The sequence below is a fragment of the Oceanobacillus sp. J11TS1 genome, from assembly GCF_018333215.1.
Classification (GTDB): domain Bacteria; phylum Bacillota; class Bacilli; order Bacillales; family Amphibacillaceae; genus Oceanobacillus.
The window spans coordinates 1-115343 of record NZ_BORO01000009.1 but is presented as its reverse complement, the minus strand read 5'-3'; the positions used below and the strand labels follow the sequence as shown (position 1 = coordinate 115343).

Here is a 115343-nt window from a genome sequence, read left to right as displayed (position 1 = left end):
AATCTATTTTTGATATTAGCCTGATTAAAAATAACACACTTATGATACAAGGAGAATGGATAATGATTACGTTAAATAAAGTACCTGAAGTGAAAGCGGAAATGTTGATTAGAAAACCTGTCCAAGAGGTTTTTGAAGCACTGGTTAATCCAGAAATCACTACAAAATTCTGGTTTACAAAAAGCAGCGGCAGATTGGAACAGGGAAAGCATATTAAGTGGGAATGGGAGATGTTTGGTGTTTCGGATACGCTCTATGTAAAAGAATTACAAGAAAATGAAGCGATTCTGATTGAATGGCCAGATGGTACAGAAGACAAATGGATTTTTACTGCTAAGGAAGGCGTCGGAACCGTTGTTACAGTTATTAACTCCGGATTCACTGGAGAAGGCGATGCGATTGTCAGCCAAGCTATTGGTTCAATGGGAGGGTACACAATGGTGCTCTGTGCAATGAAGGCGCTGCTTGAACATCGTATTCGTTTGAATGTGGTATTGGACAGCAACCCGGCAGAATAATGATTAGCTCGTGTCAAAGATTTTGAGAAAGTAGCTATACTAATGCCAGAACGGAATTCAATATGAAGTCATTGAAAAAGGGGGATGATCATGTTTCCGACACAGCCAACATTTAGTTTGAAAGGGATTGGCATGCTGCTAAGACTTGTAGCAGTATTTTTTTCTAGTGTAGCAACCATCTTATCAACCGTACAGCCGCTTTTATTACATTATTCTTTATCAGCATTTTCGGTGATGGGAGTGGTACTGACATTACTATTAGGTGCAGTGCTGATACATGGAATGCTGACGCATGTTTTTAATGATATTGCGGATTATCAGTCGGGCACAGATCTGCATAGCCCAGGCATTCTTTCTGGCGGTAGCGGGGTATTGAAGACAGGAACGATGTCTCTGCGAATGTTAATCCAATTAGGTATCAGTGCAAGCGTTCTTTTATTGCTGATTGCAATTCTATTTGCTGTTCTTGGGTATATGGAATTCGCGATTTTAACGCTTGTCGGTATTTGGGGAGCGGTATCCTATTCATTAAAGCCATTCCAGTTAGCTTACTATCCTTTTGTAGGAGAATGGTTTAGTTTATTTCCCACCATGCTGATGCTCGGAATTGCAGCACCCTGGATTTTACTTGATCAAATTCCTATCTGGGCTTGGCAAAATGCACTGATTAATGCAGTATGGTGTATGGCTTGGGTAATGGTACATCATATTCCAGACAGATATGCTGACAGGAAAGCACAACCGATAAAACGTACCTCCGTTGTTTGGGCGGAAGATACTTTTGGGAAAACAGGTGTTAAAATACCGGCTATACTGTATTTTATTCTGATTGGTATATTACTTCTTTGGACAGCCTTTACACGTCCAGCTGGTGCAATTGGTGCTGGTGTTCTTTTAGTTTATGCAATCTATCTCGTTATTAAAATGAATATGGACGATGTAGAGAATGTAACAAATGATGAGAAGAAGCTGCTAATCTTTGCTTTTGTGACAGCTATATGGCTTGGGATATTTAGTTAAGAAAAGAGAGAGCATTATTGCTTTCTTTTTTTTATGGAGGGCTGGGTTGGAGCGTTTGGCTTGATAATGGAGCGGATTTAGGATGAGGTGGAGCGGATAACGAGAAAACGGAGCGAATAGGGAATAGACTGGAGCGCTTAACATGATAATGGAGCGAATTTAGGATAAGATGGAGCGGATAACGAGAAAACAGAGCGAATAGGGAATAGACTGGAGCGCTTAACATGATAATGGAGCAGATTTAGGTTGAGACGGATCGGTAACAGGTATTTGAGTAGATTTTCCTTCATGTTTCTTTGTAAGCATTTTATTCAAAGTATACTAAATATTTATTTTTTCTAGTATACTTAAGAATATAGGGAGTGTCATGATATGGAAATGAAGAAGTATCATAAAACAGATTTCTATTTTTGGAAAATCACGCTATGCTTAGCATTCGCTTCTTTTTTTGTGTTTGCAAGTCTTTATGTCGTTCAGCCGTTATTACCGGTATTTGTAAGAGAGTTTGATATATCTGTATCAGAGGCTACATTAACGTTATCCGGAAATATTATTGGTTTAATTATTGGTTTAATTGTGCTTGGATTTTTTTCAGATCGAATCGGCAGAGTGCCTTTTATCAAATATTCATTAATCGGTACCGTGATTCCGTTTCTCTTAATTCCGATGCTGGACTCCTTTTACGCCATTGTCTTGTTGCGATGTATACAGGGATTTGCATTGGCTGGTTTGCCCGCAGCATCACTCGCCTATTTAAATGAGGAAGTTGATCGCTCAAGCGTGGGAATTGCAACTGCTTTATACATAGCAAGTAATGCTTTTGGCGGTATGGTTGGAAGAGTTTTAGCCGGTTATTTAGCAGAAGATTATGCATGGCAGACGATATTTTATATTTTTGCAGGAATCGGTGTGTTGATTATCGTAGCTGTGCTGGTATTTTTACCGAAATCCCGCTTTTTTGAAGCGAGTCATCTCCCATTTCGGAAAGATATTGAGGGGATGGCCTTTCACCTGAAAGACCCATCGATGCTTTTGATTTTTGGTGTGGGAATTATATTGCAGCTTTCCTTTACATCCATTTGGACCTATTTGCCGTTTCATCTGGAAGGAGAACCTTTTTTTCTTTCAGCTAAAGCGATTTCCTATACATTTTTCGCTTATGGATTTGGAGTAATTGGAGCTCCACTTGCCGGATGGCTGGCGGGTTCTCTAGGGCTAAACACTGTCCGTATAGCTGGAATTATTATTTTATCTGCTGGAGTTATGATGACAATATTCCTTTCTTTACCATGGATTGTTATTGGTTTATGCGTTATTTGTCTAGGCTTTTTTACAGCACATTCTTTAACAGCGACTTTTGTAACTGAGCAGGCAACACATCATAAGGGAAGCGCGTCTAGTCTGTATTTAGTATCCTATTATATTGGCGTTACGTTTGGAAGTACGGCAGTTGGACCAATTTGGAATATGGCAGGATGGAATGCGATTGTATGGACAGCTGGGATACTGCCGGTGGGGTATCTGCTATTTGTGAGACTGGTACAAAAAGGGATAGTAAAATCGTCTGCAGGTTCTAATGAATAGAGAGTATTTAAAGAGCTAAAATTCGTTTTAGAAGTCTTGATTAGAATAATTCACATTTGCTTATCTTTTTGCCGTTCTTCTTTCTTTTTTACCGCTCGAAAATTCATTATACAAAAAAGAAAGCTCCAAACGAGTAATTGTTCGGTGCTTTCTTTTGTTAGAATTATAATAAGATGGAGCTAATATATTGATAAAAGTTCATTCCTTTTATTCATTTAAAGCTCTCTGGATACGTTCCTAAGTCAATGCCTAGGAATAAAGGGACCAATAAATAAACAGTTAAAGTAACTAGAACAATACCAATAAGATTTAAAACAAATCCGGCCTTAGCCATATCCGGAATTCGCAGATAACCAGATCCAAAAACAACAGCGTTAGGCGGAGTTGCTACCGGAAGCATAAATGCACACGATGCAGCCAGCCCTCCAGCAATCATTAATACAAATGGATGCACATTTATCGCAAGTGCGAGTGCTGCTAGAATTGGATACATCATTGTAGCTGTTGCGGTATTAGATGTAATCTCGGTTAAGAAAATAACCAGTGCAGCGACAGCCAGGATAATAATCAATAGGTGAACTCCTTGCAGCGCGGTTAACTGTGTGCCGATCCATTCAGATAATCCTGAAGAGGTAAACCCAGCTGCGATGGCAAGTCCCCCTCCAAACAGAAGCAGAATTCCCCAAGGAAGTTTGACAGTACTATTCCAATCAATTAAATAATCTCCTTTTCTATTTTTGGCAGGGATTAAAAATAGAATCAGAGCCGCTGCTATAGCGATAATGGCATCGTCAATGTTTGGGTTTAGTTTATTCAGAACGAATGTACGTGAAATCCATGCGAATGCAGTTAAAATAAAAATGATAAATACTGCTTTTTCTTCATAAGATGCCCTTCCAAGTTTTCTTTTCTCTTGATCTAAAATCTTTCTGCCGCCGGGGAGTGTTTTCATTTTTAATGGAAATGCGACTTTTGTTAAGTAGATCCAGGTTGCCAGAATAAATATCCATGCAAATGGAACACCGAACATCATCCAGGATGCAAAAGATATCTCGACGCCATATAACTCCTTAACAGTACCAGCTAAAATGGCGTTAGGCGGCGTGCCAATCAATGTAGCCATTCCTCCAAGAGAAGCAGCGTAAGCAATACCTAGCATTAACGATTTCACAAATGCAAAATTCTCTTTTGGCTGCTCCATACCAGATTCTTCTTTTAGTGTATCAGATACTTGGTAAATAATAGCCAATCCAATCGGAACCATCATCATTGCTGTGGCGGAATTTGATATCCACATAGAAAGGAAGCCCGTCGCAACCATAAACCCAAGGACAATACGGTCCATATTTGTTCCCATTACGGAGATAATGTTAATGGCAATTCTCCTGTGTAAATTCCATTTTTCCATCGCCAAAGCAAGGATAAAACCTCCCATAAATAGGAAGATGGTGTCACTCCCATATGCGGAAGTGGTTGCTCCAATGTCTAAGCCATTTGTTAAGGGAAATAGAATAATAGGCAGCAGTGCTGTGGCAGGAATTGGTATAGCTTCTGTCATCCACCAAACTGCAATCCAAATGGTACTTGCTAAAACTGCTTGCCCCTCGCTCGACAAACCTTCAGGAGATATGAACAGTAAAGTAATTAAAAATAATAGCGGACCAGCTATAAGACCAATAAGCTGGACAGGGGTATAAGAACGTTTTTCTTTCTCCTTATTTTCATTTCCATTGCCGCGCCCTCCAGCTCCGTCATCGGGCTTGTTCAACTTTTTCTGTGCAATCGCCTCTCCTGGCTTAATAAAAAACCGGAACATCTCTTTCACCTGATCGTGTTTCTCCCAAAGCAAATCCCAAGTAGCAGTTATCATTGTTTCCCTCCTTTGTAATACTGCAAGAAGCTAACAATGATGCAGTTGTTAGCTTCCGATTAGATTTATTTATTATTATTCTCTTATAGACGGGTTTATTCAGATAATAGGATTTTGTGAGGGAGTAAAAAGTTTCCTATGCCCAAACCTCAATTACTAATTTTATAGATAGATAAAATTGTTATTTTATTGCTTTAGCCTTAAATGAATTGCTATTTGACGATGGTAATAAGGAATTCTTGGGCTCAGCAATTTACTTATATTTATTATCTATGGAATATAAGTAATCATTGAGAAGAAAGAAGCCCTCTCGCCAAAGTTAAGTTTTTGGGAGGGGCTTTACATAGGGCAAACCATTTAATTTAACCTGTTTATATCGAATATTTAGAGCAACTCTCTATGATTAGAAAGCTGCCTTCTCTAGCCAAAATTACTTTCATCAGATAAACTTATTTTACCTCAGCTCTCCTAAACAGAAAGTAAGTGCCCAGATATAGAACAAAGATAAATATGAAACTGATAATCAAACTTTTTGCTATAAATTCACCGCTCATTTCCAGCGTTAAGTGTGATAAATCGATGCCATAAGGCGTATAAGCCATTACAGAGTGAATAGATTCGTTCAAGCTTGCGATGGGGCCAAGGATTAAGCTAGTCATATACGTAGCAGCAATGACAAAAACTGCTTTCTTGAATAAAAACATATAGAAAATGCTGATCATTAGCTGACTGATAAAAATAATTAATGACAGGCCGCTGGTTAATAAAATTTTACCAATTAATTCAGCGGTAACTTCTTGCTGTGCTGCTTCTGCTAATATATTTAGCGTAGGAGTAGGGATAAAGCTGCTGAATGTCGTATCTTGGAAAGCAAAAATGATAGTGATAATTACATAAGGAAAATATAATGAAGCAGTTAAAATGATAAAGATAATGATTTTATTTATCACAATAGAATTACGGCTATGTCCGCCAGATATAGCATTTTCAATGATTTTATTTTCGAAATCTTTCGTGAGGAAAATACCAACAGTAATACTTCCTAATAATGCGATCATTTGTGTTTCGGAAAACAGGGATAAGGAGCTGGCTGCAGTCTCGAAATTTAAATTGCCTGTAGCAACAAAATGAGAGCTGGACGCAAATATAACAGCACTTAGAGAAGCTAAAATAAACACAATCCATGGTGTAATAGATCTACTTAACTTGATGAGATCGGCTTTTAATAGTTGCATCATTGAACACCTCCAATCAGTTGAAGGTAATAGCTTTCCAATGTTTGCTCCTGTGTTGCGAGCGTTGTAATGACAATATCATGCTTCATTAAGGCTTTTGATAATTCCTCTTTTTTATCGATGAAATCATATAATTTAACGCTTTTATCGGGCTGTATTATAAAGTTATCCGTATGAAGTGATTCCCTTAAAACTTTTTCCAGCTTTTCTGGCTCGCTGCAGTTGAGAATAAGATGCTTATCGATTTGATCCTCTAATTCAGCGTGCGGAAGATTTTTAAGGATTTTTCCATCATTTAAAATTATAAATTCATCAGCTGTCTGATGAAGCTCTGTTAAGTGGTGGCTGGATAATAGAATCGTCATTTGATATTTACTTGCTAATTCCTTGATTAATTTTCTGATTTCAGCAATTCCACTGGGATCTAAGCCGTTAATGGGTTCATCTAACATCAATATTTCGGGATTACCTAATAATGTGATGGCTATACCTAGACGTTGCCGCATTCCTAAAGAAAAATCTTTTGCTTTTTTCTTCCCAGTATGACTTAATCCAACCATGTCGAGTACTTTTTCTTCTGCATTATCCTCTTTAATCCCCTTCATCGTTTTATGCACAAGAAGGTTGTTGCGAGCGCTCATATTGCCGAGAATACTCGGATTTTCAATCATACTGCCCATCCGCTTACGGCCACCCAGTAAACCTTTTTGACTCGAATTATTGAATAAATATAACTCTCCATCTGTTGGAAAGGTTAATCCAGCAATAATACGCATAAATGTTGTCTTGCCGGCACCATTCTGACCAATCAAACCATAAACTTTACCTCGATTTAAAGATATCGATACGTTTTCTAATGCCTGAGCCCCGTTATAGGATTTAGAGATATTTTTTGTTTCCAGAATATGTTCAGTCATTTTCTGAAATCCTTTGTGGTGTTTAAAATTCCATTCGTCATCGCTGTAAAAAATTCTACAGGAACTAAGGCAATGCCGATGCTTTCTGGATTTTCATCGCCTAAGACAAGAAACTGACCGCCTTCCTGCATATTGACCATGTTCAGCGCCTCTTTCGGTAATTTCACATAACCATCTTTTTCTAAAGACACCGTGTTAAACATATGCTTCCCTTTTGGGGGAATCGGAAATCCGCTTTCTTTTTGATCATAATGAATTAAATTGTCCAAAGAGACATCAAATAATGTGGCAAGTGCATCGCAGTTGACGAGGTCTGGTAAAGATTCTCCGTTTTCCCACTTAGCAATAGATTGTCTGGTGACACCAATTTTTTCGGCTAATTCTTCTTGCGAGTAGTTATTTTCCCTTCTTAAAAAAGAAAGATTCCTTGGTAATGTAATTTTATTCATCTGTTCCATTCCTTTCGAGTGGTATACCTTTATTTTATAGGAGAATGAAAAGGAAACAACCAATTCAGAATAACCATTTATGTTAACTCTAGTTACGTATCAAAATTGAAACCTTCCTATTGCGCCTAACGTTACGTGAGGTGATATGATAAAGTTACAAAAGAGAGGAGAATTGAAGCGGAGATGAAAAAGGAAACATTCTCTATCAGTGAATTTGCCAAATCTACAGGTGTATCTGTACGAACGTTACATTATTATGATGAGAAAAAAATTTTAAAGCCAAAACGGGATAAAATTACAGGACATCGTGTCTATGAAAAAGAAGATATGATTCAATTGCATAAAATAATGACCTTGAAATTTTTAGGAATGAGCTTAGATGATATTAAGGAATACATGCAGCCGAATACCTTCGATTTAAACTTTGTTGATACGTTAAGGTTACAAGAGTCAAAGTTAATCAAGGATAAGGAACAAATCGAAATTGCCTTGGAAGCTATTCAGCGAACGGTTCATCTTTTAGAAAACGAAAAGGAGGTAGATCATGCTGTGCTGGTCAGCTTACTTGCGAGCATGCAAAATGAGAAAAAACAGCAGGAGCTATCGAAAGGGATTATTAAAGATGAAGCCATGAAAAAAATGTTTCCGCAAACAGCAAAGGATAAGATGGTCTTTGAGAAGGGACTGCTGACTTTTTATAAAAATGTCAGAGAGCTATGCGGGAAACCGGCAGATCATCCAGAGGTAAAGCAAATGCTAGATGATTTTTACCGTCTTATCCTGGAGACACTGGATATGGACTCCCTGGAAGAAATAGCAGATATTTTTTCATTTAATATGGAAGATAAAGAGAATGAAGAACGTGTAGAGGCGTATATTCAAGAGATAGAGCGTTTGATTCCAACCCCTTTAACAGAACAGGAAGAAGCATGGCTTGAAAAGGTAACAACAAATTATATGGGCCCACTTTGGGACGATGAAGAAAGGAAGAATTAGATGGAACCATCGAAACAGTCATCTAACAGTTTTTTGAAGCTTTTACTATCAACAAAGGTACCGAAACTTGTATTAGTGTTGGGATTACTGGGCAGTATTTTGACAACCCTGGTAGGGCTAACCATTCCTTTATTAACAAGGGAGCTGGTAGACGGATTTTCTATCGCATCACTTAATTGGGGCTTTATTGCCGTGATTATTGGCGTCTTTATCGTCCATGCCTTGGTAGATGGCTTATCAGCTTATGCGCTTGCTTATGTAGGGCAGAAGGTGGTAGCCAGATTAAGGGAGTTTTTATGGAAAAAGCTGATCCGCTTGCCAGTTTCCTTCTTTCAAAAGCAGCCGAGCGGTGAATCGGTCAGCCGTGTAATTAATGATACGGGGATTGTAAAGGATTTGGTTTCCCAGCATTTTCCGCAATTTATTTCCGGATTGATTTCTATTATTGGTGCCATAATCATCTTGCTCTTTATGGACTGGAAGATGACATTAATTATGTTTATTGCTGTTCCAATTGCGCTTATTGTGATGCTGCCGCTCGGGAATCGAATGGCAAAAGTGTCGCGCAGTTTGCAGGACCAGACCGCGAATTTTCAAGGGGAGATTCAACAGACGGTCAGTGAGATTAAGTTAATGAAATCTTCTACAGCAGAAGCGAAGGAAGAACAGCGGGGTTTGCGCGGAATTTTTACATTGCTGCAAACAGGACTGAAAGAAGCAAAGATCTTTTCTGTGATTGCACCATTTATGTATATGATTGTCATGCTTGTTATTGTCATGATTATTGGTTATGGCGGTATTCGGGTGGAGCAGGGGACAATGACAACAGGTTCACTGGTTGCTTTTCTTTTGTATTTGTTCCAGATTGTTTTCCCAATCACAACGTTCGCGATGTTCTTTACCGAGCTGCAAAAAGCGAAAGGGGCTACGGAGCGCATTGTAGAGATTTTGAACGAAGAAGAGGAAGAAATCCATCCAGGATTGGAGAAATCAATCGGGGAGCAGACATTGGAATTTAAGCAGGTCAGCTTTTCTTATGAAGATGGAGAGCAGGTGTTGAACAATGTATCATTCACTGCATCGCCCGGAGAAATGGTGGCATTCGCAGGGCCTAGCGGTGGAGGGAAAACAACCGTATTTGGTCTCATCGAACGCTATTATGATCCAAATGAAGGAGAAATTTTATTAGACGGAGAGTCTATTCATGAGATCTCCCTTGCATCATGGCGATCCCAGCTTGGCTATGTATCGCAGGAAAGTTCGATGATGTCTGGTACCATTCGTGAAAACTTAACCTATGGATTAAAGGACGCAGAAAATATTGCAGATGACAAGCTGTGGACAGTTGCGGAGATGGCATATGCCGCTCAGTTTATCAAGGAGCTGCCTGACGGACTGGATACAGAGGTCGGCGAACGCGGAACAAAATTATCAGGTGGACAAAGACAGCGTATTAATATTGCCAGAGCATTCTTGCGGAACCCCAAAATTCTATTATTGGATGAAGCAACAGCCAGCCTAGATAGCCAATCGGAACAAGTTGTCCAAAAGGCATTACAGCGATTAATGGAAGGAAGAACAACGTTTGTGATTGCCCATCGCTTAGCAACCATTATTGATGCGGATCAAATTATTTTTATTGAGAATGGGGAAATCACTGGAAAAGGAACACACCAAGCATTACTTGAATCCCACGAATTATATCGTTCATTTGCAGAGCAGCAGTTGAAATAATATAGAAAAAGGAGTGAGGCATGTCTTTAATGGAGATGCTTTACTCCTATATTTGCTCCATCAAGCAGGAGATGCGCCCTAACCACAGCTCAACCCGCTCCGAAAAACAGATATGCGCTCCACCCCCAGCCCAAACCGCTCCATCAAGCAGGAGATGCGCTCCACCCCCAGCTCAACCCGCTCTGAAAAACAGATATGCGCTCCAACCACAGTTCAACTCGCTCCATCAAGCAGGAGATGCGCTCCACCCCCAGCTCAACCCGCTCCGAAAAACAGATATGCGCTCCACCCCAGCTCAACCCGCTCCGAAAAACAGATATGCGCTCCAGCACTAGCCCAATCCGCTCCGAAAAACAGATATGCGCTCCAAACCCAGCCCAAACCGCTCCGAAAAACAGATATGCGCTCCACCCCCAGCTCAACCCGCTCCGAAAAACAGATATGCGCTCCACCCCCAGCTCCACCCGCTCTGAAAAACAGATATGCGCTCCAGCACTAGCCCAATCCGCTCCGAAAAACAGATATGCGCTCCACCCCCAGCTCCACCCGCTCTGAAAAACAGATATGCGCTCCAACCACAGTTCAACTCGCTCCATCAAGCAGGATATGCGCTCCAACCCCAGCCCAAGCCGCTCCCTATAAGCATAAGTAACTAAAAAATCGACGTCCATGATAGAACGCCGACTTCAAATGCTATTTCCTTATATGAGATTACATTTTCACTGTTACATCTTTAATCAGTCGATAATTAATTGTAAAAAGCAAACCTATAATCAAAAGGCTTAAGAGAATGGATACGAGTACTGGCAAGTCTGAGATGTGCGAGAAGAAGGAAATATGCGTGCCTTCCCATAGAAATCCTGTTATACCAGCAATTACGATAGCGGCTGCAATGGATAAAAGTCCATATAACCAGCTTGAACGATAAAATGTAAGACTAATCATCCAGCCCATTAAATAATAAATCATATACACCATGACTGAACTGATAAAAAACTGTAAAAGCGTCAGAATGCTGTCTAGTAAATTGGAACTTCGGATATTCGCCATATCTAGTATGCTAGGCGTGCCGGCGATGAAATGAATGACAAAGCTTAAGAAAGTGATTATAACTGTTATCGCAATAGTGAGCAGCATAGAAGAGGCGATAACACCGAGAAAAAAGTTTTTTCTGGTTGCCCCTAAATTGATATAATAGCGAAAGAAAGTAGACATTGCCAGGATACCAATAACAAATAAATAGATTGATATAGAACCGTTTGAAAAGTGTACTACATCAATAAAGCTTGCAATTGAATCACCTGAGAAGATTAAAAATCCAATATAAATAACAAACATAAAGGAAAGAAACCAAATGGACCATTTCAGCTGTTCCGTAAATAATAAGCGGGCAATTTTTTTAGGTGTTAAGATAATCGCACTCATTCCTCTTCCTCCTTTGTCAAATGTACAAACAAATCATGAAGAGAAAGGGCGCCAATCTCTAGCCCGGCTTGATTTGCTGCATGCCGCTGTTGTTCAGTGAGTTCTCCATATACCATGACAGATTTTGTTCCGCCAAGCACTTGGCTATTTAAAACGTCTAAGTTTTTCGTGAAATCATCCACTTGTTCTGATGAACCTGTGATGGAGAATCCTTTAGAAATAACCTGCTCATTCGTGTCCTGCAATAAAACCTCTCCGTTATGAATCATTAGAACTTCGTCAAATAGGTAAGCCGTCTCTGAAACGAGATGGGTAGAGAAAATAATCGTTCTCGGATTCTTTTCCTGATCATTTAAAATTTCCTTATAAAAAATGTCTCTTGTAGGTGCGTCCATCCCTAAATAAGCTTCGTCAAAAATGGTTAGAGGAGCTCTTGCTGCCAATCCAATAATGGCCTGGAATGCTGATTTTTTTCCTTTGGACAGCTGATTTAGTTTTTTATTTAAGGGAAGCTTGAATTTCTTCGCTAAATGAAGCGCATATGCTTCGTCAAAGTTTGGGCGCAAAGCAGCCGTTTCTTTTAATGTCTTATCGATTTTTTCATAAAGGTATTCCAAATCTTGATGCTGATCGTAAATAAATATTGTATCCTGCATGATTCTTGGGTTTTCGAAAGGATCTTCTCCGTCAATTTTAATACTTCCTGCATCTGCTTTTCGAAAAGCTGCCAAGACAGATAATAATGTTGTTTTTCCAGCCCCATTTCTTCCTAATAAGCCATGAATTTTTCCAGGCTTCAGCTGAAAGGTTGTGCTATCGATAGCTGTAAAGTCTTTGTAACGCACACGAAGGTCTTTTACTTCAATCCCATAACTCATGCTTTATCCCCCTTTTTTGCTTTTTGAATCAAATCAATGATTTCTTCCTCTGTGATATGAAGCTTCTCCGCTTCCTGTACCAATCCAACGACATAATTATCCATAAAGGCCTGCTTCCGTTTTTGAACAAGCTTTTGTTTTGCCCCTTCTGCTACAAACATGCCGACACCTCGCTTTTTAAATAGAATGCCTTCATCTACAAGCTGTGTGACTCCTTTGGAGATGGTGGCATGATTAATTTTGTAGAATTGGACCAGCTGGTTTGTGGAAGGAGCCTGGTCACCTTCCTTTAATTGATCATTTACGATTTGGTCTTCAATACGTTCGCGCACCTGTACGAAAATAGGTTTATCATTACGGAATTGCGTAGACATTTTGGGTGTGGCCTCCTTTCTTATGGGTAAACTTTCATTTTACAAACGAATTGTTACATTTTTCGTTAAACGATAATTGCACCAAATTAAAATAGCTATCATGCCAAAGAAAATAAGGTAAGAAGCCGTTGCGAAAAATTGCAGGCTAGATGAAAATAATTCAACAGAAGGAATACTCCAAATTTCTCCTTTTAAAACTTCCATGATGGCGACCAATAGAATCCCAACAAAAATAAATAACAATCCAATCTTCCAGCGGAATCGGTAAAACCCGAGCCCAATAAACCATCCGATTAACAAATAGAAATAGTGGAAGATGGAATAATCAGCCAAGCTTTGAAGAATAGATAAGAAACCGCCATCGGTTATCAGATTTGGCCATGGGGCAGCATTTTCGGACATAGGCAAGAAGAATTCAAATCCAATGAACATCATAGTCATCGCGATTCCCAATACGATGGACAGCAAAACAGAAGAAAATAATGCTGCTTGAAAGAATCTTTTTCGTGTAACTCCATTTTTGAAAAAGTAGTCTAGAAATCCATAGGAATAGAGCAGCCCTATAATCAACATATACACGTTTGAGGCATTGTTATTGGTTAGGACATCATGCATTTCAACAGATGTGAAGGTTATATTTACTATAATAAGTGTTGTAAATATAATAGCTAAAATAACGAAAAACCACGCAGTCCACTTTAACTGTTCTAAAAAGAATATCCAACTTAATTTGGGTTGTTTCATACTTCATCTTCCTCCTTTGTCAAATGAATAAATAGATTATTTAAAGATAATGTTCCAATTTCTAACCCCAATTTTGCCGCTTCCTGCTGTTCCTGTTCCGTTAAGGCTCCAAAAACCATGACGGATTTTGTTCCGCCTAATGATTCTTCGTGGATGATTTTCAGTTCCCTTGCAAATGCATCTACATCTTCTTTCGGTCCAGTAATTGAGAAGCCTTCTTCGAGAAGCTGATCGCTTGTATCCTGGAGCAATACCCTTCCCTTGTCGATGATAAGCACTTCATCAAATAGATACTCCATTTCTGAGACAAGATGTGTAGAGAATAAAATCGTACGTGGATGTCTTTCTTGTTCCCGCAAGATTTCTTTATAAAATAATTCTCTTGTTGGTGCGTCCATACCAAGATATGCTTCATCAAAGATTGTAAGCGGTGATCTGCTTGCCAAACCAATAGTGACTTGTAAAGCGGAATATTGCCCCTTTGATAATTGATCAGCTTTTTTATCCATCGGAATTTTAAATTTTTTTGCTAATGCTCTTGCATAATCCTCATCAAAATTTGGACGGAAATAAATTAATTCTTTTAAGACATCATCGATTTTTTCATAATCGTAGGAATTATCTTTGTCATAAATAAATGTGGTTCCACGCATAATTCGCTCGTTCTCAAAAGGGTCTTCTCCGTCAATCAAAATACTGCCTTGCTTTACCTTTTGAAAGGAAGCAAGGTGCGTTAATAAGGTCGTTTTTCCAGCGCCATTTCGTCCTAATATACCGTGAACTCTACCGGGTGACAGTGTTAAGTTTACACGATCTAATGCTTTGAACTTCTTATAATAAACTGTTAAATTGCTTGCTTCAATCGAATATGCCATAGACATTCTCCTTTAAGAAATAATAATGTATTATGGTTATATACTTATGTGTATAACCGTATCAGTGTGACGGTTAATTGTCAATAATAATATAAATATCTGTCTTGATAAGAAAGGAATGAGCAGCGTTGAAAAAGGAAAATGTATACTTATTCTGAGTTAATGGATTTTGGAGAGGGGAATTTTATTATTAATATTTTGAATTTATGATATATTGGTGATGAAGTAAAAAGAATAGAAAATAAAGTCAAACGTATGCTTGATTCTATAGAGTTAGACAGGAGTGGTCAGTTGTGAGCGGGGTTGTCTATCATTTGGGTGTAGAGTGTACATTCTATGAGTGATAAAAGAAAGGTTATTGGAATTGCGCTGATAACGGCAGTAGCCATTTTGGGAGATGCCATGCTTTTTATAGTTTTACCACTATATTGGCAAGATTTTGGATTAACCGCTATTTGGCAGGTTGGCGTGCTATTATCGATTAATCGTTTTGTACGTTTACCGATTACGCCGCTTGTAGGATTGTTTTATAGTAAATTTGACATTCGGACAGGAGTTCTGATTTCTGTAATTTGTGCAAGCTTAAGTACTCTATCCTATGGACTGCTTCCTAGTTTTTGGCTGTTACTGCTTGCAAGAGTGCTATGGGGGATTTCCTGGTCACTTATCAAATTGGGAGGAATGCTCACGGTTGTAGCACTGTCTACAGAAGTGAATAGAGGACACTATATGGGACTGTATAATGGATTGTGGGGATTAGGCGGATTAGTTGGAATGCTGGCAGGTGGCTTTTTAGTGGATCAGTTATCCATACCGTTAGTGACAACACTGTTTTCATTCGCAGCTGTTGTAGTTTTTCCTTTTATTTTTAAACTGGTACCTAAAAATAGTAAAAAAGCGGAAGATGAATCAACTGCAAGAAGTCACTTCCCTGAGAAGGATAAACGTTCCTTACTTCATCCATATATCATCCTTGTTATTATTACTGGCGGAACAATGGGGTTTATCACCATGGGCATTTTTGCTTCCACTCTCAGTCCGCTGATTGAACAATCTTATGATGCTCATTGGTCATTGTTTGGTATCGTTATTGGCGCAGCGACATTAGCTGGAATGATTCAAGCAATTCGGTGGGCATGGGATCCTTTATTTGCCCCGATGATTGGCAGCTTTGTCGACAAAAGCAGAAATAAAAACAGTTGGATTCTTGTCCCGTTATTACTTGGCGGTGTTACTTTTCTAATTATCGGCCGTGCGGAATCTTTTCTTTTGCTATTAATAACGATTATGTTTTTTCAATTGGTCTCTACCAGCTTGGTAACCATAACAGATACCTTAGCTGGAGATGCCGCTGCTAGAAGTAACCCTATCAAGATGATGACGCTGTACACAGTAGCTGTTGATTTGGGAGCTGCTATTGGTCCTTTAGTTTCGTTTATTATTATAGATTTATATGGGCTGTCCGCCGTTTTTTATCTATCGAGTATGGTTATGATACTAGTTTCGATAACGTGGATTGTTTTTAATTTCTATACAAACCAAAGAGTTAGGCATAAAAACATTATAAATAATAAAAATGATATACTTTAGCAAAGAAGTGAGGAGAAATTGGTTATGACAAAAACATTGACAGTGAAAAATCTAACGTTGGGAAATGGAAAGCCGCGTGTTTGTATTCCATTGACTTCTTCAACAAAAGAATCGATTGTTGAAGAGGCACATCGTTACCGTAAGGAACGGGCAGATGTTGTTGAATGGCGAGCGGATTTATTTGAAGAAGTGGAAAATCATGCTGCTGTCGAAGAAGTCCTGACAGATTTAGTGGCGACTTTAAAAGATACTCCCCTTATTTTCACATTCCGAAGTCATCTGGAAGGTGGAGAAAAGGAGCTGTCCAAAGATGAATATATCGCATTAAATGAATTTGTCATTCAGACAGGTTTGGTGGATTTTGTGGACGTAGAGCTGTATCAGGGAGAGGAAACAGTTAAAAATCTGATTTCTTTGGCGCATCAACAGCATACTTACGTTATTATTTCTAATCATGATTTCCAAAAAACACCACCTAAGTCCGAAATTATCCGTCGATTACAATTGGCAGATGAACTTGGGGGAGATGTATTAAAAATAGCTGTAATGCCAAATAGGGTAGAGGATGTCTTGGAGCTGCTCACAGCCACGAATGAAATAAAAAAGGATACTGACAAGCCAATCATCACAATGGCGATGGGCCCTCTCGGAGTTATCACTCGATTATCCGGCCACGTTTTTGGCTCTGTTTTAACCTTTGGAGCGGGAGAAAAAGCCTCTGCGCCAGGACAGATTCCAATTCAAGAGCTGCGTCAAGTACTGGAGATTATGGGAAAGTCGATGAACGACAAATGAATAGAAAAGAGCCGAATTCGCTCGAAAAGCGCAAAACTCGCTTCAAAGGAAGGTGAACTCGCTCGAAAAGAGTCGAACCCGCTCCAAAGGAAGGTGGATCCGCTCGAAAAGAGTCAAACCCGCTCCAAAGGAAGGTGGATTCGCTCGAAAAGAGTCAAACCCGCTCCAAAGAGGCTGAATCCGCTCAAAATAGAGCCGAACTCGTTCGATAGTATAAAACTATAGACTCTCGATTTACTTATTTGAGATTCTTTTTTCTATTTTTTTAAGCGCCTGCTATTTGAATTGATTAGTAATTTAGCTATGAAGGATGCAATAGGTAATACCAGCATAAAATAAGATAGACAAGCTGGAACAATCTGCAGTAAAGGAGGAATAAATAAAATGTTAGCGACTTTAGAAAAAACAGAAAATGGATATACAGCAACCTTTAATCGACGATGGGGAAACACTCTAGAAAAAGTATGGAATACCCTGACGAAAAATGATAAATTGCAACAGTGGATGCCAAATTTAGAAGTGGCAGACCTGCGTAAAAATGGAAGAATGAAATTTAACATGAATGATGGTACAGGAAAAGCTTTTGATATTTCTATTTTAGATTATAAGGAAACGTCCTATTTGCAATTTGAATGGGGAGAAGGCTCTGTCCGATTTGAATTGGAGCCTGCAGAAGATGAGTGTATTCTTGTATTAAAGGAATATATCCCGGCTCTCAATAATCATATCCCAAAAGATTTAGCAGGGTGGCATATTTGCTTAGATATGTTTCATGAGGTTTTAGAGGGACGGAAAATGGATTTTCCAAAGGAATCATGGGAAGAGCAATACGAGGAATATAAAAAAATCGTCAACCCTTTCTTGAATAGCGATAAGTAAAACAAAAAGGGTCCCAGAAATATAATTTCCGAGACCCTATTTGAGACCCAATGCTTTTATTAATAAGGATCTGCATCATGCCCTTTATCTACAGCCTTCTTTGGAGCTTGTTCCGCATTTGTTGCACCTAATGGATTTTTACTGGTGCCCTGTTTATCAGCCTGTTCTAAGCCTTCTCTTAAGCGACGTCCATATTCTTCGTCTGCTTCTTCTGCCAGAGCAATCATTTTATCCTGAATTCGTTTATCACAAACGGACAAGTCGCCAATTAGGTTATTTATTAATTCATCCTTCTCCCAGTCTTCAAACTGACGGTAGGTTTCACCAGCCTGTTTTGTATTATCATTGCGGTCGATTGATTCGCGGACAAGATTCCCCTTTACATGCGGTGTATATTCCTTGCCGGTCTGTTTCGCTTCTTCTAGCCCGCCCAGTATAGATGGTTCGTAATTAACATGTGGGTTCTGGCCAGGTGCTTTATCATTTTTGTGACGTAATTGCCCGCCTTCATGATTGGTAGCGACTCGTTTTTTAGCCTCATTGATTGGAACCTGTAAGTAATTTCCTCCTACACGGTAGCGCTGCGTATCTGAGTAAGAAAAAGTACGTCCTTGCAGCATTTTATCATCGGAGAAGTCAAGTCCATCAACTAACACGCCTGTTCCGAATGCAGCTTGTTCTACCTCCGTAAAATAATTCTCTGGATTTTTGTTTAGCACCATTTTTCCTACCGGCAACCAAGGGAATTTATCTTCCGGCCATAGTTTCGTATCATCTAATGGGTCAAAGTCAAGTTCCGGATGATCGTCATCTGACATAATTTGCACAAACAGCTCCCATTCTGGATAGTCGCCTCGTTCAATCGCATCGTATAGATCCTGTGTTGCGTGATTGAAATTCTCTGCTTGGATCTCAGCAGCTTCTTTCATGGTTAAATTTTTAATTCCTTGTTTTGGCTCCCAATGGTATTTAACCAGAACAGCTTCACCATCTTGATTTACCCATTTATAGGTGTTTACACCAGAACCCTGCATCATTCGATAGTTTGCCGGAATTCCCCATGGTGAATAAATAAATGTCACCATATGAAAGGATTCTGGAGAATTAGCACAAAAATCAAAGAAACGCTCAGAATCTTGAATATTTGTTACCGGGTCTGGGCGAAAGGCGTGAATCATATCAGGGAACTTCATTGCATCACGAATAAAGAAAATTTTTAAATTGTTCCCAACAAGATCCCAGTTTCCATCCTCGGTGTAAAATTTAACTGCGAAACCGCGCGGGTCACGTACCGTTTCCGGAGAGTGATTCCCATGAACAACGGTTGAAAAGCGAACAAATACGGGTGTTTGTTTCCCTTTATCCTGAAAAACTTTTGCCCTTGTATACTTGGAGACTGGTTCATCGCCAACTGTTCCATATGTTTCAAAATAACCATGTGCACCAGCACCACGTGCATGCACAATGCGCTCAGGGATTTTTTCTCGGTCAAAGTGACTTATTTTTTCAATGAAATCATAATTCTCTAGTGTTGCCGGACCACGATCGCCGACGGTACGGATATTTTGGTTATTTGTTACTGGATGGCCTTGGCGGGTGGTTAAGGTTTTATCATTTTCGATATTGGTTTGATTGGTGGATTTTTCATTTTTAGACATTTGCTTCAACCTCATTTCCTTTATCTTTATGGATTTCTTCTTATTAGCTTTGCCAATCTAAATGAAATTAATCGTTATTTTGAAGGATTATTATCGGGGGAGAGAACGAAACCTATAAAGCAAGCTGTTCTGTTGTCAAAGCCTAGTCAATGTACATATTAATCATCCAGGAGTAAACAACTACGTCTAATTTATTGAAAATAGAGAAAGAAGGGTTGAACTTTTTTAGCGAGCGTTTACAATAAGGATAGACTAACAATTTGGAAAGAATGTACTTTAAATAGTATTTCAATGAAATAAAGTAAACTTAAAACGAAGGGGGAGGCCAATCGATGCCAATTAAAATTCCAAGAGAGTTGCCTGCTAAAGAAATACTAGAACAGGAAAATATCTTTGTAATGGATGAACAACGAGCGGACGCGCAGGAAATACGTCCGTTGAGTATTCTGATTCTTAATTTAATGCCGGAAAAACAAAAAACAGAAACACAGCTATTAAGATATCTAGGAAACACCCCATTACAAGTGCGAATTTCTTTTTTACGCATGGCTTCACATGAGTCGAAGACAACAAATCAAAACCATTTAGACACATTTTACAAGACTTTTGAAGAGGTCCGGGATAAGACATTTGATGGCATGATTATTACGGGATCTCCAGTAGAGCATCTATCTTTTACGGATGTCGATTACTGGGAGGAATTACAAGAGATCATGGATTGGACGAATGATCATGTTACATCAACGCTACATATTTGTTGGGGAGCACAGGCGGCATTATATCATCATTATGGAATTGATAAACATGCGCTTCCAAAGAAATGTTTTGGTATTTTTGAACATGAGGTTCTCAAGCCAAAAGAACGCTTAGTCAGAGGATTTGATGAAATATTTTTGGCTCCGCACTCCCGGTATACAGAGGTTTCTTTAGAAGAAATTAAAAATCACCCTGACTTGCAATTAATTGCTACATCAGAGGATGCAGGCGTATTTTTACTTGCATCAAAGGATGGAAAGCATATTATGGCGACAGGGCATTTAGAGTATATGGCAAATACATTAAAAGAAGAATATGAAAGAGATCATGCACGTGGAATAGATACAGCATTACCGGAAAATTATTATCCAAATAATGATCCAACTAAACAACCAAAACATCGCTGGAAAAGTCATTCCAGCTTGTTATTCTCCAATTGGCTGAACTACTATGTTTATCAAGAAACACCATATGTATGGGGGGATTAAAAAAATCAGACTGGGATATTTCTCGGTCTGATTTTTTATTAGAAAGTGCGAAAAATAGATTCAAATCAGCCGATTTTAATTTTCCATAGGCTTTACCCATATTATTTGTGAAAGGACAGGAGCGTCCTCATAAGCATTTATTAATCCTTGCTTTTTAATCGTCGCTTTCTTAATGTGTTTGTATTTCAAAGTTACTGGAAAGTCTGTTGAAAATGGAAAAGGGTTCATTGTAATTGTCTGCATATCTCCCCAGCTAATCGAATAGGAAGATGGGAAGTGGGACCCCTTCGTGTTTACTACGGATAAGCCTTCTTTAAAAAAAGGATGAAGATCCTTCTTAGCAGCACCAGGCTGATTCATACATATAAACAGAGATAGACTATCGGAAAACTGTAAAAGCGTATAATCTGCTTTGAACTTATCTTTGTCAAAGTGTTCCATTGTGCTGATGACCCGTTCCTGCCGCTTTGCTTCTTGCTGAACGAATGCTTTTGCCTCAGGTAGGGAGGATTTTACGAGAAAGCGTTTGTAATGTTCGCTGCAGAGTAATGCTGCATAGCGGTCTTTTTCCTGAACTTGCCTAATTCCATGTGTATATAAAACGGTTTTTGGAAGAGTTGGGAAATCAATAAAGGAATAAGGCTGATTCGCTTGGTCATTCCAAAAAGGCTGCCGGTCAAATGCCTCCCAGCCAGAGTCATGCTGATAAGCAGCATAAATAACAGAATTTTTGTCAAGAGAATGTTCAAGATAAATAGGATCCAGTTGTTTTAGAAATTCTCCAGAAATATAGGCATGATCTCGCTGTGATATAAAGATAAAATGCTCCTTCTGCTCTCGGATAATCATGATAATCATTCCTTTTTTGTAATGATAACAGTTGCATTGTTGGCCCGTTTTAGATAGTTCATCTATTACGTTTGTAGGCTAATACCTTCCTTGTACTTATGTAGCTAAGAAAGCCGGTGTCCTATTTTAATTATAAAAAAGACGATAGATTGTCCTACCGTCTTTTCTCTATTTATATGAGCTTATCAAAACGCAGACGCTTCTGCAAAGCATATATAATTGGTATACCGATTAATAATATAATCAATTCACTTATTCCAGTTGTAAGCCAAGTGAACAGGAATGGCAATTCTAATGCGATGTTCAGCATAAAGGAAATGATAAACATATTAAAGCTAAAAATGAGTGTATTCAGGAATAATAGCGTCAGTTTATTTTTAATATATTTCTTTAAGAAAATAATAATTCCTAGTGAAATAGCAGTGTGTGCTGTCCCAAATAGAAGATCCAGGCCGCCTGCCATGGAAAATAAATTTGTTGCAAATACCCCAATGGTAATTCCGAAAAAGTAACGCTTATCAAAGATGACTAAATGATTAAACACCTCTGATATCCGAAATTGAATCGCTCCAAAGGAGACTGGCGCGACGAGCAAGGATACGGCAACATATAACGCCGCAATAATCCCGTTAATTACAAGTGTCTTTAGATTCATATTCTGTTTTCCTCCTAGTTTTTTATCGTGGGATGGTTCCGAACCACGCGACACAACGACTATCATATCAGTATTTACATAGGAAAACAATAGATTTTGTGTATGATTTGTGTGTTGTTATGTATATTTGTAGGATAGCTTTAACCATTGATTTTCGTGTCGACTCCAAAGCAAATATAATATCTTCCTTTTAATGGGAATGCTTAGAACGAGTATCCTTTCTGTTTTTCCTTTTATTTTAAGAAAGTTGCATAAAATATTGGACGAACTTGTCTGATAACAGTAGAATAAAAACAATCTAATCTAAAAAGATGGTGATTACTTTATGGAATATGTTTTGTTAATTATTGGGTTTATTTTATTGGTAAAAGGAGCGGACTGGTTTGTTGATGGTTCTGCAAATATAGCTCAACTGTTGCGGGTTCCGCCGATTTTAATAGGTTTAACGATTGTCGCATTAGGAACAAGCGCACCAGAAGCTACGGTTAGTATAATCGCTGCGATTCAAGGTACAGCAGACGTAGCGGTAGGGAATGTTGTAGGAAGTAATATTTTTAACATTACCATGGTGGTTGGTATCGCGGCAATTATTTTTCCGCTTCAGGTTAAAAATGAAATGATTGTGAAGCAGATTCCATTTGCTCTATTGGCAGCGCTGGCATTGTTAGCACTCACTGCCGATATGGCTTTTCAAGGTTCTGCAGCGAATATCCTTAGCAGAAGTGACGGGTTTATTCTTTTCCTCTTTTTGTCGATTTTTATGTATTACATCATTGAGGTTGGCTTAAAAAGCAGAAAAGAAACAAAAGCTATTACAGACCCAAATGTGAAATGGGGAAAAAGCACATTTATTACCTTGCTCGGTTTAGCTGCAATTATTGTAGGAGGACAATTTGTCGTATCCAGTGCAACAGATATTGCATTAGCACTTGGGATGAGTGAGGCATTAATAGGTTTAACAGTCGTGGCAATAGGTACATCACTGCCGGAATTGGTGACATCCATATCTGCAGCACGTAAAAAAGAAAGTGAAATAGCGATAGGGAATGTTGTCGGCAGCTGTATTTTTAATGTTCTATTTGTTTTGGGTGCCACTTCATTAATTTCTCCGCTATCTATTAATCCAGTCATTTTTACAGATATATGGATTATGATTGTGTTAACCATTCTATTGCTTATTTTTTCTCGGACAAGCTTCCGAATTGGACGTAAAGAAGGAGCAGTCCTTTTTGTTATGTATATCATCTACACCGTTTATATTATTATAAGGAATTAAAAAGGATGGAGAACCCAGCAAAAGGGTATCTCCATCCTTTAGTTAGGATAAAGAAAAGTTTTTTAGATTCTCTTCGACGGGACGAGTAATCCTACTCCCAGTCCAGTTCCATAAACTAAATTAATTCGTTTTCAATAGCTAAGTCTAAGCTCCAGTCGCTAGATTCGCGTCAGGATCTAGGCTTTTGACGCTGCATACCACACGGAAGCTGCTTTAATCTCACGCATTGAAAGCTGATGCCCATTGCTTTCCCAATGGATATCAACATGGGCTCCGGCATTTTTCAGTAACTGTGTTAATTCTTCGGCTTCTTCTGGAGAACATATCGGATCATTCTCTCCAGCTGCAATAAACACATCTGTACCAGTTAAATTTGGAAGCTTTATTCCTCTTCTAGGAATCATTGGATGGTGAAGGATTGCTTTTTGTAAAGAATTCTCATAATGGAATAAAAGACTGCCGGCAATATTAGCGCCGTTAGAATAGCCGATAGCAGTAATTTGTTTTCGGTCAAAACCGTTTCGCTGACTCGCTTCATTTAAAAATTCATGTAATTCTTGTGTACGTTTTATCAAATCTTCTTCATCAAAAACGCCTTCTTCCAGGCGACGGAAAAAACGCGGCATGCCATTTTCTAAGACATTTCCACGGACGCTTAAGACATTGGCATTTGGATCAATGATATTTGCTAAAGGCAATAAATCATTTTCAGTACCGCCTGTTCCATGTAAAAGAAGCAGCGTAGGCCCATTGGGATTCCCTTTTTCTTCATAAATATACTGCATCAAAAATCATCCTCTTCTGCTTACGTATTCAAATTACATTTCCCTTTTGAATCTCATTTAAAAGGAAACCGTAGTGTTCAATCTTGTTCACTAGCCCGATGGCCAACTTTTTTGAGTACCTCTATAACAGTTTTCTTATCGTTTTCAGGAATGTCGTTAAATAGCTCTTCAATAACCTGCTGATGCTTTGGAAAAATATCATCCATGATTTGTTTTCCGCTATCTGTAATTTCTAAATAGACAACTCTTCTGTCTTCAGAACAATGTGTTCGGATTAAGAGCTCTTTCTTTTCTAGTTTGTCAATCACGTAGGTTATCGAGCCGGTACTAATCAATACAGATTCAGAAATTTCCCGAATGGTTTGTCTCCCTTTATGATAGAGTGCTTCTAAAATGGCGAAGTCCGATGCACGCATGCCGTGTTTCTTTATATCTTTTTTTGTTACTTCTTCTAAAGCCTTGGAAGCCTTCATTGTAATGACAAATGCCTTTAATGAGGAATTATCAGCCATTATTTTTCTCCTCTCTCGTGAAATGAAAAATATTTGTAATTCAAGTATATTTAATTAAATAATAGTTAATTTTTTTTAATTTGTCAATGAGGTACGAAAATAGAACCTGTTTCGTCGTGTGTGCAATAAAGAATCGCCTGCTGTAGCTAAAAGCAGGCGATTTTATTCTAAAGATGCATTCTAACGTTATTCCTCTTATTCACCCGTCTTTATTTTAAGCATTTGCATCCGTTCATTGAAAAGTGTCGGATAAGATAAAAATCCAAGCATAATACTGGTTACGGCAGCTGTTGTAAGTAAGAGAAATAGAATTAACAGCTGAAATTGTACCGCCTGAATCGGATCTGCTCCAGCAATAATTTGTCCGCTCATCATTCCTGGCAATTGGACAAGACCGATTGTTTTTTGACTTTCAATGGTCGGAATCAAGCTTGCTTTGATAGATTGTATAAGCGGAAGGTGAATAGCTTGTTTTGGTGTTCCGCCTAAAGAAAGCAGGAGCTCCGTTTCTTTTTGCCGACTCTGGATCTCCGATGTGAATCGGTTGAGAAAAAGAATGGAAAGTACCATAGAGTTACCGACAACCATTCCGCTGATTGGGATAATATACTGTGCGGTCGGTGGCGTAATTTGAAAGCCTAATAAAATGGCCTGCGTCAGCACTTCGATAAATAAAAATGTAAGAACCAACTTCCATATAATCCCTCTGATGGATACGCCTTTTTTCTGGGCATTATGTGTTGCTGCCCCAATCATCAGAGCTACCATCAGTATGATAAAAAGGTAACTGCCTGATTCAAATACAAACGTTAAAATATAGCCAACAGCTAGCAGCTGAATGATGGAACGGATGGTTGCAACAAATGTATCTTTTTCTAATCCAAGGTTCAATGTTTTAGAAAGAGCGAGAGGAATAAGCACAAAGATAAGCGATAAGCTTAGTGAAAGAAAACTCATTGCCATTCCCCCTTCACGAATTCCTGTATTCGCGGATTCACTGGGTTTTTTAATACATCCGTACTTCCGGATTCGATAAGTTCCCCGTTCATCATCACCCATGTATAATCGCCAATGAGCAATGCTTGATCTAAATTATGGGTTATCCAGGCGATGGTTACTGCAAATTCTTTATTAATATGCTGAATTAAATGTTCAATATCCGATGTAGATACTCGGTCGAGAGAAGAAGTAATCTCATCAAGCAGCAATACTTTTGGGTGATTGACGAGGGTTCGTGCAATCGATACTTTTTGTCGCTGGCCGCCTGATAAATCCGTTACGTCCCGATGAAGAAAAGAAGCATCCAGTCCTACCTGTGTTAATAGGTGTTCCGCTTCTTCCTTTTTTAATTCCTGGTTTTGCAAGGTTTTGGGCATAGCAAGATTTTTATAAACAGAGCCGCGCAGCATGGTAGCGTCCTGAAGCGCAATACCTACCGTGCGCCGCAACGTCGTCGGTTCGATTGTTTGAATATTTTCTCCAAAAAGCTGTATATCGCCCTTTGTTGGCGAGATAAGTCCGTTCAATAAGCGGAAAATAGTCGTTTTTCCAGCCCCTGAAGGCCCGACGAAAGTGGTGATTTTTCCTTCTGGGAGAGAACCGGATACGTCTTTAATAATGTCTAAACCTTCATCTGAATAGCTGACATGGTTTAGTTCGATAGCTGCCTTTCCGGTTAATACATTCGCTTGCTGCATGTTTAGTTTCCTTTCTGCAATGGTGATAAATGGCAGCAGGGAAGAGTGCCCCCTGCTGAATAAAGTTTATTTTATCATTTCTTTTTCTTACTTTGAAGCGCCTGTTTCTGCTGGAGCAGCTTTTGAAATTCTTGGTCCAGTTCATCGGAAGGTTCAAGGCTAAGCTTGCTTAATACCTCCGTAATCTTTGTCTCAATAATCATCAATTGCTGTTCAATGGCGTTTTCTTCTGCCTTTTTTTCGGTTGGTTCTTCGTGCAGCTGTTTCAGGTTTCCTTCAAAACAAACAAGCTCCTGATTGTTTATTTCGATAATCTTAGTTGCGATATTTCGGGTAAACTGACGGTCATGTGATACAAATAAGACCGTACCTTCATAGGCTAGAAGCAAACTTTCCAATGCTTCTACCGCTTCGATATCCAGATAGTTGGTTGGCTCGTCAAGGATAAGCATATTGATATCACTGACAAAAAGCTTTGCGAAGGCAACTTTTACCCTTTCTCCGCCACTAAGCACAAGAACAGGCTTAAATACATCATCACGATAAAAGTGTAATCTTGCTAAAACCGTTCGAATTAAGGTTTCATCTTGTTTTGAAGTTTCTTTAACATTTTCTAAAATAGATTTCGCCGTATTTAACGTGGATAAATCTTGTCGGAAATACCCGATTTTGACCGATGGATTTAAGGTGATACCATCTTCTCCCTGCATTATTTTTTTAAGGAAAGTTGTTTTTCCTGCCCCGTTCGGACCGATAATGCCGACTTTATCGCCGCCTTTGATATTTAAACTGGCTCTTTTCCATAATCGTTTTCCTGGAACAGTACCTTCCACATCCTCTATTCGCAATATAATCTTCTTTTGTAACCTTTCTTGATGAGGGAGTGTCATTTTTATTGGAACTGCCTCTGTAACCTTTTCCACTTTTTCAAGATTTTCTAATCTTGTTTCCAAAGCTTTGGATGTTTTTTGCAGCTTTTTTTGCTTTTTCGCAAAGTAAGGTTTTGTTCCTTTTAACGATTGTTCCGTAGAACCTATTTTACTTTTAGGCGTTTTGGTGGCCCGCTGTGCTTTTTGCTCTTTTTTCTCTATTGCTCGTTCAAGCTGTTGTTTCTTTTGCTGGTAGTGCTCATAGGCCAGGCGCTGTTTTTCTATTTCCTTTTCCTTCTGCTGGCGGTAAGCTGAATAGTTGCCGGAATAAATTGTAATTGTTCCCTTATCAATTTCCCAAATTTCTTTACACAATTTATCTAAAAAGTTGCGGTCATGGGAGACAATAATAAACGCTCCTTGCCAATGCGATAGCTGTTTTTCTAGCCATTCAATATGAGCTGTGTCCAGGTTTGTTGTCGGTTCATCAGCAAGAAGAAGGCCAGTTTGCTTTTTTAGGGCTTCGACGATATAGGCCTGTGTCACCTCACCGCCACTTTTTTGATCACTTTTCTCTTTTAATTGTGGCAATAACTCCACCAAAGTATACATTTGAACTGTACCTTGCTCGGGTCGAATATTACCGGCAAGAAGGTTCAGCAAGGTTGTTTTTCCTGAGCCGTTTTTTCCAACTAAACCAATTCGGTCTTTGGAATGTACAGCTAAGTGCTCTATAGAGAATAATTCCCGATCTTTGATACTGTGTTTGATATGATGCGCTTCTAAAATCTTCATAAGATCATCTCCGTATCTAGTAAGAGTCAGCATACAAATAGGGGAGGTTATCTTCATAACAAAAGACCCCTATTCTGCATTCAGAACAGGGGTCGCCAAAAACGGAAAAGAGCACATATCGCCCATTTCATCCGGGTATTGCAAAGCATAAAGGCTAATCCTGTTCTAAAATCGTTCAATGAAAGCATGAAAAATAACACAGCTATGCCGCTGTTATCATGCTCATATTGAATTCATTCTTTAGAAAAAACAGGATTAGTACTTCATGTTCTCTTTGTTCACCCTTTCGATTATCGCTGGTTATAGTATAGCCGAAAAAGAAGTATTTGTCACTAAAAGAAATACCCGGACAAACTCCAATTCTGATAAAGTGAAACTTCCTTCAGTGGGGGTTTTTTTTCATCCTCCACTGAAGGTTAGTTGAACGAATCGGGCCGTTACTGGCTGTTAGATTTTCCACTTAGAAATATAATTTTTTACTCATTTCTTGAAGTGGGAGTCTTATAAAAGCCCTTCAATGGGACGAGTAATCGCAAAAGCATTTCGATGGGACGAGTAATCACAGTCCCAGTCCTAGCCAGTTACACTGCGATAAAAGAATATGAAATCATTATCGGGGTATATATTATAAAGCTTTTGGTGTTGTCTGTAGTATAGAATTTTCCTGCACAGCATCTTTGATTAAACAATTTCCGCGTCCATGCGGGATGCACATCGGCGTACCAAAGATTGGGTCACATGCGATATTACAACGCATGCGGAACACGGCTGATACAAGTTCAGCTGAAATAGTATCTTCTGGCTTTCCTTGTGCATATACTTTTTTATCTTTAATCGCAATAATATGATGTGCATAGCGGCTTGCCAAGTTTAAATCGTGTAGCACCATGACAATCGTGCGTCCATCTTTTTCGTTTAATTCAAATAGAAGGTCAAGGACATCAATTTGGTGCGTTAAATCAAGATACGTGGTCGGCTCATCTAATAAGATAATATCAGTATCTTGTGCCAATGTTAAAGCAATCCATGCACGTTGACGCTGTCCACCTGACAAGGAATCAACAGATTGATCCATCAAATCTGTCATATTGGTATCCTTTAGTGCCTTTTGCACGGCTTCTTCATCTTCCTTGGACCATTGCTTCATGACTTTACGATACGGATGTCTGCCTTGCTTCACAAGTTCATATACTGTTAATCCTTCTGGACTGGTTGGTGCTTGCGGCAAAATAGCGAGATTTTGTGCAACTTCTCTTGTGCGCATTTTAGCAATATTTTGCCCGTTTAGTATAACGGATCCTTGCTTTGGCTTTAATAAACGTGCCAAAGAACGTAATAAAGTTGATTTTCCACAGCCGTTTGGGCCGATAAAAACAGTGATTTCTCCCTTAGGGATAGAAATATCTAATTCATCTATAATAATTCGGTCTCCGAACCCAAGTGTCAAGTTATTTGCGGTTAGTGAGTTCATTGAAATGCCTCCCTGACCTAAAAAGGGTTTTAGGTACTACTTTCATTTTATTGCTTCCAAGTCTACTAGTCAATGATAGTAGTTTTCAATTAGGTGACAATTTTGTTTCCAAGAGGAGAAAGCATAAAAAACTCGGATGAACTTTTTTATTCATCCGAGCCCGTAATTTGGGATTATTATTTAAACAGATCAACAAACATATCAATGGTTTGTTCGGAAGCGACGAGGCCACTGTTTGTCCAATTGCTTTCGTCTTCCAAGTAGTATACCTGATCGTTTTGAACAACTTTGGTGTTATTCCAAACACTGCTGTTTTTTAATGCTTCGATACCTTCATCATCTTCATCGCCTAAAATAATGAGATGATCAGCATCTATTTCTGAAAGTTTTTCTAAAGAAATTGGATTCCAAGCAGCTTCGCCTTCTCCAAGCCCCTTGACCAGTTCAGGAACTTCTACATCTAATTCATTGTAAATCATGTCTGCAGTGTGGCGATTTTCTTCAAATAAGAAATACTTTCCTCCAACAACCCACATCATTGCAACTGTTTCATCGCCTAAGGACGCATCAAGTTCTTCTTTTGCTTGAGCTACTTTCTTATCGTAGTCTGCCAAAGCCTTCTCAGCTTCCTCTTGTTTTCCGAGCAGTTCACCAAATTTTTGTAACCGAACTTTCCAATCATTTGCTTCTTCCTCAGATAATACGTATGTTGGTGCAATAGCTGCGTAGTCTTCATAAGAGCCTTCGTAATTATCCAAGACATGGTCCAAAATAATAAGATCTGGCTCGATGTTAAGAACTTGCTCTAACGGTAATGTCCATTCAATCGTTTCTACATCTGCCAAGTCTTCTTCTAAATAGTCTTGAATACTGTCACCGATTGCCCATTTCGCAACAGGTTTTTCGCCTAGCGCAAGTAATGTGTCTTCATTATAGGGAGCAAGAATTTTTTCTGGGTTTGCAGGAATAGTGACCTCTCCCATGCCTGAATCAACCGTAATGTCTGATGCTTCATCATTTGTATCGTTGGATGTGGAAGGATCCGTCTCGTTATTATTGCTGCAGGAAGCAAGAAGTAATAGGGTAGTAAGTAAGAGCATCAATAAATATTTCTTTTGGAATAGTTTGTTCATTTCTTTTTCTCCTTTTATGTTATAATGAACGTCTAACGATAATGATAATCACTTTCAATTAGAAAGTCAATGTGCTATTTAAGGGCAGTTTTAGGTTTAATAATGTTTAGAAACAGCTATGATTAGTATGTTTTTTCAATCAAATTCGATACATGGTTTAAAATAAGAAGACAACTGCTTTTTTACATCAAAAGTGATATTATAGCAGGGCGATATTTTATGAAGTTAATATAGGAGCATATAAATATAATGAAGTTATTTTCACGTTCTTCTCAATTAATGAAAGCATTGATTATTTTGATAGGTATTTGTCTTGTTATTTTTTCGCTTGGCGTATCTATCTCTTATGGTGCAACAACGATTGATTTACATACGGTTTGGCAGGCTATTTTCAGTTTCAGTGAAGGAGAGCAGGCGCATCAGGTTATTTGGGAGCTGCGTATTCCTCGAGCTTTAGCTGCTGTATTGGTGGGTGCGTTTTTAGCTGTGTCTGGAGCAGTGATGCAAGGAATGACGCGTAACCCGCTTGCATCGCCCTCGATAATGGGTGTAACAGATGGAGCTGCATTTATGCTTGTGATTATCCTTGCATTTTATCCAGCTGTTTCTAACATTGGTTTTATGGTAGCTTCCTTTATTGGAGCGGGTATAGCAGTAACCCTGGTGTTTTTAGTAGGATCTTTTTCTGGCAATGGCTTAACACCGGTGAAACTGGCGCTGGCAGGTGTTGCGATTGGAACATTATTACGTTCGGTTTCCTCTATTTTATCGCTGCATTTTCAGTTAGAGAAAGATATCGGCTTTTGGCTTGCTGGCGGATTAGACGGTGTAGGCTGGAACGCGGTAACCGTTCTTTTCTTTGCAGGAGCAATAGGCATGATTCTGGCGCTGTCTATTTCGAAGTCTATTACAGTTCTTAGCTTAGGAGATGATTTATCTACTGGGCTGGGACAGAATAATACCTTGATTAAGATTTTAGGAATTATTGTTGTACTCCTATTAACGGGTGTTGCGGTTTCCGTTGCAGGTTCCGTCGGATTTGTCGGTTTAATTATCCCACATATTACCCGATTTATTATTGGAACGGATTACCGCTGGATTATTCCAACCTCGGCAGTGTTTGGTGCGCTATTACTTGTCAATGCGGACGTGGTCGCACGTATAATAAATGCCCCGTTCGAAACACCGGTAGGAGCCATTACATCTATCATTGGTGTTCCATTCTTCCTCTATTTGGCCAGAGGCAGTGGGGGTGACAAAAAATGATTCCATTAGAAAAACAAAAACGGCGCCGATTTTGGATGATAATTAGTGCATTAATTGTTGGGATAATTATTTTTTCTTTTATCAGTTTACATTTAGGTGCGATTTCGATTTCGCCAATAGAAGTGATTCAAACCTTTATGGGGCAGGGGACAGATAGGCAGGAGCTTGTATTATTTCATTTTCGGATGCCAGGGATTATTTTGGCCTTGTTAATCGGAGCAGGTTTAGCGGTTTCGGGAACAATGATGCAAGGAATTACGCAAAATGGACTTGCTGATCCTGGGATTTTAGGAATTAATTCTGGGGCAGGCTTTGCGATTGTGTTATTTCTCTATTTCTTTCAAGGTGCCATTCCGTCCACAAGTGCCTTAAGTACTTATATGCTTCCTTTTGTTGCTTTGGTTGGAGCGTTTACTGCGGCACTTCTGATTTATGCTATCGCTTGGAAAAAAGGCGTTTCACCAATTCGGCTTGTTCTAGTGGGGATTGGCGTAAATGCTGCATTTGGAGCACTTTTGACGATTTTGCAGCTGCGTATGGATCCGCAAAATTATCGTCAAGTAACCATTTGGCTAACTGGTGAAATTTGGAGTGCAAACTGGAATTTTGTCTTTGCTTTATTGCCTTGGATGCTGATTCTCATTCCTGTGGCCATAAAAAAAGCGAGCAATTTAAATGTTTTCCATTTAGGAGATGATGTTGCTTCCGGACTTGGGACGCATGTGGAAAGGGAGCGGGGCGTTTTACTATTCATCGCTGTAGCTTTAGCAGGTGCATCTGTTGCAGCTGGCGGAGCCATTGCCTTTTTAGGACTTGTTATTCCGCATATTGTCCGTAAGTTAGTTGGACCGCTTCATCATTATGTCATCCCGATTTCCGCATTATTAGGAGCTTTTGTCCTAATGATTGCGGATATGATTGGGAGTAATATTTTAGCACCTACCACGATACCTGTAGGAATTGTTGTATCGATTGTCAGCACACCTTATTTTGTTTATCTGCTGATGAAGACGAAATAACATGAAGAAGGGACTTAGGTAATAATGAACGAAGAAATCTATGACGTTACGATAATTGGCGGCGGTCCGGCTGGTTTATTTGCTGCCTTTTATAGTGGTATGCGCGAAATGAAAACAAAGATTATTGAATATCTTCCCTATCTTGGCGGGAAAGTGCCTTACTTCTATCCGGAGAAAGTTATCCGTGATATTGGCGGTATCGCGCACGCTACCGGGGAGGAAGTAACCGAACAATTGGTGAAGCAGGCGATGACATTTGACCCCGCAGTTGTTTTAGGAGAACAGGTCGTTGATATGCAAAGAATGGAGGATGGAAATTTTCAGCTTGTCAGCAGCAATGGAAATACGCATTATTCGAAAACAATCATGCTGGCAACTGGTTTTGGAACGTTGCATTCTGTGAAGCTGGATCATCCAGAAGCGGTATATTATGAAGAGAAAAGTTTGCATTACACCGTAAGAAAATTGGCGGATTACTATGATAAGCATGTTCTGATTTCTGGCGGTGGCAATAGTGCTGTTGACTGGGCATTGGAACTTGAAAACATTGCAAAAAGTGTGACGCTCATCCATCGAAGAGATCAGTTTAAAGGGTTGGAAAGCAGTGTGACAAAGCTGAAAAACGCTCGTGTAAACGTCATGACGCCATATGAAATTAAAGAATTGCATGGAACAGACGGACAAATTAAGAAAGTTACGCTTAAACATCTAGATAATGCAGCTGGTGATAAAGAGCTTTATATTGACCGAGTCGTTGTGAATCATGGTTTTCAAATTAATTTAGAACCAATTACCTCATGGGGTCTGGAAATGATAGACGGAATGATTGCGGTTGATTCCAGCATGCAGACGTCCGTAGAAGGTGTTTTTGCGATTGGCGATATTGCGCATTATCCGAATAAGCTTGGATTAATTGCAGGGGCGTTTAATGAAGGACCAATCGCTGTCAACCATGCGAAAAAAATCGTAGCCCCGGAAGATCCTGTAAACCATTTATTCTCAACGAATTTTGCTGCCTTCACAGAAGAAGAATAGCTAAACCGAAAAAGCACTCTAACGTTTTCTACCTGATAAATGGGCATGAAGAAAACAAACAGAGTGCTTTTTTAAACGATTTCTTGCAAATAATTTCGGAAAAGCTGGAGAAATTTTTGCCGGTCTTCTTCTGTTAACGCTTTTGGCCCTTTGGTATGCTTTCCGCTCCGTCGTTCCATAGCGCTTAAGTAGCGGGATTGTAACAGTTGGTCAATATTATCATTGGTATAGGCAAATCCTTTATGATGTAGCACGTAACAGCCTTTTGCAAGCGCAAGAGAAGCCAGTCCATAATCTTGAGTAATGACCATGTCTTCTTTTTTTGCGAGCTGCATAATCCGATAATCAGCCGCATCTGCACCTGTGTCCACATAAACGGTTTCTACCCAATCTGGATACTCCTTTAAAGAAAAATGTGAGATACTGGTTACCAGAACTACAGGAATATCCTTCTTACCTGCTTCATCTATAATAATGTTTTTGACAGGGCAGGCATCTGCATCTACAAAGATTTTCATTTTTTTCCTCCTAAGTATTCTTGGCTTTCTATATATTGTAGCTTAACAGAGATAAATAATTAAGGAAGTTGTTTGATTTACTAGTATTTCGTATGAAAAGCATGTAAGATATTATCATTATTTAACGAAAAATATTGGGCAAAGGGAAGAAAGCTGGCGGGATGTTATTCTTGTAGAAATGTAGCAGCCTGCGTGCAGGATAAGGAGGTAAAGGCTATGAAAATAAGGATTAATGGGCACGTATTTGAAGGGAAAAAGGTTGAAATTCTTGAAGCAGATGATAAGAAACAAGTTGCCTTTTCATTTGATGTCACCAGTGAAACGTATCATGATGTAACCGCACTGCTCTATAAAAATGATTTTCAGGTGGATATTCCAGATGCGTCTTTGTCTTTTCAAGCAACCATCTTAGCGTATTCCACTTCGACAACCAATCTATATGAAAAAGGGAATACAAGCGAGTTTTATGTAAAACTGGGTGAAAAATAAGCTTGCCAGCGAGGGAAGGGAGTGCTTTGCAATGGAACCGATATTATTAATATTTCCAAATCAATTTGAAACAGAGCGATTACTTATTCGTGCGCCGAAGCCAGAAGATTGGAAGCCCATTTATGAGGCGATACAGGCATCTATCAAGGAGTTAAGGCCGTGGCTGCCATTTGCTCGACAAGAACAGACAGAACTTGGCGCACAAAAGACAACGAAAAAGGCGTATCTAAACTTTTTAGCACGGGAAGATTTGCGGTTCCATGCCTTTGATAAGGAGACAGGGGAATTTATTATTTCAAGTGGATTGCACCGTATTAATTGGAATGTGCGGAAGTTTGAAATTGGCTACTGGATTGATACAAAATTTAGCGGGAAAGGCTATGTCACTGAATTGGTGGAGGGACTGACGACTTTTGCATTTCAAGAACTAAAAGCCAATCGTGTAGAAATTAGGTGTGATACAAAAAATATAAAAAGTAAAGCTGTTGCCGAAAGAGCTGGATTTAAGCTGGAAGGAATCTTAAGAAATGATGATGTAGAAGAAAATGGAGAATTAAGGGATACCTGCGTTTTTGCGGTGATTGAAGATCCAAATAAAAGATTAGAAAAATAAGGGTGAAAAAATGAAAAAAGTAACAGTAAAGCAAGACTATATAAAAAAATTAAAACAGCAGCAGAATCCGTTGATTTTAGAAGAAGCTATTGTGCAGCCAAATAAGCTGGCTGAAGGGGAAATCATCGCACTTCATACACCGCAAGGAGATTTCTTGGCAACAGCTTATACAGGACGCCAAAATAAAGGAATGGGCTGGGTATTAACTTTTAAGGAAGGAGTATCCATTGACCAGGCTTTCTTTAAGCAAAAGCTGCTCACTGCAATCAGTAAGCGCAGCTCTTATTATCAAGCTGAAGAAACGACAGCCTTCCGTGTATTCAATGGGGAAGGGGACGGAATTGGCGGTTTAATTATTGACTATTTTGATGGCTATTATGTTATTCAATGGTACAGTGAAGGAATTTATGCTTTTAAAGACTGGATTATTCAAGTTTTTGACGAGTTGGCCGACTACCAGGGGATTTATGAAAAAAAGCGATTTGATACGAAAGGGCAATATGTAGAAGACGACGATTTTGTCAAAGGAACAAGGGGAGAGTTCCCGCTTATTGTAAAAGAAAATGGCATGAATTATGCTGTTTATCTAAACGATGGAGCTATGGTCGGAATATTCCTGGATCAGCGTGATGTCCGTAAAGCATTGCGTGACAAATACGCCAAGGGCAAGCATGTGTTAAATACCTTTTCCTACACTGGTGCTTTTTCTGTTGCTGCTGCATTAGGTGGCGCAGCCAAAACCACCAGCGTGGATTTAGCGAAACGCAGTAAGAGTAAAACCATTGAGCAATTTAGCGTAAATGGGATTGATTTTGAGCAGCAAGATATTATTGTGATGGATGTGTTCGATTATTTCAAATATGCCAAACGGAAAAATCTGCAGTTTGATGTCGTTGTTCTCGATCCGCCAAGCTTTGCGCGCTCTAAGAAGAGAACCTTCCGAACAGCGAAGGATTACCCGGAGCTGATTGAGAATTCCATTGATCTGCTTGAGAAGAACGGCGTTATTATTGCTTCTACCAATACTGCTTCATTTGGAATGAAGAAATTCAAAGACATGATTCATCGCGGATTTCAGGCGAAAAAGAAGAAATACACCATCCTGGAAGAGTTCTCGTTGCCGGGCGACTTTACAGTCAACAAGCATTTTAAGCAAGGGAATTATTTAAAGGTTTTGGTTATCCAAGTAAAGGATTAATTACTTTATAAGAGCATCTTTACAGCAGCGCACAGCTAGTTGTAAAGATGCTTTTTTACGTTATGGAAGAGCTTATCACACAACCAATTTCTAACTACAACTTCTATAAGAGATATAAAAATTGAAAAAACTATTGAATAAATATTCTTTTTATTGCATAATAATTCATAACAACATTTGAAGAGGTGTTCGTGGATGACGACAACAAATCACATTCAATTTCAGCAGCAGGAATTAAAAGGACGAGACTTTTTAACACTTGCTGATTATACAAAAGACGAGATTGACTACCTAATTGAATTGGCCGATTATCAGAAGAAGCAAAGCAAAGATGGAATTATTTTTGAACCAATGAAAGGGAAAACATTAGGCATGATTTTTGAAAAAGCTTCAACAAGAACTCGTGTCTCTTTCGAAACGGGAATCTATCAATTAGGAGGACTGGGAATCTTCTTAAGTTCAAAGGACATTCAAATTGGCCGAGGAGAAACCATTGCAGATACGGCAAAAGTATTATCAGGATATCTAGATGGAATCATGATTCGGACATATAATCAGGCGGATGTCGAGGAGTTGGCTAAATGTGCAAGTATCCCTGTCATTAATGGGTTAACAGATCTTTATCATCCTTGTCAGGTACTAGCAGACTTGCAAACAATCAAAGAGGTAAAAGGTGTATTACAGGGGCAAAAAATAGTTTATATTGGGGACGGCAATAATATGGCGCATTCTTTAATGATTGGTGCTGCAAAAATGGGAATGCATATTGTAACGGTGACACCAGATAATTATAAGCCGAATGCACAGGTTACGGAAAAAGCAAAACAAATGGCTGTAGAACATGGTGCAACGATTGAATGGAGTAATAACCCGGCTGAGGCTGTCAAAGATGCTGATGTTATTTACACAGATGTGTGGGCAAGTATGGGCCATGAAGCAGAGCAAGCGCAGCGTGAACAGGATTTTAAGCAGTTTCAAGTAAATGAAGCACTTCTTGCTAAAGCTAAATCAGATGTAACATTTATGCACTGCCTTCCAGCTCATCACGGAGAGGAAGTGTCTGCAGGAGTAATAGATGGGAAACACTCTGTTGTCTTCCAGCAGTCTGAAAATCGGCTGCATGCTCAGAAAGCTTTGATGACAGCGTTAATGGGATGAAATAAAAGAAGCAGGGGCGGCTAAAATAATGCGTTCCTGCTTCTTTTATTTACTTCAAGCGTTTAATAAATTAGTTGAAAATAAAATTGTAGTAGAGTACAATCTCAGTTGCTGGCCATTCATAATGTCTGAAACTATCGGAAGCCAAGGTTTCATTTTGAATAGAAAAAGGAAGGATAAATACAAGGGAGGAGATAGAATGAAAAAATCACTATCTATTATAGGGATAGTATTTCTATTATTTATTATCAGTGCTTGTCAAGCAAATACAGATCAAGAAGTACAAGATAGCGGTCAAAATACAGCTGAAGAAAGGGAATCAGATGTATCCGGTGAGACTTCCGAGCCGTCATCAGAAGAATCTAATGGAGGAGAAAAGCACAATAATGACAATTCCGCAAACCAAGCCACAGACACCTCCTATGAATATGAAGAACAGGAAGTCATAGAAACACAAATCGATGACGGGGAATATGAAGTAGTTGTCGAAACAGATAATCCAGGGACCCGTGTATTGTTTTATGAAATTGGCGGAGAGAAATACTATAAAACCATCTTTGTTAAAAATGAAAATCGTTTAAAGATCATCGATATTCAAAATAATAATAGCCAAATTTATAATGAAACGATTTAAAAAAGTGCAAGAGCTTGCCTAGACTCTTGCACTTTTTGGCATCTATTTATCTTGTAATAAAAACCCCTTGTGTATCGATTTCTAAGAGCTTTACCTGATAACCTGCAAGGTGATGCAACATCTCTTCTTTGATTTTCTCTCCGCTGCCTTGAGGTACAAATGAAAGCATGGTTGGCCCGGCTCCGCTTAAAGCAGTACCAAATGCGCCGAGTTCTTTTGCCTTATCCCGGATGAAATTAAAATTCGGTATTAACTCCTTGCGAAAAGGCTCGTGAAATAAATCATTCTCAAGCATTTTTCCAAACAATGCATAGTCCTTTTTGTAGAGTGCAGCTACAACTAGATTACTCATCGCGCTCGCCCTTGCCGCATAGTTTCGCTCATATGTATCTGGCAGACAATTTCTAGCAACCTCTGTTTTTAGCTCTACTTTCGGTATATAAGCAATTAAGTCTAATTCGATGTCATTTAATTGGATGGAAGGGATGTCATCCTCTAGCATGGTTGAAATCGTTAAACCACCAAATAGAGAAGGGGCAATATTATCTGGATGCCCTTCAACCTCGGTTCCGAAAGCAAGTTTTTGCGCATCCGTTAATTGTAAATTTCCAAGTTGATTGGCTAATTCAATTCCCGCAACGATGGCTGAAGCGCTGCTGCCCAACCCTCTGGCCAATGGGATTTCACTCGTTTCTTGCACGGTACAAGGCGGTAAAGCTACTCCATATCGTTTCGCTACCCGCTGGGCAATACTCCAAATAAAATGGTTTTCCTCTGCTTCAGCAGATCCATGTGCAAAAAAAGAATAGCAATCCGCGTCCTCCACGTCTAAATGGATATACAAGCCTAAAGCAAGGCCCATGGAGTCGAAACCAGGACCAAGATTAGCACTGCTTGCAGGAACAGAGATGCGAAAACGAAAAGGCATCATGATGTAATCATCTTCTCTAAGTATTCAAGGATTGCATCTTCATCATTTGGAAGTGTTACAGGCTCAATTGTTAATTGGTCAATGGCAGTTTGTGGATCTTTTAATCCATTGCCAGTAAGTACGGCAACAACCTTGCTGCCTTCTGGGATTTGACCTTCTTTGACCTGCTGAATTACACCGGCGATAGAAGCAGCTGAACCTGGCTCTGCAAAAACACCTTCCTTGCGAGGGAGAAGCTTAAATGCAGAAATAATTTCCTCATCCGTAACAGATCCAATCATTCCGCCTGATTCTTCTCTAGCTTGAACTGCTAAATCCCAGCTTGCGGGATTTCCGATTCGAATGGCGGTTGCCACGGTTTCCGGTTCTTCCACCACTTTTTCTCTGACAATGGCAGCTGCCCCCTCTGCTTCAAAGCCGAACATTTTTGGAAGCGCTGTTCCTTTGGATTCACTGTACTCTTTAAAGCCTTTCCAGTATGCACTGATATTGCCTGCATTACCAACAGGGATTGCCAGAATATCTGGAGCTTCGCCTAACTGATCACACACTTCAAATGCTGCCGTTTTTTGGCCTTCCAAACGGTATGGGTTAACTGAGTTTACTAGAGTGATAGGTGATTTCTCACTAATTTTACGAACAAGCTGTAATGCTTGGTCAAAATTTCCTTCAATCTCGACAATTTCAGCTCCATACATGACGGCCTGAGCCAGTTTTCCAAGTGCTACTTTCCCTTTTGGAATAACGATACTCGCACGAATTCCTGCCCGTGCTGCATATGCTGCCGCTGCTGCAGACGTATTTCCGGTAGATGCACAAATGACCGAACTTGAGCCTTCTTCAATCGCTTTTGCAACAGCCATAACCATGCCACGATCTTTAAATGACCCAGTCGGGTTTAACCCTTCAAATTTTCCGTATAATTCAATTCCCAATTCTTTTGATAGATTTGGAAAATGAAAAAGTGGTGTATTTCCTTCTAATAATGATAAAGCGGGTGTTTTATCGGTGACAGGAAGAAAGTCACGATATTCTTCAATTAACCCTTTCCAAGCCATCTTATGCATCTCCTTCTACTTTATAATAGCTTTTTATCTCAGTCACGGCATCGAATGCTTCTAATTGATTTAGCACTTGTTCAAATTGATGGTATGGTGTGTCATGTGTTACTAACACGATTTCTGCAGACTCTTTTTCATCCACAGGTGTCTGCAAAATTCGTTGGAAGCTGATATCCTGTGAATGGAAAATAGAAGAGATTTCTGAAAATACTCCAGTCTTATCTTCTACACATAAACGAACATAATATTGGCTATGCTGTTTATCTTTCGGACGCAATGTTTTTGGAAATTGCATATCATTAGACTGCTTCCCAGATACCCCCAAACGCATTGCTTTAATTGCTGCAATAACATCTGATAAAATCGCTGTCGCAGTAGGAAGACTGCCAGCTCCTGGACCGTAGAACATGGTTTCCCCGACTGCTTCTCCGTAAACATACACAGCATTATATTCATTTTTCACACTTGCTAACGGATGATTTTTCGCTAAAAGTGTCGGCTGTACATTTACTTCTAATTCATGATCGAAAAAGTTGGCAAACCCAATCAGCTTCATCGTATATCCAAGCTGAGAAGCATAGCGGAGATCCTTTAAGTCAATACCATGAATTCCTTTTACCTCAACATCTTGCAAGTCAACAGGTGTGGAAAATGCTAAACGACCAAGAATAGCCATTTTTCGAGCTGCATCTAATCCTTCTACATCCGATGTAGGGTCTGCTTCTGCAAAGCCAAGACGCTGTGCCTCTCCAAGGGCATCTTCATAGCTGACGCCTTCCTCATCCATTTTTGTCAAAATATAGTTGGTTGTCCCGTTGACAATTCCCATGATCTTTTGGATGTGGTCCGAGGATAAACCTTCGTTAATTCCCCGTAGGATAGGGATTCCGCCAGCAACACTTGCTTCATAATAAAAATCACAATTATTTTTAACCGCAGCTTCCTGTAATTCAGGACCATAAACAGCTACTAAGTCCTTGTTGGCAGAGACAACATGTTTTCTATTAGAAAATGCTTTTAAAATATATTCCCTTGTGTGATCAATTCCGCCCATGACTTCAATGACAAGATCAATCTCAGCGTTTTCTAGTATATCACTTGGATTGGTTGTCAGAATGTCTTGATTAATATCGATATCTCTTGCTTTCTCTATATCACGGACAAGTGCCTTGACAACTTCGACTTTGCAACCTAATTGATGTGCTAATTTCTCCTGGTGATCTTCAATTAGGTGAATCACGCCTGAGCCAACGACACCAAGACCTAATAATCCTACTGAAACCTTCTCTTCCATCTAACCACCTCTATACTTCCTATTATATATTGAATTTATTTAAACATGAAAAGGGAAGTAAGGCAATAGCGAATTTTTAGAATACACATGAGTTTTGAAGTGTTAGCGCTCTCAAATGTGCGTCAATAAAGTAATTTTGGAAAATTGTTGAATTACATGTTATCTATATGGAAAAGGGATATAAATCATTTTAGCAGTTCTACGTACCTTTAAATACTTTCTTCATATAATAGGAAAAAAGGGGGTAGCAGATATGCGAATTTATCATCTTGGTGCGATGTTTCTGGTCTGTTTAGGTTTAGGCATCGTGGTTGGCTACAGTCTAGGTAGAATAGAAGTCTTTGGTATGGCTGGTTTTATTTTGGGGATAATTCCGATTGTAATTTACAGGAGAGCGATTATCAAGAAAGAGAAAAATTCGAGTGATGAGGAAAATAAAACGTCGTATACATGAGCGGTTGACTTACTTTTTCAAAAGTCGAAGAATAATCCATCCAATGCGTTTTAATAGAAATATTCTTTTCACCAGCAGGGGAGAAGTCAAGCCTCCTTATCCCCAACACGTTAAGCAGGAGTACCCACCTTTTACGTACGATCGTACTGCTGGTCAGGGATAAGTCTAAAAGGCTAGTGCAAGCCAGATCTACTTAGCAGATGAAGACAAGCTTGTAACTTTAATCATGAGTCGTCGACGCAGTTTGTTTATCATTATATTCAGAAGTTACTTGCGGTCTAGAATAGCCCCGAAGTGCCACCAAGGCTGTAATTAAACCTAAGAATACAATGGCGCCACCGACATAAGCGTTCTTTTCAACGCTTGCTTGTTCGATAACAATACTTCCTACAAAGGATCCAACGGCAATACCTAAATGCAAAGAAGAGTTATTTAAACTGACCAAGATACTCGAATTCTGTGGCGATGTCTCAATTAAATAGCTTTGAATTGGTGGTGATACTGCCCAGCTAAGCATACCCCATAACACAAGAACCACAAGGAATAATACAACATGGATCGCTGAAATTGGAATGATTAAAATAGTTGCCACAAATAAAATGATTGCGCTAAGCACAGTTCGTTTTGGCCCGAATAAGTCGGATAATGTTCCACCTGTTCCACCGCCGCTGACAGCAGAAATACCAAAGATGAGATAAACCGCACTAAGCCAAATACCGTCTAATTCCATAAAGTCTTTAACAAATGGGTTAAGATAGCCATATAACGTTGTATGCCCGGCTAACACGAAAAAGGTCGTCAGCAAAATAAAAAGAACCTTTGGATTTCGAATCATTTTTAGCTGTGTCGAGATTGGCAGTGGCTTTTCTGCAGAAGGGATGCGCTGCATAAAGAAATGGACACATATAATAGAAACAACGGTTAAAATAGAAATAAGAACGAAAGGAGCGCGCCAGCCAAAAGATTCTCCTAGTACTAAACCAAATGGAATTCCGAAAACAAGTGAACCACTTACCCCCATACTGACAATTCCGATAGCACGTCCACGATAAGCAGGCTGAACAATGGAAGATGCCATCATAATACAAAGTACAATCAATAAAGAAGCACTTGCTGCGGAAATAATTCTACTAATAAAAATCATTGCGTAGTTCAAACTAAAAACAGCAAGAATATTTCCGATTAAAAAGACAAGCAAGGAAATGATGGTAAGCTTTTTTCGTTCAACGGAAGCAGTTAAGTAAAGTAAAACAGGAGAAGCAATGGCAAAAACAAGAGAGAAAATCGTAATTAATAATCCTGCTTTTCCTAATGATACATCAAGGTCTGTTGCAACCAAATCAAGAATACCACCAATAATTAATTCGACCATTCCAACGATAAATGAAATTGTCATAAGCAAATATACACTTTTATTCATACACAACACGCCTTATTCATATTTTTCTCGCTGCAATTGTCTATTATCGCTTTCCACACAGAGGAAAAAAGATAATGATGTTTGAGCGTTCTAATGATAAGTTTCCATCTACTATCCTAGCTTTAAAAAATGGATAGCACAAGAAGTTTATGTGAAAATTAAAGGGAATTCAACACTTTTAAAGGAAAAAAAGAGCCTTGTTTGTTATACTTACATTAACGCATGAAATTATAAGGAGGAGTTTTGGGTGAGTAGACATGCAATATTAGAAAAAGATGCAATGAAGGTTTTAAAACAGACGAGCAGAACATTTTATATCCCCATTAAACTGTTGAACAAAACTTTGCGGAAAACGGTTGGTTCAGCTTACCTCTGCATGCGCGCTGTTGACGAGATAGAAGACCATGAAGAAATGGATGCAGAAGTAAAAAAACATTTATTAATAGAGACAAGCCGTTTACTGAAGGAAGATGTATTTCCTCGTGAAGCTTACCAGCAGTTAGTAGCCCCGCACGAGAACGAACTTCCAGAAGTAACATTACGCTTGGCAGACTGGATTGATTTTTGCCCGGAAGCTATTCAGCAAAAAGTAAAAGAATCAACAAGTGAAATGGCAGAAGGAATGGCAAAATGGGTTGAGAAAGAGTGGAACGTGGAAACGAAGGAAGACTTAGATGAGTATACATATTATGTGGCAGGCCTTGTCGGTGTTATGCTATCTGATATTTGGGATTGGTATGACGGAACAAAAACGGACCGTGACCTAGCAATCGGCTATGGCCGCGGGCTACAGGCTGTGAATATATTACGAAATATGGATGAAGATGCGGAAAGAGGCGTTGGTTTCTTCCCGAATGATTGGTCCACAAAGGAAATGTTTGCTTATGCAGAAGCGAATTTACAAAAAGCAGATGAGTATATGACACAAATCTCTACCAAAAATATTCTCCTTTTCTGTCGTATCCCGTTAGCGCTTGCGCATAAAACATTAAATGCTTTGAAGGATGGAAAAGAAAAAATGTCTAGAGATGAAGTAGAAGAAACAGTGGATAAGATTATTAATTCTTAAGGTTTGAAAAGACAAATTGTAATGAGCATGTTCAGGGGACTGGCAGAAAAAACATTGAAATTATGTTACCTTGATAGTGATATTGTCACGTTGTGTATGGAAAGGAACAAGTAAAACCGCAGACGATTAGTTTATGGTCAGCGAAACAATCAAGACCCAAAAGTGCTTTTCTGCTGGACAGGGCTTACCCTGTCCAGTAGAAATCCCTCGTCTAACTAGGGGAGAACAGCAAAAAGAAACAGTTTCCAAAGGGTCTTAACGTTTAGTTTTTTTGAATATACCAGACTATTCTCGCTAATTGGATTTTTTATTTTTTGTGGCCCGCTAATCATATAACTGTAAGTAGGATGTAATGATGAAGATACATTTTATTAAACAGATGAAGATTCAGGGAGGTGTCATATTGAAGAAAATTCAAGGGGGATCTATTGTAAATAAAAAAAGTGTTTCCGCTCTGGGGGTATTTCTTGCTGTATTTTGTTTTTTTGACGCAGAATATTCTAATTTTCTACCTGTTCCTATACGTTGGACACTTTTCCTTATTGCGATTCTATTAGTGTTTTTTAGTAATTTTATAACAAAAAAAGAAAAGCCAGATCATTAGCAAAAAGTACCCTATAGCGTAGACACTTTAAAAAAGACTATACTATAGGGTGCTTTTATGCATAATAAAAACATACACAAAGTAGAATGGGGAAGCTAGAATGAGTAACGAATTATTTATAGAGAAAGTGATTTAGCCCCATCTATAAGACTGTTTCTTAGTTTGCGTGGAAATCAAGTTGCCGCCGTTAACTATTTCTGTTCAAACATATCCCACATTTTATAACTCCCTATTATTTCCTTTAAATCAACTTTACTCTGTCCATCCTAGAATTTGATGAAGAGCCGAACTTTTCGATTAGAGTATGATGCAAATGGTGACGATCTTAAATTCCATTGATGTGAAGTTACGCCCTAAAATATGAGTAATTATCTAGATACCGTGGAAGAATAACAAATGAAAATGGAGTTTTTATTATATAAAAGGATGAAGCGAAGGAGCCCGAAAAAATTGCGATTTGTAGGGCTATCGAAAGTTCTCCCTAGGGCTGCATCACCAAATAGATAAGATAAAGTGAAATCTTCTCTTATTCGTCATAATTTTAATGAAATACAAATGAGAGACACCGGTAGAAGATTTTAGCTACATCGGCAAACAAAAGATCTTTCAAATGTTTTCTTAACTTATCGGGCAAATTTTGCGAGATTTTTTTATTTTCGAGGATAAGAAGGGTTTAAGAATATTTAATAAGGGAAATACTTCAATATCCAAAGTAATCCGCTGAATACGTCGTTAAAATGAAAGTTGTATTGTAAGAAACATAAAACTATAATAGAAAGATATGTTCAAACAAAACAAGTGAGAGGATGAAAGCTTGTTGAGAATATTAGTTTAAATTGTGCTTTCATTCATGAGGTCTATAAATAACACATAAATGCTTATAGACGCTTACATAAAAACAGGAGGTAAAATGTGAAGTCAAGAAAAGGAAAAGGTTTAGATTGGCCAGTTTTTTATATCAGTGGAGGATTTTTAGTTGTATTTATCATTCTATCGCTAATTAATAATGAAATGGTGGATAGTGCAGTAAATACTCTGTTTCATTATTCTGCTGATTGGTTTGGCCCGTATTGGCAAATACTTTTATTCCTTAATTTCGCCATCGGTCTGGGATTAGCGATATCAAAATACGGAAAAGTAAAATTAGGTAATCAGGATAAGCCAAAGTATAGTTATTTTGGCTGGGTATGTATGATATTAGTTACTTTGTTGGCTGCGGGAGGAGTCTTTTGGGCTGCTGCAGAGCCAATGTATCATTATATGGATACACCGCCTCTATTCGGAGGAGGCCAGTTTAATTTTATTGAAGGCGGATTTGCTCAATCATTTATGCATTGGGGTTTCCTTGGATGGGCAATTCTTGGAACATTATCTGCTATCGTCATGATGTATGTTCATTATCAAAAAGGATATCCATTAAAGCCACGTGGATTGTTGTACCCTATTTTTGGGGAAAAGGTTTTTGAAAAAAGTGTTATCGGTACGGCTGCAGATGTTGTTTCTATTATTGCAACAGCAGCGGGTACATTGGGGCCTCTTGGATTTTTAGGATTACAGATTGCTTACGGATTAAATCATTTATTTGATGTGCCGAACACATTGACAGTCAGCATTATAGTAGTGATTGCTCTGGTTGCGGTAGCAGCAATTTCAGCAGCGACCGGAGTAGATAGAGGAATTTACCATTTAAGTAACTGGAATGTCCGATTTACCATTCTTCTTGGCGTTATTGTTCTAATCATTGGACCTACCGCGTTTATTATTGATGGTTTTGTCGGCGGGACCGGTGTTCATATTCAAAATATGTTTGGGATGATGTTCTACCGCGGAGACAGGGAATGGTTATCGGGCTGGACGCTCTTCTTCTGGGCTTGGTTTATCGGTTATGCACCGATGCTTATTGTTTTTATCAGCCGTATTTCCAGAGGAAGAACGATTCGGGAACTTATTATTGCAGTATCTGTGGTAGCACCGCTTGTAACCAATTTCTGGTTCTCCATTGTTGGCGGAGCTGGTATCTCCTTTGAAATACAGGATGAAGGTTCTATTTCTACAGCGTTATCAGAAGGAGGGATGCCGGCAGCGGTAATGGCAATTACCGATCAGCTGCCGCTTGGTACAGTGATGGGCGTTGCGTTCCTGCTTGTATCGATTGTATTTGTTGCAACAACAGCAGATACCATGTCTTATACCGTTGCGGCTACATTATCAGGTCATGATAACCCGAAACGCTGGTTACGTGTATGCTGGGCCGTTCTTTTTGGAGCATTTACAGCGGCAATTCTTTCCATTGGGGAAGACAGTATTGCATCGATTCAGAACTCCATTGTTATATCGGCAGTGCCTGTATCGTTATTGATCTTACCGCCGCTATGGAATGCACCGAAAATTGCGAAGAAAATGGCTCTAGAACAAGGACTTATTTGGCAACGAGAAATGCGTAAAAAAGAGGATAAAAAATATAATTAATATTAATTACAAAAAAACGAGCAGCGAAAAAGGTTTTCCTTTTCACTGCTCGTTTTTTGTCTCTACATACATTGAAAGGATTCAATGCTATTTAAATCCATTCCAAAGTAAACCCAGCGGAAACCATTCCAGCGGAAGCCGGCAATGGAGTTTCTTCCTACAAAGGTCGGGAAAGCCCAAAATCCTCTGCCGTGATTTGGCCAAATATAAGTGAAACGGAATCTGCAATATCGAATACCGCCCGGGTCCACAGCGAATGTTTGGACGTTCTGTTTCTGTGGCACAAAGTTAGGCGGAGGACCCATTGGAGGCTGGTTATTCATACCGCCCATTTGTGATCCTGGCTGTTGTCCGGGAGCCCCTCCACCGCCCCCGCTTCCTGGGAAATTTGGAAAAGAGGGTGCAGGCGGCCAATTAGGAAATGGCGCACCATTTCCGCTAGGCGGTCCAGGGAAAAATCCGCCAATACGTTCAGGTGATGAATCGTAATGCTGTTCGAATTGAGGTGGTACAGGATTAACTGGATGTTGATGCTGTTCCTGTTCCTGGTAATAACCACTTGGTCCGCCAGTTTCCCCATCTGGTCCCCCAGCAAAAAATTCATTCGAATAATCATATTGGGGAGCTGGCTGAAAATAGTTATTTAACATCTCACCGGGCAGGTTGCTCTGTACATCTTCCTCCCCGTTCGGGTTAGGGTGTTGAAAATAATTCATAATTCTCCTCCTCTATTAGGCTGATGCTCCCTAATAGCATATGAGGCACCTATACCATTTGCGCTTCATTTTAACAGAATGGGCTGATTAATTAGTTTGATGAAATAGTGAAACATCGAAGCAGGAATCAATACTCCAAAGCCAAAGCCACACTACAATTTTTCAACAGCTTCCTTAATGTTTGCAGCTTCAGTAATCGCCGTAATAAAGGAGACACCGTCAGCGCCAGCGTGGATAACAGAATGGGCATTTTCCGTCTGAATACCGCCAATTGCTACTATAGGGATATCAGGAAATTGGGTGCGAATCGTATGTATCCATTCCAGTCCAACCGCTTGTTTTGCATCCTCTTTGGTGGAAGTTGCAAAGATTGGTCCAACACCAATATAATCCACCAATTCAAGGGGGCTTTGGTCGAGTTCTCTCTGGGTGGAAATAGACAAACCGATCATTTTATCTGGGAACTGGGAACGAACGTCCTCCACAGGCATATCATCCTGACCTACGTGAATACCATCTGCATCTAGTTCCGCAGCGAGCTCGATATTATCATTAATAAAAAAAGGAATATGATGTGCCCGGCAGCGCTCCCTGAGTTCTTTACCCAGTTGAACCTTTGCTTCCCCCCTTAGTGATCCGGCTCCTTTTTCCCGGAATTGAAATGCTGTAATGCCGGCAGTGATTGCTTCTTCTAAAATAGCATTCGGGTCTCTGTGGCAGTTTTGACTTCCCATGATAAAATATTTTCTTAATAATGCACGATTAAATTTCATCTTCTGTTCCTCCATTTAATTGCTTCGGTGAAAAGGATAAAGCATCAATAAAGCTTGGTAAAAAGGTTCCTGGTCCGTGTACATACGGTTGTTCTGCTGCGCGTTCTGCGGCTAGTCCATAAAAGCACAATGCCGAGCTCAGTTGTTCTTCAATTGGATGAGAAGTAGTGAGACAAGCTGCAACAATCGATCCCAACAAACAGCCCGATCCAGTAATGCTGGAGAGAAGCGGATGCCCGGTTTGATTATCAATCAATTTATGATTAGCATAAATAACATCCGTTTTTCCGGTGATCACAATTGCGGTATCAAACTTTTTTCCAGCCTTTTCTGCAATAGCATCTACATTTCCTTCACCGACAGAATCAACTCCGCGCGCTTCGATGTCTGCGTCAACCAAGGAAGCAATCTCCCCTGCGTTTCCTTTGATAACGGTTGGGTGTACTTCATTAAGAATCTCTTCGACGACCCTTTTTCGAAAAGGAGTTGCTGCAACGCCCACTGGATCAAGGACAACAGGAATACCCTTTTTATTTGCAGTTTTTCCAGCTTGAACCATAGCTTGTACTTCTTCTTTTAAAATGGTTCCAATATTTAAAACCACAGCATCGGCGACTTCTGCCATATCATGCGCCTCCAATTTTTCCTTCGCCATTACAGGACTGCCGCCAAAAGCTAGTAACCCATTGGCACTAAAGTTCATCACAACCTGATTGGTTAAATGATGGACGAGAGGCGTGGTATTCCTCACCTGTTGGATAATATCAGGATTCATGCGTAATCTTCCTTTCTGCGTTTTCTCTGATTGCCCAGTGATTAGTCGGACCATTGCCCGTGCCAATCGCAAATGATTTTGAAATGGCAGCCGTCACGAAAGATTTTGCTTGTTTCACTGCCTCTGGAAGTGGATAATTTTTACCTAAATAGGCAGCGATTGCGGCTGAATAGGTACAGCCAGTTCCATGCGTGTTTTTTGTATCAATACGTTCTGCAGCATAGCTATGCATTTGTTTGCCATCATAAAGAAAATCAATGGCTTCTCCCTTAAGATGCCCTCCTTTTACTAAAGCAGCATCCACACCATATTCATGAACCAGATATTCTGCAGCATTTTTCATATCGTCTGCAGAAGTAATCGATCGTCCGGTCAAGAATTCTGCTTCAGGAATATTTGGCGTAACAACCGTTGTTAATGGGAGAAGATACTCGCGTAAAAAGTTGCGTGCCTCTTCATTAATTAAGGAATCACCGCTGGTGGCAACCATCACTGGATCCATGACATAGGGCGCATCTAACGTTTTAAGTTTTTTAGCGATTAATTCCATCATTGGCTTACTTGCAATCATACCCGTTTTTACTGCATGGATTGGCATGTCCTCAATAACCGTATCTAACTGGTCCTCAATCATGGATAGAGGCATATGCTCCACAGAGCGTACTCCTGTTGTATTTTGAGCAACAACGGAAGTAATAACAGACATACCATACGTTTTTAACTCTTGAAATGTTTTTAAATCAGCTTGAATACCAGCACCGCCGCTAGGGTCAGTACCGGCAATGGATAATGCACAGCGAACTTGACTCATGATTTAAATCCTCCTTGGATGTATAAATTATTTTGTTAATGAAAACTGTCGTGTTGGAATACGGCTGACCAGGAGCCAGCCAATGATGGCGCCTGTGACACTGCTTACAATAAATGGCGGGATAAAAGCTAGTGCACCCACAGAGCTCCCCATCAGAAAGTTTGCAATGGGAACAGCAAAAAAGGAACCAATGATCCCTGTACCGATTACTTCTCCAAAAGCTGCCATCGAATATTTTTGTGTTTTCTTATACAATACCCCGGCAACCAAAGCTCCAATCATTGCTCCTGGAAATGCAACCAGCGTTCCCAGTCCTAATAGGTTTCGGAGCAAGCTAATCATAAATGCGACAATCACTGCCGGTCCTGGTCCAAGCATAATTGCAGCAATGACATTGATGGCATGCTGGACAGGATAAGCTCTTGCCACGCCTGCCGGAAACCAGAGCAAATGAGATCCAGTTGTACCGATAGCCACAAGAACAGCCATCAAAGTTATAAGTCGTGTGCGATTCTTCAATCTAGTCATCTCCTTTCGTTCTGGAAATGAAAAGTGAACTACGTTGAACATATAAAAAAATCAGGCTCTATAGAGAGGCCTGATTTGGTATACTGAAAGTAATCATAATTGATTGACTACTTCCCTACGCTGGTATTAACCAGATCAGGTTCTTAAGAGTCGGAAAGTAAGCATGCTTCCCTCTCAGCCCGCTATTTTGGGCTCCCCTAGTAGTTGCTTTTCATTATTATCTTTGAATCTACTGTAACAAAGATTTACCTATTTGTCATGAAATAATAATTAGGTCAGGCCTATGTGATGTACACCTAGAGTGTAATGAAAGGCCTTTAAGGATAGAGAGGTATGAAGAATGTTAAAAATAAATGAAATTGAATATCGTCAGGGAGATCAAACACTATTTCCAAAGATAGATATCGAGGTAAAATCCGGAGAAATAAAAGCGATTCAGTCAACGGTCAATGTTCGAGCCATTTTACTCCAAATGATGGTTGGGGACGAGAATACACGGAACGGTTCTATTCAAATTCACAATAAAACTTTACGGGAGGATAAACAGCGATACTTTTCTTCTTTAGGTATTTGCTGGTATGAAGATGGCATCTATGAACGCTTGCAAGTACTAGAATATCTTAAATTTATCGGATCCCTATATCAAAGTAAGGCCTCTGTAAAAGAAGTTCTTCAGCAAATTCAACTGGAGGAGAAGGCAAAATGGAAGATACATCAGCTTAATCGCTCTGAGAAGCGCCGTGTCCAATTTGGCAGAATATTAATGCAAGAGTCAGAGATTGTAATATTTGAAGAGCCGGAAGTAAATGTAGATTTAGAAACAAAACGGGTGCTTCATCAGTTTGTAGAATTTCTGCAAGCGCAGCAAAAGGCTGTCCTTATTTTAACGACAAGTACGGAATTTGCCATTACCATTGCCGATACAGTCTTTCGCTTAGATGAACAAGGCATTCAGCAAATTGCAGTGGAAAAAGAGGGGAAAGAAAGCTCGAAGTCCTTCGAAACGGAGGAGGAAGTGACTCAGGTACAGACATCATTTCAGCTGAATAAAATCTCCGCTAAAGTGGAGGATAAAATCATTTTATTTGATCCGCAGGAGATTGATTATATTGAAAGTCAGGGAGGACAATCTTATTTATATACCCGCGGAGAAGGATTCCCAACAGGTCTTACCTTAAAAGAATTGGAACAGCGTTTATCTCACCAAGGTTTCTTTCGCTGTCACCGCTCCTATATTGTGAATCTTCAAAAAATAAGAGAGGTTATTACGTGGACGAGAAACAGCTATAGCTTGTCTCTTGTTGATAAAAAAAGCTCAGAGGTTCCCTTATCGAAATTAAAATTAAGCGAGCTGAAAGAATTATTAGGAGTAGAATAAGCGCTGCTGAATCTGAGATATACTCCATTCATCGGAAATATACTGCGTCACTACAGAAAAGAAGCTATTCTGTAGTCACAAGCAAATCAAGTACTGCAGGAGGTTTGGGGAGTGAAGAATATGATAGAAGTAAAATCTTTAGAGAAGATTTTTGGCAAAAAGCAAGCGCTACATGAAGTTTCTTTCCAAGTAAAAAAAGGAGAGACCTTTGGTTTTTTAGGCCCGAGTGGCTCAGGGAAAACAACGACAATAAAAATTTTAACCGGACAAATGAGACAAACAGCAGGTACAGCGAATGTGTTTGGCATACCTGCCACACAGTTGAATACACCAGAATACCGAAAACGCTTTGGAGTGGTTACAGATAATAGTGGTTTATATGTACGATTAACGATTTATGATAACTTAAAGTTGTATGCAGATTTATATGGTACTTCTTTAAAACGAATTGACGAGGCGCTGGAAGCAGTTAATTTAGGGACAGAAAAGAAAACGCAGGTCGCAAAGCTTTCCAAAGGAATGACGCAGCGTGTATTACTTGCAAGAACGCTTTTACATCAGCCTAAATTATTATTTTTGGATGAACCGACATCGGCATTGGACCCTGCAAATTCAAAGCATATCCATAATGGCTTAAAAGAATTGAATCGACAGGGAACGACGATTTTTCTGACCACACATGATATGGAAGAAGCCGATCATTTATGTGATAAGGTTGCCTTTCTAAACAAAGGGGTTGTACAGCTTTTAGACGAACCAAAGCAGTTGAAAAAACAGTATCGGGAAGAGATTATATGTATGGAATTAAAAGATGGTCGGGAACTGGAGATTCCACTAAAAGCATCAAGTGCTGAGGAAATTCAACAATATATTTCCCGGGAAATGGTGGAGCGTATTTATACAAAAGAACCGACATTAGGAGATATCTTTGTTGAAGTGACGGGGAGGGAATTAGTATGACATTTTCTGTAAAACGTTTTATGGCTATTTTTCAAAAGGATGTAAAGGATTTATATCGAAATTTGTATATTTCATCGACTGCACTGATGCCACTTATATTGGCTGTGATTTATAGTCGGTTGGGTGATATCCCTTTATCGATGTACATGTTAGTGATTACTTTATCACTTGCTTTGGTTGGTACCTTCCTCCAATGTGCGATGATTGCAGAAGAAAAAGAGAAAAATACATTGCGCGGTTTGATGCTTTCCCCAGCCACATTAACAGAAATACTAGCAGGTAAAAGTGCCGTGACGATTGTTATTACAGTTATTGTAACGGCCGTTAGTATGTTTATTATGGATTTTTCATTTACGGGAAGAGGTTGGTTAATTGCGGGAATCATTCTGACCCTCATTTTCTTTATCGTCTTAGGAACATGGATGGGATTAATCACAAGAAGTGTTATGGAAGCGTCTATCTATGTTCTTCCTGTTATGTTGATATTTGGAATGGGCAATATGTTTATGGAACTTGTCGACCAGTTTCGTTTGTTGCAAGTGTTAGAGTACACGCCGGGAATCCAGTTAGAACAAATTGCAGAGATAGCAGATACAGGGGGATCTCTAAGTCAGTTAGGGAAAGCTTTTGCGATTATCGGCGCATGGGTTGCAGCAACGCTAGTATTAACGATTGTTACCTTTAAGAAGCGGATGATGGATTAGTATACTTAAAAAGTAAAGTCATTTGAAGGATGAGAGAAGTCCTTTAGATGGCTTTTTTATTGTAAAAGTTAACTTTAGCATACTTGAGTCATTAATCTGAAAATTGTTTGATTTTATTTATGAACTAATGTAATATATAGTTAACATATGCAAATTATATATTACATAGAGTGGGTTGGATAATGAAAAATAATGTGAAGAAAATACGTATGAAAACGTCAATGACCCAGCAGCAGCTGGCAAAAAAGGTAGGTGTAACGAGACAGACTATTGGGTTGATAGAGAAAGGGGAATACAACCCTACGCTCCAGCTCTGTGTTGCGATAGCAAAAGAACTTGATAAAACATTAGATGATTTATTTTGGGAGGTTGAAGAATAATGAAATCATGGATATCTTTTTTGATGCCAGAGGATGAATATAAGGAAAAGAAGATGCTATATTTTTTCTCTGAAGGAGCAATCCTTCTTGTCCTTTTTCTAGTAGTCATGTTCCTCGTTAATAAATTCATTGACTTAAGCACAGGTGTTATTTTATTTGCAGGTATAGCGGTTTTTCTTTTTTATATTTTTGGAAGATATATCTTATCTGGAATGGAATATACCGATATTGCAACCGAACAGGAATATAAAAGGGCAGTAAGAGGTCTTAAATCCAGAACAACCTCATTTGTTGTTCTGTTTGCAATATTTTATTTGATTTATGGGATAACATCCAATTCTCTAGTAAACTGGTATGAATTTACAGGGATGGTAATCAGTGTTGGTGTAGTGTCATTCTTATTTGACTTTATCTCATTAAAAAAGTCGTATAAGAAGAATAAGGAATTACTATAGTTACAATAAAAATAAAAGTAGGTGTTATTGTGAATATTCAGGTAAGAAATGGAACCCCCGATGATTTTCAAGAGGTCATGCAAATTATCCATAAAGCCAGAAATAGCTTGATTGAATCCGGTTCACCACAATGGTCTGATGAAGATTCACCTAAAGAGGATGAAATAAAAAGAGAAATAGAAAAAGGTAATAATTATCTCTTGATTATAGATGAATTAATTATCGGGACAGCAATTATTACCGACGAAGAGGAACAACCCTATTCTACAATTAACTACGGCGAATGGGATGCATCTGAAGGTAAATATGCTACTATCCATAAATTTGCTATTGATCCAGCTATAGGTGGGAAAGGGTACGGAAAACTTTTTCTGAATCTGCTGCTCTTTGGATGCAAAGAAAAAGGAATATCTGAAATACGAATTGATACATATCCCAAAAATCGGGCAATGCAACGTGTTATTTTATCAGCTGGATTTGTGTTTAAAGGTATTATCCATCTTCCTTTTCCAAATGGGGAGAGGTATGCTTATCAATTATTCTTAGAGTAATTGAATTTAATGTTTGTCCTATACAGAAAGAAAATAAGTGAGAGATTTAATCAAAGACATTTCGATAGAGGAGAAAAGAGATGACCTTACAACAATTAAAATATGTGATTGAAGTAGCAAGAAGCCGTTCGATTTCTAAAGCGGCTCAAAGCTTGTTTATTAGTCAGCCAAGCTTGTCCAATGCCTTAAAAGAATTAGAAAAAGAAATTGGCATTAAAATATTCTCACGTACAAATAAAGGAATTCATGTGACCAAGGAAGGTTCAGAGTTTTTAGGCTATGCCAGACAGGTTCTGGAACAGGCTGAGTTACTAGAAAATCGCTATTCCAATAATGCAGCACCGCAGCATCACTTTGCCGTATCAGCACAGCATTATGCATTTGCCGTCAGTGCCTTTGTCCGCCTGTTAAAAGATTATGATCGGGATGAATATGATTTTACCTTTCGTGAAACCAGGACATACGAAATTATTGAGGATGTAAAAAATTTAAACAGTGAGATTGGAATTATGTATATCAATGATTTCAATGAGAAAGTTATTCGTAAATTTTTAAGAGAAGGGAATTTAACCTTTCACCGTTTATTTGAGGCAACACCGCATGTGTTTATTAGCGGGGATAATCCACTAGCACAAAAAGAGTATGTCACTTTGGAAGATTTAGAGCCTTATCCTTATCTGTTATATGAACAAGGGGATTATAATTCATTTTATTTTTCGGAAGAGATTCTGAGTACGCTGACCCGCCCGAAGAATATTCATGTCCGTGACCGGGCAACGATGTTTAATCTGCTGATTGGACTAAATGGCTATACGATATCCACAGGAGTTATCAGTCAAAAGCTAAATGGCGATAATATTATTGCGGTTCCGTTAAAAGTGGATGAAATCATTCATGTTGGCTATATTGTGCATAAGGATATGGAGCTCAGTCCTATGGCGCAAACGTATCTTACCTATTTACAGACTAGTATTGAAGAAGAGAGACAAAACTTATTGTGATTTTCGGTATAGTTAAAAATTATACGGAATGATAGATTTTAGGTGGTATCTGATAGTGAGTTCCTGTGCTAGACTAATGAATTTAGAAGTAAATATAATAGAAATACCGTCCGTGCTGTCACACCAACGGTAAGTCAAAAGCAAGGCTCCTTATGAGGGGGTCAGCGCGGAAATAATCCACTTTGGTCGCTAAACTCAAGGGTGGATTATTTTTTGTTTTTAAATGACAGTACTGCAATTATTAAAGAAGCAAAAGCTATTGTTAACATGAAACACCATCCCTTACCGATAGGGAATGAGCTTGTTCTTTGTTGATACCTAGCCATAGGTAAAAGCTATAACAAACGATAGATTTTAGGTGTTATCTGATAGTAGAATTTCTGTGATAGACTAATCTCAACCAATAAAACGAGGGAGAGATTCGTGATGACAGTAGCTAATAAAGAGGGAGTACGTACAGAAACGCCATTTCGATTTGACAATGTGGGGAGTTTCTTACGTCCACAGAAATTAAAGGAAGCCCGTGGAGCTTTTGCAAAAGGAAATATCTCTGAACAAGATTTAAAAGCAGTAGAAGATGAAACAATCAAGGATTTAATCCAGAAGCAAAAAGAAGTCGGGCTAAAGGCTATTACAGATGGTGAGTTCCGTCGTTCTTGGTGGCATCTTGATTTTATGTGGGGGTTACAGGGCGTCGAAAAGAAAGGAATTTCCAAGGGTTACCAGTTTAAAGGGGAAGAAACGCGTCCAGAAACCGCAGCTTTAACAGGTAAAATCAGTGGGGAGAACCATCCATTCGTTGAGCATTTCAAATTTGTGCAGCAATTTGCAGATGATGAGGTAATAGCAAGACAAACGATTCCTGCTCCGGCACAATTTTTAGCGGAATTACAACGTCCTGAAAACGTGGAAACTACGAATAAGCTGTATTCGAACCAAGATGAATTAGTGGAAGATATTGCACTGGCATACCGCTCTGTTATCCAAGATTTATATGAGGCTGGGTGTAGAAATCTGCAAGTGGATGATTGCACATGGGGAATGCTTGTCGATGAAAACTACTGGGCAAGTCGTCATGATGGTTCAAACGTGGAAGAAATCGGGACACTCTATGTAAATTTAAATAATAAAGCAATTGAAAATCATCCGGAGGATCTTATTATTACAACACATGTGTGCCGTGGAAACTATCATTCTAAATGGGCTTCATCCGGAGCTTATGATGCGATTGCCAAAATTTTATTCGCGCAAGAGAAAGTTAGAGCATACTATCTTGAGTTTGATACCGAACGTGCAGGCGGCTTTGAATCTCTCGTTAACGTGAATGATGATAAACTTGTTGTATTAGGATTATTCTCCTCAAAACTTCCAGAACTAGAGGATAAAGATAATATCAAGCAGCGCATTGAAGAAGCATCAAAATATGTACCGATTGAACGTTTATGTGTCAGTCCGCAATGCGGTTTTGCTTCAACGGAAGAGGGAAACATTCTTACGGAAGAGCAGCAATGGGATAAATTGCGTTTAGTAAGAGAAGTTGCTGAGGAAGTTTGGGGGAAATAAGGGAGTTTTTAGTCTGATTGTTAAATTCAAGAATAACTTGATTCTTCAGCATTGTGTATTAAAGTTATTATATATCGACTACGAACAACAAGATTTCTTAGAATCAGCCGATAAAAAGATAAAGAGAAACATTAAAAAAGGAAGCGCTCCTCCCAGCGCTTCCTTTTCTACATTTTGTTAATAGGCTCGTCTAATACATGATGATCGGTCTCATTTGAAGATCGCTTAGATTTACTATCTTTCTTCATCTTTTTGCCTGTTTCCATTGCAGTGTTTTTTGCTTCATTCATATCAGACTTAACATCCTTCATTCCTTCTTTTGCATCTTTCGCGTGGTCACCAAGCTCTTTTGTATCTTCAACAATATTTTTAGCCGTTTCTTTTATTTCCTGGCCTTCATTATCCCAAACGTCTTGTACTCTCTCCAGTGCTTGCTGTGCACTTGATAATGTTTGTTTCGCATTTTCTACAATATATTGTTTCGTACCATTTGGATCATCTTTAATTTTTTGCGTGTACGACACAACAGAATCTTTCGCATTCTTGGAGGTATCTTTTACTTTACCTTTTGCTTTCGGGTTCAGAAGGATGAAGGAGATACCTGCTAATGCCCCGGCACCTACTAGTAATCCAACTTTTTTATTCTTCGTTTTTTCCATTGTCATCTCTCCTCCCTTTTATGGTTTTAATACATTTGTACCCTTATAGTAGAGAAGTAAACTTTTAGAATCGCTTTTCTTCTATAACATTGCGGTCTTTGTCCATAATTTCTACTTTACTTGGTGTATTCTCTGCCGCCATTTGCTCTGCAGCAGAAATAGCATCCTCTTTTGAGTCATAAACCTCTTCTGGTGCGACATCTTCTAGTTTTACAAACCAGCCTGTCACATCTACATTCGGTACCACACTATATGTTTTCATTCTGCCCAACTCCTTTATCATGTTGTTATGAAAGCTTTTCCCGTTGTTTGAGCAGGTAAAACATTATATTATAGAAACAAAGTTGGCAGATGCCTGTCCGTATCTTATGATTGTCTCATCTTCTTCATTCATCTTAAAATATGGCAGCAAACAAGAAGTTAAAAGAAGAATTCCTCTGTGTTTGTCAGCTTTAACACAGCGGGGAAAAGGCTAAGAACAACAATGCTTCCTAAAATCAGCCAGCTGAAAATAAACCAGGCTGGTATATTAAAAGCATTTAGAAGAAGAGCAGCCAACGGAATAATTATTAAAAGTGAAAATTGTATTCTCGATTTTTTAGTAGCGTATTGCTTTTCCTCGCAATAAGGGCAAATATATGCGGTGTCAATAGTAAAAGTTCTTTTCATCGTTTGTTCCCAGGTCCATTTCTGGTGACAATGTTGACATGTTGGCAAGGAATCCCTCCTCTGAATGAATAATTATAAGAATATTATAACATATCAAAAGGTCTCTCACTTCTTAATCTGGATAAGAGATAAGATTTTTCAAAAAAAAGGCTAGCATCTTTTTCGCTTTTCCTTTAATCTATAATAAGCTGTTTTACTATTTCGAAAACCAAAATAAAAATTTAGTGGCAAGGAGACAATAAACATATGAATCAAATACATAGGCCGACCGTTGTGGCCCTGCTGCTGGCGGGGGCTTTTATTTCTATTTTAAACCAGACGTTAATGATTACGGCCATTCCTCCTATTATTATAGAGATGGGCGTGACACCGAACAGTGCGCAATGGCTGACGACTGTATTTATGCTGGTGAATGGGATTATGATTCCAGTCAGCGCATTTTTAATTGAACGATTTACTACAAGACAGCTTTTCTTATCAGCGATGAGTGTGTTTGCCGTTGGAACCTTCATAGGAGGTATTGCGCCTGACTTTGAATTTCTTCTGGTAGCCAGAGTTATTCAATCAATTGGAGCAGGGGTGATGATGCCGCTAATGACAACCGTATTTTTGTTAATTTTCCCAATTAATAGAAGAGGATCTGTCATGGGGCTGATTGGGCTAGTCATTTCCTTTGCGCCGGCAATTGGACCGGTTATCTCCGGCTGGATTACAGAGCATTATACATGGCGTGTATTGTTCTATGTTATTTTACCAATCGCTATTATTGATATTATTGTTGCTTTCTTTGCTTTACGCAATGTAACAGAAGTGAAGAAAACCAAGTTTGATATTTTTTCTGTTATCCTATCTTCCTTTGGCTTTGGTGGCGTTCTTTATGGCGTAACAAATGCAGGGAACTTTGGCTGGGGAGCACCAATCACGCTGGTAACACTAGCTATTGGTATTCTTTCTCTCATTCTATTTATTTTACGTCAGCTTAAAATGAATCATCCAATGCTTGAATTTAGAGTGTTTAAGTATGCTATTTTCCCATTTAGTGTATTTATTGGTTCCATTACGTTTATGGGCCTGATTGGGACAGAGACATTGATCCCGCTTTTTATGCAAAATATGCGCGAATTCACAGCATTTGAAGCTGGGCTGTCCATGCTTCCAGGTGCTTTAATTACAGGATTAATGGGGCCAATCATTGGCAGGATTTTTGATCGGGTTGGAGGAAAATGGATTGTACTGCCAGGGCTGATTATTATTACCTTGGCAACCGTGCCATTTATGTTTCTTGATGTCAATACGACCTTTACGTTTGTGATTATTATGTATGCTGTGCGTATGCTTGGCTTAGCATTAATTATGATGCCTATCCAGACAGCGGCACTGAACCAATTACCAAGGGATTTAATTCCGCATGGAGCGGCATTAGATGGGACGATGCGGATGGTTGCTGCTTCTGTTGGGACAGCAATACTTGTGACCATTATGACATCTGTGGCCACGATGACAGAAGGAAGCGAATCCGTTGCACGCCCTGATATCTTTGGCGTAAATGTATCCTTTGGTATTATCGCCGTCTTGTCTTTATTAACATTAATTGCTTATTTCTTTGTCAAATTTGATCCATCTCCGGCCGAACAGGCAAAACAGAAGAAGGAGAATAGTGCGTGATAAACAATAAAAATCCTCGTTTGTAAAGTTAAACGAGGATTTTTACATAGCTGAAGGAGAGATTTTATGATTTATATCCCTGAAAAATTAGAGCAATGGATTCTTTCCCACTTCTTAAATGAAGCAAGTATTCACTCCATTCGCCCGTTAAAAGGAAGTACTACTGCGCTCATGTATGAAATAGGTTTGGTATTGACAAGCGGGGAAAACATGAAGCTGGTATTACGTCAATATGAGCGAAGTACATTTACTGAAAAGGATATTGAGCAAGAAACAGATAGCCTGAGAATGGCAACACAGCTGACAGTCCCGACACCGCAATGGATTGGTGCTGACCCAGATGGAGAGGTTATCGGAAAACCACTGTTATTGATGAGCAAAGTCGAAGGTGCAGTAAATATTTTGCCAACAAATCAGACTGCATGGTTGGATGAGCTTGCTAAAACATTAGCTCATTTACATGATAATAGAATAACAGATTTTCCGTGGAAGTACGGACGTTATCAGAAAGCCGGCGAAATGGACATTCCGTTCTGGTCAGATAAACCAGAAGTATGGCGGGCTTTAAAGGAAATTATATCGCGTCCCGAACCAAGTTATACACCAATATTTATTCATCGAGATTTTCATCCAACCAATGTACTTTGGGAAGGTACGAAGGTAAGCGGTGTGGTAGATTGGACAAATGGCTGTTTAGGTCCTGCGGGTATTGATGTGGGACATTGCCGCTGGAATCTAGCTATGCTTTATGGTGTGGAGGCTGCAGAGACTTTTTTAATAGCTTATCAAGGAAAAACAAAAACGCAATTTTCCTATGATGTTTATTGGGACATCGTTTCGTTAATGGATGTTTTAGAAGGGCAGCCGGAGGTTTATTCCGGATGGGAAGTATTTGGGAAAACGGATATTACTGTAGAGGTGATGATGAAGAGGATGGATAGTTACGCAAGATCGCTGTTAGAAAAATGAGGGAATAGGGGAAGAGATTGAAGATGAAAAGAATAAATGTTGTCTATGTGTTAATTTTAGATGAGTCAGAAGAGAAGATTTTAATGGTTCAGAATAAAAACCATGATAATTGGTCGATGTCTGGAGGGGCAGCGAAGCAACCTTAATATAGCATCTAAAAAGCCGTAACTACTGCAATTACGGCCTCTCAATAACCAATATCCATGCTGTTTAGATATAGATCAAAACAAAATATAAGACAAATAAATCACAACAGTTACAGTAATGATACTGAAAAGTGTTGAAAATAAAACGATTTGTGCATGCAACTCCGGCTTAATTTGATACTCCATAGCAATCGTTGATGTATTCCTGGAAGTCGGAAAAGAACTTGCGATAAATAAAGATTGTGCAACAACGCCGTCAATATTCAGCAGGTAGATAACAGCAAGTGCCAATAATGGTCCCATTACCAATCTTCCAATTAAAGACCATGAAATGACCCGATGGAAAAAATGCAGCTTAATATTGGATAATTGTGCTCCCAGCAATAAAAGGGCGATTGCAACAAATCCATCGGCAAGCTGATTAAGCGGTATCATAATTGAATTAGGAATTGGAATGGAAAAGGCTTGAAATAGCAGCCCTAATAGCAGTGAATGGAATACAGGCAATCTCAAAAAGGATTGAATAATACCCCCGATTGATTGGGTTGCTGATAATAGATTATAAATTCCGTAAGAATAAGTTAAAAGATTTTGGAAAATCAAAATGAAAATCTGAATTGAAACTCCTAAGGGATTGTTGCTGAAAACTAGTTGACTTACCGGCAGGCCGTAGTTACCAGAGTTCATTAAAGAAATGCTGTTTTTTAGAGCTGCGCTTTCTTCTCTATCTAATTTTAATACTTTGGCAATGACATGACTTACAATGATTAAAATCAAGCTATATAGGATGACATAATAGATTATTTGGAAAAATATATCCATTTCTATATTGATATGATATATGTTCACAAATACAGCCGCTGGCATGAAGCAATATGTAATCAAGGTAGATAATTGTTTCAAGTTAAATTGAAATTTTCTTTGTAACAGAGCGCCAAACAGGGTTAATGCCAATATAGGGAATATCACATCTAATAAAATAAAAATAAACATTTCAAACCTCATTCTTAATTTTTAATCTTTGGAGCGCATTATTTACTAAATAGGCTTTTATCTTATCATAGAAAGAGAGATAACGAAAATATCAAAAAGTTATCTTTTGGAATAATAAAAAATTATACAAACAAAGATTAATAAGATTTATGGAAAGATTTCGCCGATATATGGAATAAAAATTAATCTTTGTAAGTTAAAATGGGAGAAAATTTTAGAAATGCATCTTTATCTCTACAATGGAGATATGTTAAAGCGTAATTTAGGAAGGTAATCCAGAGGAAGTGAGGCAAGTATTTTTTATGATGAAATTACAGGTGACGACGTTTGTTTTAGTCGGAGGAATTATTGGTTTTTTTACGGATGGCGTCATGATAGGTGTTGGAGCAGGAGCTCTTGTTTTTCTAGCCTATAGGCTAGAAAAATTTTTAGGTAATAGTACAAATAATAGCTGAAATGGTGTAAACAATGGAGTGCGGCTGTTTCTTTAAAAGCTGCACATAAAAATAGTTGTTCAAGATTATAGTAGTTTTTTTATCGAAAGTTTAAATGAAAGGGAGGAATCACATGAAACAAAAACGGATATTGCTAATAACAATTGGCATGGTTTTTGTGTTGTTAACAGGAAAGTTACTCTATGCTATTTTGAAAATAAATTGGATAAACGATTAATATTTAATGAGGATGTAGAAAACTACGATAAACGGAGACCAACATATTGTAATGAATTATTTAATGATATTTTCAATTATTCTCAAGTAGATTATGGCAAAAATGTTCTTGAGTGATACGATTGATTTATATTTAGCAAGAAAATAAATTTCTCTTATTAAACAAAACAGAAGCGAGATTTACTAATATCGTCATTAACCAATAGATCGACTTCGTATGAAAGTTTTGTGATTGTTATGTTAATATGGAAGGATGTTATTGAGCTAGCGGGCGAGATTAATTTCATAGCCCTATAAAATGGAAAGGGTCCCAATATGCATTTCTATTAAAAGAATTGCACATCAGAATCAATTTAAATAAATAAAGAAGGTGTACTGTCTTTGGAACATATCACAACACAATTACTAATGATTGCATTATTTATCCTAATCATTCATTCAATCGAAACATTAGCATATTCCGTACGTTTATCAGGTGCAAGGGTGAAACTATTAGCATCGGCTCTTTCCCTATTTAACGTAATGGTTATGGTATCAAGACTAGCAAATATGATGTAGCAGCCTTTTACAGGAAGTTTGATAGATAATGCACCAAAAGAAAATGCTTTAGAGTTCGTTGCTGGTCAATATCGAATTTTAATTGGTTCTGCGACACTAGGAACAATTATTGGTCTACTTTTATTGCCATCGTTTATTATTTCCAAGCGAGAAGACTCCATCCCCCGCGAAGCAGGGTGGAGATGAATCGCCATCCCTGTTCTCCGACCTCCGAAATAAAAATTGCAATCATTTGTTCGTAAAACTATGGAAAAGAAACAAACGTTCCTGTATAATAGGATATAACATATAGAAGAAATGGGGCCTACATAATGGCAATGAGAGCGTTCTTTTCCAACCGAATCTATAAAAATACGCTGCTATCCTCAATGGTACTTGCTATAGGGGATACATTGCGTCAATTTAATCGCGCCAAGCAATTCGCCTTTGATAAAATGGTTAAAGAAAAGCGTTCGGGCGAGCAGCGAAGAAATAAGTCGCTTCATTTGCTCGTCAAACAACAATTCCAACTGGATGACTATTATACCAATAGTGCCATCCAGGCTGCAAAAGCCCAAATAAAAAGTCTTGAAGAACTCAAAACGCTTTACATAACAGATACAAAAGCACAGATCAGTACAATCAAGAAAAAAATAAAAAAGGAACGCAGCAAATTAACCTCCCTAAAAAAGATTAAAAAATCCTTCATCCAAGACAAACCCAAGTTTCCAAAGAACGCTAGAGAACAAAAGAAAGGCCATTACTATACGGTAAGCTACAAAAATTATACAGAAATCTATCCGCATGCATATGCATTTGAACATTTGTATCTAGACCCAAAAATAAAGGGAATCCAACATAAATTAGGCCTTCTGACATCCAGACTCAACCTCAAAGAAGAAGCATTAAGACAGTTAAAGTCCCGCATTCCGAGTGCTGTATTTGGTACAAGAAAATATTTCAAAGCCCAACGCACCAAGGCATGTTATACCGATGATCACGATGCATGGCTAGAAGGGTGGCGCAAGTCCCGCTATAGTAAAATGACACTTTCCGGGAGAAAAGATGCTGCTTACGGCAATTTCGTTTTCCAATATAATCCGGACAACCATCTCTTGCATATGAAGACACCAATTGGACAAGTACGCCTGGAAAATGTCGTGTTTGCTTATGGGCAGGAAATCATAGACGAGGCTATCCAAACGCAGCGTGCTTGCAAGGACAAAAAGAAACATGGCAAACCAATCGCCTGGTCATTGGAAGACCATGGCATGTACTATATCGTCAAGTGTCTGGTCGATGTGGCACCAAATCCACATACCAACTATGCCAAATCGTCCGGTATCATTGGAGTGGACTTAAATGTTGATCATTTTGCCGTTTCCAACATGAACGAAAAAGGACAACTGGTGGCATCTTGTACGATTCCCTTTGACCTAGAGAAAAAAACAACGGGACAGGCTGTTAAAATCATAGAAGCAGCAGCTATTCAAGTGGTAGATATTGCGCATGCAGAAAAGAAACCAATCGCAATGGAAAAATTGGCTATCAGCCCATCCAAAGTGATCAATCCATATGGCAACAAAAAGGCAAACCGCAAAATATCCATGTTTGCCTACCGTAAAATGGTGCAAGCAATAAAAGCCAGAGCAGAAAAGATTGGGGTGGCCGTATTTGAAGTCAACCCTGCCTTTACCAGTCAAATTGGCAAAATGAAATACATGAAACGCTTCGGCATATCCATTCATGAGGCAGCAAGTTTTGTCATTGCCAGAAGAGCGATGGGATTCAAAGAAAAACTTCCACCAGTGTTGCGTGCACTATTACCGGAGAAGATGATAGGTGCGCACCACTGGGCGCAGTGGAAGTATGTTTCTCAACACCTGAAAGAGATTCGCATCCATGCGTTCTATCTTTCAGAACTTTTCGATGTAGACAGGTTTGACCAAACAGGTGAATGCTTTGTTGCAGGCGCTTTGACAGGCATGGAACAAAACAGTTTGTCGAAATTGAAAAGTAGAAAACCCATATCCTAGTTGAACGGGATATGGTCATACGATGTGTATGGTCCGATTTTTTAATCGGAATCCCCCACTTCAAATAAATCAGCAATGATTATTAAGTGGAGGGAGCGTTCAATGCAATTTTTTCGAGAGCAATTATTCATTTAGCAGAGGAGCGAGGATCTATCCCAGCATTATTGAAGAAGGGGTTTACTAAAACGTGCAAAAAAACATATTCATTTACCTAGGTATAGGTATTTAAAAGATATGAATTGGCGAGATATACCGCTTAAATTATTTTTTACGAATATGTTGATTACAGCAATTTATACAATTGGAGTGTTATCAGCACTATATGCGGCGCTGCTTGCACCTGAACGGGCAACAACAGCTGTAATGGCATCGGGCTTAATTAATGGTATAGCCACAATCCTACTCATTGTCTTTATTGACCCCAAAATTTCAATCCTTGCAGATGATGTGATTAACCAAAAGGGGAGTTATATTAATTTAAAAAGTGCATCTATTATGATGGTAACGTCAAGGTTATTAGGAACACTGTTAGCACAAGTATTATTTATCCCAGGCGCAAAGTACATTGCTTGGTTTACTCAATTTATTGTGTAATAGAGAAAAAACAGAAATCCTGCGAGGGAGAAATCATTAGAGAAATATATAATTAGGCTTTATCTTGAAGGGAGGAATCACATGAAACAAAAACGGATATTGCTGATAACAATTGGCATGGTTTTTGTGTTGTTAACAGGAACGTTACTCTATGCTATCTTGAGAGATGATGATTCATATCGCTATTTTACTGGACTTGGAGAAAAAATTAGTGTAGCTCCAGATGATTCAGAAATCGCCTTCTCTTACTTCTTAGACGGTAAAGAATCCGTTTATACAGCAAATATAAATGGCAAGGACGTCAAACAAATCACGAAGTCAACGAACCGGCATGATAGGCATCCAGCGTATTCGCCCGATGGTAAAAAGATTGTTTATTTAAGTGAAAATCCAAACGGAATTCAATCTCTACAGGTGATTAACCAGGATGGAAGCGGAGAAAGGCAATTGACTGACAGTGAGTTTCACGTCACAGACGGCATTTTTTCGCAGGATGGAAATACAATCTTTTTTGTTGCGGTAGAAGCAGAGGAGTTTAAGAAAGGAGAAGAATCAAGAGAAGGATTTGACTTGTTTTCAATAAAGGCAGATGGGAGCCATATGAAAAAATTAACGGATGCCGACCATTTTTCAATGAATCATCTTTTTCTCTCACCGGATGGCCAGACGATTAATTTTAGTGAGTTTGACAGAGAGAAAGAACGAGTCTATTCATACTCACTCGAAGAAGGCATAGTAAATGAGAAAACGTCTATTCTTCCAGAAGAGATAGCAAATGCACAATCATTTTATGAACCGCAATTATCGCCGGATGGAAGGTCTCTTGCGTTTACGGATGTATTAAAGGAATCCCAAGATAGTTCCCTTTTTAAGTATGAATTGTTTTTGCTAGACTTGGAGACGCAGGATATGGAAAGGCTAACCAACTTGAAAAAAGCCGTAACATCTCCAGTGTTCTTCCATAATGAAAATAAAATTGCATTTTTAGAAAATACAAACTGGTCAACAGAGCCAGCTGAGTACCGATTGATGATGATTGATACAGTGACACATGATATCGAAGCGGTTGAACTGGATGCTCCTCCATCTGCGGGCGATAACTGGTTTATCCAAATGCTTGATCGCGCAGTAAATAGCTTAACGCTTGCGATTCTATATGTGTTATCGATGAGTTTATTAAGTGTGTATCTTCTTCATTATACTGGTAAAGCCTATCTGCCTTCCATCATTAGTTTTTTGATTGCCATCATTACATTTGTCGCGAGTTTTGTGGTAGCTGCGATGATTAACCCTTGGTACGGAATGGGGCTTGGCGCGCTGGCTGCTGGGATCTTTGGCTGCTCCATTATCATTGTTTTGTTCATATTTATTTATAAACTGCTTGTTAAATAAAAGGTCTTCGGTTCATATTTTGTTTAGGGAAAAAGTTTGAGGGGGGAGAGCATGGCTGTCAGATTGGAAAAAATGAACGCAGATGAATATCAGCACTATTTAAGCTATACAGTGAAACATTATGCAGAAGAACAAATTAAGTCTGGTAACTGGGAGAAACAAGAGGCAATTAGTAAAGCAACAGCGGAACATGAAAAATTATTACCTAATGGAGAAAAGACGGAAAACAACTATTTGTTTACAATCCGTGACGGGCAACAAGAGGTTGGTATGATCTGGCTTGCTCAAATATCAGCTGAAAAAGGATTCATCTATGATATTAACATTTGGGAAGGAAACCGGGGCAAGGGGTATGGCAAACTAGCGATGGAGGAAATTGAATCTGCAGCTAAAAAGATAGGATTAAAAAAGATCGGACTTCATGTCTTTACACAATAGAGTGCCGAGAGAGCTATATGAGAAGTTAGGGTATAAGGAAACAAATATAAAAATGGAAAAAACTATATAAGTTCTAACTAACAGGGGAAGAGCTGATTCCGTTTAATGGTCTTATTGAGCAAGAAAACGACAATCTGTCTAATGCAGAAAATAGATGGTATCTTTTTTTAGTAACACGTGTTATACTATAAATAACTTAATTGTTCGTGCTAGCAATACAGGATCTATGTCAAAACTAACATTGTATATCATCGTCTTGAATTATTATCAGAACAACTAAAGTAATAAACGTGCATTATGCACAATGGAGGTATTTTATATGAACACAGGTTCAGTAAAATGGTTTAACGCAGAAAAAGGTTTCGGATTTATCGAAGTTGAAGGTGGAGACGATGTTTTCGTACATTTCTCAGCAATTCAAGGCGAAGGTTTCAAAACATTAGAAGAAGGTCAAACAGTTTCTTTCGATATCGAAGAAGGTAACCGTGGACCACAAGCAACTAACGTTGTTAAATAATAATCCTTAATTGGTAAAAAGCTCTTCTTTCGTAGAAGGGCTTTTTATTTTTTGATAGTACATAGAAAAGGAATCAATCAGGGGTAGTAGATAAATTTGTTCTCAAGGTGAGTCAGTTATTTGGTCTCTACAATAAAAACAGATTTGAAAATGGCTTGCTAATTTTCATTGGTTTGAGAGAAGGAGAGTAGAAAATATATGTCTGAGCATAATGATGATTCTTTTCGTGGTATGAATAAAAAACAAAAATTAAGAACAGTTGCTGGAATAACACTTATCTTGGTCTTGGTATTAGGTTTCATTATAGGCATTTACCTGTTTGGGATGGCGGGTGTTTTTAAATTGCTTCGTGTTCAATATACCTCTGTTTGGTCATTGCTTGTTTTCGTAGTCAGTTTTTTCATTCTGTCTGCCGTTATCGAACTGATTTCTAAACCAATGTCAGATTTACTTGCAAAAAAAGTAACAAAAAAACTTGAGGCTTTGTTTATTGAATTCAGTATGCAAAGTCTATCAAATTGGTTATGCCTATCAATAGTTGATTTGTTTATGGATAGTGTCTCATTATCATGGAAAACTGGGCTCATCGTTGCGGTATTGCTTACGACATTCGAAATGGTGTTCGAAGACAAAGCAAATAAGAATGAATCTTAAAAAAACAAATGCTTTGATTGAGTAACGGATGCAGGAATTGCTTCCTGTCTATTAAAATGTTGCTCTCCAATCTTTTTCCAAAAAAAACACTCTACTTATTCAGTGATTAGAATAAGCAAGAGTGTTTTTTGAAGTGGAGCATAGCGGGCTCGAACCGCTGACCTCTACACTGCCAGTGTAGCGCTCTCCCAGCTGAGCTAATGCCCCGATTTAAGAAATGAATCTTTTTATATTATACGATTCATCTATACTCTAGGCAAGTATTTTTTCTGCAATTTTGTCTGGTACATAAAATTTATTTTAACAATAGGGATCGCTTCATTAGTAGTGTTTACTTTATACTATACTATTTTTTAGCAATTAAGTTATGTTCAACTATAATTTTTTTGAATATTAAAACGATGTCATACATTCGTAAAGGGCGGGGAGTTTAGTAAAAAAGGCAAAGAGTTACTAAAACTAGTTAAAGCTGAAGGGAATTAAATGGTGGATAAGTGAAAAATATCTTATCAATAGTATTATATACTTTAAGTGAGAACACACCGATTGAACTAGATGCAGTTTAGAAACACAGTGAATGGTGTTCGTTACTTATCGAAATGGTATAATAATTAAAAAAGTAATTAAAGGGAGCGATTGATATGCAGCAGGAATTGGTTAAACAAATAGAAGATTTTCTTGTTGCAAAGTTTAATCCAACGTTTATTTTAATATTTGGTTCTTTTGCAAAGGGTACACATCATAAAGAAAGTGATTTGGATATTGCTTTTCAATGTAAAAATGCCTCTCCCTCAGCTTACGATATATTTATTGCTGCTCAGGAATTGGCGGACATAGTAAAAATAAATGTAGATTTAATTCATTTGAAAGATGCTTCCACAGTATTCCAAGCACAAATCTATAGCTCAGCTTTACTGATTTATACTCAAGACAAGGATTATTTTTACCAGCAACGAATGACAGCCCTCAGCTCCTATGTGAAATTAAATGAAGAGAGGCAAACGATTTTGGAAAAAATTAGAGAGGAGGGGTCTGTATATGGAGAATGATGTTATTCTTAATAAGGTAGCAATCATTGAAAGATGCCTTATTCGTGTGAAAGAGGTGTATAACGGGAATGCTGAAAACTTACAAGATTACACAAAACAAGATTCTATTATCTTGAATATTCATAGAGCTTGTGAAGCTGCTATAGACCTGGCTATGCATATCATTTCACAGGAGAAATTAGGTTTGCCCCAAACAAGCAGAGATGCTTTTGACATGTTACGAGAAAATCATATCATTACTAATACGATCGCAGGCCGATTGAAGGCAATGGTTGGCTTTAGAAATATTGCGGTGCATCATTATCAATCACTTAATCTCGATATGATGAAATCGATTATAGAGAAGCATTTAGACGACTTTACGACATATAAAAAAGAGATTCTAGACTACCAAAATAGAAAGTAACAACAAGTGAAAATCCTGCATGAACAGATGAAGACCTCTCACTGAATCCAGCTTCTTTTTGTGATAAAATGAATAAATACTGGTGAGAATCCAGTAAAAAGCAATAAGCCGATAAAGAATTAGGGGAGAAACCGTTTTGAATAAAAAAGACATTGCAGATATTAAAAGACAATTCAAGGTAAATAATGATTTATTGAAAATCCAGGATATTTTTAATGTATATATTATGAAGGAATCGAGTGAAATCTATCATTACGAAAGTACACCGTTTGAATTGCTTGAAGAGGAACAGAAGGACCTTTTTATGGCGAACTTTAAGAAGGTGCTGACCGGTCAGCTCGATCAGAAACTATTTGAATTGAAATTTCAACGGGATGTGGAGGATAGCAGTCAGCTTATTCTTCATAAGGCAATGCTCACGGACGATACAGAGGAATGGAAAGAGCAGATGCTTGAACTAGTAGCAAAAATGCTGAAGGATAAACAATATGAAATGGATATTGTGGTCACGTTTATTCATGGCGAGTATTTAAAGCCTACGAAACGGAGCAATGAAGAGACAGAAGAAAGTGGCAGGAACAAAGTTTATTCCAGTCCTTTTATCTTATGCAGTATAAACAAGACGATGGATCCGAAGAAAGAGCTGCTATTTGACTATGTAGAGAAAGAATTCAAATATCATTTTGTTGTTGATCCAGTGATTAATTTAAAAGCTCCAATTGGCGGATTTTTATTTCCAACCTTTACCGACAATGCAGCAGATGTAAATCATGTTCTCTATTCTGCGGCAAAACCATATGAGTTGGATTATCATTTTATCGAGGAAGTGCTGAATGCAGAAGAAGCAATGACAGCAGAAGATGATAAGATTGTATTTGAAGAGATCGTAAAGGACGTCGCAGGAGACCAGATTAATACAACGACACTGGCTAACGTATATGATGAAATCCATCGTGTCGTAGAAGAAAACGAAGAGTCTGAGACACCAACATTAGACTATCGTGATGTGGAGAAAGTATTAACAAGCAGCGGTGTTCAGGACATCGATTCGGAAAGGGTGGAGTCCGCTTTTAAAAAGGTAATCGATGATGAGACCTACGAATTGAAAGCAACAAGTGTTGTGCCGAAATATACATCGAAGTCAATTAAAATTAAAACAAAGGTTGCTGACATTAAAGTGAGTCCGCAAGATTTGCGTTATGTTCGTCAAACGCACTTGGACGGCAAGCTCTGTTTGATGATTGAAGTAGAAGAGAACACGGTGATTGAGGGCTTTGAAATGATTCCAGAAGTCCTTTTCAAAAAGGTAGAAGAGGAAGAATAAAGAGAGAGGTCCCCTGGTCAAAAAGGCTAGGGGTTTTTTACGGTCGAGAGACGATACGAAAATGAGTCCATAGATAAATAAACCGTTACATTTACGAGCATGGTAGGTTGCTTTATAATAAACCTTATTATGTATCAATATCCTGTGATGAACGGACTTGGAGAGGGGAATAGTGATGAAATATAAAAGAGTAACAGAAGAAAAAGATTTGCAGAAGGTATTCGAGATTAGAAAAGAAATCTTTGTGAAGGAGCAGGAGGTGGCTGAGGAAGAGGAATTTGATAAATTTGATTCTCTGGATGCCCCTTGTGATCATATTTTAGTATATTACGATAATAAGCCTGTGGGCACAGGAAGAATCAGGGTAGTAGAGGAAGTAGGAAAATTAGAGCGAATCTGTGTTTTAAAGTCTTATCGTAAATACGGTCTAGGAAAAACGATTGTTCAGTCCTTAGAAGAAATGGCTGTAGAAAAAGGATTAACCCGTGTGAAGCTCCATGGTCAAACACATGCAGAGGGATTTTATCACAAATTGGGATATGAAACAGTCTCAGAAGAATTTATGGAAGACGGTATTCCGCATTATCTAATGACGAAACGAATGAATTAAAATTTATTATTTCCAAGTTTACAACGCTGATTTCAAGAGAAAAAGAATAGTGGAACATGAATTAAAAAGCATAAATGTTGAACAGTGGACATGAATGCTTTTTAATTGTCTAAAGAAGAAAAAAAGGAAAGTGTTTAAAATGAAATTAAGCGTATTAGATCAATCCCCAATATCTATGGGGGACACTCCAGAAACGGCATTACAGCATACCTTAGCGTTAGCAAAATGGACGGAAGCGCTCGGTTACCATCGTTATTGGGTGGCAGAGCATCATAACACGAACGGACTAGCCATTTCTTCTCCAGAAATTGTAATGTCGCGTATTGCTTCGGTAACTAGTCATATTCGAGTAGGGTCTGGCGGTATTTTACTTCCACAGTACAGCTCTTATAAAATTGCTGAGAATGCAAAAACATTAGCAGCTTTTTTTCCGAATCGGATTGATATCGGTGTCGGAAATTCTCCTGGAGGATCTCCGTTAACGCGGGCTGCATTGACAGATAATCAAAATAGGAGCCTGGCTGAATTCCCGAGACAGGTTGCCGATTTACAAGGATTTTTGCATAATTCCTTGCCCCGGGATCATCCATTTCGTTTAGTAAAAGCAGGACCGCGTATTGAACAAGTACCGCCGCTTTGGGTATTAGGTTTATCGGAGCGTGGAGCGAGCAATGCGGCGGAATTAGGAACCGGTTTTGTTTTTGGTCATTTTATTAATCCGGAAAATGGAGTGAAAGCGCTCCGTACGTATCATGAAAATTTTTCTCCATCTGTTGTTTTGAAAGAGCCGCAGTCTATTGTCTGTATCTTTATTGTGTGTGCAGAAACGGAAGAAGAAGCAGAAGAACTTGCTATCACACAGGATAAATGGTTATTAAATGTTGGCAAAGGTTTGGGGACAAAAGTAACGTCTGCAGAAGATATTCGCAGGGGCAAGCTAAGCCAGGAGGATAAAAAGATTATCGAGAAAAATAGAAGAAGATGTATTATTGGTACACCTGAAACCGTGAAAAGGCAGTTAGTAGAATTACAGGAAAAATACGAAACCAATGAATTTATGGTGATTAATAATATTTTTGATTTTGAAGCGAAGAAAAAATCATATCGTCTGCTGGCAGAGGTAATGCTCTAGAATAGAAGCATGCTATAATAAAAAGAAAATAATTTTACAGGATACGAGGAGTTACATTATGAAAAGAAAAGAATGGATGGATAAACGTTATAAAACGGCAAATCGGGAAGCTTGGTTCGGTGTAGGTCTTTTTATATTTAATTTTATTTGGTGGTATGGCTTTGCCTATGGACTTGGGAGCAAATCTCCAGAATCCTATCATTATATATTAGGTTTTCCAACGTGGTTTTTCTTCAGCTGTATCCTTGGGTTTATTGTGATGATGATTTTAACCATTATCGTAGTCAAATACTTTTTTAAAGATATGTCTTTAGAGGCCGAAGAGGAAGAGTAAAAGAAAGACATTTTTATTCTACATAGAACGAAGGGGTTCAGCCATGAATTGGGAAGCAGTTTTACCTTTATTTATATTTATTACAATTGTTTTTATAGTAGGGATCTGGGCTGGAAAATTTATTAGCCGGTCAGATTCTTTTTTACAAGAATATTTTCTTGGCGGCAGAAGTCTCGGTGGATTTGTTTTGGCGATGACACTAGTTACTACTTATGGCAGTGCGAGCAGTTTCCTGAGCGGGCCGGGTACAGCTTATAATGAAGGGCTTGGCTGGGTGCTTTTATCCATGACGCAGCTTGCAACAGGTTATTTTGTACTTATGGTGTTGGGGAAGCGTTTTGCCATTGTTACGAGAAAATATCAGGCGGTTACGATTGTCGACTTTTTAAAGGAAAGGTATCAGTCGAAATGGGTTGTGATCCTTTCGGCAGCAAGTATTTTGATATTCTTATTTTCGGCGATGTCAGCACAATGGATCGGAGGGGCACGCCTAATCCAATCTTTAACAGGGATATCATACTTTGCGTCCTTATGTATTTTTTCACTTGCTGTTTTAGTATATGTGGTAGTTGGCGGATTTCGGGCAGTAGCCATAACGGATGGAATTCAGGGAGTTATTATGTTTTTTGGGACGCTTGTTTTACTTATAGCGGTAATTATCGCTGGAGGCGGCGTCTCTCAGATTATGAGTGACCTTGTTGCAGAAAATCCTAATTTGATTACGCCGTTCGGTGCAGATGGAAGCCTATCCCCCGCTTATGTCTCTTCTTTCTGGGTATTAGTGGGTGTTGGTGTCGTTGCTCTCCCGCAGATTGCTGTTCGTGCCATGTCCTATAAAAATGCAAAATCACTCCATCGAGGTATTCTTATTAGTACTTTTGTGGTTGGTTTTATTATGTTAAATATGCATTTAATCGGTGTTTTTGGACGAACTGTCCTTCCTGGAATTGAAATTGGGGATACAGTGATGCCGGAGTTAGCGCAAGCGGTTTTACCAGGCTGGGTTGCGGGGATTGTTTTAGCTGCACCAATGGCGGCGATTATGACAACAGTGAATTCGTTGCTGCTGATGGTAAGCTCTACGATTGTAAAGGATGTCTATTTAAATTATGTCCATCCCGATGCAGGGGATAAGGCGATCCGTAAATGGAGTATGGGTATTACCGCATTAATAGGAATCATCGTTGTTTTGATGTCGCTGCAGCCTCCTGATTTAATTATTTGGCTGAATTTATTTTCAATGGGTGGCCTAGAGGCTGCATTTATCTGGCCGATTATACTTGGGCTTTATTGGAGAAAAGGGAACAAGTATGGAGCAGTTGCTTCGATGCTCGTTGGAGTGATCAGTTATATTATTTTTGAAACATTTTATCCACAGCCATTTGGAATGCATTCTGTAGTGACCTCCATGCTTCTGGCTTTCGTTGCGTACGTTTCGGGGAGTTTATTATATAAAATGCCTGCGAATAATTTGGAGAAGTAATTTGTATAAGGTAGATTTTATCTTTAGAATAAAATAGCTGGAAAACAAACCCATGAATCATCCAATTTGAAAAACGTTTAATGGACCGATAGTAGGGAAATATAGTAATAAAGACATTATAAAAAGTGGGGATTTCATGGAATACTTAGACAGAGAGAATTTAAAAAGAATATCAACATGGGGAAAAGTTGTAGGAATAACATCTATTATAATGGGTGTGTTATCTATTATTATAAGTTTAGTTTTCAGTCCAGCCGGAATCGTTTCTGGTGTGATTTCCATTATAACTGGCTACCTTTTTTACCAGACAGGTACGGAAGCTTCTGGTATTATATCTTCCGATGATTTTACGGCAGGTAATGTGAATGTGCTATTAAATAAGTATGGAAAATTATTATTAATAATGGGAATTCTAACGATTATTTCGTTAATAGTGCTTATTCCATCAATTATTTTCTTAATAACGATGTGATGTTAAAAGGGAATAAGGTATTTGAGCGGGCCAAGTCGATTTTAAACGAAAAAATGCTGATGGAAGGATAGTTTTCCTTCCATCAGCATTTTTTATATTCTTTTCGCTAAGTCGATAAAATAATGTAAGCTTTCCGGATTAATAAGGGAGCCTTTATTAATAACTGCCGCTGCATCTTGCCCCATTAAAATTTTTTTAATAGGAATTTCAACTTTTTTTCCATTCAGTGTTTGTGGCAGTTCCTTCACTTCATAAATATGTGTTGGAACATGCCTTGGCGAACAACGTATCCGCAGCTGTTGGTTAATTTCTTGTTTCATCGCCTCCGTCAACCTTTCTCCATCTTTCATCACGACAAATAGGGGAGTGACGGAATCGCCAGTTTCCTGAGGCAAGTCAACGATTAAGCTATCTGTAATAGCGGAGACATTATCTACAGCGCGATAAATTTCACTCGTTCCAATTCGGATTCCGCCTCGATTAATCGTAGCATCTGATCGGCCGTAAATAATTGCGGTATGTCTTTCTGTTAATTTTATATAATCGCCATGGCACCATATACCGTGAAATGTATCAAAATAACTATGATACATCCGCAATCCCGATTCATCATTCCAAAAATAAATTGGCATGCTTGGGAAAGGCGCTGTTAATACAAGCTCTCCAATTTGATTTGTTAAAGGATTGCCGTCGCCATCAAAGCTTTCTATTTTCGCTCCTAAGGCAGCACATTGAATCTCACCGGCATATACAGGCAAGATAGGAGAGCCAAGTAAAAAGGCTGTGCATACATCTGTTCCACCGCTTGCAGATGAAAGCCATATATCCTCTTTTACATGGGTGTAGCACCACTCAAATCCTTCAGGGGAAAGCGGGGAACCTGTGGAACTAATATTTCTTAAGTGAGTTAAATCAAACTCGTCTTTAGGAGATAGATTCACATTCATACAGGATGTTATAAAACTAGCACTCGTGCCAAATACCTCCATCTTTGTTTGCTCAGCAAGCTGCCATAAAAAGCGTTTATTCGGGTAAGTTGGACTGCCATCATAGAGAATAATGGTAGCTCCCGTTAATAATCCGCCGATAAGAAAATTCCACATCATCCAGCCTGTTGTCGTAAACCAAAAGAAACGTGAACCTGCACTTAAATCCATATGCAAATGCATGGTTTTCAAGTGTTCCAGTAAAATTCCGCCCTGACTATGCACAATTGGCTTTGGTTTTCCAGTGGTTCCGGAAGAATATAATATCCAAAGCGGATCATTAAAGGCGACAGGTGTATAAGTCATTTCTTGCTTTTCCTGATTAGCTGTTGCTTCTTCCCAAGAAATGGGGTGAATACACGCACTAAAATCTGCCTGTTGATTTAAATAAGGAATCGTAATTGTCGTTTTTAAGGAAGGGAGTGCAGATTGAAGTTCTTTCACAACATCCAATCTATTAAACTTCTTTCCATTATAAGCATAACCATCGACAGTAATCATTGCTATAGGCTCAATTTGCTGAAAGCGTTCCATAACACTTTGCGTTCCAAAGTCAGGCGAAGCACTGGACCATATAGCTCCTAAACTTGCAGTGGCAAGAAAAGCAACTACAGTTTCATAGATATTTGGCGCATAACAGACAACACGATCTCCTTTTTGAATCCCTTGTTGGTGTAGCGTTTTTTGGAGAGCTGCAGTATCGTGATAGAGTTTTTCCCAAGACGCTTCTTGCAGCGGTCGGTTTTCTGATGTATGAATAATGGCCGGGCTTTCAAATGACTTGTTGCGAAATACATGTTCCGCATAATTGAGGCTTGCTTCAGGAAACCATTTTGTTCCGATAATTTGTTTGCCTGAGCGTACCGTTTGATAAGGATGATGCGACTGGATTTGGAAATATTCCCAAATGGATTCCCAAAATGTATCAAGATCCTGTACGGACCATTTCCATAAAGTATGATAATCTTTTGTTTGAATTTGTTTATATTCTTGTAACCAAGTCCGGTAAGAAGTAATGTTTGCCTTTTCCATTTGTGCTTTACTCGGTTCAAAAAGCAGTGTGCCTTCTTGTATCCCCATTCGCAAAATCCCCCTTCAAATACTCCGATACATCTATTATAGGAAAACGCTTTCCAAACGTAAAGGGATTGGAATAGGAAAGACAAAGTTAACGAAAAAAGGACACTTTCTTACGATGAAATGATTAGAAAGCTCTTTACATGTTTATTCATGAAAAAAGCTACTTCAGAAGCAGATGCTCTGAAGCAGCATAAATTAATTTGTTGAAGCGTTTGTTTTTGTTGCCTGTGTCATTTGATGCCAAACAGAACCTTTTGCCTGTTCCCCGCCTTGAATACGTGCGAGGGCCAGTTTCATTTGCATACGAACCTCAAATTCCGGCTCAACGGCTAATGCTTCTTCAAGGGCAGGTATGGCAGAAGCATCACCGACTTCATATAAAAACATTGCCCCGCGCCAACGAACGATTCGGCTTTTATCTTTTAAGGTTTCGATCATTTTTGGAGTTGCTTCCGTAAATCCTAAATCAGAGATGCAGTCCCCGGCAGTTCGTCTTACATTAACAGCTTTGTCAGCTATTGCTTCATAAAGTAACGGTAAAGCAGCTTTGTCTTCCAACATGCCTAAATAAGCAGTAGCCAAACGACGGATAGATGCTTTTTCATCATGAATGGCTTTTTCCAGAAGGGCAAGATCATCCACTGTTGGATCTAAACGGTCCAGTACAGCGTAACGTTCACGCCAATCAGGATTATCTAGCTTTTCTAGAGGGACATGCTGATAATAATTTGATACATTACTTTTCATTTCTTCCGTTTGAAAAGCAAGTTTTACAAGTGCATCTAATCGGTCTTGGTCATAGCTGGCTTTTAGCTCTTCTACCACATCATGTCCAATTTCATCCATATCTCCATAGCGCGGGTGTTGTTCTTCCCATTTGCGATCCATAAGGACGTTGTCAGAAGCAGGAGAAGCCTCCATAACTGCAGTTGAAAAACGTTCTGGCAAACCGAAACGTTTTTCTATATCTCCTTCCTCCAATTTTACTTGCATCGGAATTCCTAAAAACATTTGAATAAAAACATGAACTTCTCCAAAGGCCTCAGACGCTGCTTGAGAAGTATTAGACAGTTCATCCGTTTGATTGAATGATTCATCTTCTCCCAGTACGTTTCGAACTTGGGGCAATAACTCTTCCCAAGGTGTCTTTGGGTTCCGTGCTAAAGCAATAAAATTAACCACACGATATATATTTTTAACCCCTTCTAATGCGAAAAGCTCTTGCACATATTCCGGTGCGTGAGTTAAATCGTCTTTGTCACTATAATTATATGTTTCATTGGGGGGTAAGGTTTCATTTACATTAATTTTCATAGAATGCGGACTCGGTGTTGGTTCTATGGAAACAATTTTCATTTTAAAACTCCCTTAACGCTTATATTCTTCCATTACGTTAATTAACTCACGTAAATAATCTGGCAAATCAGGCGGTCTTCTGCTGGAAACAAGATGGCCATCGGAAACAACTGGCTTATCAACCCATGTTGCACCAGCGTTGGTCATATCATCTTTAATTCCCGGCGTACTGGTTACTGTTTTGCCTTGTAGGATATTTGCAGAGATTAATACCCAGCCAGCATGACAAATTTGACCTATTGGCTTTTTATGATCATTCATATGCTGTACAAGGCTGATAACCTCAGGGAAACGACGCAACTTATCAGGAGCCCATCCTCCAGGAACTAAAATGGCATCATAATCTTCTGGATTGACATCTGAATAAGCGTAATCCGATTCAGCAGGAACGCCATATTTTCCAATATATTTTTTGTTTGCCTCTTGTCCGACTAAGTCTACCTGGGCACCTTCTTCACGCAAGCGATGAACAGGATACCATAATTCCAAATCTTCAAAATCATGATCTACAAGTGCGATAACTTTTTGATTCTGTAAACGCAAAAGAATCCCTCCATTCTATATAAAATAAGTTTAACAGACCGGCAAAAAAATGACGATAAGAAAGGCTTCTGCAGAGGAAATACACGAAAGTGCTAAAAAACCAACACTTCATTATTCGAGGTGTTGGTTTTGAAATTCAGTTTATTTTAAAGCATCCTGCACAGCGACATAATCATAATTTAAATCATTGGCAACAGCTTCATTCGTTACATGACCATTCATTACGTTAACACCGCTGGCAATAGGTGCACTATTTTGTATTGCTTTCTCTACCCCTTGTTTCGCAATGTTTACGGCATACGGTACAGTGACATTGGTTAGCCCGACCGTCGCAGTACGCGGAACAGCGCCCGGGATATTGGCAACAGCATAATGAAGAACATCATGCTTTACGTAGATTGGATCCTCATGTGTTGTTGGGTGATCAACAGTTTCAAAGTTCCCGCCTTGGTCAATTGCCACGTCAACAATAACACTGCCAGGCTGCATGGACTCTATCATTGCTTCTGATACAAGTTTTGGCGCCTTTCTGCCTGGAATTAATACGGAACCAATGACGATATCTGAATCCTTGACAGCTTCTCCAATATTAAATGGATTAGACATTAATGTTTGAATGCTAGAACCGAAAATTTCCTCTAATTCGCGAAGACGTTGCGGGTTTAGGTCAATAATCGTTACATCTGCGCCGAGCCCAAGCGCTACGCGTGCAGCATTTGTACCGACAACACCGCCGCCGATAACTGTCACCTTTCCTCGTTTTACTCCAGGGATTCCGCCAAGCAGAATTCCTTTTCCGCCTTTTGATTTCTCTAAATATTGTGCCCCCAGCTGTGTAGCCATCCGGCCAGCTACTTCGCTCATCGGTGTGAGAAGTGGGAGTGTGTTATTTACAACAATTGTTTCATAGGCAATTGCTGTTACTCCTTTTTTCACAAGTACTTCAGTTAATCTAGCGTCTGCAGCCAGATGGAGGTAAGTAAATAAAACTAAACCTTCACGGAAATAAATATACTCGGATTCGAGAGGCTCTTTCACCTTCATAATCATGTCAGAGCGCTCCCACACATCTTTTGCGTCTGCAATAATTTCTGCCCCTGCTTCCTTATATTCTTCATCTGTAAAGCCGCTTCCTAAACCAGCTTCTTTCTCAATAAGAACGGTCTGTCCACCCTGTACAAGGTTAACCACTCCAGCTGGTGTCATTGCGACACGGTTTTCATTATTTTTAATCTCCTTTGGAACACCTATAATCATGTTTAATCGCCCCTCTGTATTTCATTTGTATTAACATGATAACGCTTTCCTTGTAAGATTTCATTAGGTAAATGAATGAAATCGGGTATTACTGTTTGTGCATTTACACAAACGCTAGTCAGTTTCTAACTTATTTGCTAATAGCTCTAAATAAACAGCTACTTTTTGATGCGGGTTTTTTAAATCGAGATGGCTTATTTCATGAATTCGCTTCAAGCGATAATTCATTGTGTTCGGGTGTATAAATAAAGCTTTTGCTGCGCGATGCACATTTGAATCATGTTCTAAAAATTTCTCTAAGGTGTAAAGCAGATTGCTTTGTTGGCTTTTGTCGTACTGTTGCAGCTTATAGATGTATTTATTGGGATGCCGACATTTTTGTTGCCGATCCTTCAGGATGTCTATCCATTGAAATACCCCCAAATCTTCGTAAAGAAAACAAGAAGAAAGCTCATCAGGAAATTGCTCCTGTAAAGAAATCGTTTGCAGTGCTTCCTCATAAGCATGTTTCATATCTTTCGCTGAATTATAAATTTGACTTGCAGCACCATGCATAGAGGTTAAATGAAGCTGTGTGCTTATTTTTTCTTTAAACTGTTTAATAAATTCATAAATTTTACCTGCTGCATCCTCTGATTTCCATAGCCTTACTAATAAGATAAAATCATGGTCATCAAATAAACGGAAAATAGTATTAACTTGCATAATCGTTTCAGAAAGATAATATGCGTGTTTCTCAATTTGTGGTATAACCGCGTCTTGAAAACGAAAAACAACAATAGCTAATCCATCCTGTAATTTAATATTGAATTGTTTTTCATAAGCGTGAATCACGTCTGTACTGACAGATTCTGACGTTAATAATTGCCAGAAAAAATCTCTATATGCTTTTTCTGTATTTTTTCGGCCAGGCAACTTATTTAGAATAAATTTTTTCACTTGTCGGGTTGCTTCTTTTAGAATTTCTAGATCATCCGCAGTATATTCCTTTTCTCCTGTGTGTGCCCAAATGAATCCTAATATTTCGTTTTTTTTCCATATCGAAATGGCAATACGGTTTCCAAGTCCAATTTCTTTAATTTCTGGTATAATAATAGGCTGATTACTATCGATTAATTTTGGCATGATTCCCTTTTTCCACAAACCATTAATGACCTTATCGGGTACCTTTCGATTCATAATTGTGCCGATTCTTGCTTCGTCAATGTTTTCGGTATGTTTACTATATGCAAGGACATAATGATTGGCATCTTCAATGGTAATAGGGCAGGTCAAAACTTCGCTAATCATATCAGCGAGGTCATCTAAGGTAGAAAAAGACTGCTGTAAAGACAAAATTTTATTTTCTATTGTTTTAGAAGAATCCATAATATGCCCTCCTTTAAGAGACATAGACATTATTTGTTTTGAATAATTCCAATAATTTGTATACTTGCTTTTTATTACTGGAATAGACTATCATTTTTATAAGTCATCTTTTTTAATATACTAATCTATACATTTATTTTAGTATATATAGAGAAAGATTTCACCTAATACATATAAGGTGCAAGAGAACAAGAGGGGGAAGAACATGAAAAAAATTATGAAGATCTTGGTTATTGCAAGCGCATTCATAGGAGTGATTGTAGGCGCTGGTTTTGCCTCGGGACAGGAGGTGCTGCAGTATTTTACAAGCTTTGGAACAATAGGGATCTTAGCTGTTTTTGTTTCAACTGTGCTTTTTGCATATGTTGGAATGATGCTTGTGTGGCTGGGAAGTAAAGCACAGACATCTTCTTATAATAAAGTAATTTATAAGATTAGCGGAAAGTACTTTGGTTTTGTAGTTGACTGTGTCCTTGTATTTACGGTGTTTGGGGTAGGGGTTGTTATGCTTGCCGGTGCAGGAGCAAATCTTAATCAGCAATTCGGACTGCCTCATGTAGTAGGTGCTATTTTGATGACAGTATTGGTATTGCTGACAGGTATGCTGAAAGTAAAAAAAGTTGTTGGTGTTATTAGCAGTATCACGCCCTTCTTAATTCTATTTGTGATTATTATTTCTGTTTATAGTTTTGTGACAATGGATTCGTCGTTTTCTGAGTTAGATAGTGTTGCACGAAGCCATGGGCCGAATTTCCCGAACTGGTTTGTAGCTGGTTTGAATTATGCTACCTTCAATACATCTGTTGGTGCGGCGATGTCTATTGTAATGGGAAGTGCAGAAAAAGATAGAAAAACAGCAGCAATTGGCGGATTGGTTGGTGGAATAGGACTAGGTTTGTTAATTCTTCTTAGTCATTTTGCGATATTCGCTAAGATTGAAGAGGTTGGCAATTTAGAAATGCCCATGTTAGGTATTGTAAACAATGTTTCACCGGTTTTGGGTATTATCATGGCCCTGGTTCTTTTTGGAATGATATTTAACACGGCAATAAGTATGTTCTATGCATTTGTTGCTCGATTTGCAGCAGTAGAAACGAAGAAATTTAATATTATTTTAGCAGTAGCCCTGGTTGCCGGATTTATCTTAAGTCTTGTTGGTTTTACAGATTTAGTCTCTAAATTCTATACGTTGATTGGTTACATGGGACTAGCATTGATTATCGTTCTGATTATCACACCGTTTCGAATTAAAAAGATTGATTTTGATAAAAAAGATTAATTATTTATGATAAAAACCGTATGGATAAGGTCAATTCCTGCCTTATCCATACGGTTTTTAAGTTGGATCAGGAGGGGATTTAGCGGAATAATTTTTTTAGTTTTGAGACAAGTCCTTTAGACGTCGTGTCGGCTTTTTCTTCTTCCTTCTCTCGCGCTGAGGTGTCCTCGATATCTTGGAGGGAAATATGTTCTATATCTACAGCATAAGAATATGTGAGCACGACACCAATTTCTGTATCATTTTCTTGGCTGCTGATCGTCGTATGAGAAATAGAATATCGATCAGCGAGTGCTTTTTCTTCTTTTAAAAATCGGTATGGGATATTGCCATTCATTAACAGCTCTGCCTTCGGATGCTGCTTTAATTGGCTTTCTAATTCTGGGAGCCCCTTGTTAGCCATGACCTCTCCTACAGTTAAGACAAAGGCGATGCGTTCACGTAATGTTCCAAGATACTTTTTCCGTTCCCTCTCCTTTGGCAGGCGTGAGCCATACATCCCTTCTTGCAAGTAATCATCCACATTCTTTTTACTCATATTTGTTCATCCTTTTAATACATGTTTAAATTTCCTGACAAGTCATTTTTATTCGTTAATTAAACAATTTTTTCATGCTTATTCTCCATCTAATGTACCTTATTATTGGATACCGGGCAAAGAAAAGCCTTCCTATTTCCTATGTTTGTATTCATATTATGGTTGAAAATACAAAGGAAGATACAATAAAGACAGGAAATCTATTTTTTAATAAAACTATACAGCGTTTTCATGAAAAGTGTTAAGCTAGGAGTATGCTATGCTAAAAGTAATTTGTTGAGAATGGGGGATTGTTATGCGATTGCATTCTAGAAAGCCTATGCAGCTTCATCATGGTATTTCGCTTATCGATGGATTTGATTTTGGAGTTAGCGGCAGAACAGGTGCTTATGTTATAGAAGAAGATGCGCTTACGATTGTAGAGACTGGCCCCAGTCCTTCTGTGCCGTATATTAAGCAAGGTTTGGAGCAATTAGGATATTCACTGGCAGATGTGAAAAATATTATTGTGACACATATTCATTTAGACCATGCTGGCGGCGCAGGCCGTTTATTAGAACTTTGTCCGCATGCTACATTATATGTTCATCCAAAAGGGAGAAGACATCTTGTCGATCCTAAGAAATTAGCAGCAGGTGCAAGGGCAATCTATGGAGAGCGTTTTTCAGAACTATATGACCCAATTGTGCCAGTCAGAGAAGAAAGAATTGTGGAGAAAAAAGAAGGGGATACGTTGCAAATTGCTGAAGGGAGAACATTCGAATTTTTGGATACTCCAGGACATGCCAGGCATCATCTAGGAATCTATGATCCAGTTAGTAATGGCATGTTTACAGGTGATACAGCAGGAATTCAATATCAAGAATTAATTCCGCATGGGGTGGACTTCTTTTTACCATCTACTTCACCTAATCACTTTGACCCAGCAGCGATGAAGCAGTCTTTACAAAGATTTCGTGAAAAACAGTTAGATTATATTTATTTTGGACATTTTGGGGAAACCAATTTAGTGGAAGAAGCCCTAGACCAAGTAGAGGAATGGTTAAATTTATTTGTCAAAGAAGCAAAGGATGCGGTTGCTGCTGGAAAAGGCTATGATGAGATTGCGGAAAATTTGTTTAAGCATGTGCAATCAAAGCTTCAGGAACGAGGAATAGATGAGGAGCATGAGGTTTACCAGATGATTCGGGTTGATTTACAATTAAGTGCGCTCGGGATGGTGGATTATTTACAGAAGCAGAAATAATTACTTATAATAAAAAAAAGAGAAGGAAGCAGCTATGGCACTTCCTTTTCTTTTTATGAAAGAGAGGTATATAGGGAATGCGAAAAAAGTTAGGTATTATCGCTGTTTTTTTATTTGGTTTAATCATGGGGCTTTTTTTAATCCCAGAATTATTTCGGATGTTCGATATCCCGTTTATTCATTTTTTTGATTGAACAATGCTTTTGATTTATTCTATGAAAGATTCATTTCCAGGCTAACTGGACAGTGGTCGCTGCCGAGCGTATCCCGGTGAACCTCTATATTTTGCAGATATTTTTCTAATTGACTGGATACGATGAAATAATCAATACGCCAGCCAATATTTCTTTCACGAATCGTTTTCATATACGACCACCATGTGAAAATATCATCGCGCTCTGGATAGAAAAAGCGTAGTGTGTCCGTGAAGCCATTTGCTAGAATTCGTGACATTTTATCACGCTCTTCTTGGGTAAAGCCTGAGTTTCCATGATTTGTTTTATCATTTTTTAAATCAATTTCCTGATGCGCTACATTTAAGTCCCCGCAATAAATCAACGGCTTTTTGGCATCAAGCTTCTGGAGGTAATCAAACATTTTATCTTCCCAAGCGAGACGTTCCTCCAGCCGAGTTAGATCTCGTTTTGAATTAGGTGTATAGACGTTGACAAGATAAAATCCAGGATATTCCAATGTAATAATTCTTCCCTCAGGCTCTATTTCACCCTCCTCGAAGCCATAAGAAACATCCAGTGGCTCATGTTTTGTGAAAATCGCTGTTCCTGAATATCCTTTTCGTTCTGCATAATTCCAGTATTGATAATAACCTTTTAAATCTAATTCAATTTGTCCTGCTTGCAGCTTCGTTTCTTGTAAACAGAAGAAATCTGCATCTATTTCGTGAAAGAAATCCAAGAACCCTTTTCGAACACAGGCCCGAATTCCATTGACATTCCATGAAACTAATTTCATTTCGTATTCTTCCTTTCTGATAGCATCGTATAGTTAGCCATTCTATCATATTTGGCTGAAAAAAAGGGGGCTGCTGTATTGTGCGTGAATGTATGAAGGTTTTATGGCTGTACCTCTGTGAAATACACTATTTAAAAAAAGAATCCATCATGAAAATAAAGAAATCCGTCTATTTTAGGAAAAGAAATTAAAATTTAATAAAAAAATAGTTGTCTTTCTTCTGTATTATGCATATAATACACTTACAAGGTGTACTGATGTATTAATACAGTAAACACTTATGTTTAAGTAGAATGAGGTGAGAAATTGGATGGCTATCCGATTTGATAAGCGTGAGGCTGTGTACATCCAAGTGATCAGGTATTTTAAAGAGCAGATTGCAATTGGAAAAATTAAATCTGGTCAAGAAATCCCTTCGCGGAGAGAGTTAGCACAGCAATTAAAAATTAACCCTAACACCGTACAGCGAGCTTATAAGGAAATGGAGGAGGAAGGCTTGATTTATACGGATGGAAATAAACCAAGTATTATTACGGAAGATACAAATCGTATTAAAGAAATTCGTGAAAGTTTAATTACAGAAGCAATTGATCATTTTGTAGAACGTATCACCTCTTTGCAGATTCCAAAAGAACAGATTTTACAGCTTGTACAGTCAAAACTAAATGAGCTGAGCAAGGAGAGTGAAAAAAATCATGATTAAATTGAATGGTGTAGAGAAAAAGTATGGGAGAAAGTCAATATTAAATGGGGTTACTTTTGAGGCGGAAAAAGGCCAAATTACTTGTCTGATTGGAATCAATGGAGCTGGAAAAACAACCATACTCCAATCCATTATGGGGTTGACTCCTTATAAAAAAGGCGAAATTACGATTGATGGGGAGAAATTATCCCCGAAAGTAATGGAGAAAATAACCTATATTCCAGATGCGATGACGCTTTTACCTAAAATGCGGATAAAGGATGCATTTCAATTTATGAGAGATTTCTATCAAAATTGGAATGATGAACGGGCGAAAGAAATTTTAGCGTTCTTTAAACTGAAAGAGGAGGAGCGTATTTCACAGCTTTCCAAAGGAAATACAGCGAAAGTGAATTTATTAATGGGATTGGCGATGGATGCAGATTATATCTTAATGGATGAACCTTTCTCAGGCATCGATATCTTCAGCAGGGAGCAGATTGCAGATGTGTTTTCCAGCCATCTAGTTGAAGACCGCGGTGTTATTATTACTACACATGAAATTAGTGATATTGAGCATCTGATTGATAAGGCAGTTTTATTAGATAACGGTGTTGTAAAAAAAGAATTTATGACTGAACAAGTAAGAGAAGACGAAGGCAAATCCGTTATCGATGTGATGAGGGAGGTATATCAGGGATGAAGCTTTTTGGAAAGCTAGTAAACTTTGAATTTAGACGATTTTTGCCAATCTATATTATTTTGCTTATCGCTGTATTTTTGATTCAGGCAGCTGATGTAGCTTTTTATGCTTTTATGATGAAATCGGAAATCACAGAGGCAGTTGTGAAACATGGGATATCCAAAGAGCGGTTTCTCCTAGATAATGGCTACGTGTCAATGAGTAATATCTTATCCAGTTCTACGTTTACATTGCCGATTGTTATGGCAGCAGTGACGATATTTATTTATATTTTATTTATTTGGTATCGGGATTGGCTAGGGAAAAACACGTTTATTTACCGCTTGTTGATGCTCCCTGTCAAGCGTATTCAGTTATTCTTTTCCAAAGGGGCAACGATTTTGATTCTAGTATTCGGCCTGGTTGCTTATCAAGTAGCAATTCTGCCTGCATTACATGTCCTTTTGAAGCTGATAATCCCAGTTGATTACCGGGCGGACTTATCGATTCAGGGAATGATTGAAAACTTTTATTATCTAAAATTCCTGCTTCCTGAGAATTTTATTGACTTTGTTATTAATTATGGTTTTGGAATAACCCTTGTCATTGTTCTGTTTACGATGATTCTGATTGAACGCAGCTATCGTTTTCGAGGTATTTTTATGGCTGCTTTTTATGGAATTGGATCACTTATTCTCGTGTTTTCTCCATATATTCTACAGGGAATAATGAAGGGCTACTTTTATGAAAATGAGCTTTTATGGCTGCAATTTGCCATCGCAATTGTCGTTTCCATATTATCTGTGTTCTTTAGTAATCATTTGTTAAATAGAAAGATAAGGGTGTGATAGAGATGAATCATTTAAAACGCTATTGGATAACATATATTGCATTAATTTTCATCTCCGTTATCATCATTGGTTTTTACTTGGTGGATAAGAAAGAGGTTGCTTTTAATTGGAAAACCGTTTCTGGAGATGAAGAAGTTGTCAAAGATGTTCTAATATTTGGAGAAGGACAAAGCGCATACGGCAGAATGGTGGCAGATCCTTTTCAGTTATCTATTGATGAGTCAAAGAGAATAGAACAGCCAAGAGGGTTTTTCGGCAGTACCTATCAGGATTTACAAATAGAAAAATATATCGACGAGTACCGAAGCTTTATGCGCGGGAAAAACCAATGGATTGAGAATTTCACTGAAACAGATAATCAGCTGATTTATGTAAATGAAGAGGTTCAAAATTGGGGTGAGCAGAGTAACCTGCATGTAGAAATTCTAAATAAAGAAACGGAAGATGTAACAGAATTTGAAGTTCCAATAGAAGAACAAGCGCATCAAATATACGGTATAAACTCTGTCACTGCCAATAAAGATAAATTATATGTCCAAGTTTATATGGAAGGGCAGTATGATGAGACTGCAGATATTTATACAGATGAAAATGCTATTCTGATCATTGATATAAATGATCAAACAATAGAAGATATAAAATTCCCGGAAAAAGATGTTCCGTTAAAAGAAGGAATATATACTTCTTTAATGTATCAAGACAGTGGCCTGATTGATGGAGAAATGAATTATCTGTATATCTATGAAGAATATAAAGAAGATCAGAATGGCACGATTGTAGAAGATGTTCCACTCAAATATGAACTCCAACTGTATAATATAGAGAGGGACACAATCAAGTCTGTGGATTTGGAAACAAATGCATACGGCAGTGACTTTGTAAAAATCTATGATGGCGCTGTTTATTCAGGAATGCTTCAAGGTGAAAATTATACTTTAATGAAATACGATGAGAACCTGAAAGAAAAAGAGGTTTTTGATGCGAATGTATTAAATGGAGATTTAGAAGTTAACCAAGAAGATGTATATCCATTAACAAACATGCATAATGGTTATTTCTATATAGTATATCCTGCATATTCCACATTGACAGTGGCTGATATTTCCATAAATGCATTTGATATGGAAACAGGGGAAAATGTGTATCAAGGAATTATTCAAGCAGAGGACGCTATGAAACAGTATCACTATTTTGATTTGTATCAGCTAGAATTTAAGGATGAATAAAGGAAATGGCTTTATTCTCCGTTTTGGAAGTGTAATAATATATGAAAAACCTTAGCTGTATATGGAGCAGCTAAGGTTTTTCGTATTGTTACGTAAAAATTTTATGTTAATTTATTCTATCGTTTTGGAATAAGGTTACTCGCCCTACCAAAAAACTGCTCATATCTTATACTATGATAAAAAACGGGAGCTGCACATATAAAAAACAGCTCCCTCAAGGCATGGGTTGTTGTGATGGTAGAATCACTGACAACGTTGTCTGGATTCTAATATAGTTTATGCAGTGGAAAAGTGGTTGTCTCGACACTTATATCAATGCAAACATACATTTATAAGAAATGAAATCAAAAATAATCTAGGAACCGCTCGAAAATAGGCATATGCGCTCCAAAATAAGCTAAACCGCTCGAAGCCGATCCCAAACCGCTCCAAAATCAGCAAATCCGCTCGAACTCGGGTCCAAGTCGCTCCAAAATCATACTAAACCGCTCCGACCCGAGTCCCAACCGCTCCAAAACCAACCAATCCTCACTCGAACTCCAAACCCAAACCAGACTATAAACCAAACCTAGCTATGAATCGTATCTCCAATTAATTTCTCAATCTCTCCCCGATTCCCTTGATGAAAGAAATCAACTATCTTGCTGCCGACAATGACGCCATCACAATAAGCAGCTAAAGATTTGGCCTGCTCTGGATTGGAAATGCCAAAGCCTGCTAGAACAGGAACCTTGCTTTGTTTGGTTAACTTCTTTAAATAGCTAAGCGTTCTTTCTTCATGCTGGGCACGCTCCCCAGTTGTGCCGTTAACGGAAACAGCGTAGAGAAATCCTTCTGAAGTTTGAGCAATTTTCTCCAGCCGTTCATCGGGGCTGGTCATTGCTGCTAAACGGATAAAAGCGATTCCGCTCGCAGAAAGCTGCGCTGCGATTTCTACCTCCTCTTCCATTGGGATATCAGGAATAATAATGCCGTCCACGCCTGCTGCATCACAGTCTTTCGCAAACTGCTCATAGCCATAATTCCAAATGGGATTAATATAGGTCATTAAAATAATCGGGATGTTTCGCGAATCTTTTTGTTTACGTACCTCCTCGAGAACAATTTTTAAGGTAGTTCCATTTGCTAAAGCACGCTGTCCGGCATCTTGAATAACAGGTCCGTCTGCAACCGGATCTGAAAAGGGAATACCTAACTCGATAGCGGATGCCCCCGACTCTTCTAGAAAATGAATTCGTTCATTGATTTGATCAATTCCTCCGTCACCTGCCATCATATACGGGATGAACAAAGGTTTTCCAGTTGATTTTATTTTCTCTAATGTACTTTCTAATTTATGCTTTCCCATTGGAATCCTCCTCCAGTTTTGCTTTGACTTGTTCTACGTCTTTATCCCCTCGCCCAGAAAGACAGATAACCAGTGACTGCTCTGGAGACATTTCTTTAGCAAGCTTACATGCATATGCAACAGCATGTGCACTTTCCAACGCAGGGATAATTCCTTCTAATTTGGCGAGCAGCTGAAATGCTTCTAATGCTTCCTCGTCCGTAATCGAAGGATAGGCAACTCGCCCGGTATCATGCAGGTAGCTATGCTCTGGCCCTATTCCCGGATAGTCTAAGCCGGCAGAAATAGAGGCTGCTTCCTGAATTTGTCCGTCTTCATCCTGAAGTAAATAAGTAAACGTTCCGTGCAGCATTCCCGGGGACCCGCCAGTTAAAGTGGCTGCGTGTTCATTGGTATCTACGCCTTTCCCTGCAGCTTCTACACCATATAAGGCAACCTCTGTATCTTCAACAAAAGGATAGAACATCCCCATTGCATTACTTCCGCCACCTACACAGGCAACGATTGCATCTGGAAGTTTTCCTTGCTTTTCCAGGCTTTGCTGTCTCGTTTCGGAACCGATAACAGATTGAAAATCCCGGACAATACGCGGGAAGGGATGCGGCCCAACAACGGATCCGATAATATAATGCGTGTCGTCAACATGATTAACCCAGTAGCGCAATGCTTCGTTAACAGCATCTTTTAATGTTCCGCTTCCCTGGGAGACACCGACGACTTTCGCTCCTAACAGCTCCATACGGAATACGTTGAGCTTCTGTCTGCGGATATCTTCTTCTCCCATAAAAACGATGCATTCCAGGCCAAGCAGGGAGCAAACCGTCGCTGTAGCAACCCCATGCTGACCAGCTCCAGTTTCTGCAACGACTTTCTTTTTGCCCATACGTAAAGTTAGAAGTGCTTGCCCAATGGTATTGTTGATTTTGTGAGCGCCAGTATGGTTAAGGTCTTCTCGTTTCAGGTAGATCTTTGGACCGCCTAAATGCTTGCTTAGCTGTTCTGCTTCGTATAATGGCGTTGTTCTTCCAATGTATTCAGTCAAGTAGTTGTTTAACTCCGCTTCAAAAGACGGGTCTTTTCTTGCTGCTTCATAAGCTTCTTCAAGCTCTAACACAGCGGGCATTAACAGCTCAGGTACATACCTGCCGCCAAATTCTCCGTATTTACCTAATTTATCTGGAAATGTATATGATTGCATATTATCGATCCCTTTCTATTTTTGTTTTGCCGCTTGGATAAATGCTTTTATTTTAGCTGGATCTTTTTTACCATTTGTTTCAACGCCGCTGGAAACATCCACACCAATCGGGGTAACCTGCTGAATCGCTTGACCAACATTTTCAGGTGTCAGCCCGCCGGCTAAAATAAGTTTTTTTGAAAAAGAATTTCCTTCTAAAATGGACCAGTTAAACGAAATTCCATTTCCACCGTGTGCATGGGGAAGGGGAGGACTATCCATTAATAAGTAAGAAGCAGCCTCATATTGCGCCGCTTTATTTAAACCAGCCTCTGTTCCCGGTAGCGATTTTATGGCGGGGCACGTAAGTCTGTTAACTTCTTCAACAGATTCCTCCCCATGAAGCTGTGCGTAATCCATTCCGGTCTTGTGAACAATGTCCTCCACTTCCAGAATATCTTTATTTACAAAAACGCCGACACTTTTAACGTGTTCGGGCAATGTGTTAATAATTTTTCTTGCTTGCTCCACTGAAATCTCCCGCTTGCTTTTGGCGAAAACAAATCCTAGAAAATCTGCTCCCGCCCTGACGGCGACTTCCGCTATCTCAAGCGAAGTGATCCCGCAGATTTTGACGAGCATATCAGGAAGCTCCTTTCGTAGATGCGGATAATGGTACTTGCAGCTCCTGCATATCCTTTTCCACATTGCTGGAGCGCATGAGGGTTTCGCCGACTAGAATGGTATTGGCACCAGCGTCCCTAGCAAGTTCTGCATCTTCTTTTGTACGCATGCCGCTTTCACTAATAATGGTAAGACCTTCCTTATCCAGCTGCTTCGTAAGTTCCGTTGTGGTTTGCAGATCAACCTCAAAAGTCTTTAGATTTCGGTTATTTATTCCGACTATTTTCGGGTTGACGGTTAATGCATCCTTTAATTCATCCGCATGATGCACCTCGCATAGCACCTCTAAGCCTTGTTCAGTTGCATAGTTATAAAGTTGCTGGAACCGTTCAAGCGGAAGTGCTGCAAGAATTAAGAGAATAATGGATGCTCCTGCATTTTTAGCATCGTCAATTTGAATTTCATCAATAATGAAATCCTTACAGAGAACAGGAATGGAAACAGCTTCACTGACTTGTTTTAGATCTTCCAGTGAACCATGAAAAAAGCTCTCATCGGTTAATACAGAAATAGCAGCTGCACCAGCCTGTTCGTATTTCTTTGCTTGTTGGAGAATATTTACGTCCATTTGGATCGCCCCTTTGGAAGGGGAGGCGCGTTTGATTTCTGCAATTACGGATAAATGATCAGCCCCCCGTACGCGTTCATACAGAGAATATATCGGATTATTGCGAACATAATTTGAATCAGTTTGTAGCTTACGTTCTGCAACTTCTTGCTTTTTCTTATCGATAATTTTTTCTAAAAAAGTCATTTAAACCACCTCTTGTTTAGCTTCCTGACTATATTGAATGAGCGTTTCTAACTTTGCTTTTGCGTTTCCAGAGTACACGCTGTTTCTGGCAATTTCCACACCATCTTTTATGGAATCGACATGGCCGATAGCAAATAGTGCAATCGCTACATTAAACAGGACTGTATCCAGATAAGCTCCTGGTTCCCCGTTTAAAACAGAAAGCAATATTTCTGCATTGCGTTTAGCGTCGCCCCCTGCTATTTCTTGATTAGAGTAAACGGATAAACCGACTTCTGTTGGATGGATGGTTCCTTCTTTTAATTCACCTTGTTCCAGCAAAATAAATCTGTTTTCACCTTGCAAAGAAGCTTCATCCATTCCACCTGCTCCATGAATAACAAGAGCCCGCTTTCGGCCGAGTGTTTTAAGAGATTTTGCTACAACCGGCAATGCTTCATTGGAATAAACGCCAACAAGCTGAGAATCTAGAGCAACCGGATTGGTTAAAGGACCGACTAAATTAAAAATAGTCGGTGTGCGCAGTTTTTGACGGACTCCTGCGATTTGTTTCAATGTTGGGTGGACATGCTGCGCGAATAAAAAGGCAATTTGATTTTCCTGCAATATATATTTGATTTGCGATTTTGTTAAATTGAGGGAAACACCTAACTCCTCTAATACATCCGCACTTCCTGTCTTGCTGGAAATACGGCGATTTCCGTGTTTAGCGACAGTGATGCCGGCACCTGCTAAAACAAAAGCTGCACAGGTGCTGATATTAAAGCTGTTAGATCTGTCTCCGCCCGTTCCACAGTTATCCATGGCTGGTATAGCCAAATCAAATTGGAACGGGGAATTAGTATGAATCACTTCTGCTAAGCCAGCCAGTTCATCTGCCGTCGGTTGTTTCATTTTTAAAGCGACTAGGATTGCCGCAAGTTCTGTATCTGTTACTTCTTCCTGGAAACAGGCATTAAATAAGGCTTTCGTTTCCTCAAAAGATAAGTCGGTGCCTTCTAGTAATTGATTAAAATGCGGTTTCATTGGATTGCTTCCTCCTTTTGTTTTGTTACCTCTTCTACAAAATGAGAGACAATTTGTTTTCCTTCCAGTGTGCCAATCGACTCAGGATGGAACTGCAGCCCATAGACTGGATAGGATGCATGTGCTACTCCCATAATTTCATCATCGTCAATGGCTGTCGCTGTGATGCGTAACGCAGATGGTACAGTGATTTGTTCTGCTGTCAAGGAATGGTAACGCATGACTTCCACCGGATTGTTAAGCCCTTGAAATAGTCCCGAACCATCATGCTGCATAATGGATGTTTTCCCGTGTTTAATCGTAGAAGCTTGAATAACTCTCCCGCCTAGTGCTTCGATAATAACCTGATGGCCTAAGCAGATTCCCAGTATTGGCAAATGCGTTTGGAAAGCCTGCACGATGTCAATACAATTTCCCGCATCTTTTGGTGACCCTGGTCCAGGAGAAATAATAATGGCTTCGGGTTTGAGTTTATGAATTATTTCCAGGGTGACTTCATCATTGCGAATAACCTCAACATGCACGCCACATTCTGAAACATATTGATATAAGTTATACGTGAAAGAATCATAGTTATCGATTAATAGAATCATACTCGGGCACCTCCATAAAAGATTTTCCTTTGTTAAGGCTTTCCATATATTCGTTGAAAGGAATAGAGTCATATACAATCCCTGCTCCAGATTGAAAATAAGCTCTTTGATTCTGAATGATAATGGTCCGGATGGCTAAGGCAATAAGTACATCATGCTCAAAATTGATAAAACCAACCCCGCCGCCATAAGGTCCACGTTTTACAGTTTCCAATTCATTAATAATTTGCATGGCGCGTATTTTCGGTGCCCCTGATACGGTTCCAGCTGGAAGGCAGGAAATAAGTGCATCAATCCCGGAATAATCCGCACGTAATCTGCCAGCTACTTCCGAAACGATATGCATCACATGCTGGTACCGTTCAATTGTCATATAGACCGGAATTTCGATACTGCCAATCTCACAAACTCGCCCTAAATCATTTCTGCTTAAGTCAACAAGCATTCGGTGTTCGGCACGCTCTTTTTCATCTGCAAGCAGTTCCTCCCCCAATAACTGATCCTCTTGTTCGTTCTGCCCTCGTTTTCTTGTTCCGGCAATCGGATTCGTTATCACGCGGGTTCCTTTTGTTTGGATTAAGCTTTCTGGAGAAGCGCCTAGTAAGGTATAATCCAGAAAGTCAATATAGAACATATACGGGGAGGCGTTCTGCCTTCGTAACTGCTCATAGAAGGACAGGCCAAAATCTCTCTCGTCTTCTTCAATCTCTCTTGAAAATCGCTGAGATAATACTACTTGAAAAATTTCTCCTCTTTTCAAATAACCTTTAGCAATCTCTACGTTTTCTTCAAATATACTTTGCTCAATTTCCGGTGTAAAAGCATATTTTTGTGGAACAGGAAGGGAAGTGTTTTTTGCCTGATCAATATATTGCTTCAGTATTTCAATACGTTGCTTGCGATTATCTTCTGTTCCGCCGTTGCGATCAATCGCGATAATATGCAGTTCACCCTGTTCATGGTCAAAAATAATGGTATCTTCAAAGAGCATCAAATGAATGTCTGGCATTCCCCGATCATCCAACGGGGTCGGGCCAATATCTTCAAAAGATTGAATGGTATCATAACCAATATATCCAACTGCTCCGCCGTAGAAGGGGAGAGGAATAGGTAATTCAAGTTTTGGCATAATTTCCTGTAAAAAATGTAATGCGTGCTGATGTACGACCAGCGGCTCTACATGTGAAGTGCTGATGAGCATCGTTTCTTTTCCGCGACCGATAATTTCCTGATAGGGATGAAGTCCAATAAAGGAATAGCGTCCTTTATCTTCATGTGGAAAGCTGCTTTCCAACAGATATTTTTTTGCTTTTGGTAAAATTTGAAAAACTTGAACAGGAATTAATCCATCGATGGAATAGGTTTGATGCGTTACATGCGCAGTCATTATTAATCGCTCCTTTAGATTTGAAGATTCTGTTATTAACATTTGGGAAATAAAAAAGTCCTCTATAAACACATGCTGTGCTTATAGAGGACGATGGGCTCGCGGTGCCACCTCTGTTAAGAAAGATTTTCTCCTTCTATCTTTATCAGGTACTGGAAAGAATCCGATACCCTATCCGTATAACGTCGGAAATACGTTTTTTCCTACTCAAGGGAGCTTATGCCTCTTTTTAAGAAAAACACTCAGAAGTCCATTCCATGATCCCTGTATACTGATATTCCACCAAGCTATCAGCTCTCTGTAATACATAATGAATCATTTACTACTCTTCGTCATCGTTTATGATATTCGTCTGTAAAAATCAAAAAGGTCCCTCATCCATAAAAAGGACGAGGGACCGTGGTACCACCTTTATTAGCTGTTTTACAGCTCACTCTAAAGAAAATGTATCATGAGGTAAGTTCCATGAAAAGGACTGTGAATTTCTCCACCTTTTTGAACACTCATTTTATAACATCTTCTAAGTTTCCATAACGAGAAACCATGTCGCCAAAGCCTACTCCGATTACGTTTCGGTTTGGAGCTCCGAAGTCCATTCATTATAAGAATACTCACTGATTCGCAGCGGCCATCAGCTCTCTTTAGAGTTCATTATAATTACTACTCTTCATCATCGCCACATCATTTATTATTGAAATCAATATTAAACGAAGAGACAGGCAGTTGTCAATAGAATTATAGAAAAAAATATAATTATCTGATTTTAACCTTTAAATACTTCAAATTTTTCTGCTAATGGAATACGTTCTTTTCCTTGAGGGATTTCATTAAAATAACCCATATGTATAAAACCGACTATTTTTTCGTTTTCTTTTACGTTAAGGATTTCTTTTACTTTTTCATCATAGATATGCGGATTCGTTTTCCAGACAACACCGAGCTTTTCTTCCCAGGCTAGTAGCCAGAAGTTTTGAATCATAGCTGAAACGGCACCAAAGTTTTCATCCCATTGTTTTGGAATATCCGAAGTTTCCATTATCACAACAAGGATGGCATTTGGCTCATTCAAATAATTTTCACGATTTGCTTGTATTTCTTTAGGATAGGTAGAGGCAATTTTTTTGGCAAAACTAGGAAGGTGGTCCTTATCAACAAATAAGAAGCGCCAAGGCTGTCTCATCCCATGTGTAGGAGCCCAAATGGATTCCTCTAATAATTGCATAACCGTTTCCTTTGTTACTTTTTTATCATTGTATCCACTTTTGATTGCGCGACGTTCACGAATTATTTTCGCAAGCTCTGTTCTATTCATTGCATAATCTCCTATACAGTATAATTGATAATAATTATCAATTAAATTGTAACCAATTTATGAAATCTTTGCAAATGCGTTTAAAATATTTCCCGCTATTATTCTTATTAACAGTTCGACTAATTAATTCAACGACTGTTTTACTATTTGTCCAATGAATCAGAATGTTATTGATTTTATAATACTAGTTGGGTGAATAATATCTAGTAAGAGTGCGTCCTAATCATTGAATCTATTACATCACACTTTCCTCGATTTTTCTTAACATCAACGATTTAAATCATTATTTTCTTGAGAAAAACTATTTTTTACAAAGAACACAGCTCTAGTTGAAATGGTAATTTGCTCATAGTTTGCCGCATAAGTATATAGTAATGTTCGATTTCAATTGTTTAAATGCATCTTTTTATAAAGGAGGTTTGTTTCTTGAGTGATTTATTAAAGAATCTTATATCTGGTGAGGTGCTAGCAGCGAATTTTGAGGAATCTAAACCAAGTTTTAATTCCCAGGAAGCATTGGATGAAGCGAATCGGTGTTTATATTGTTACGACGCGCCTTGTATTACTGCGTGTCCGACAGGGATTGATATCCCGGGATTCATTAAAAAGATTGCTTCTGGGAACTTGAAGGGATCTGCAACTACGATTATGGATTCAAATCCTGTTGGAGCTAGTTGTGCACGAGTTTGTCCTACCGAAGAATTATGTGAAGGTGCTTGTGTATTAAATTACTCTACGAAACCGATACCTATTGGGGATTTACAACGATTTGCTACAGAATGGGCCATTAAAAATGATGAAGTTCTATTTAAAGCTGGCAAAAAGAATGGGAAAACGGTCGCCATTGTTGGGAGTGGACCTGCTGGCTTATCAACAGCTCGCGAATTGGCTCGATTAGGTTATGAGGTAACTATTTTTGAAGCGAAAAGTGAAGCGGGAGGGCTAGACACTTTTGGTATTGTTCCGTTCCGTCTGCCAAAAGATATTTCTCTCTGGGAAGTAGGACAAGTGAGAAATTTAGGAGTAGAAATACGGACGAATACCGAGGTAGGTAAGGATATTTTTGCTGAGGATCTTGTGGAAGAATACGATGCAGTGGTGCTTGCCATTGGGATGTCCAAAGTCCCGATGCTGGGAATAGAGGGAGAGGAATTAGAAGGAAATTACGATGCCATAGATTTGGTGGAAAGATCAAAGAATGGTGATTATCCAGAGGAATTTGCCGGGAAACGTGTTGCAGTTATTGGTGCAGGAAATACAGCCATTGATGGGGCGACGACATCGGTTCGACTTGGTGCGGATAATGTAAAAATTCTTTATCGCAGAACAGAAGCGGAAATGACTGCCTATGATTTTGAATATGAATTTGCGAAACAGGATGGCGTGGAATTTAGGTGGCTGACCAACCCGAAACGTTTTATCAGCGATGAGAAGGGTCATATAAAACAAATCGAGTGTGTGAAAATGGAATTACAAGCATCAGAGGCGGATGGACGACCTCGGCCAGTGGAAATAGAAGGCTCTGAATTCTTGATGGATGTTGATATCGTTGTGAAAGCGATTGGACAAACCAGACATATGAAAATGATTGAAGCCTTTGGTTTGGAACATCAGGGCGGGGTAGTGAAAGTTGATCCAGAAACGTTTATAACGTCTAATCCCAAAGTATATGCTGCCGGAGACGTGATTTTTGGAAAAGGGATTGGAGAAGCAATGGTCGTGACTGCTGCACAGCAAGGAAAAGATACGGCATTGGCGATTCATGAACGTTTCAAGCAATCTGTAACAGAGAGCGCATAATAGATTTTTAGATGAGGAGGATGTAAATGGCTGATATAAGTATCCATTTTGCTGGGATCAAATCACCTAATCCGTACTGGCTGGCATCTGCTCCCCCGACTAATACGGGGTACCAAGTACAGCGTGCCTTTGAAGCTGGATGGGGAGGGGCTGTATGGAAAACATTAGGTGAGCCAATATTAAATGTAACGTCACGCTTTGGTGCAAGCCACTTTAACGGACAGCGTGTTGCTGGATTCAACAATATCGAGTTAATTTCAGATCGACCATTAGAGGATAATTTAAAAGAAATCTATGAAACCAAAAAACGATTTCCAGACCGGGTAATTATTGCTTCTTTAATGGTAGAACCTCAACGTGAAAAATGGCATGAGATTGTAAAGAGAGTTCAAGACGTCGGAGTTGATGGGTTTGAATTAAATTTGGGCTGTCCCCATGGGATGTCTGAAAGGGGAATGGGGTCGGCAGTTGGACAACATCCGGATCTAGTAGAAAGGACGACGATGTATGCCAAAGAAGCGGCTGAGGTCCCGGTCATTACGAAGCTTACGCCAAACATTACCGATATAACAGCAACCGCAAAAGCTGCTGCCCGAGGCGGCGCAGACGCAATCAGTTTGATCAACACGATAAATAGTTTAATAGGTGTGGACTTAGAGACATGGAACACGATTCCCAATGTGAACGGAAAAGGGGCTCATGGCGGGTATTGCGGACCAGCAGTAAAACCAATTGCCTTAAATATGGTTGGGGAATGCGCGAGGAATTCGGAGGTTAATATCCCGATATCCGGAATTGGAGGGATTTCCACGTGGCAGGATACGGTGGAATTTATGTTGATGGGTGCGGGGAGTGTACAAATTTGTACAGCGGCAATGCATCATGGATTTCGTATTATTGATGACTTAACAGAGGGCTTGGAAAATTATTTGGATGAAAAAGGGATCGATTTTTTAAGTGACATTATTGGGAAATCTGTCGAAAAGTATACGGACTGGAGCAGCTTGGATTTAAATCATAAAGTGGTTGCCCGTATTAATAATGATGTGTGCATTAACTGTAATAAATGCCATATTGCGTGTGAAGATACGTCCCATCAATGTATCGACATGCTTACAGATGCAGATGGGAATGACATTTTGAGAGTTAGAGAGGAGGACTGTGTCGGATGTAATCTATGTTCCATCGTTTGTCCGGTAGATGGTGCAATTGACATGATAGACTTGACTCCAACCGAACCGCCAATGTCTTGGAATGACCGGCAGACAGCCATTCAAATGCTGAAAAACAGTAAATAGTATAACAATAATTTCTCAAGGAGGATTCATAGATGAAAAAAATAATTAAAAATGGAACCATTGTCACAGCGACAGACACTTATCAAGCGGACGTATTAATTGAAGATGAAAAAGTGAAGGCGATTGGACAGGATTTAAGTGACGTTTATGCAGAAGTTATTGATGCAATTGGTCTTTATGTTTTCCCTGGAGGAATTGACCCGCATACGCATATGGAAATGCCATTTGGCGGGACCGTAACCAAGGACGATTTTGAAAGCGGAACCATAGCGGCTGCACATGGAGGGACCACAACAATCATTGATTTTTGTTTAACAGAAAAAGGTAAAACACTAAAAAATGCTCTTGAAATATGGCATGCCAAATCAGAAGGCAGGGCTGTGATTGACTATGGATTCCATTTACAAATCGTAGAAGCAAACGAAAATGTTTTACAGGAAATTCCTTCTGTTATTGAAGAGGAAGGGGTTACTTCCTTTAAAGTGTTTATGGCTTACAAAAATGTTTTACAAGCAGATGATGAAACACTTTTCCAAACCTTAGTTACTGCTAGAGATCACGGCGGATTAGTGATGGTCCATGCAGAAAATGGAGATGTAATTGAACATTTAACCCAAGAAGCATTAAAAGCAGGCAACACCGATCCAATCTATCATGCCTTAACTCGTCCCCCAGAACTGGAAGGCGAAGCAACTGGCCGTGCAGCAAAACTAACGGCACTCGCTAACTCACAACTATATGTCGTGCATGTCACTTGTAAAGAAGCGGTGGAGCAAATTGCTGAAGCTAGAAGTAAGGGGTTCTCTGTTTATGGAGAAACTTGTCCGCAATATTTGGTACTTGACCAAACTTATTTGGAAAAGCCTGATTTTGAAGGAGCGAAATATGTATGGTCTCCGCCACTACGCGATAAATCTCATCAGGAAGTATTGTGGAATGCTTTAAAAAGCGGAGAGCTGCAAACGATTGGCTCTGACCACTGTGCTTTCGATTTTGATGGACAAAAGGATTTAGGAAAAGGAGACTTCTCAAAGATTCCAAATGGTGGTCCATTTGTCGAGGATCGCTTTAGCATTCTCTTCTCGGAAGGCGTGAAAAAAGGACGTATTTCCATTAATCAATTTGTAGATATCGTTTCGACGCAGGCAGCGAAACTGTTTGGTTTATTCCCGCAAAAAGGAACGATTGCTCCGGGTACGGATGCGGATATCGTCCTATTTGATCCGAATGTGGAACGTACGATATCCGTTCATACACATCATTCTGCCGTCGATTACAATGCTTTGGAAGGAATGAAAGTAACTGGGCAGCCGGTAACCGTTTTATCCCGAGGGGAGTTTGTCATCAAGGATAAAGAGCTAGTTGCCAAACCAGGGGCAGGAAAGTTCTTAAAACGAAAAAAATTTGATTCTTCGCGAACGAACGAGCAGGAAATAGCTTTTCATAAAAGTTAATAAAATAATCCATAGCTGCTTGTGGAACGAGAGGTATGAAGCAGCTTTTTGGATTCATCAAAGAGGAGAGAGGCGATGGCATTGCAGGGAAAGGGTAAAAGTAGTTCGTACTTAAAGTCTCCCGATTTGCTTCCGGTTAAGCACAATGAGCGGAAGATTGGAGTAATGGGCTTTTTTGCAATGTGGGTAGGAATGGCCATCCTGCTGGCAACTTTTGATATCGGTGCTTCAGGTATCCAGGGCATATCCCTGCCATGGGTTGTTTTAGCGACGTTGATTGGATGTATTGCGATTGGGGCGTTTATTACCATTATTGGCGATATTGGAGTAGAACATGGTATTTCCTTCCCGGTTTATATGAGGGCGCCGTTTGGAACTGTAGGTACGCATATTCCCTCTTTAACGAGGGCAGTTACCGCATCGTTTTGGTTCGGGATTAACACTTATTTTGGGGCAACAGCTATTAATGCGATACTGCATACGATGTTTGCCGGATTTGATAATTGGCTGTTATGTTACATTGTGTTTGCGCTTGTCCAGCTTATCAATACAGCTTCCGGGATTAAATGGGTAGAACGCTTTGCAGATGTAGCGGCACCAATCATTATTGTGATGTCTTTGATTATTTATCAAACGTTACATGCTGACATTCAAGCACAAGGAGCGGATGTCTGGTCGTGGGTGGCAAGCCCGGTAACTGGGGGAGCTGCATTTACAGCGTTTATGGTAGTTCTTTTTGCCAACATGGGTTTTTGGGCAACGCTAGGTTGCGATATACCAACGATATCACGCCATTTCAAAGCCCCTAAACATGAGAGAAATTGGTTTAAACGGAATAAAACAACTTTAATTGGCAGTTTCGTCGCTCTTCCTCTAACAGAAGCATTTATGATTATGATTGGGGCAGCAGCATTTATTGTTGCTGGGACCTCCAATCCAGTTACAGCACTGCAAGAAACGGCATCTGGATGGATGCTTGCGATGTTACTTTTCATGATTGTGTTGACACAGTGGTCCACTAATACAGCTGCAAATGTGTTACCGGCTGCTGCTGTATTCTCTAATGTTTTAGGTCCAAGGGTTTCCCATGCTGTCGCTGTTTTTGTTGCTGGTATTGTCGGGACGGTCATTCAGCCTTGGAGCGTCTATGAAATACTCACGCAAGTACTTTTAATTATTGGTGCCGTCCTATCCTCGGTTAGCGGCATCCTATTTGCAGATTACTATTTACTCCGAAAAAGAAGAGTGAACGTTCCTGACTTATACAAAAATCGTGGACAATATCGATTCCATGGCGGAGTTAACATTGTTGGATTTATTTCCTGGTTCATTGGCGGTGTCGTTGCTTTAATCTTTATGAACTATTCCTTTATTGTTGGTTTTGTGGTTGCGGCAGCAGTTTACTATGTATTGAACAAATATTGGTACTTCCACAAATACCCGCAAGCAGAAATTACGGATCCGGATGATGAAAAATATCTAGGTATTACTGTGGGCCGGGATTGGTCGATAGATGAGGAGATAGAGAAGGATGAAGTCGTTGCAAAATAGCGGAATGATAACGAAGAGGAGGTTTTTCATTGTCGAGTTACCAAACGTTTTTACAAGAAAAACAGCTTATTGATGAGTTGGTTAAAAATAATTATAAAATCACTTCGATTGTAGGGACACTGGACGGGGATAGGGTAGAATGGGAAAAAGAGGGCTTACCACACAAGCAGTCTGTCCTGTTAAGAAACGCTGATAGCAGAAAATATATAACGAATCTGCTAATGAAACATCAACTCCAAAAACAATAAACGCAGGGGGAGATATCGTGGAAAAACAAAAAGTGTTAATTAATGGAGAAAGATTAAAACAAACTGTTGAAGCGTTTGCGGATTTTGGAAGAACCGAAAAGAATGGGGTAACCCGTCTCGCATTATCCGAAATGGATATAAAAGTTAGAGACCATTTTAAAAACGTCTGTGAAGAACTTGGCATGACAGTGAAATGGGATGATATGGGCAGTATGTATGCAACGCTGGAAGGGGTGGATAATGATAAACCCCCAGTTGTTATCGGCTCGCATTTAGATTCCGTGGAAAAAGGCGGGAGATTTGACGGTGTGTTAGGTGTTTTAACGGGGCTTGAGGTAGTAAGAACTTTGGTTGAAAATAATATCAGGCCGCAGATTCCTGTGGTGGTAGCGAATATTACCAATGAGGAAGGAGCAAGATTTGAACCTTCGCTGATGGCTTCCGGAGTAATGTCTGGAAGGTTTGATAAAGGTGCAATGCTTAGGTCAACCGATAAAAACGGTGTAACCTTTGCAAAAGCTTTAAAAGAAAGCGGATATGAAGGCAGTAAAGAAAATCGTTTAACAGAAGCAGAGGCCTTTTTGGAACTGCATATTGAACAAGGACCTGTGTTAGAGAATGAATCCATTGATATTGGGGTTGTAGAATGTGTGGTTGGCATGTGCTGCTACGAAATCGAAGTAACCGGGGAATCCAATCATGCGGGAACTACGCCAATGCCAATGAGAAAAGATAGCTTATTTGCTGCCAATAACTTAATTAATGAAATACGGGAGAAAATGAGTGAATTAGATAGCGAACTCGTTTATACGATTGGAAGGATGAATGTGAACCCGAATATTCATTCCGTTATCCCAAATAAAGTAGTGTTTACACTTGAAGCACGCCATAAGGAAGCGGCTGTAATCAGTCAAGTAGAAGACATCATTCAAGGGTTAACGGAAACGGACGCCAAGGAAAAATGTGACGTAACGGTAACGAAGCTTTGGGACCGGGACACAGTATGGTTTCATGATAAACTGGTAGACTCTTTAGAGGAGTCCTGCAAAACCTTAGGCTGCTCCTATAAACGGATGGCAAGCGGTGCAGGGCATGATGCGCAATTTATTGCGACCTATTTACCTGCTGCTATGGTCTTCGTGCCAAGCGTTAACGGAAAAAGCCATGCAGAAGATGAACTAACTTCCTGGGAAGATTGTGAACGTGGGGTAAACGTGGTTTTGCAGACTGTTCTGGACTTAACGGCGGATTGAATAGTCACAAAAACAGGTATAGGAAAGGAAACCTCTACCTGTTTTTGTTGTTTCATAAAGGATGATATTGTCCCGATACACCGTCAACAATGAAATCTGACGAACCATCTTTTTCGTTCCAAACCACCCAGTAAGGACGATAAAATATTTGCTGTTGCTCTCTCTTTAGTTCTTTAAATGAAATCATCCTCATTTTTAAAGATAAGGAACGATAAATGAATGATTCAGAAAAGGAAGCACAGTCCTTCAAGGTGTACGTTTGTGGCATCTGTTGCTCAATTGAAATTTCAAGCTCTTTCCATTTTGGCTTGTAATCAATAAGTGATCCTCTGCCGCTAATCGAGTCAATGGCACATCCTACTTTTTCATTTAAAGGAAGGAAAAGGCGTTTCGCTTTTATGTTATAACTAAAATAATAATAAGGATAGTAGATGACACGTTCTGCAATAAAATTAGAATGAGGATGTAACTTCTTAAAACTTGATTCAATTTGGTCTTTATTAAATTCTACAGGTTGTGTAAACACTTTAGCACTCAAAGCAGACTACCCCTCTAACCTTAAATCAATTTCAGGTTCTATTTCGAAATTTTTATCTCTTTTCCTTTTTGTCACTAATTCGGGATCCTCTTGGGTTTGAATGAACTTAGAAATATTGCGTGCTTCAGGGGCAAGGTCTTCAAAAATCCCTTTTTCTAATTTTTTTGGAATCCTCTTGTTTTGCTTTGCTAAGTCATACGCCTCTAAAATAGGATCTGAAGGAGGTGTACCAAATTGATTTCCAATGAACATGGCAATAAGAGAAGCAATTAGACCAGCTAAAAACGGATGTAGTCCGCTAGCATTTTGTAAGGCCAATATCTCCCAAAGAATATTTATTATAGAACCGCTAATCATCGCACAAAGAATTCCTATTTTATTCGCTTTCCTTGAATAGACGGAGGCAACAAAGGGAACAAGAAATGTATTTCCCAGTACACCAAAGGCAAACACGACAAGAGCAAATACAGTTGGAGGTTCATAGGTCGCGACAATGATACCGATAATACCGCCAACGAAAATGCATAGCCTGGACACTAAAAGTAACTGCTTATGACTGGCTTTTTTGTTGATGAAACGATGATAAATATCACGTGAAAGTGTTGTGCCTGCTTGCATAAGCAAGGAATCACAAGTAGACATTATTGCAGCCATAATAGCTGAAAGTAAAATGGCAGCCAATATACCTGGGAAGAATGTATATACGAGTTCTGGAATAACCATTTCAGGATCTGATACAACAGGCATAATAACAATAGCTGACAAACCTAATATATAAGGAGTAAATGTAAATAATTGATTAAAGGCAGCGGACCATATAATTGCATTTTTTGTAGTGTTTGCGCTTTGCATTGACATATGCCTTACTGTTACATGAGGGAGTCCCATATAGCCAATAGCATAAATGAGTACAGCTCCTATAATAACGCCCCACTGACCGTAATAAATCAGATCTTTCCCCCAAATACTTAGGTAAGTTGGATCAATGGCAGCTAGTTGTGCATTTAAGCCTGACAAACCGCCAACTTTAGGCAGTACCATAATACCGATAGCTGTAACCCCAATTAGCATAATAATTCCTTGGATAAATCCGCTCACAGCAACAGCAAGATAACCGCCAGCCACTGTATAGATAATAATAACACCAACACCGAGGATAAGCGCCCACTCATATGAAAAACCTGACATTGCCGATAATGCTTTACCAGCAGCAATAAACTGAGCGAATGCATAAGCGAAAAGAAAGATTATCGCTATAATAGCTCCGTAAACACGTATTCCAAAGCTTTCAAAACGTTTCTCCAAGTATTCAATCGGTGAAAGTGCTCCGAGTAGTTGGGACAACCTTCGCATCCTTTTTCCCAATACAGATAAATTGACGATGGATCCACCGGCATCCCCTATGGCATACCATAATGCATGCCAGCCTTCTTGAAAGGCCTGAGCGGGGCCGCCCATGAACATAAACCCACTCATTGACGAACTCTGCATGCTGATTGCGGTGACAGGGGCTCCAATTTTTCGGTTTCCTAATAAATAATGATCAGCAGATGCAGAAGCGCTTTTAGTAAAATATAAACCTATTCCTAGCATCCCTAATAAATAGGTGAAAAAAATGATAATGTCTAAGTTCATCTAGTAATCAGTTCCTTTCTGTTATCACTTTATTCCTTATTCGCTCTGATCTTCGAGTTTTTCGTCACGTCGCAATTTAAAATACATAACGAGAGCTAGTATCACCCATATTAATGGCCAAGGCAGCATGAATAATACGGTTTCTAGAGGTAAATTGAACATAGATCCATCCCCTTTTAAATGGTGAAAATCAAAATTGATACTAAACAGGTGTTGCTCGCTTATTTAAAATAAACTAACTGTAAAAAAACTGTACTAACGGAATTTACTTATTTCATTATGTGTTTCTTTATGTTTGATTGATTAACCGTTCCCCCCCTTTGTGCATCAGATTATATTATTTTAAAAAAATATAATTACCTTTGAATATAATGAAACAACTAAATAACAACAATCATCATAATGTTAAAAGTGGACTAGATCTAATTTACAATGTGTCTATTAATTTAAAAGGAGCATCCCATCCTAAGCTATTTAAGTTCTTTTATAGAATGCGATTCCTCTTGCGATGTCTGGTTTAATAGATAATAGGCACTCAATGCCAGCTCAATCGCCTGTCGGTTGATTGGCTCCGCAAGATCTGTTCTTAGTAGCTTTTCAATCTTTTCTAAACGGTGGTACAAAGTTTGTCGAACAATAAATAGTTTGTTAGCGGTTTCTTTTTTGGACCCCATACATTTTAGGTATACAGAAAGTGTGGAGAGCAGATTGCTTTTCGTTTTGTTATCATATTGTAAAAGAGGACCTAAATAATCTTGCACATATGCCTCAAGTTTGTTGCTATTATACATTTCTATTAATAAGCGATAGACACCAATTTCTTCATAGAAATACGTCTCTATTAAATTAGCATTTTGAATAAGTATCGCATCTTTTGCTTCCTTATAACTGAGATGAGAAGTATCATAATCAACATGGACATTACTGATTCCGAAAGTATACTGATTCCCGTTAAAAATATCCTTTTGTTGGCTGTTCTTTAATTCATTAATAATATCTATAAATCGGTTCGTATATTTTTGGGCATTCTTTTGATGATATAAGGCAGCAATAACGGCAATTTCATTTCGTCCGACAGATACAGCTGGCATAAATCCGTTCTTCCTAAATAATGAGCGAATAATCATTGCTTGCTGTAATTTCATTTCTTCCCAATTCTCTTCTTTATTATTTAAATTAAAGGTGTTCGTCTCAATCAAAAATAAACGATAATATAGGTTCTTTGCTGAAGAGGGCAATATTTTTTGAATCTCACTAACATCAAGGTCTCTCCCGCTTAACATCTTTCTGACAATCTCTTCTTCTTGGTTTTGTTTTCGTTCTTCGATTGTCTTATTTCGAAGCATTATTTGTGCAATTGCTAATGCTGCGCGATCAATTATGGAAAAAGAGAATTCATCTAACTTTTCGTGTTCTATCTGTAAACATAAATATCCCCAAGTATGTCCCAGCCCTTTAATAGGAAAAATCGTGTAATAATTCTTGTCCAATTTATAGCATGTATAGGGGGTCGGCTTCTTAATATTTTTAATTCGTGTTTTCATCCATTGCGCATGGTCTTTGATCATCGGAGGGTAATAATAGGCTTTTGCGTCATCTGATACAAATAAGACAGGTGCATAGAAATGTGCGTACAGCTCTTTCAAAATATTTAAGGTTCCATTTGGTAATAAGGAAAGTTCATTAAATTTCTCTGAAAAACTAGAAAGCTGGCTCAGCATTTGGTGATGATGATTAATGATTACTGTGTGAAGGTCTTGTGTGATGTCTACGAATTTAACAATCTCGTCGAAGATAATGAAAGGTAAGTCATGATCATTGGCATATTGAATAATCTCAGGTGCAATTTCTTTGATGTGGGTACCCAGTTCAATGCATACCCCTGCGACATTCTTATTTACCAATTTGTCCAAGTGGTGAAGTCCATCCGGAGAATCGAATTTAATTCCAGAACCTGTAGTTAGAATTAATTCGCCTCCATTAATGAAAGATTCGATGTCTCCTAGTTCCAATATGTGTGTCCATTTAATCTCGCGGTTTAATCCGCCTTTTCCGGCAACAACGACAGCATTTCGAAATAAATCTCTGGAAAGAACATCTTTTACTTGAATACTCCATTTCTCCAATATATTTGCCACCCTTCATTTCGTTAAAGTATAATTCGAAATATTTGACACTTTGTAAAATGAAAACTAAATGGAAAGGTTATAAAATAAACTATGTAATATACTTAATATTATGTCAAGTTCCAAAGGTTTAAGTTCCGAAAATGCTTCTCAATAAGACGTTTTGTAAATGATGGAAGTACAGAAAGGAGAAGGTGGAATGGAATCTGTAAAGAAAAAACAATCTTTGGTGGAAAGGGATCGTCAGAATGTTTGGCATCATATTTCTCCGTATAGTGAAAAAAATCCGCCAATGATTGTGGAAGAAGGAAAAGGTTCCTGGATTACAGATCATCAAGGGAAACGATATTTGGACGGAATGTCGGGACTCTATTGTGTCAATGTGGGATATGGCCGTGAAGAGTTAGCGCAGGCCGCATATGAGCAAATTAAGAAAATGGCTTATGTTCCAATGACGCAAAGCCATGGTCCTGCTATTGAACTTGCAGAAAAGGTAAATGAAATGCTTGATGGAGACTATGTCATTTTTTATTCCAATAGTGGTTCCGATGCGAATGAAGTTGCTTTCAAAATGGCCCGTCAATATCACCAGCAGAATGGAGACACCTCACGCTATAAAGTTATTTCACGATACCGTGCCTATCATGGCAGTTCGATGGGAGCATTGTCAGCAACAGGTCAAGCATTAAGAAAATATAAATATGAACCGCTATCTTCAGGTTTTTTACATGTTGCCCCTCCTGATAATTACCGTAAACCAGAAGGGATATCTGTGGAGGAATATAATTTAGAACGCGCGCGAGAAATAGAGGAAACAATCATTTGGGAACAGGAAGAGACGATTGCAGCAGTAATTATGGAGCCGCTCATCACAGGCGGAGGAGTGCTGATCCCACATCCTGTGTATGTAGAACAAGTGCAAGAAATTTGTAAACGGCACGGTGTTTTGCTTATTATCGATGAAGTTATCTGCGGTTTTGGCCGAACAGGAAAAGCTTTTGGACATCAGCATTTTAATATAAAGCCGGATATAGTCACGATGGCAAAAGGGCTGACGAGTGCTTATCTTCCATTATCTATTACAGCTGTTCGAAAAGACATCTATGAAACTTTCAAGGATAGCGAAGAAAATAGTCATTTTCGTCATGTGAATACATTTGGAGGGAACCCGGCTGCATGTGCTTTGGCACTCAAAAATATTGAAATCTTGGAAAAGGAAAATTTATTTGATCGATCTGTAGAGTTAGGAAATCGCCTTTTAAATGGTTTGGATGCATTCCGAAAGCTTGATTTTGTAGGTGATGCCCGTGGATTAGGCTTAATCGTTGGAATTGAAATCGTTGAAGATAAGCTTACGAAAAAGCCAGCATCCCAAGATTTTGTTGGCGGATTGATCGCTGCATGCAAGGAGAATGGTTTAATTATTGGTAAAAACGGCGATACCGTCGCTGGCTATAACAATATTTTGGCACTTAGTCCGCCACTGTCTAGTACGGATGATGATATTGATTTTATAATTTCTGTCTTGAAAAAGGTATTTCATGAAACAACAGCGAAATGATTACTAAAATGTTTATTAAGGTATAAGGGAGGACTTCAATTGACACAAACAATGGTAAAGGAATTAAGGAACTACGTCGGAGGAAAATGGATCGAAGCAAAGACAGATAAAACGGAACCTGTGTATAATCCAGCGACTGGCGAGGTTATTGCAAATGTACCTATCTCAACCCAAGAGGATGTGGAATATGCAATCCAAGTTGCTCACGAGGCCTTTCAATCATGGAAAGATGTAGCTGTACCTAAACGCACAAGAATCCTATTTAAATATCAACAACTACTCGTTGATAATTGGGAGGAACTAGCAAAACTAATTACCGTTGAAAATGGAAAAAGCTATACGGAAGCATATGGAGAAGTGCAGCGAGGGATTGAAAATGTCGAATTTGCTGCTGGTGCTCCTTCCTTAATGATGGGGGAACAGCTTCCATCGATTGCAACGGACTTGGAATCTGGTGTGTATCGCTATCCCATCGGTGTCATTGGTGGAATTACTCCATTTAACTTTCCAATGATGGTGCCATGCTGGATGTTCCCGATGGCACTTGCAACAGGAAATACGTTTGTGCTGAAGCCATCGGAACGTACACCACTTTTAGCGAATCGTTTAGCAGAGTTATTAGAAGAGGCGGGTTTACCAGCTGGCGTGTTTAATATCGTTCATGGTGCTCATGATGTCGTAAACACTTTATTAGATCATAAACAAATAGCGGCGATTTCCTTTGTCGGATCCCAGCCTGTTGCAGAATATGTCTACAAACGTGGGACGAACAATCTAAAACGTGTGCAAGCGCTAGCTGGTGCCAAAAATCATTCTATCGTACTAAGTGATGCCAATTTAGATAATGCTTCGACGCAAATCATGAACGCAGCATTTGGTTCTGCAGGAGAAAGGTGTATGGCTGCTTCTGTAGTAGCAGTGGAGGATTCCGTTGCTGATGAGTTTTTATCGCTCCTTACCCAAAAAGCCAATGAAATTGAAATTGGCAACGGCTTGGACGACGGAATTTTCCTTGGACCGGTAATTCGTGAACAACATAAAGAACGAACATTAAATTATATTGAAACCGGAGAAAAAGAAGGAGCGAAACTGGTTCGCGACGGTAGAAAAGATGAGGCGGTTAAAAAAGAGGGCTATTTTGTCGGCCCGACGATATTTGATAATGTCACATCAGAAATGACTATCTGGAAAGATGAAATTTTCGCACCTGTATTATCCATTGCCCGTGTAAAAGATTTAGACGATGCAATCAATCTAACGAATCAATCCCGATTTGCAAATGGCGCTTGCATTTTCACGAGAGATGGGGGAAACGTTCGTCAGTTCCGTGAAACAATCGATGCTGGAATGCTTGGTGTCAATATCGGTGTGCCTGCGCCAATGGCATTTTTCCCATTCTCAGGATGGAAAGATTCTTTCTATGGAGATTTGCATGCAAACGGAAAAGACGGGTTACAATTTTATACGAGAAAGAAAGTTATTACGACAAAGTGGGTGTAACTTTTTAGAAAATAAAACGGAGCTTATCGATATTGCTATATTGATAAGCTCCGTTTTATTTTATGGTAATGAAAAGGTAACTAGTTTTAAAACCTTTCATTAAAAAGAGTAAATTGAAATACATTAACTGAAAAGTCGCTCCAACCAAAGCTGACCCCGCTCAGAAAACTGAAAAGTCGCTCCAACCAAAGTTGACCCCGCTCAGAAAACTGAAAAGTCGCTCCAACCAAAGCTGAATCCGCTCAGAAAACTGAAAAGTCGCTCCAACCAAAGCTGAATCCGCTCAGAAAACTGAAAAGTCGCTCCAACCAAAGCTGAATCCGCTCAGAAAACTGAAAAGTCGCTCCAACTTAATCCCGAACCCGCTACAGAAAAAAGTCAAGTCCTTATTTATGTGTAAAATTGATTATATGTTTTCAACTCACATTAGGTATTGATTGAATTTTATTTGTTAGGAAGGGGTACCCCTTCCTAACAAATAAAATTTTCGCGTGGCGCGGTGTGCCACGGTTAGCTTTTTGTGCGATAAATGAATTTCTTTCCACCTGTATCCATTCTCTCTTCACAATCCATCAATACAGAACCAATCAGACGAAATGCTGATTCTTCATTAGGGAAAATACGTATA

At 38.9% G+C, this 115343-nt stretch carries 112 protein-coding genes, 1 tRNA gene, 2 pseudogenes, 2 riboswitches and 2 other annotated features; of the genes and pseudogenes, 63 read left to right on the top strand and 52 right to left on the bottom strand.

Translation table 11 applies throughout. The features are described 5' to 3' along the window. Nucleotides 1-62: 62 nt before the first annotated feature. The 3 genes from KI343_RS09560 (at nucleotide 63) to KI343_RS09550 (ending at nucleotide 3122) form a co-directional block, all read left to right on the top strand. Nucleotides 63-518: an SRPBCC family protein gene (locus tag KI343_RS09560; protein ID WP_212926190.1), complete on the top strand. Its 456-nt coding sequence runs from the start codon at nucleotides 63-65 to the stop codon at nucleotides 516-518. Nucleotides 519-608: 90 nt separating this feature from the next. Then, nucleotides 609-1538 (top strand): prenyltransferase, encoded by a 930-nt coding sequence (locus tag KI343_RS09555; RefSeq protein WP_212926189.1) that lies wholly within the window; start codon nucleotides 609-611, stop codon nucleotides 1536-1538. A 372-nt stretch (nucleotides 1539-1910) separates the two neighbouring features. Then, nucleotides 1911-3122: an MFS transporter gene (locus KI343_RS09550; RefSeq protein ID WP_212926188.1), complete on the top strand. Its 1212-nt coding sequence runs from the start codon at nucleotides 1911-1913 to the stop codon at nucleotides 3120-3122. Nucleotides 3123-3333: 211 nt separating this feature from the next. On the opposite strand, the gene KI343_RS09545 is transcribed toward KI343_RS09550, so the two are convergent. The 4 genes from KI343_RS09545 to KI343_RS09530 form a co-directional block, all read right to left on the bottom strand. Next, entirely contained in the window at nucleotides 3334-4992 is a 1659-nt protein-coding gene (locus KI343_RS09545) for an SLC13 family permease (RefSeq protein WP_212926187.1), read from the bottom strand. A gap of 449 nt (nucleotides 4993-5441) precedes the next feature. Beyond that, a complete protein-coding gene (locus KI343_RS09540; protein WP_212926186.1) occupies nucleotides 5442-6230 on the bottom strand; it encodes a hypothetical protein in 789 nt (262 codons plus the stop codon). After that, the gene (locus KI343_RS09535) at nucleotides 6227-7144 is read right to left on the bottom strand and encodes an ATP-binding cassette domain-containing protein (protein ID WP_212926185.1); all 918 of its coding nucleotides are present in this window, start codon (nucleotides 7142-7144) and stop codon (nucleotides 6227-6229) included. The genes KI343_RS09540 and KI343_RS09535 overlap by 4 nt, the downstream gene beginning before the upstream one ends. After that, on the bottom strand, nucleotides 7141-7593 hold the full coding sequence (locus KI343_RS09530; RefSeq protein ID WP_212926184.1) for a helix-turn-helix transcriptional regulator: 453 nt from the start codon (nucleotides 7591-7593) through the stop codon (nucleotides 7141-7143). Before KI343_RS09530 ends, KI343_RS09535 begins: the two co-directional genes overlap by 4 nt. Nucleotides 7594-7776: 183 nt before the next feature. On the opposite strand from KI343_RS09530, the gene KI343_RS09525 reads away from it, so the two are divergent. Both KI343_RS09525 and KI343_RS09520 read left to right on the top strand, forming a co-directional pair. After that, on the top strand, nucleotides 7777-8589 hold the full coding sequence (locus KI343_RS09525; protein ID WP_212926183.1) for a MerR family transcriptional regulator: 813 nt from the start codon (nucleotides 7777-7779) through the stop codon (nucleotides 8587-8589). Further along, a complete protein-coding gene (locus KI343_RS09520) occupies nucleotides 8590-10323 on the top strand; it encodes an ABC transporter ATP-binding protein (RefSeq protein WP_212926182.1) in 1734 nt (577 codons plus the stop codon). Between the two features lie 711 nt (nucleotides 10324-11034). Here KI343_RS09520 and KI343_RS09515 read toward each other — a convergent pair. The 5 genes from KI343_RS09515 to KI343_RS09495 are packed head-to-tail and all read right to left on the bottom strand — an operon-like array spanning nucleotide 11035 to nucleotide 14619. After that, nucleotides 11035-11748 carry a hypothetical protein gene (locus KI343_RS09515; RefSeq protein ID WP_212926181.1) on the bottom strand — a complete coding sequence of 238 codons (714 nt, stop codon included), beginning with the start codon at nucleotides 11746-11748 and terminating at the stop codon, nucleotides 11035-11037. Beyond that, on the bottom strand, nucleotides 11745-12626 hold the full coding sequence (locus KI343_RS09510) for an ATP-binding cassette domain-containing protein (protein ID WP_212926180.1): 882 nt from the start codon (nucleotides 12624-12626) through the stop codon (nucleotides 11745-11747). Before KI343_RS09510 ends, KI343_RS09515 begins: the two co-directional genes overlap by 4 nt. After that, the gene (locus KI343_RS09505) at nucleotides 12623-13000 is read right to left on the bottom strand and encodes a GntR family transcriptional regulator (RefSeq protein WP_212926179.1); all 378 of its coding nucleotides are present in this window, start codon (nucleotides 12998-13000) and stop codon (nucleotides 12623-12625) included. Before KI343_RS09505 ends, KI343_RS09510 begins: the two co-directional genes overlap by 4 nt. Nucleotides 13001-13039: 39 nt before the next feature. Continuing rightward, nucleotides 13040-13744 carry a hypothetical protein gene (locus tag KI343_RS09500; protein WP_212926178.1) on the bottom strand — a complete coding sequence of 235 codons (705 nt, stop codon included), beginning with the start codon at nucleotides 13742-13744 and terminating at the stop codon, nucleotides 13040-13042. Further along, on the bottom strand, nucleotides 13741-14619 hold the full coding sequence (locus tag KI343_RS09495) for an ATP-binding cassette domain-containing protein (protein WP_212926177.1): 879 nt from the start codon (nucleotides 14617-14619) through the stop codon (nucleotides 13741-13743). The genes KI343_RS09500 and KI343_RS09495 overlap by 4 nt, the downstream gene beginning before the upstream one ends. 336 nt (nucleotides 14620-14955) lie before the next feature. Between KI343_RS09495 and KI343_RS09490 the strand changes: the two genes are divergently transcribed. The 3 genes from KI343_RS09490 (at nucleotide 14956) to KI343_RS09480 (ending at nucleotide 17883) form a co-directional block, all read left to right on the top strand. Then, entirely contained in the window at nucleotides 14956-16209 is a 1254-nt protein-coding gene (locus tag KI343_RS09490) for an MFS transporter (protein ID WP_212926176.1), read from the top strand. Nucleotides 16210-16233: 24 nt separating this feature from the next. Next, entirely contained in the window at nucleotides 16234-17004 is a 771-nt protein-coding gene (gene aroD, locus KI343_RS09485; RefSeq protein WP_212926175.1) for a type I 3-dehydroquinate dehydratase, read from the top strand. Between the two features lie 384 nt (nucleotides 17005-17388). Beyond that, entirely contained in the window at nucleotides 17389-17883 is a 495-nt protein-coding gene (locus KI343_RS09480) for an SRPBCC family protein (protein ID WP_212926174.1), read from the top strand. Nucleotides 17884-17942: 59 nt separating this feature from the next. Here the strand turns inward: KI343_RS09480 and KI343_RS09475 are convergent, their stop codons facing one another. Then, nucleotides 17943-19541: a catalase gene (locus tag KI343_RS09475; RefSeq protein ID WP_212926173.1), complete on the bottom strand. Its 1599-nt coding sequence runs from the start codon at nucleotides 19539-19541 to the stop codon at nucleotides 17943-17945. Nucleotides 19542-19873: 332 nt separating this feature from the next. Between KI343_RS09475 and metA the strand changes: the two genes are divergently transcribed. After that, nucleotides 19874-20785: a homoserine O-acetyltransferase MetA gene (metA, locus tag KI343_RS09470; RefSeq protein ID WP_212926172.1), complete on the top strand. Its 912-nt coding sequence runs from the start codon at nucleotides 19874-19876 to the stop codon at nucleotides 20783-20785. A 75-nt stretch (nucleotides 20786-20860) separates the two neighbouring features. Here metA and KI343_RS09465 read toward each other — a convergent pair whose 3' ends face one another. Together KI343_RS09465 and KI343_RS09460 are read right to left on the bottom strand one after the other, a co-directional pair. After that, complete coding sequence (locus tag KI343_RS09465) at nucleotides 20861-21634, bottom strand: DUF3891 family protein (protein WP_212926171.1); 774 nt, start codon at nucleotides 21632-21634, stop codon at nucleotides 20861-20863. A gap of 172 nt (nucleotides 21635-21806) precedes the next feature. Beyond that, nucleotides 21807-22289: a QueT transporter family protein gene (locus KI343_RS09460; protein ID WP_212926170.1), complete on the bottom strand. Its 483-nt coding sequence runs from the start codon at nucleotides 22287-22289 to the stop codon at nucleotides 21807-21809. Nucleotides 22290-22297: 8 nt separating this feature from the next. Further along, nucleotides 22298-22342: riboswitch (PreQ1 riboswitch) on the bottom strand. 272 nt (nucleotides 22343-22614) lie between these two features. Between KI343_RS09460 and KI343_RS09455 the strand changes: the two genes are divergently transcribed. Next, complete coding sequence (locus KI343_RS09455; RefSeq protein WP_212926169.1) at nucleotides 22615-23565, top strand: calcium/sodium antiporter; 951 nt, start codon at nucleotides 22615-22617, stop codon at nucleotides 23563-23565. 176 nt (nucleotides 23566-23741) lie between these two features. Here KI343_RS09455 and KI343_RS09450 read toward each other — a convergent pair whose 3' ends face one another. The 7 genes from KI343_RS09450 to KI343_RS09420 form a co-directional block, all read right to left on the bottom strand. Further along, a complete protein-coding gene (locus KI343_RS09450; RefSeq protein WP_212926168.1) occupies nucleotides 23742-24350 on the bottom strand; it encodes an alpha/beta hydrolase in 609 nt (202 codons plus the stop codon). A gap of 77 nt (nucleotides 24351-24427) precedes the next feature. Further along, nucleotides 24428-24862, bottom strand: a complete 435-nt coding sequence (locus tag KI343_RS09445; RefSeq protein WP_212926167.1) for a MarR family winged helix-turn-helix transcriptional regulator — start codon at nucleotides 24860-24862, stop codon at nucleotides 24428-24430. A gap of 195 nt (nucleotides 24863-25057) precedes the next feature. Continuing rightward, nucleotides 25058-25819, bottom strand: coding sequence for an ABC transporter permease (locus KI343_RS09440; protein WP_212926166.1), 762 nt, complete (start codon nucleotides 25817-25819; stop codon nucleotides 25058-25060). Continuing rightward, complete coding sequence (locus KI343_RS09435) at nucleotides 25816-26559, bottom strand: ABC transporter ATP-binding protein (RefSeq protein ID WP_212926165.1); 744 nt, start codon at nucleotides 26557-26559, stop codon at nucleotides 25816-25818. Before KI343_RS09435 ends, KI343_RS09440 begins: the two co-directional genes overlap by 4 nt. 74 nt (nucleotides 26560-26633) lie before the next feature. Further along, nucleotides 26634-28223, bottom strand: coding sequence for a Vga family ABC-F type ribosomal protection protein (locus KI343_RS09430; protein ID WP_212926164.1), 1590 nt, complete (start codon nucleotides 28221-28223; stop codon nucleotides 26634-26636). Nucleotides 28224-28848: 625 nt separating this feature from the next. Continuing rightward, nucleotides 28849-29694 (bottom strand): ABC transporter ATP-binding protein, encoded by an 846-nt coding sequence (locus KI343_RS09425; RefSeq protein ID WP_212926163.1) that lies wholly within the window; start codon nucleotides 29692-29694, stop codon nucleotides 28849-28851. Nucleotides 29695-29870: 176 nt separating this feature from the next. Continuing rightward, entirely contained in the window at nucleotides 29871-30827 is a 957-nt protein-coding gene (locus KI343_RS09420; RefSeq protein ID WP_212926162.1) for an iron-hydroxamate ABC transporter substrate-binding protein, read from the bottom strand. Nucleotides 30828-31076: 249 nt separating this feature from the next. Between KI343_RS09420 and KI343_RS09415 the strand changes: the two genes are divergently transcribed. The 3 genes from KI343_RS09415 to KI343_RS09405 are packed head-to-tail and all read left to right on the top strand — an operon-like array spanning nucleotide 31077 to nucleotide 34147. Continuing rightward, nucleotides 31077-32093 carry a FecCD family ABC transporter permease gene (locus KI343_RS09415; RefSeq protein ID WP_212926161.1) on the top strand — a complete coding sequence of 339 codons (1017 nt, stop codon included), beginning with the start codon at nucleotides 31077-31079 and terminating at the stop codon, nucleotides 32091-32093. Further along, complete coding sequence (locus KI343_RS09410; RefSeq protein WP_212926160.1) at nucleotides 32090-33112, top strand: FecCD family ABC transporter permease; 1023 nt, start codon at nucleotides 32090-32092, stop codon at nucleotides 33110-33112. The genes KI343_RS09415 and KI343_RS09410 overlap by 4 nt, the downstream gene beginning before the upstream one ends. Nucleotides 33113-33136: 24 nt before the next feature. Further along, a complete protein-coding gene (locus KI343_RS09405) occupies nucleotides 33137-34147 on the top strand; it encodes an NAD(P)/FAD-dependent oxidoreductase (protein WP_212926159.1) in 1011 nt (336 codons plus the stop codon). A 71-nt stretch (nucleotides 34148-34218) separates the two neighbouring features. On the opposite strand, the gene KI343_RS09400 is transcribed toward KI343_RS09405, so the two are convergent. After that, nucleotides 34219-34665 carry a YaiI/YqxD family protein gene (locus tag KI343_RS09400; RefSeq protein WP_212926158.1) on the bottom strand — a complete coding sequence of 149 codons (447 nt, stop codon included), beginning with the start codon at nucleotides 34663-34665 and terminating at the stop codon, nucleotides 34219-34221. 216 nt (nucleotides 34666-34881) lie between these two features. Between KI343_RS09400 and KI343_RS09395 the strand changes: the two genes are divergently transcribed. The 5 genes from KI343_RS09395 (at nucleotide 34882) to KI343_RS09375 (ending at nucleotide 38757) form a co-directional block, all read left to right on the top strand. Further along, nucleotides 34882-35154 (top strand): DUF3219 family protein, encoded by a 273-nt coding sequence (locus KI343_RS09395; protein ID WP_212926157.1) that lies wholly within the window; start codon nucleotides 34882-34884, stop codon nucleotides 35152-35154. Nucleotides 35155-35185: 31 nt separating this feature from the next. After that, nucleotides 35186-35767 (top strand): GNAT family N-acetyltransferase, encoded by a 582-nt coding sequence (locus KI343_RS09390; RefSeq protein ID WP_212926156.1) that lies wholly within the window; start codon nucleotides 35186-35188, stop codon nucleotides 35765-35767. Nucleotides 35768-35777: 10 nt separating this feature from the next. Continuing rightward, nucleotides 35778-36965, top strand: coding sequence for a class I SAM-dependent rRNA methyltransferase (locus tag KI343_RS09385; RefSeq protein ID WP_212926155.1), 1188 nt, complete (start codon nucleotides 35778-35780; stop codon nucleotides 36963-36965). A gap of 195 nt (nucleotides 36966-37160) precedes the next feature. Beyond that, nucleotides 37161-38123 carry an ornithine carbamoyltransferase gene (gene argF, locus KI343_RS09380; protein ID WP_212926154.1) on the top strand — a complete coding sequence of 321 codons (963 nt, stop codon included), beginning with the start codon at nucleotides 37161-37163 and terminating at the stop codon, nucleotides 38121-38123. Nucleotides 38124-38322: 199 nt separating this feature from the next. Continuing rightward, on the top strand, nucleotides 38323-38757 hold the full coding sequence (locus KI343_RS09375) for a hypothetical protein (protein WP_212926153.1): 435 nt from the start codon (nucleotides 38323-38325) through the stop codon (nucleotides 38755-38757). Nucleotides 38758-38803: 46 nt separating this feature from the next. Here KI343_RS09375 and thrB read toward each other — a convergent pair whose 3' ends face one another. Genes thrB through KI343_RS09360 form a run of 3 tightly spaced genes read right to left on the bottom strand, consistent with a single transcriptional unit; the run spans nucleotide 38804 to nucleotide 42043 of the window. Further along, a complete protein-coding gene (thrB, locus tag KI343_RS09370; RefSeq protein ID WP_212926152.1) occupies nucleotides 38804-39688 on the bottom strand; it encodes a homoserine kinase in 885 nt (294 codons plus the stop codon). After that, nucleotides 39685-40746 (bottom strand): threonine synthase, encoded by a 1062-nt coding sequence (gene thrC, locus KI343_RS09365; RefSeq protein ID WP_212926151.1) that lies wholly within the window; start codon nucleotides 40744-40746, stop codon nucleotides 39685-39687. Before thrC ends, thrB begins: the two co-directional genes overlap by 4 nt. Before the next feature lies 1 nt (nucleotide 40747). Beyond that, on the bottom strand, nucleotides 40748-42043 hold the full coding sequence (locus KI343_RS09360; protein ID WP_212926150.1) for a homoserine dehydrogenase: 1296 nt from the start codon (nucleotides 42041-42043) through the stop codon (nucleotides 40748-40750). Nucleotides 42044-42296: 253 nt separating this feature from the next. Here KI343_RS09360 and KI343_RS09355 point away from each other — a divergent pair, with 253 nt between their 5' ends. Next, nucleotides 42297-42497: a hypothetical protein gene (locus tag KI343_RS09355; protein ID WP_212926149.1), complete on the top strand. Its 201-nt coding sequence runs from the start codon at nucleotides 42297-42299 to the stop codon at nucleotides 42495-42497. Between the two features lie 220 nt (nucleotides 42498-42717). On the opposite strand, the gene KI343_RS09350 is transcribed toward KI343_RS09355, so the two are convergent. After that, entirely contained in the window at nucleotides 42718-43917 is a 1200-nt protein-coding gene (locus KI343_RS09350; RefSeq protein ID WP_212926148.1) for an MFS transporter, read from the bottom strand. Between the two features lie 247 nt (nucleotides 43918-44164). Between KI343_RS09350 and KI343_RS09345 the strand changes: the two genes are divergently transcribed. From KI343_RS09345 to KI343_RS09335, 3 genes are all read left to right on the top strand, one after another. Next, nucleotides 44165-44986, top strand: a complete 822-nt coding sequence (locus tag KI343_RS09345) for a squalene/phytoene synthase family protein (RefSeq protein ID WP_244856876.1) — start codon at nucleotides 44165-44167, stop codon at nucleotides 44984-44986. A gap of 403 nt (nucleotides 44987-45389) precedes the next feature. Continuing rightward, nucleotides 45390-45590 (top strand): hypothetical protein, encoded by a 201-nt coding sequence (locus KI343_RS09340; protein WP_212926147.1) that lies wholly within the window; start codon nucleotides 45390-45392, stop codon nucleotides 45588-45590. Between the two features lie 912 nt (nucleotides 45591-46502). Continuing rightward, nucleotides 46503-48059, top strand: a complete 1557-nt coding sequence (locus KI343_RS09335) for a BCCT family transporter (RefSeq protein WP_212926146.1) — start codon at nucleotides 46503-46505, stop codon at nucleotides 48057-48059. A 62-nt stretch (nucleotides 48060-48121) separates the two neighbouring features. Here the strand turns inward: KI343_RS09335 and KI343_RS20465 are convergent, their stop codons facing one another. The 5 genes from KI343_RS20465 to thiW form a co-directional block, all read right to left on the bottom strand. Next, the gene (locus KI343_RS20465) at nucleotides 48122-48775 is read right to left on the bottom strand and encodes a hypothetical protein (RefSeq protein ID WP_306432561.1); all 654 of its coding nucleotides are present in this window, start codon (nucleotides 48773-48775) and stop codon (nucleotides 48122-48124) included. A gap of 152 nt (nucleotides 48776-48927) precedes the next feature. Further along, entirely contained in the window at nucleotides 48928-49548 is a 621-nt protein-coding gene (gene thiE, locus KI343_RS09325; protein WP_212926145.1) for a thiamine phosphate synthase, read from the bottom strand. Beyond that, complete coding sequence (thiM, locus tag KI343_RS09320; protein ID WP_212926144.1) at nucleotides 49538-50323, bottom strand: hydroxyethylthiazole kinase; 786 nt, start codon at nucleotides 50321-50323, stop codon at nucleotides 49538-49540. Before thiM ends, thiE begins: the two co-directional genes overlap by 11 nt. Beyond that, complete coding sequence (thiD, locus tag KI343_RS09315) at nucleotides 50313-51134, bottom strand: bifunctional hydroxymethylpyrimidine kinase/phosphomethylpyrimidine kinase (RefSeq protein WP_212926143.1); 822 nt, start codon at nucleotides 51132-51134, stop codon at nucleotides 50313-50315. The genes thiM and thiD overlap by 11 nt, the downstream gene beginning before the upstream one ends. 27 nt (nucleotides 51135-51161) lie before the next feature. Continuing rightward, nucleotides 51162-51653: an energy coupling factor transporter S component ThiW gene (thiW, locus tag KI343_RS09310; protein WP_280530124.1), complete on the bottom strand. Its 492-nt coding sequence runs from the start codon at nucleotides 51651-51653 to the stop codon at nucleotides 51162-51164. A 104-nt stretch (nucleotides 51654-51757) separates the two neighbouring features. Beyond that, nucleotides 51758-51871: riboswitch (TPP riboswitch) on the bottom strand. Nucleotides 51872-52002: 131 nt separating this feature from the next. On the opposite strand from thiW, the gene KI343_RS09305 reads away from it, so the two are divergent. The 8 genes from KI343_RS09305 to KI343_RS09270 all read left to right on the top strand — a co-directional run bounded on the left by KI343_RS09305 (nucleotide 52003) and on the right by KI343_RS09270 (nucleotide 58654). Beyond that, nucleotides 52003-53040 carry a LytTR family transcriptional regulator DNA-binding domain-containing protein gene (locus KI343_RS09305; protein ID WP_212926142.1) on the top strand — a complete coding sequence of 346 codons (1038 nt, stop codon included), beginning with the start codon at nucleotides 52003-52005 and terminating at the stop codon, nucleotides 53038-53040. A gap of 111 nt (nucleotides 53041-53151) precedes the next feature. Continuing rightward, nucleotides 53152-54000, top strand: a complete 849-nt coding sequence (locus KI343_RS09300) for an ABC transporter ATP-binding protein (RefSeq protein ID WP_212926141.1) — start codon at nucleotides 53152-53154, stop codon at nucleotides 53998-54000. After that, on the top strand, nucleotides 53997-54704 hold the full coding sequence (locus tag KI343_RS09295; protein ID WP_212926140.1) for an ABC transporter permease: 708 nt from the start codon (nucleotides 53997-53999) through the stop codon (nucleotides 54702-54704). The genes KI343_RS09300 and KI343_RS09295 overlap by 4 nt, the downstream gene beginning before the upstream one ends. 182 nt (nucleotides 54705-54886) lie before the next feature. After that, nucleotides 54887-55084 (top strand): helix-turn-helix transcriptional regulator, encoded by a 198-nt coding sequence (locus KI343_RS09290; protein ID WP_212926139.1) that lies wholly within the window; start codon nucleotides 54887-54889, stop codon nucleotides 55082-55084. Next, entirely contained in the window at nucleotides 55084-55539 is a 456-nt protein-coding gene (locus KI343_RS09285) for a hypothetical protein (protein ID WP_212926138.1), read from the top strand. The genes KI343_RS09290 and KI343_RS09285 overlap by 1 nt, the downstream gene beginning before the upstream one ends. A 29-nt stretch (nucleotides 55540-55568) precedes the next feature. Then, the gene (locus KI343_RS09280) at nucleotides 55569-56090 is read left to right on the top strand and encodes a GNAT family N-acetyltransferase (RefSeq protein WP_212926137.1); all 522 of its coding nucleotides are present in this window, start codon (nucleotides 55569-55571) and stop codon (nucleotides 56088-56090) included. An 80-nt stretch (nucleotides 56091-56170) separates the two neighbouring features. Continuing rightward, entirely contained in the window at nucleotides 56171-57091 is a 921-nt protein-coding gene (locus tag KI343_RS09275; RefSeq protein ID WP_212926136.1) for a LysR family transcriptional regulator, read from the top strand. A gap of 423 nt (nucleotides 57092-57514) precedes the next feature. Beyond that, nucleotides 57515-58654, top strand: a complete 1140-nt coding sequence (locus tag KI343_RS09270; protein ID WP_374705425.1) for a 5-methyltetrahydropteroyltriglutamate--homocysteine S-methyltransferase — start codon at nucleotides 57515-57517, stop codon at nucleotides 58652-58654. A gap of 167 nt (nucleotides 58655-58821) precedes the next feature. Here KI343_RS09270 and KI343_RS09265 read toward each other — a convergent pair whose 3' ends face one another. From KI343_RS09265 to KI343_RS09255, 3 genes are all read right to left on the bottom strand, one after another. Next, entirely contained in the window at nucleotides 58822-59313 is a 492-nt protein-coding gene (locus tag KI343_RS09265; RefSeq protein ID WP_212926134.1) for a YtxH domain-containing protein, read from the bottom strand. Nucleotides 59314-59377: 64 nt separating this feature from the next. Continuing rightward, nucleotides 59378-59575: a DUF2188 domain-containing protein gene (locus tag KI343_RS09260; protein ID WP_212926133.1), complete on the bottom strand. Its 198-nt coding sequence runs from the start codon at nucleotides 59573-59575 to the stop codon at nucleotides 59378-59380. Nucleotides 59576-59733: 158 nt separating this feature from the next. After that, complete coding sequence (locus KI343_RS09255; protein ID WP_212926132.1) at nucleotides 59734-60030, bottom strand: TIGR04104 family putative zinc finger protein; 297 nt, start codon at nucleotides 60028-60030, stop codon at nucleotides 59734-59736. A gap of 198 nt (nucleotides 60031-60228) precedes the next feature. Between KI343_RS09255 and KI343_RS09250 the strand changes: the two genes are divergently transcribed. The 3 genes from KI343_RS09250 to KI343_RS20345 all read left to right on the top strand — a co-directional run bounded on the left by KI343_RS09250 (nucleotide 60229) and on the right by KI343_RS20345 (nucleotide 62762). Continuing rightward, complete coding sequence (locus KI343_RS09250) at nucleotides 60229-61647, top strand: DHA2 family efflux MFS transporter permease subunit (protein ID WP_212926131.1); 1419 nt, start codon at nucleotides 60229-60231, stop codon at nucleotides 61645-61647. Between the two features lie 66 nt (nucleotides 61648-61713). Then, nucleotides 61714-62616 carry a phosphotransferase family protein gene (locus KI343_RS09245; RefSeq protein WP_212926130.1) on the top strand — a complete coding sequence of 301 codons (903 nt, stop codon included), beginning with the start codon at nucleotides 61714-61716 and terminating at the stop codon, nucleotides 62614-62616. A 23-nt stretch (nucleotides 62617-62639) separates the two neighbouring features. Then, nucleotides 62640-62762: a hypothetical protein gene (locus tag KI343_RS20345; RefSeq protein WP_280530123.1), complete on the top strand. Its 123-nt coding sequence runs from the start codon at nucleotides 62640-62642 to the stop codon at nucleotides 62760-62762. Between the two features lie 75 nt (nucleotides 62763-62837). Here the strand turns inward: KI343_RS20345 and KI343_RS09240 are convergent, their stop codons facing one another. Further along, a complete protein-coding gene (locus KI343_RS09240) occupies nucleotides 62838-63755 on the bottom strand; it encodes an AEC family transporter (RefSeq protein ID WP_212926129.1) in 918 nt (305 codons plus the stop codon). A 302-nt stretch (nucleotides 63756-64057) separates the two neighbouring features. Between KI343_RS09240 and KI343_RS09235 the strand changes: the two genes are divergently transcribed. From KI343_RS09235 to KI343_RS09200, 8 genes and pseudogenes are all read left to right on the top strand, one after another. Next, complete coding sequence (locus KI343_RS09235) at nucleotides 64058-64210, top strand: hypothetical protein (RefSeq protein ID WP_212926128.1); 153 nt, start codon at nucleotides 64058-64060, stop codon at nucleotides 64208-64210. 624 nt (nucleotides 64211-64834) lie between these two features. Further along, nucleotides 64835-65122: pseudogene (locus KI343_RS09230) on the top strand (lipid II flippase family protein); the annotation flags it as partial. 173 nt (nucleotides 65123-65295) lie between these two features. Beyond that, entirely contained in the window at nucleotides 65296-66999 is a 1704-nt protein-coding gene (locus KI343_RS09225) for an IS200/IS605 family accessory protein TnpB-related protein (RefSeq protein ID WP_244856875.1), read from the top strand. A 98-nt stretch (nucleotides 67000-67097) separates the two neighbouring features. Beyond that, nucleotides 67098-67593: pseudogene (locus KI343_RS09220) on the top strand (lipid II flippase family protein); the annotation flags it as partial. Nucleotides 67594-67674: 81 nt separating this feature from the next. Further along, on the top strand, nucleotides 67675-68985 hold the full coding sequence (locus KI343_RS09215; protein WP_212926127.1) for a TolB family protein: 1311 nt from the start codon (nucleotides 67675-67677) through the stop codon (nucleotides 68983-68985). 51 nt (nucleotides 68986-69036) lie between these two features. Next, nucleotides 69037-69423: a GNAT family N-acetyltransferase gene (locus tag KI343_RS09210; RefSeq protein WP_306432560.1), complete on the top strand. Its 387-nt coding sequence runs from the start codon at nucleotides 69037-69039 to the stop codon at nucleotides 69421-69423. A 319-nt stretch (nucleotides 69424-69742) separates the two neighbouring features. After that, on the top strand, nucleotides 69743-69940 hold the full coding sequence (gene cspD, locus KI343_RS09205; RefSeq protein ID WP_212926126.1) for a cold-shock protein CspD: 198 nt from the start codon (nucleotides 69743-69745) through the stop codon (nucleotides 69938-69940). Nucleotides 69941-70138: 198 nt separating this feature from the next. Beyond that, the gene (locus KI343_RS09200) at nucleotides 70139-70594 is read left to right on the top strand and encodes a regulatory YrvL family protein (protein WP_212926125.1); all 456 of its coding nucleotides are present in this window, start codon (nucleotides 70139-70141) and stop codon (nucleotides 70592-70594) included. Between the two features lie 134 nt (nucleotides 70595-70728). Here the strand turns inward: KI343_RS09200 and KI343_RS09195 are convergent. Beyond that, nucleotides 70729-70801, bottom strand: a tRNA-Ala gene (locus tag KI343_RS09195). A 434-nt stretch (nucleotides 70802-71235) separates the two neighbouring features. Here KI343_RS09195 and mntA point away from each other — a divergent pair. The 8 genes from mntA (at nucleotide 71236) to KI343_RS09155 (ending at nucleotide 77404) form a co-directional block, all read left to right on the top strand. Next, nucleotides 71236-71643: a type VII toxin-antitoxin system MntA family adenylyltransferase antitoxin gene (gene mntA / locus KI343_RS09190; protein WP_212926124.1), complete on the top strand. Its 408-nt coding sequence runs from the start codon at nucleotides 71236-71238 to the stop codon at nucleotides 71641-71643. Continuing rightward, nucleotides 71633-72049 (top strand): type VII toxin-antitoxin system HepT family RNase toxin, encoded by a 417-nt coding sequence (gene hepT, locus KI343_RS09185; RefSeq protein WP_212926123.1) that lies wholly within the window; start codon nucleotides 71633-71635, stop codon nucleotides 72047-72049. The genes mntA and hepT overlap by 11 nt, the downstream gene beginning before the upstream one ends. Before the next feature lie 136 nt (nucleotides 72050-72185). Further along, complete coding sequence (locus KI343_RS09180; protein ID WP_212926122.1) at nucleotides 72186-73373, top strand: DUF4317 domain-containing protein; 1188 nt, start codon at nucleotides 72186-72188, stop codon at nucleotides 73371-73373. Nucleotides 73374-73548: 175 nt separating this feature from the next. Next, nucleotides 73549-73983 (top strand): GNAT family N-acetyltransferase, encoded by a 435-nt coding sequence (locus KI343_RS09175; RefSeq protein WP_212926121.1) that lies wholly within the window; start codon nucleotides 73549-73551, stop codon nucleotides 73981-73983. A gap of 139 nt (nucleotides 73984-74122) precedes the next feature. Beyond that, on the top strand, nucleotides 74123-75115 hold the full coding sequence (locus tag KI343_RS09170; protein WP_212926120.1) for an LLM class flavin-dependent oxidoreductase: 993 nt from the start codon (nucleotides 74123-74125) through the stop codon (nucleotides 75113-75115). A 58-nt stretch (nucleotides 75116-75173) separates the two neighbouring features. Continuing rightward, complete coding sequence (locus KI343_RS09165; protein WP_212926119.1) at nucleotides 75174-75449, top strand: YhdT family protein; 276 nt, start codon at nucleotides 75174-75176, stop codon at nucleotides 75447-75449. A 43-nt stretch (nucleotides 75450-75492) separates the two neighbouring features. Next, nucleotides 75493-76932, top strand: a complete 1440-nt coding sequence (gene panF / locus KI343_RS09160; protein WP_212926118.1) for a sodium/pantothenate symporter — start codon at nucleotides 75493-75495, stop codon at nucleotides 76930-76932. 136 nt (nucleotides 76933-77068) lie between these two features. Then, complete coding sequence (locus KI343_RS09155) at nucleotides 77069-77404, top strand: DUF5362 family protein (RefSeq protein WP_212926117.1); 336 nt, start codon at nucleotides 77069-77071, stop codon at nucleotides 77402-77404. Between the two features lie 92 nt (nucleotides 77405-77496). On the opposite strand, the gene KI343_RS09150 is transcribed toward KI343_RS09155, so the two are convergent. From KI343_RS09150 to KI343_RS09130, 5 genes are all read right to left on the bottom strand, one after another. Continuing rightward, a complete protein-coding gene (locus tag KI343_RS09150) occupies nucleotides 77497-79470 on the bottom strand; it encodes an acetoacetate--CoA ligase (protein ID WP_212926116.1) in 1974 nt (657 codons plus the stop codon). 195 nt (nucleotides 79471-79665) lie between these two features. Then, a complete protein-coding gene (locus KI343_RS09145) occupies nucleotides 79666-80826 on the bottom strand; it encodes a conserved virulence factor C family protein (protein WP_212926115.1) in 1161 nt (386 codons plus the stop codon). Between the two features lie 12 nt (nucleotides 80827-80838). Beyond that, complete coding sequence (locus KI343_RS09140; RefSeq protein ID WP_212926114.1) at nucleotides 80839-81369, bottom strand: type 1 glutamine amidotransferase domain-containing protein; 531 nt, start codon at nucleotides 81367-81369, stop codon at nucleotides 80839-80841. 141 nt (nucleotides 81370-81510) lie between these two features. Then, nucleotides 81511-82626 (bottom strand): alanine dehydrogenase, encoded by a 1116-nt coding sequence (gene ald / locus KI343_RS09135; protein ID WP_212926113.1) that lies wholly within the window; start codon nucleotides 82624-82626, stop codon nucleotides 81511-81513. Between the two features lie 114 nt (nucleotides 82627-82740). Then, on the bottom strand, nucleotides 82741-83994 hold the full coding sequence (locus KI343_RS09130; protein WP_212926112.1) for a PucR family transcriptional regulator: 1254 nt from the start codon (nucleotides 83992-83994) through the stop codon (nucleotides 82741-82743). A gap of 205 nt (nucleotides 83995-84199) precedes the next feature. On the opposite strand from KI343_RS09130, the gene KI343_RS09125 reads away from it, so the two are divergent. Then, the gene (locus KI343_RS09125; protein ID WP_374705424.1) at nucleotides 84200-85273 is read left to right on the top strand and encodes a YkvI family membrane protein; all 1074 of its coding nucleotides are present in this window, start codon (nucleotides 84200-84202) and stop codon (nucleotides 85271-85273) included. 79 nt (nucleotides 85274-85352) lie between these two features. On the opposite strand, the gene KI343_RS09120 is transcribed toward KI343_RS09125, so the two are convergent. Beyond that, complete coding sequence (locus KI343_RS09120; protein WP_212926111.1) at nucleotides 85353-85811, bottom strand: YueI family protein; 459 nt, start codon at nucleotides 85809-85811, stop codon at nucleotides 85353-85355. Nucleotides 85812-86112: 301 nt separating this feature from the next. Here KI343_RS09120 and KI343_RS09115 point away from each other — a divergent pair, with 301 nt between their 5' ends. Beyond that, complete coding sequence (locus KI343_RS09115) at nucleotides 86113-87057, top strand: MBL fold metallo-hydrolase (protein WP_212926224.1); 945 nt, start codon at nucleotides 86113-86115, stop codon at nucleotides 87055-87057. A 213-nt stretch (nucleotides 87058-87270) separates the two neighbouring features. Here the strand turns inward: KI343_RS09115 and KI343_RS09110 are convergent, their stop codons facing one another. Further along, complete coding sequence (locus KI343_RS09110; RefSeq protein ID WP_212926110.1) at nucleotides 87271-88029, bottom strand: exodeoxyribonuclease III; 759 nt, start codon at nucleotides 88027-88029, stop codon at nucleotides 87271-87273. A gap of 310 nt (nucleotides 88030-88339) precedes the next feature. On the opposite strand from KI343_RS09110, the gene KI343_RS09105 reads away from it, so the two are divergent. Genes KI343_RS09105 through KI343_RS09090 form a run of 4 tightly spaced genes read left to right on the top strand, consistent with a single transcriptional unit; the run spans nucleotide 88340 to nucleotide 91470 of the window. Beyond that, complete coding sequence (locus tag KI343_RS09105) at nucleotides 88340-88732, top strand: GntR family transcriptional regulator (RefSeq protein WP_212926109.1); 393 nt, start codon at nucleotides 88340-88342, stop codon at nucleotides 88730-88732. Further along, a complete protein-coding gene (locus tag KI343_RS09100; protein ID WP_212926108.1) occupies nucleotides 88725-89414 on the top strand; it encodes an ATP-binding cassette domain-containing protein in 690 nt (229 codons plus the stop codon). The genes KI343_RS09105 and KI343_RS09100 overlap by 8 nt, the downstream gene beginning before the upstream one ends. Then, entirely contained in the window at nucleotides 89411-90241 is an 831-nt protein-coding gene (locus KI343_RS09095) for a hypothetical protein (RefSeq protein ID WP_212926107.1), read from the top strand. Before KI343_RS09100 ends, KI343_RS09095 begins: the two co-directional genes overlap by 4 nt. Nucleotides 90242-90246: 5 nt before the next feature. Beyond that, nucleotides 90247-91470, top strand: a complete 1224-nt coding sequence (locus KI343_RS09090; protein WP_212926106.1) for a hypothetical protein — start codon at nucleotides 90247-90249, stop codon at nucleotides 91468-91470. Between the two features lie 568 nt (nucleotides 91471-92038). Here the strand turns inward: KI343_RS09090 and trpA are convergent. The 8 genes from trpA to KI343_RS09050 all read right to left on the bottom strand — a co-directional run bounded on the left by trpA (nucleotide 92039) and on the right by KI343_RS09050 (nucleotide 99751). Beyond that, the gene (gene trpA / locus KI343_RS09085; RefSeq protein WP_212926105.1) at nucleotides 92039-92818 is read right to left on the bottom strand and encodes a tryptophan synthase subunit alpha; all 780 of its coding nucleotides are present in this window, start codon (nucleotides 92816-92818) and stop codon (nucleotides 92039-92041) included. Next, entirely contained in the window at nucleotides 92805-94016 is a 1212-nt protein-coding gene (trpB, locus tag KI343_RS09080) for a tryptophan synthase subunit beta (protein WP_212926104.1), read from the bottom strand. Before trpB ends, trpA begins: the two co-directional genes overlap by 14 nt. A 15-nt stretch (nucleotides 94017-94031) precedes the next feature. Then, nucleotides 94032-94637, bottom strand: a complete 606-nt coding sequence (locus KI343_RS09075) for a phosphoribosylanthranilate isomerase (protein ID WP_212926103.1) — start codon at nucleotides 94635-94637, stop codon at nucleotides 94032-94034. Between the two features lies 1 nt (nucleotide 94638). Next, the gene (gene trpC / locus KI343_RS09070) at nucleotides 94639-95433 is read right to left on the bottom strand and encodes an indole-3-glycerol phosphate synthase TrpC (protein WP_212926102.1); all 795 of its coding nucleotides are present in this window, start codon (nucleotides 95431-95433) and stop codon (nucleotides 94639-94641) included. Then, nucleotides 95434-96459 (bottom strand): anthranilate phosphoribosyltransferase, encoded by a 1026-nt coding sequence (gene trpD / locus KI343_RS09065; protein ID WP_212926101.1) that lies wholly within the window; start codon nucleotides 96457-96459, stop codon nucleotides 95434-95436. Then, nucleotides 96456-97052: an anthranilate synthase component II gene (locus KI343_RS09060; protein ID WP_212926100.1), complete on the bottom strand. Its 597-nt coding sequence runs from the start codon at nucleotides 97050-97052 to the stop codon at nucleotides 96456-96458. The genes trpD and KI343_RS09060 overlap by 4 nt, the downstream gene beginning before the upstream one ends. Further along, a complete protein-coding gene (gene trpE, locus KI343_RS09055) occupies nucleotides 97033-98439 on the bottom strand; it encodes an anthranilate synthase component I (protein WP_212926099.1) in 1407 nt (468 codons plus the stop codon). The genes KI343_RS09060 and trpE overlap by 20 nt, the downstream gene beginning before the upstream one ends. A gap of 83 nt (nucleotides 98440-98522) precedes the next feature. Next, nucleotides 98523-98784: a binding site (T-box leader), on the bottom strand. A gap of 37 nt (nucleotides 98785-98821) precedes the next feature. Then, nucleotides 98822-99122, bottom strand: a binding site (T-box leader). Nucleotides 99123-99202: 80 nt separating this feature from the next. Beyond that, nucleotides 99203-99751 carry a nitroreductase family protein gene (locus tag KI343_RS09050; RefSeq protein WP_212926098.1) on the bottom strand — a complete coding sequence of 183 codons (549 nt, stop codon included), beginning with the start codon at nucleotides 99749-99751 and terminating at the stop codon, nucleotides 99203-99205. A gap of 426 nt (nucleotides 99752-100177) precedes the next feature. Here KI343_RS09050 and KI343_RS09045 point away from each other — a divergent pair, with 426 nt between their 5' ends. The 6 genes from KI343_RS09045 to KI343_RS09020 all read left to right on the top strand — a co-directional run bounded on the left by KI343_RS09045 (nucleotide 100178) and on the right by KI343_RS09020 (nucleotide 107355). Then, entirely contained in the window at nucleotides 100178-101551 is a 1374-nt protein-coding gene (locus KI343_RS09045; protein ID WP_244856874.1) for an NAD(P)-dependent oxidoreductase, read from the top strand. A gap of 26 nt (nucleotides 101552-101577) precedes the next feature. Beyond that, the gene (gene preA, locus KI343_RS09040) at nucleotides 101578-102849 is read left to right on the top strand and encodes an NAD-dependent dihydropyrimidine dehydrogenase subunit PreA (RefSeq protein WP_212926096.1); all 1272 of its coding nucleotides are present in this window, start codon (nucleotides 101578-101580) and stop codon (nucleotides 102847-102849) included. 32 nt (nucleotides 102850-102881) lie between these two features. After that, on the top strand, nucleotides 102882-104303 hold the full coding sequence (hydA, locus tag KI343_RS09035) for a dihydropyrimidinase (RefSeq protein ID WP_212926095.1): 1422 nt from the start codon (nucleotides 102882-102884) through the stop codon (nucleotides 104301-104303). Between the two features lie 75 nt (nucleotides 104304-104378). Beyond that, on the top strand, nucleotides 104379-105854 hold the full coding sequence (locus tag KI343_RS09030; protein ID WP_212926094.1) for an NCS1 family transporter: 1476 nt from the start codon (nucleotides 104379-104381) through the stop codon (nucleotides 105852-105854). 29 nt (nucleotides 105855-105883) lie between these two features. Beyond that, a complete protein-coding gene (locus KI343_RS09025; protein WP_212926093.1) occupies nucleotides 105884-106102 on the top strand; it encodes a hypothetical protein in 219 nt (72 codons plus the stop codon). A gap of 17 nt (nucleotides 106103-106119) precedes the next feature. Continuing rightward, nucleotides 106120-107355: a Zn-dependent hydrolase gene (locus KI343_RS09020; protein ID WP_212926092.1), complete on the top strand. Its 1236-nt coding sequence runs from the start codon at nucleotides 106120-106122 to the stop codon at nucleotides 107353-107355. 52 nt (nucleotides 107356-107407) lie between these two features. On the opposite strand, the gene KI343_RS09015 is transcribed toward KI343_RS09020, so the two are convergent. From KI343_RS09015 to KI343_RS09005, 3 genes are all read right to left on the bottom strand, one after another. Continuing rightward, nucleotides 107408-107893, bottom strand: coding sequence for a hypothetical protein (locus tag KI343_RS09015; RefSeq protein WP_212926091.1), 486 nt, complete (start codon nucleotides 107891-107893; stop codon nucleotides 107408-107410). Between the two features lie 6 nt (nucleotides 107894-107899). Further along, complete coding sequence (locus tag KI343_RS09010) at nucleotides 107900-109528, bottom strand: sodium/proline symporter (RefSeq protein WP_212926090.1); 1629 nt, start codon at nucleotides 109526-109528, stop codon at nucleotides 107900-107902. A 470-nt stretch (nucleotides 109529-109998) separates the two neighbouring features. After that, entirely contained in the window at nucleotides 109999-111654 is a 1656-nt protein-coding gene (locus KI343_RS09005) for a PucR family transcriptional regulator (RefSeq protein ID WP_212926089.1), read from the bottom strand. Between the two features lie 172 nt (nucleotides 111655-111826). Between KI343_RS09005 and KI343_RS09000 the strand changes: the two genes are divergently transcribed. Both KI343_RS09000 and KI343_RS08995 read left to right on the top strand, forming a co-directional pair. After that, on the top strand, nucleotides 111827-113215 hold the full coding sequence (locus tag KI343_RS09000) for an aspartate aminotransferase family protein (RefSeq protein WP_374705427.1): 1389 nt from the start codon (nucleotides 111827-111829) through the stop codon (nucleotides 113213-113215). 39 nt (nucleotides 113216-113254) lie between these two features. After that, complete coding sequence (locus KI343_RS08995; RefSeq protein ID WP_212926088.1) at nucleotides 113255-114715, top strand: CoA-acylating methylmalonate-semialdehyde dehydrogenase; 1461 nt, start codon at nucleotides 113255-113257, stop codon at nucleotides 114713-114715. Nucleotides 114716-115343 lie beyond the last annotated feature (628 nt).

Coding starts and splice junctions, on each gene's coding strand:
- KI343_RS09560 (WP_212926190.1), top strand. CDS start 63: ATGATTACGTTAAATAAAGTACCTGAAGTGAAAGCGGAAATGTTGATT.
- KI343_RS09555 (WP_212926189.1), top strand. CDS start 609: ATGTTTCCGACACAGCCAACATTTAGTTTGAAAGGGATTGGCATGCTG.
- KI343_RS09550 (WP_212926188.1), top strand. CDS start 1,911: ATGGAAATGAAGAAGTATCATAAAACAGATTTCTATTTTTGGAAAATC.
- KI343_RS09545 (WP_212926187.1), bottom strand. CDS start 4,992: ATGATAACTGCTACTTGGGATTTGCTTTGGGAGAAACACGATCAGGTG.
- KI343_RS09540 (WP_212926186.1), bottom strand. CDS start 6,230: ATGATGCAACTATTAAAAGCCGATCTCATCAAGTTAAGTAGATCTATT.
- KI343_RS09535 (WP_212926185.1), bottom strand. CDS start 7,144: ATGACTGAACATATTCTGGAAACAAAAAATATCTCTAAATCCTATAAC.
- KI343_RS09530 (WP_212926184.1), bottom strand. CDS start 7,593: ATGAATAAAATTACATTACCAAGGAATCTTTCTTTTTTAAGAAGGGAA.
- KI343_RS09525 (WP_212926183.1), top strand. CDS start 7,777: ATGAAAAAGGAAACATTCTCTATCAGTGAATTTGCCAAATCTACAGGT.
- KI343_RS09520 (WP_212926182.1), top strand. CDS start 8,590: ATGGAACCATCGAAACAGTCATCTAACAGTTTTTTGAAGCTTTTACTA.
- KI343_RS09515 (WP_212926181.1), bottom strand. CDS start 11,748: ATGAGTGCGATTATCTTAACACCTAAAAAAATTGCCCGCTTATTATTT.
- KI343_RS09510 (WP_212926180.1), bottom strand. CDS start 12,626: ATGAGTTATGGGATTGAAGTAAAAGACCTTCGTGTGCGTTACAAAGAC.
- KI343_RS09505 (WP_212926179.1), bottom strand. CDS start 13,000: ATGTCTACGCAATTCCGTAATGATAAACCTATTTTCGTACAGGTGCGC.
- KI343_RS09500 (WP_212926178.1), bottom strand. CDS start 13,744: ATGAAACAACCCAAATTAAGTTGGATATTCTTTTTAGAACAGTTAAAG.
- KI343_RS09495 (WP_212926177.1), bottom strand. CDS start 14,619: ATGGCATATTCGATTGAAGCAAGCAATTTAACAGTTTATTATAAGAAG.
- KI343_RS09490 (WP_212926176.1), top strand. CDS start 14,956: ATGAGTGATAAAAGAAAGGTTATTGGAATTGCGCTGATAACGGCAGTA.
- aroD (WP_212926175.1), top strand. CDS start 16,234: ATGACAAAAACATTGACAGTGAAAAATCTAACGTTGGGAAATGGAAAG.
- KI343_RS09480 (WP_212926174.1), top strand. CDS start 17,389: ATGTTAGCGACTTTAGAAAAAACAGAAAATGGATATACAGCAACCTTT.
- KI343_RS09475 (WP_212926173.1), bottom strand. CDS start 19,541: ATGTCTAAAAATGAAAAATCCACCAATCAAACCAATATCGAAAATGAT.
- metA (WP_212926172.1), top strand. CDS start 19,874: ATGCCAATTAAAATTCCAAGAGAGTTGCCTGCTAAAGAAATACTAGAA.
- KI343_RS09465 (WP_212926171.1), bottom strand. CDS start 21,634: ATGATTATCCGAGAGCAGAAGGAGCATTTTATCTTTATATCACAGCGA.
- KI343_RS09460 (WP_212926170.1), bottom strand. CDS start 22,289: ATGAATCTAAAGACACTTGTAATTAACGGGATTATTGCGGCGTTATAT.
- KI343_RS09455 (WP_212926169.1), top strand. CDS start 22,615: ATGGAATATGTTTTGTTAATTATTGGGTTTATTTTATTGGTAAAAGGA.
- KI343_RS09450 (WP_212926168.1), bottom strand. CDS start 24,350: ATGCAGTATATTTATGAAGAAAAAGGGAATCCCAATGGGCCTACGCTG.
- KI343_RS09445 (WP_212926167.1), bottom strand. CDS start 24,862: ATGGCTGATAATTCCTCATTAAAGGCATTTGTCATTACAATGAAGGCT.
- KI343_RS09440 (WP_212926166.1), bottom strand. CDS start 25,819: ATGAGTTTTCTTTCACTAAGCTTATCGCTTATCTTTGTGCTTATTCCT.
- KI343_RS09435 (WP_212926165.1), bottom strand. CDS start 26,559: ATGCAGCAAGCGAATGTATTAACCGGAAAGGCAGCTATCGAACTAAAC.
- KI343_RS09430 (WP_212926164.1), bottom strand. CDS start 28,223: ATGAAGATTTTAGAAGCGCATCATATCAAACACAGTATCAAAGATCGG.
- KI343_RS09425 (WP_212926163.1), bottom strand. CDS start 29,694: ATGAACTCACTAACCGCAAATAACTTGACACTTGGGTTCGGAGACCGA.
- KI343_RS09420 (WP_212926162.1), bottom strand. CDS start 30,827: ATGAACAAACTATTCCAAAAGAAATATTTATTGATGCTCTTACTTACT.
- KI343_RS09415 (WP_212926161.1), top strand. CDS start 31,077: ATGAAGTTATTTTCACGTTCTTCTCAATTAATGAAAGCATTGATTATT.
- KI343_RS09410 (WP_212926160.1), top strand. CDS start 32,090: ATGATTCCATTAGAAAAACAAAAACGGCGCCGATTTTGGATGATAATT.
- KI343_RS09405 (WP_212926159.1), top strand. CDS start 33,137: ATGAACGAAGAAATCTATGACGTTACGATAATTGGCGGCGGTCCGGCT.
- KI343_RS09400 (WP_212926158.1), bottom strand. CDS start 34,665: ATGAAAATCTTTGTAGATGCAGATGCCTGCCCTGTCAAAAACATTATT.
- KI343_RS09395 (WP_212926157.1), top strand. CDS start 34,882: ATGAAAATAAGGATTAATGGGCACGTATTTGAAGGGAAAAAGGTTGAA.
- KI343_RS09390 (WP_212926156.1), top strand. CDS start 35,186: ATGGAACCGATATTATTAATATTTCCAAATCAATTTGAAACAGAGCGA.
- KI343_RS09385 (WP_212926155.1), top strand. CDS start 35,778: ATGAAAAAAGTAACAGTAAAGCAAGACTATATAAAAAAATTAAAACAG.
- argF (WP_212926154.1), top strand. CDS start 37,161: ATGACGACAACAAATCACATTCAATTTCAGCAGCAGGAATTAAAAGGA.
- KI343_RS09375 (WP_212926153.1), top strand. CDS start 38,323: ATGAAAAAATCACTATCTATTATAGGGATAGTATTTCTATTATTTATT.
- thrB (WP_212926152.1), bottom strand. CDS start 39,688: ATGATGCCTTTTCGTTTTCGCATCTCTGTTCCTGCAAGCAGTGCTAAT.
- thrC (WP_212926151.1), bottom strand. CDS start 40,746: ATGGCTTGGAAAGGGTTAATTGAAGAATATCGTGACTTTCTTCCTGTC.
- KI343_RS09360 (WP_212926150.1), bottom strand. CDS start 42,043: ATGGAAGAGAAGGTTTCAGTAGGATTATTAGGTCTTGGTGTCGTTGGC.
- KI343_RS09355 (WP_212926149.1), top strand. CDS start 42,297: ATGCGAATTTATCATCTTGGTGCGATGTTTCTGGTCTGTTTAGGTTTA.
- KI343_RS09350 (WP_212926148.1), bottom strand. CDS start 43,917: ATGAATAAAAGTGTATATTTGCTTATGACAATTTCATTTATCGTTGGA.
- KI343_RS20465 (WP_306432561.1), bottom strand. CDS start 48,775: ATGAATTATTTTCAACACCCTAACCCGAACGGGGAGGAAGATGTACAG.
- thiE (WP_212926145.1), bottom strand. CDS start 49,548: ATGAAATTTAATCGTGCATTATTAAGAAAATATTTTATCATGGGAAGT.
- thiM (WP_212926144.1), bottom strand. CDS start 50,323: ATGAATCCTGATATTATCCAACAGGTGAGGAATACCACGCCTCTCGTC.
- thiD (WP_212926143.1), bottom strand. CDS start 51,134: ATGAGTCAAGTTCGCTGTGCATTATCCATTGCCGGTACTGACCCTAGC.
- KI343_RS09305 (WP_212926142.1), top strand. CDS start 52,003: ATGTTAAAAATAAATGAAATTGAATATCGTCAGGGAGATCAAACACTA.
- KI343_RS09295 (WP_212926140.1), top strand. CDS start 53,997: ATGACATTTTCTGTAAAACGTTTTATGGCTATTTTTCAAAAGGATGTA.
- KI343_RS09290 (WP_212926139.1), top strand. CDS start 54,887: ATGAAAAATAATGTGAAGAAAATACGTATGAAAACGTCAATGACCCAG.
- KI343_RS09285 (WP_212926138.1), top strand. CDS start 55,084: ATGAAATCATGGATATCTTTTTTGATGCCAGAGGATGAATATAAGGAA.
- KI343_RS09275 (WP_212926136.1), top strand. CDS start 56,171: ATGACCTTACAACAATTAAAATATGTGATTGAAGTAGCAAGAAGCCGT.
- KI343_RS09265 (WP_212926134.1), bottom strand. CDS start 59,313: ATGGAAAAAACGAAGAATAAAAAAGTTGGATTACTAGTAGGTGCCGGG.
- KI343_RS09260 (WP_212926133.1), bottom strand. CDS start 59,575: ATGAAAACATATAGTGTGGTACCGAATGTAGATGTGACAGGCTGGTTT.
- KI343_RS09250 (WP_212926131.1), top strand. CDS start 60,229: ATGAATCAAATACATAGGCCGACCGTTGTGGCCCTGCTGCTGGCGGGG.
- KI343_RS09245 (WP_212926130.1), top strand. CDS start 61,714: ATGATTTATATCCCTGAAAAATTAGAGCAATGGATTCTTTCCCACTTC.
- KI343_RS20345 (WP_280530123.1), top strand. CDS start 62,640: ATGAAAAGAATAAATGTTGTCTATGTGTTAATTTTAGATGAGTCAGAA.
- KI343_RS09240 (WP_212926129.1), bottom strand. CDS start 63,755: ATGTTTATTTTTATTTTATTAGATGTGATATTCCCTATATTGGCATTA.
- KI343_RS09235 (WP_212926128.1), top strand. CDS start 64,058: ATGATGAAATTACAGGTGACGACGTTTGTTTTAGTCGGAGGAATTATT.
- KI343_RS09225 (WP_244856875.1), top strand. CDS start 65,296: ATGGCAATGAGAGCGTTCTTTTCCAACCGAATCTATAAAAATACGCTG.
- KI343_RS09215 (WP_212926127.1), top strand. CDS start 67,675: ATGAAACAAAAACGGATATTGCTGATAACAATTGGCATGGTTTTTGTG.
- KI343_RS09210 (WP_306432560.1), top strand. CDS start 69,037: ATGGCTGTCAGATTGGAAAAAATGAACGCAGATGAATATCAGCACTAT.
- cspD (WP_212926126.1), top strand. CDS start 69,743: ATGAACACAGGTTCAGTAAAATGGTTTAACGCAGAAAAAGGTTTCGGA.
- KI343_RS09200 (WP_212926125.1), top strand. CDS start 70,139: ATGTCTGAGCATAATGATGATTCTTTTCGTGGTATGAATAAAAAACAA.
- mntA (WP_212926124.1), top strand. CDS start 71,236: ATGCAGCAGGAATTGGTTAAACAAATAGAAGATTTTCTTGTTGCAAAG.
- hepT (WP_212926123.1), top strand. CDS start 71,633: ATGGAGAATGATGTTATTCTTAATAAGGTAGCAATCATTGAAAGATGC.
- KI343_RS09175 (WP_212926121.1), top strand. CDS start 73,549: ATGAAATATAAAAGAGTAACAGAAGAAAAAGATTTGCAGAAGGTATTC.
- KI343_RS09170 (WP_212926120.1), top strand. CDS start 74,123: ATGAAATTAAGCGTATTAGATCAATCCCCAATATCTATGGGGGACACT.
- KI343_RS09165 (WP_212926119.1), top strand. CDS start 75,174: ATGAAAAGAAAAGAATGGATGGATAAACGTTATAAAACGGCAAATCGG.
- panF (WP_212926118.1), top strand. CDS start 75,493: ATGAATTGGGAAGCAGTTTTACCTTTATTTATATTTATTACAATTGTT.
- KI343_RS09155 (WP_212926117.1), top strand. CDS start 77,069: ATGGAATACTTAGACAGAGAGAATTTAAAAAGAATATCAACATGGGGA.
- KI343_RS09150 (WP_212926116.1), bottom strand. CDS start 79,470: ATGGGGATACAAGAAGGCACACTGCTTTTTGAACCGAGTAAAGCACAA.
- KI343_RS09145 (WP_212926115.1), bottom strand. CDS start 80,826: ATGAAAATTGTTTCCATAGAACCAACACCGAGTCCGCATTCTATGAAA.
- ald (WP_212926113.1), bottom strand. CDS start 82,626: ATGATTATAGGTGTTCCAAAGGAGATTAAAAATAATGAAAACCGTGTC.
- KI343_RS09130 (WP_212926112.1), bottom strand. CDS start 83,994: ATGGATTCTTCTAAAACAATAGAAAATAAAATTTTGTCTTTACAGCAG.
- KI343_RS09125 (WP_374705424.1), top strand. CDS start 84,200: ATGAAAAAAATTATGAAGATCTTGGTTATTGCAAGCGCATTCATAGGA.
- KI343_RS09120 (WP_212926111.1), bottom strand. CDS start 85,811: ATGAGTAAAAAGAATGTGGATGATTACTTGCAAGAAGGGATGTATGGC.
- KI343_RS09110 (WP_212926110.1), bottom strand. CDS start 88,029: ATGAAATTAGTTTCATGGAATGTCAATGGAATTCGGGCCTGTGTTCGA.
- KI343_RS09105 (WP_212926109.1), top strand. CDS start 88,340: ATGGCTATCCGATTTGATAAGCGTGAGGCTGTGTACATCCAAGTGATC.
- KI343_RS09100 (WP_212926108.1), top strand. CDS start 88,725: ATGATTAAATTGAATGGTGTAGAGAAAAAGTATGGGAGAAAGTCAATA.
- KI343_RS09095 (WP_212926107.1), top strand. CDS start 89,411: ATGAAGCTTTTTGGAAAGCTAGTAAACTTTGAATTTAGACGATTTTTG.
- KI343_RS09090 (WP_212926106.1), top strand. CDS start 90,247: ATGAATCATTTAAAACGCTATTGGATAACATATATTGCATTAATTTTC.
- trpA (WP_212926105.1), bottom strand. CDS start 92,818: ATGGGAAAGCATAAATTAGAAAGTACATTAGAGAAAATAAAATCAACT.
- trpB (WP_212926104.1), bottom strand. CDS start 94,016: ATGCAATCATATACATTTCCAGATAAATTAGGTAAATACGGAGAATTT.
- KI343_RS09075 (WP_212926103.1), bottom strand. CDS start 94,637: ATGCTCGTCAAAATCTGCGGGATCACTTCGCTTGAGATAGCGGAAGTC.
- trpC (WP_212926102.1), bottom strand. CDS start 95,433: ATGACTTTTTTAGAAAAAATTATCGATAAGAAAAAGCAAGAAGTTGCA.
- trpD (WP_212926101.1), bottom strand. CDS start 96,459: ATGAAACCGCATTTTAATCAATTACTAGAAGGCACCGACTTATCTTTT.
- KI343_RS09060 (WP_212926100.1), bottom strand. CDS start 97,052: ATGATTCTATTAATCGATAACTATGATTCTTTCACGTATAACTTATAT.
- trpE (WP_212926099.1), bottom strand. CDS start 98,439: ATGACTGCGCATGTAACGCATCAAACCTATTCCATCGATGGATTAATT.
- KI343_RS09050 (WP_212926098.1), bottom strand. CDS start 99,751: ATGAATAGAACAGAGCTTGCGAAAATAATTCGTGAACGTCGCGCAATC.
- preA (WP_212926096.1), top strand. CDS start 101,578: ATGGCTGATATAAGTATCCATTTTGCTGGGATCAAATCACCTAATCCG.
- hydA (WP_212926095.1), top strand. CDS start 102,882: ATGAAAAAAATAATTAAAAATGGAACCATTGTCACAGCGACAGACACT.
- KI343_RS09030 (WP_212926094.1), top strand. CDS start 104,379: ATGGCATTGCAGGGAAAGGGTAAAAGTAGTTCGTACTTAAAGTCTCCC.
- KI343_RS09010 (WP_212926090.1), bottom strand. CDS start 109,528: ATGAACTTAGACATTATCATTTTTTTCACCTATTTATTAGGGATGCTA.
- KI343_RS09000 (WP_374705427.1), top strand. CDS start 111,827: ATGGAAGTACAGAAAGGAGAAGGTGGAATGGAATCTGTAAAGAAAAAA.